General features: G+C 43.1%; 101 protein-coding genes, 1 other RNA gene and 2 pseudogenes (2 of these 104 only partly in view). 56 read left to right on the top strand and 48 right to left on the bottom strand.

Translation table 11 applies throughout. The features are described from left to right. From miaB to lnt, 5 genes are all read left to right on the top strand, one after another. Positions 1-898 carry the 3' portion of a tRNA (N6-isopentenyl adenosine(37)-C2)-methylthiotransferase MiaB gene (gene miaB, locus OCV24_RS03825; RefSeq protein WP_046224575.1) on the top strand. It extends 527 nt beyond the left edge of the window, so 898 of the gene's 1,425 nt are visible here — the last part of the coding sequence; its start codon lies beyond the left edge, outside the window; it ends in the stop codon at positions 896-898. 163 nt (positions 899-1,061) lie between these two features. After that, positions 1,062-2,183 carry a PhoH family protein gene (locus OCV24_RS03820; protein WP_017056795.1) on the top strand — a complete coding sequence of 374 codons (1,122 nt, stop codon included), beginning with the start codon at positions 1,062-1,064 and terminating at the stop codon, positions 2,181-2,183. Beyond that, the gene (ybeY, locus tag OCV24_RS03815) at positions 2,184-2,645 is read left to right on the top strand and encodes an rRNA maturation RNase YbeY (protein WP_017056794.1); all 462 of its coding nucleotides are present in this window, start codon (positions 2,184-2,186) and stop codon (positions 2,643-2,645) included. 120 nt (positions 2,646-2,765) lie between these two features. After that, positions 2,766-3,656, top strand: coding sequence for a CNNM family magnesium/cobalt transport protein CorC (gene corC / locus OCV24_RS03810; RefSeq protein ID WP_017056793.1), 891 nt, complete (start codon positions 2,766-2,768; stop codon positions 3,654-3,656). Between the two features lie 32 nt (positions 3,657-3,688). Next, positions 3,689-5,206, top strand: coding sequence for an apolipoprotein N-acyltransferase (gene lnt, locus OCV24_RS03805; RefSeq protein ID WP_046224574.1), 1,518 nt, complete (start codon positions 3,689-3,691; stop codon positions 5,204-5,206). A 79-nt stretch (positions 5,207-5,285) separates the two neighbouring features. On the opposite strand, the gene OCV24_RS03800 is transcribed toward lnt, so the two are convergent. Then, positions 5,286-5,756: a zinc ribbon-containing protein gene (locus OCV24_RS03800; RefSeq protein WP_017056791.1), complete on the bottom strand. Its 471-nt coding sequence runs from the start codon at positions 5,754-5,756 to the stop codon at positions 5,286-5,288. Between the two features lie 266 nt (positions 5,757-6,022). Here OCV24_RS03800 and leuS point away from each other — a divergent pair, with 266 nt between their 5' ends. From leuS to lipA, 12 genes are all read left to right on the top strand, one after another. Continuing rightward, positions 6,023-8,599 carry a leucine--tRNA ligase gene (leuS, locus tag OCV24_RS03795; protein WP_150879251.1) on the top strand — a complete coding sequence of 859 codons (2,577 nt, stop codon included), beginning with the start codon at positions 6,023-6,025 and terminating at the stop codon, positions 8,597-8,599. Positions 8,600-8,829: 230 nt separating this feature from the next. Further along, a complete protein-coding gene (locus OCV24_RS03790) occupies positions 8,830-9,486 on the top strand; it encodes an LPS-assembly lipoprotein LptE (protein WP_150879253.1) in 657 nt (218 codons plus the stop codon). 9 nt (positions 9,487-9,495) lie between these two features. Next, positions 9,496-10,521 (top strand): DNA polymerase III subunit delta, encoded by a 1,026-nt coding sequence (holA, locus tag OCV24_RS03785; RefSeq protein WP_150879254.1) that lies wholly within the window; start codon positions 9,496-9,498, stop codon positions 10,519-10,521. Positions 10,522-10,587: 66 nt separating this feature from the next. Continuing rightward, entirely contained in the window at positions 10,588-10,905 is a 318-nt protein-coding gene (gene rsfS / locus OCV24_RS03780; RefSeq protein ID WP_017056787.1) for a ribosome silencing factor, read from the top strand. A gap of 3 nt (positions 10,906-10,908) precedes the next feature. Then, positions 10,909-11,379 carry a 23S rRNA (pseudouridine(1915)-N(3))-methyltransferase RlmH gene (rlmH, locus tag OCV24_RS03775; protein WP_017068506.1) on the top strand — a complete coding sequence of 157 codons (471 nt, stop codon included), beginning with the start codon at positions 10,909-10,911 and terminating at the stop codon, positions 11,377-11,379. Between the two features lie 6 nt (positions 11,380-11,385). Next, positions 11,386-13,278 (top strand): penicillin-binding protein 2, encoded by a 1,893-nt coding sequence (gene mrdA, locus OCV24_RS03770; protein WP_029627041.1) that lies wholly within the window; start codon positions 11,386-11,388, stop codon positions 13,276-13,278. Beyond that, positions 13,278-14,399, top strand: a complete 1,122-nt coding sequence (gene rodA / locus OCV24_RS03765; RefSeq protein ID WP_017056784.1) for a rod shape-determining protein RodA — start codon at positions 13,278-13,280, stop codon at positions 14,397-14,399. Before mrdA ends, rodA begins: the two co-directional genes overlap by 1 nt. A 3-nt stretch (positions 14,400-14,402) precedes the next feature. Beyond that, positions 14,403-15,242: a septal ring lytic transglycosylase RlpA family protein gene (locus OCV24_RS03760; RefSeq protein WP_077680756.1), complete on the top strand. Its 840-nt coding sequence runs from the start codon at positions 14,403-14,405 to the stop codon at positions 15,240-15,242. A gap of 93 nt (positions 15,243-15,335) precedes the next feature. Then, positions 15,336-16,517 (top strand): serine hydrolase, encoded by a 1,182-nt coding sequence (locus OCV24_RS03755; RefSeq protein ID WP_017056782.1) that lies wholly within the window; start codon positions 15,336-15,338, stop codon positions 16,515-16,517. A gap of 230 nt (positions 16,518-16,747) precedes the next feature. Next, positions 16,748-17,026 carry a DUF493 family protein YbeD gene (gene ybeD / locus OCV24_RS03750; protein ID WP_026084358.1) on the top strand — a complete coding sequence of 93 codons (279 nt, stop codon included), beginning with the start codon at positions 16,748-16,750 and terminating at the stop codon, positions 17,024-17,026. Between the two features lie 195 nt (positions 17,027-17,221). Then, positions 17,222-17,881, top strand: a complete 660-nt coding sequence (lipB, locus tag OCV24_RS03745; RefSeq protein ID WP_102507859.1) for a lipoyl(octanoyl) transferase LipB — start codon at positions 17,222-17,224, stop codon at positions 17,879-17,881. 4 nt (positions 17,882-17,885) lie between these two features. Next, on the top strand, positions 17,886-18,851 hold the full coding sequence (lipA, locus tag OCV24_RS03740; RefSeq protein WP_017056780.1) for a lipoyl synthase: 966 nt from the start codon (positions 17,886-17,888) through the stop codon (positions 18,849-18,851). A gap of 158 nt (positions 18,852-19,009) precedes the next feature. On the opposite strand, the gene OCV24_RS03735 is transcribed toward lipA, so the two are convergent. The 3 genes from OCV24_RS03735 to OCV24_RS03725 all read right to left on the bottom strand — a co-directional run bounded on the left by OCV24_RS03735 (position 19,010) and on the right by OCV24_RS03725 (position 21,968). Beyond that, positions 19,010-20,371, bottom strand: a complete 1,362-nt coding sequence (locus tag OCV24_RS03735; RefSeq protein WP_102507857.1) for a sodium-dependent transporter — start codon at positions 20,369-20,371, stop codon at positions 19,010-19,012. Positions 20,372-20,652: 281 nt separating this feature from the next. After that, positions 20,653-21,411: a YggN family protein gene (locus OCV24_RS03730; protein WP_136998613.1), complete on the bottom strand. Its 759-nt coding sequence runs from the start codon at positions 21,409-21,411 to the stop codon at positions 20,653-20,655. 83 nt (positions 21,412-21,494) lie between these two features. Beyond that, a complete protein-coding gene (locus tag OCV24_RS03725; RefSeq protein WP_017056777.1) occupies positions 21,495-21,968 on the bottom strand; it encodes a GreA/GreB family elongation factor in 474 nt (157 codons plus the stop codon). A 144-nt stretch (positions 21,969-22,112) separates the two neighbouring features. Here OCV24_RS03725 and OCV24_RS03720 point away from each other — a divergent pair, with 144 nt between their 5' ends. Beyond that, positions 22,113-24,047, top strand: a complete 1,935-nt coding sequence (locus OCV24_RS03720) for a RecQ family ATP-dependent DNA helicase (RefSeq protein ID WP_017056776.1) — start codon at positions 22,113-22,115, stop codon at positions 24,045-24,047. Between the two features lie 96 nt (positions 24,048-24,143). On the opposite strand, the gene dinB is transcribed toward OCV24_RS03720, so the two are convergent. The 10 genes from dinB to bolA all read right to left on the bottom strand — a co-directional run bounded on the left by dinB (position 24,144) and on the right by bolA (position 33,529). Next, a complete protein-coding gene (gene dinB / locus OCV24_RS03715) occupies positions 24,144-25,220 on the bottom strand; it encodes a DNA polymerase IV (protein WP_136998612.1) in 1,077 nt (358 codons plus the stop codon). A 190-nt stretch (positions 25,221-25,410) separates the two neighbouring features. Then, positions 25,411-25,665: a (Na+)-NQR maturation NqrM gene (gene nqrM, locus OCV24_RS03710; protein WP_004735214.1), complete on the bottom strand. Its 255-nt coding sequence runs from the start codon at positions 25,663-25,665 to the stop codon at positions 25,411-25,413. A 16-nt stretch (positions 25,666-25,681) separates the two neighbouring features. Next, complete coding sequence (locus OCV24_RS03705) at positions 25,682-26,686, bottom strand: FAD:protein FMN transferase (RefSeq protein WP_077680761.1); 1,005 nt, start codon at positions 26,684-26,686, stop codon at positions 25,682-25,684. A 174-nt stretch (positions 26,687-26,860) separates the two neighbouring features. Further along, on the bottom strand, positions 26,861-28,087 hold the full coding sequence (nqrF, locus tag OCV24_RS03700) for an NADH:ubiquinone reductase (Na(+)-transporting) subunit F (RefSeq protein WP_046224564.1): 1,227 nt from the start codon (positions 28,085-28,087) through the stop codon (positions 26,861-26,863). Positions 28,088-28,116: 29 nt separating this feature from the next. Next, on the bottom strand, positions 28,117-28,713 hold the full coding sequence (gene nqrE, locus OCV24_RS03695) for an NADH:ubiquinone reductase (Na(+)-transporting) subunit E (protein ID WP_017056772.1): 597 nt from the start codon (positions 28,711-28,713) through the stop codon (positions 28,117-28,119). 7 nt (positions 28,714-28,720) lie between these two features. Continuing rightward, entirely contained in the window at positions 28,721-29,353 is a 633-nt protein-coding gene (locus tag OCV24_RS03690; RefSeq protein ID WP_017056771.1) for an NADH:ubiquinone reductase (Na(+)-transporting) subunit D, read from the bottom strand. Then, positions 29,353-30,120: a Na(+)-translocating NADH-quinone reductase subunit C gene (locus OCV24_RS03685; protein ID WP_046224562.1), complete on the bottom strand. Its 768-nt coding sequence runs from the start codon at positions 30,118-30,120 to the stop codon at positions 29,353-29,355. The genes OCV24_RS03690 and OCV24_RS03685 overlap by 1 nt, the downstream gene beginning before the upstream one ends. Continuing rightward, on the bottom strand, positions 30,110-31,354 hold the full coding sequence (locus OCV24_RS03680; RefSeq protein ID WP_017056769.1) for an NADH:ubiquinone reductase (Na(+)-transporting) subunit B: 1,245 nt from the start codon (positions 31,352-31,354) through the stop codon (positions 30,110-30,112). Before OCV24_RS03680 ends, OCV24_RS03685 begins: the two co-directional genes overlap by 11 nt. A 5-nt stretch (positions 31,355-31,359) precedes the next feature. Further along, positions 31,360-32,700, bottom strand: a complete 1,341-nt coding sequence (locus OCV24_RS03675) for a Na(+)-translocating NADH-quinone reductase subunit A (protein WP_077680763.1) — start codon at positions 32,698-32,700, stop codon at positions 31,360-31,362. Positions 32,701-33,217: 517 nt separating this feature from the next. Next, positions 33,218-33,529 (bottom strand): transcriptional regulator BolA, encoded by a 312-nt coding sequence (gene bolA, locus OCV24_RS03670; protein WP_017056767.1) that lies wholly within the window; start codon positions 33,527-33,529, stop codon positions 33,218-33,220. 173 nt (positions 33,530-33,702) lie between these two features. On the opposite strand from bolA, the gene OCV24_RS03665 reads away from it, so the two are divergent. From OCV24_RS03665 to csdA, 7 genes are all read left to right on the top strand, one after another. Next, positions 33,703-34,854, top strand: a complete 1,152-nt coding sequence (locus OCV24_RS03665; RefSeq protein WP_136978966.1) for a methyltransferase — start codon at positions 33,703-33,705, stop codon at positions 34,852-34,854. Between the two features lie 66 nt (positions 34,855-34,920). After that, the gene (locus tag OCV24_RS03660) at positions 34,921-35,490 is read left to right on the top strand and encodes a YajG family lipoprotein (RefSeq protein WP_017056765.1); all 570 of its coding nucleotides are present in this window, start codon (positions 34,921-34,923) and stop codon (positions 35,488-35,490) included. Next, positions 35,490-36,038 (top strand): peptidylprolyl isomerase, encoded by a 549-nt coding sequence (locus tag OCV24_RS03655; RefSeq protein WP_150879255.1) that lies wholly within the window; start codon positions 35,490-35,492, stop codon positions 36,036-36,038. Before OCV24_RS03660 ends, OCV24_RS03655 begins: the two co-directional genes overlap by 1 nt. A 54-nt stretch (positions 36,039-36,092) precedes the next feature. After that, positions 36,093-37,451, top strand: a complete 1,359-nt coding sequence (locus OCV24_RS03650) for an AmpG family muropeptide MFS transporter (RefSeq protein ID WP_136978968.1) — start codon at positions 36,093-36,095, stop codon at positions 37,449-37,451. Positions 37,452-38,078: 627 nt separating this feature from the next. After that, positions 38,079-38,861, top strand: a complete 783-nt coding sequence (locus OCV24_RS03645; protein WP_150879256.1) for a nucleoside-specific channel-forming Tsx family protein — start codon at positions 38,079-38,081, stop codon at positions 38,859-38,861. Between the two features lie 110 nt (positions 38,862-38,971). After that, the gene (gene panE / locus OCV24_RS03640) at positions 38,972-39,865 is read left to right on the top strand and encodes a 2-dehydropantoate 2-reductase (RefSeq protein ID WP_150879257.1); all 894 of its coding nucleotides are present in this window, start codon (positions 38,972-38,974) and stop codon (positions 39,863-39,865) included. 87 nt (positions 39,866-39,952) lie between these two features. Then, a complete protein-coding gene (gene csdA, locus OCV24_RS03635; protein WP_150879258.1) occupies positions 39,953-41,164 on the top strand; it encodes a cysteine desulfurase CsdA in 1,212 nt (403 codons plus the stop codon). 82 nt (positions 41,165-41,246) lie between these two features. On the opposite strand, the gene csdE is transcribed toward csdA, so the two are convergent. From csdE to OCV24_RS03615, 4 genes are all read right to left on the bottom strand, one after another. After that, positions 41,247-41,675 carry a cysteine desulfurase sulfur acceptor subunit CsdE gene (gene csdE / locus OCV24_RS03630; RefSeq protein WP_150879259.1) on the bottom strand — a complete coding sequence of 143 codons (429 nt, stop codon included), beginning with the start codon at positions 41,673-41,675 and terminating at the stop codon, positions 41,247-41,249. Positions 41,676-41,716: 41 nt separating this feature from the next. Beyond that, complete coding sequence (gene tcdA / locus OCV24_RS03625) at positions 41,717-42,526, bottom strand: tRNA cyclic N6-threonylcarbamoyladenosine(37) synthase TcdA (RefSeq protein WP_150879261.1); 810 nt, start codon at positions 42,524-42,526, stop codon at positions 41,717-41,719. A gap of 113 nt (positions 42,527-42,639) precedes the next feature. Continuing rightward, positions 42,640-43,752 carry a murein transglycosylase A gene (gene mltA, locus OCV24_RS03620; RefSeq protein ID WP_150879262.1) on the bottom strand — a complete coding sequence of 371 codons (1,113 nt, stop codon included), beginning with the start codon at positions 43,750-43,752 and terminating at the stop codon, positions 42,640-42,642. Between the two features lie 81 nt (positions 43,753-43,833). Beyond that, a complete protein-coding gene (locus OCV24_RS03615) occupies positions 43,834-44,307 on the bottom strand; it encodes a DUF2850 domain-containing protein (protein ID WP_150879271.1) in 474 nt (157 codons plus the stop codon). Between the two features lie 161 nt (positions 44,308-44,468). Here OCV24_RS03615 and argA point away from each other — a divergent pair, with 161 nt between their 5' ends. Continuing rightward, positions 44,469-45,809, top strand: a complete 1,341-nt coding sequence (argA, locus tag OCV24_RS03610; RefSeq protein ID WP_017056755.1) for an amino-acid N-acetyltransferase — start codon at positions 44,469-44,471, stop codon at positions 45,807-45,809. A gap of 281 nt (positions 45,810-46,090) precedes the next feature. Then, positions 46,091-46,282: a hypothetical protein gene (locus tag OCV24_RS03605; RefSeq protein WP_150879263.1), complete on the top strand. Its 192-nt coding sequence runs from the start codon at positions 46,091-46,093 to the stop codon at positions 46,280-46,282. A 102-nt stretch (positions 46,283-46,384) separates the two neighbouring features. Here OCV24_RS03605 and recD read toward each other — a convergent pair whose 3' ends face one another. The 4 genes from recD to OCV24_RS03585 all read right to left on the bottom strand — a co-directional run bounded on the left by recD (position 46,385) and on the right by OCV24_RS03585 (position 57,297). Next, the gene (recD, locus tag OCV24_RS03600) at positions 46,385-48,595 is read right to left on the bottom strand and encodes an exodeoxyribonuclease V subunit alpha (RefSeq protein ID WP_150879264.1); all 2,211 of its coding nucleotides are present in this window, start codon (positions 48,593-48,595) and stop codon (positions 46,385-46,387) included. Next, positions 48,595-52,269, bottom strand: a complete 3,675-nt coding sequence (recB, locus tag OCV24_RS03595) for an exodeoxyribonuclease V subunit beta (protein ID WP_150879265.1) — start codon at positions 52,267-52,269, stop codon at positions 48,595-48,597. Before recB ends, recD begins: the two co-directional genes overlap by 1 nt. Before the next feature lie 428 nt (positions 52,270-52,697). After that, positions 52,698-56,174, bottom strand: coding sequence for an exodeoxyribonuclease V subunit gamma (gene recC, locus OCV24_RS03590; protein WP_150879266.1), 3,477 nt, complete (start codon positions 56,172-56,174; stop codon positions 52,698-52,700). A gap of 127 nt (positions 56,175-56,301) precedes the next feature. Next, positions 56,302-57,297 (bottom strand): TDT family transporter, encoded by a 996-nt coding sequence (locus OCV24_RS03585; RefSeq protein ID WP_167514283.1) that lies wholly within the window; start codon positions 57,295-57,297, stop codon positions 56,302-56,304. Positions 57,298-57,457: 160 nt separating this feature from the next. Between OCV24_RS03585 and OCV24_RS03580 the strand changes: the two genes are divergently transcribed. The 3 genes from OCV24_RS03580 to OCV24_RS03570 all read left to right on the top strand — a co-directional run bounded on the left by OCV24_RS03580 (position 57,458) and on the right by OCV24_RS03570 (position 59,629). After that, the gene (locus OCV24_RS03580; protein WP_077680768.1) at positions 57,458-58,354 is read left to right on the top strand and encodes a LysR family transcriptional regulator; all 897 of its coding nucleotides are present in this window, start codon (positions 57,458-57,460) and stop codon (positions 58,352-58,354) included. Between the two features lie 88 nt (positions 58,355-58,442). Next, on the top strand, positions 58,443-58,736 hold the full coding sequence (locus OCV24_RS03575; RefSeq protein ID WP_008223840.1) for a YebG family protein: 294 nt from the start codon (positions 58,443-58,445) through the stop codon (positions 58,734-58,736). A gap of 251 nt (positions 58,737-58,987) precedes the next feature. Beyond that, on the top strand, positions 58,988-59,629 hold the full coding sequence (locus OCV24_RS03570) for a MarC family protein (RefSeq protein ID WP_146449311.1): 642 nt from the start codon (positions 58,988-58,990) through the stop codon (positions 59,627-59,629). A 75-nt stretch (positions 59,630-59,704) separates the two neighbouring features. Here OCV24_RS03570 and ushA read toward each other — a convergent pair whose 3' ends face one another. After that, positions 59,705-61,405 carry a bifunctional UDP-sugar hydrolase/5'-nucleotidase UshA gene (ushA, locus tag OCV24_RS03565; RefSeq protein WP_150879268.1) on the bottom strand — a complete coding sequence of 567 codons (1,701 nt, stop codon included), beginning with the start codon at positions 61,403-61,405 and terminating at the stop codon, positions 59,705-59,707. Positions 61,406-61,907: 502 nt separating this feature from the next. Here ushA and dapD point away from each other — a divergent pair. Continuing rightward, complete coding sequence (gene dapD / locus OCV24_RS03560) at positions 61,908-62,939, top strand: 2,3,4,5-tetrahydropyridine-2,6-dicarboxylate N-succinyltransferase (RefSeq protein WP_017056746.1); 1,032 nt, start codon at positions 61,908-61,910, stop codon at positions 62,937-62,939. A 185-nt stretch (positions 62,940-63,124) separates the two neighbouring features. Here the strand turns inward: dapD and purL are convergent, their stop codons facing one another. Continuing rightward, a complete protein-coding gene (purL, locus tag OCV24_RS03555) occupies positions 63,125-67,036 on the bottom strand; it encodes a phosphoribosylformylglycinamidine synthase (RefSeq protein WP_150879269.1) in 3,912 nt (1,303 codons plus the stop codon). Between the two features lie 342 nt (positions 67,037-67,378). Here purL and mltF point away from each other — a divergent pair, with 342 nt between their 5' ends. Together mltF and OCV24_RS03545 are read left to right on the top strand one after the other, a co-directional pair. Next, positions 67,379-68,944 (top strand): membrane-bound lytic murein transglycosylase MltF, encoded by a 1,566-nt coding sequence (gene mltF / locus OCV24_RS03550; protein WP_150879270.1) that lies wholly within the window; start codon positions 67,379-67,381, stop codon positions 68,942-68,944. 296 nt (positions 68,945-69,240) lie between these two features. Beyond that, positions 69,241-69,375 (top strand): hypothetical protein, encoded by a 135-nt coding sequence (locus OCV24_RS03545; RefSeq protein WP_017056742.1) that lies wholly within the window; start codon positions 69,241-69,243, stop codon positions 69,373-69,375. 75 nt (positions 69,376-69,450) lie between these two features. On the opposite strand, the pseudogene tadA reads toward OCV24_RS03545, so the two are convergent. Together tadA and OCV24_RS03535 are read right to left on the bottom strand one after the other, a co-directional pair. Beyond that, positions 69,451-70,042, bottom strand: a pseudogene (gene tadA, locus OCV24_RS03540) (tRNA adenosine(34) deaminase TadA). A 287-nt stretch (positions 70,043-70,329) separates the two neighbouring features. Further along, positions 70,330-71,892, bottom strand: coding sequence for an AbgT family transporter (locus OCV24_RS03535; RefSeq protein ID WP_046224540.1), 1,563 nt, complete (start codon positions 71,890-71,892; stop codon positions 70,330-70,332). Between the two features lie 275 nt (positions 71,893-72,167). Here OCV24_RS03535 and OCV24_RS03530 point away from each other — a divergent pair. Next, a pseudogene (locus OCV24_RS03530) lies at positions 72,168-73,192 on the top strand (IS630 family transposase). An 89-nt stretch (positions 73,193-73,281) separates the two neighbouring features. Here OCV24_RS03530 and OCV24_RS03525 read toward each other — a convergent pair. From OCV24_RS03525 to OCV24_RS03510, 4 genes are read right to left on the bottom strand one after another with little or no spacing between them, the layout of a single operon-like run. Beyond that, positions 73,282-73,692: a type IV pilus modification PilV family protein gene (locus tag OCV24_RS03525; RefSeq protein ID WP_017056739.1), complete on the bottom strand. Its 411-nt coding sequence runs from the start codon at positions 73,690-73,692 to the stop codon at positions 73,282-73,284. Then, entirely contained in the window at positions 73,682-74,947 is a 1,266-nt protein-coding gene (locus OCV24_RS03520) for a hypothetical protein (protein WP_017056738.1), read from the bottom strand. Before OCV24_RS03520 ends, OCV24_RS03525 begins: the two co-directional genes overlap by 11 nt. Continuing rightward, on the bottom strand, positions 74,944-75,546 hold the full coding sequence (locus OCV24_RS03515) for a PilW family protein (protein WP_150878301.1): 603 nt from the start codon (positions 75,544-75,546) through the stop codon (positions 74,944-74,946). The genes OCV24_RS03520 and OCV24_RS03515 overlap by 4 nt, the downstream gene beginning before the upstream one ends. Continuing rightward, positions 75,524-76,024, bottom strand: a complete 501-nt coding sequence (locus OCV24_RS03510; protein WP_017056736.1) for a GspH/FimT family pseudopilin — start codon at positions 76,022-76,024, stop codon at positions 75,524-75,526. The genes OCV24_RS03515 and OCV24_RS03510 overlap by 23 nt, the downstream gene beginning before the upstream one ends. Before the next feature lie 102 nt (positions 76,025-76,126). Between OCV24_RS03510 and OCV24_RS03505 the strand changes: the two genes are divergently transcribed. Further along, positions 76,127-76,558, top strand: coding sequence for a type IV pilin protein (locus OCV24_RS03505; protein ID WP_150878405.1), 432 nt, complete (start codon positions 76,127-76,129; stop codon positions 76,556-76,558). Positions 76,559-76,716: 158 nt separating this feature from the next. Here the strand turns inward: OCV24_RS03505 and dnaJ are convergent, their stop codons facing one another. From dnaJ to grpE, 4 genes are all read right to left on the bottom strand, one after another. Continuing rightward, entirely contained in the window at positions 76,717-77,865 is a 1,149-nt protein-coding gene (gene dnaJ / locus OCV24_RS03500) for a molecular chaperone DnaJ (RefSeq protein ID WP_017056734.1), read from the bottom strand. A gap of 284 nt (positions 77,866-78,149) precedes the next feature. Beyond that, entirely contained in the window at positions 78,150-80,063 is a 1,914-nt protein-coding gene (gene dnaK, locus OCV24_RS03495; protein WP_077680776.1) for a molecular chaperone DnaK, read from the bottom strand. Positions 80,064-80,542: 479 nt separating this feature from the next. Continuing rightward, positions 80,543-81,817, bottom strand: coding sequence for a dicarboxylate/amino acid:cation symporter (locus OCV24_RS03490; RefSeq protein WP_017056732.1), 1,275 nt, complete (start codon positions 81,815-81,817; stop codon positions 80,543-80,545). Between the two features lie 388 nt (positions 81,818-82,205). Continuing rightward, a complete protein-coding gene (gene grpE / locus OCV24_RS03485; RefSeq protein ID WP_017056731.1) occupies positions 82,206-82,787 on the bottom strand; it encodes a nucleotide exchange factor GrpE in 582 nt (193 codons plus the stop codon). 143 nt (positions 82,788-82,930) lie between these two features. On the opposite strand from grpE, the gene nadK reads away from it, so the two are divergent. The 3 genes from nadK to bamE all read left to right on the top strand — a co-directional run bounded on the left by nadK (position 82,931) and on the right by bamE (position 86,298). Then, positions 82,931-83,815, top strand: coding sequence for an NAD(+) kinase (nadK, locus tag OCV24_RS03480; protein ID WP_017056730.1), 885 nt, complete (start codon positions 82,931-82,933; stop codon positions 83,813-83,815). A 291-nt stretch (positions 83,816-84,106) separates the two neighbouring features. Further along, positions 84,107-85,771: a DNA repair protein RecN gene (recN, locus tag OCV24_RS03475; protein ID WP_150878303.1), complete on the top strand. Its 1,665-nt coding sequence runs from the start codon at positions 84,107-84,109 to the stop codon at positions 85,769-85,771. A 167-nt stretch (positions 85,772-85,938) separates the two neighbouring features. Next, positions 85,939-86,298, top strand: a complete 360-nt coding sequence (gene bamE / locus OCV24_RS03470; protein WP_010438918.1) for an outer membrane protein assembly factor BamE — start codon at positions 85,939-85,941, stop codon at positions 86,296-86,298. A gap of 176 nt (positions 86,299-86,474) precedes the next feature. On the opposite strand, the gene OCV24_RS03465 is transcribed toward bamE, so the two are convergent. Together OCV24_RS03465 and OCV24_RS03460 are read right to left on the bottom strand one after the other, a co-directional pair. Then, entirely contained in the window at positions 86,475-86,783 is a 309-nt protein-coding gene (locus OCV24_RS03465) for an RnfH family protein (protein ID WP_150878305.1), read from the bottom strand. A 3-nt stretch (positions 86,784-86,786) separates the two neighbouring features. Further along, positions 86,787-87,215, bottom strand: coding sequence for an SRPBCC family protein (locus OCV24_RS03460; protein ID WP_004735157.1), 429 nt, complete (start codon positions 87,213-87,215; stop codon positions 86,787-86,789). A 119-nt stretch (positions 87,216-87,334) separates the two neighbouring features. On the opposite strand from OCV24_RS03460, the gene smpB reads away from it, so the two are divergent. From smpB to OCV24_RS03445, 3 genes are all read left to right on the top strand, one after another. Further along, on the top strand, positions 87,335-87,820 hold the full coding sequence (gene smpB, locus OCV24_RS03455) for an SsrA-binding protein SmpB (RefSeq protein WP_004735156.1): 486 nt from the start codon (positions 87,335-87,337) through the stop codon (positions 87,818-87,820). 66 nt (positions 87,821-87,886) lie between these two features. After that, positions 87,887-88,253: a transfer-messenger RNA gene (ssrA, locus tag OCV24_RS03450) on the top strand. 165 nt (positions 88,254-88,418) lie between these two features. Then, positions 88,419-89,657, top strand: coding sequence for an integrase domain-containing protein (locus OCV24_RS03445; protein ID WP_102351156.1), 1,239 nt, complete (start codon positions 88,419-88,421; stop codon positions 89,655-89,657). Between the two features lie 4 nt (positions 89,658-89,661). Here the strand turns inward: OCV24_RS03445 and OCV24_RS03440 are convergent, their stop codons facing one another. From OCV24_RS03440 to OCV24_RS03410, 7 genes are all read right to left on the bottom strand, one after another. Continuing rightward, a complete protein-coding gene (locus OCV24_RS03440; RefSeq protein ID WP_102461598.1) occupies positions 89,662-92,541 on the bottom strand; it encodes a DEAD/DEAH box helicase in 2,880 nt (959 codons plus the stop codon). A gap of 3 nt (positions 92,542-92,544) precedes the next feature. After that, on the bottom strand, positions 92,545-94,224 hold the full coding sequence (locus OCV24_RS03435; RefSeq protein ID WP_102351153.1) for a site-specific DNA-methyltransferase: 1,680 nt from the start codon (positions 94,222-94,224) through the stop codon (positions 92,545-92,547). Next, positions 94,214-95,920: a site-specific DNA-methyltransferase gene (locus OCV24_RS03430; RefSeq protein ID WP_198591028.1), complete on the bottom strand. Its 1,707-nt coding sequence runs from the start codon at positions 95,918-95,920 to the stop codon at positions 94,214-94,216. Before OCV24_RS03430 ends, OCV24_RS03435 begins: the two co-directional genes overlap by 11 nt. Further along, positions 95,907-98,759, bottom strand: coding sequence for an SNF2-related protein (locus OCV24_RS03425; RefSeq protein WP_102351151.1), 2,853 nt, complete (start codon positions 98,757-98,759; stop codon positions 95,907-95,909). Before OCV24_RS03425 ends, OCV24_RS03430 begins: the two co-directional genes overlap by 14 nt. After that, positions 98,759-98,944, bottom strand: a complete 186-nt coding sequence (locus OCV24_RS03420) for a ribbon-helix-helix domain-containing protein (RefSeq protein WP_102351150.1) — start codon at positions 98,942-98,944, stop codon at positions 98,759-98,761. The genes OCV24_RS03425 and OCV24_RS03420 overlap by 1 nt, the downstream gene beginning before the upstream one ends. Before the next feature lie 111 nt (positions 98,945-99,055). Then, positions 99,056-99,277 (bottom strand): AlpA family transcriptional regulator, encoded by a 222-nt coding sequence (locus tag OCV24_RS03415; RefSeq protein ID WP_102351149.1) that lies wholly within the window; start codon positions 99,275-99,277, stop codon positions 99,056-99,058. A 112-nt stretch (positions 99,278-99,389) separates the two neighbouring features. After that, positions 99,390-99,827 (bottom strand): RNase H family protein, encoded by a 438-nt coding sequence (locus tag OCV24_RS03410; protein WP_102351148.1) that lies wholly within the window; start codon positions 99,825-99,827, stop codon positions 99,390-99,392. A 223-nt stretch (positions 99,828-100,050) separates the two neighbouring features. On the opposite strand from OCV24_RS03410, the gene radC reads away from it, so the two are divergent. From radC to OCV24_RS03380, 6 genes are all read left to right on the top strand, one after another. Continuing rightward, positions 100,051-100,527 carry a RadC family protein gene (radC, locus tag OCV24_RS03405; protein WP_102351147.1) on the top strand — a complete coding sequence of 159 codons (477 nt, stop codon included), beginning with the start codon at positions 100,051-100,053 and terminating at the stop codon, positions 100,525-100,527. After that, on the top strand, positions 100,524-100,949 hold the full coding sequence (locus tag OCV24_RS03400; RefSeq protein ID WP_102351146.1) for a DUF2787 family protein: 426 nt from the start codon (positions 100,524-100,526) through the stop codon (positions 100,947-100,949). The genes radC and OCV24_RS03400 overlap by 4 nt, the downstream gene beginning before the upstream one ends. 26 nt (positions 100,950-100,975) lie before the next feature. Continuing rightward, positions 100,976-101,404: a DUF2787 family protein gene (locus tag OCV24_RS03395; RefSeq protein ID WP_102351145.1), complete on the top strand. Its 429-nt coding sequence runs from the start codon at positions 100,976-100,978 to the stop codon at positions 101,402-101,404. Between the two features lie 227 nt (positions 101,405-101,631). After that, the gene (locus OCV24_RS03390) at positions 101,632-102,462 is read left to right on the top strand and encodes a hypothetical protein (RefSeq protein WP_102351144.1); all 831 of its coding nucleotides are present in this window, start codon (positions 101,632-101,634) and stop codon (positions 102,460-102,462) included. Positions 102,463-102,828: 366 nt separating this feature from the next. Continuing rightward, positions 102,829-103,389 carry a tyrosine-type recombinase/integrase gene (locus OCV24_RS03385; RefSeq protein WP_102351143.1) on the top strand — a complete coding sequence of 187 codons (561 nt, stop codon included), beginning with the start codon at positions 102,829-102,831 and terminating at the stop codon, positions 103,387-103,389. A 98-nt stretch (positions 103,390-103,487) separates the two neighbouring features. Beyond that, positions 103,488-103,988, top strand: a complete 501-nt coding sequence (locus tag OCV24_RS03380) for a lecithin retinol acyltransferase family protein (protein ID WP_102351142.1) — start codon at positions 103,488-103,490, stop codon at positions 103,986-103,988. A 233-nt stretch (positions 103,989-104,221) separates the two neighbouring features. Here OCV24_RS03380 and OCV24_RS03375 read toward each other — a convergent pair whose 3' ends face one another. Beyond that, positions 104,222-104,908: a YagK/YfjJ domain-containing protein gene (locus OCV24_RS03375; protein ID WP_102351141.1), complete on the bottom strand. Its 687-nt coding sequence runs from the start codon at positions 104,906-104,908 to the stop codon at positions 104,222-104,224. A gap of 517 nt (positions 104,909-105,425) precedes the next feature. Here OCV24_RS03375 and OCV24_RS03370 point away from each other — a divergent pair. After that, on the top strand, positions 105,426-106,532 hold the full coding sequence (locus tag OCV24_RS03370) for a hypothetical protein (RefSeq protein ID WP_150878307.1): 1,107 nt from the start codon (positions 105,426-105,428) through the stop codon (positions 106,530-106,532). A gap of 260 nt (positions 106,533-106,792) precedes the next feature. On the opposite strand, the gene OCV24_RS03365 is transcribed toward OCV24_RS03370, so the two are convergent. Next, the gene (locus tag OCV24_RS03365) at positions 106,793-107,056 is read right to left on the bottom strand and encodes a M48 metallopeptidase family protein (protein WP_244291728.1); all 264 of its coding nucleotides are present in this window, start codon (positions 107,054-107,056) and stop codon (positions 106,793-106,795) included. 466 nt (positions 107,057-107,522) lie between these two features. Here OCV24_RS03365 and OCV24_RS03360 point away from each other — a divergent pair, with 466 nt between their 5' ends. Genes OCV24_RS03360 through OCV24_RS03335 form a run of 6 tightly spaced genes read left to right on the top strand, consistent with a single transcriptional unit; the run spans position 107,523 to position 109,684 of the window. Then, the gene (locus OCV24_RS03360; protein ID WP_150878309.1) at positions 107,523-108,032 is read left to right on the top strand and encodes a hypothetical protein; all 510 of its coding nucleotides are present in this window, start codon (positions 107,523-107,525) and stop codon (positions 108,030-108,032) included. After that, the gene (locus OCV24_RS03355) at positions 108,022-108,354 is read left to right on the top strand and encodes a hypothetical protein (protein WP_054542203.1); all 333 of its coding nucleotides are present in this window, start codon (positions 108,022-108,024) and stop codon (positions 108,352-108,354) included. The genes OCV24_RS03360 and OCV24_RS03355 overlap by 11 nt, the downstream gene beginning before the upstream one ends. Further along, on the top strand, positions 108,344-109,045 hold the full coding sequence (locus tag OCV24_RS03350) for a hypothetical protein (protein ID WP_150878311.1): 702 nt from the start codon (positions 108,344-108,346) through the stop codon (positions 109,043-109,045). The genes OCV24_RS03355 and OCV24_RS03350 overlap by 11 nt, the downstream gene beginning before the upstream one ends. A 59-nt stretch (positions 109,046-109,104) precedes the next feature. Then, the gene (locus OCV24_RS03345) at positions 109,105-109,386 is read left to right on the top strand and encodes a ParE family toxin-like protein (protein ID WP_150878313.1); all 282 of its coding nucleotides are present in this window, start codon (positions 109,105-109,107) and stop codon (positions 109,384-109,386) included. A 15-nt stretch (positions 109,387-109,401) separates the two neighbouring features. Continuing rightward, positions 109,402-109,545: a hypothetical protein gene (locus OCV24_RS03340; protein WP_017091462.1), complete on the top strand. Its 144-nt coding sequence runs from the start codon at positions 109,402-109,404 to the stop codon at positions 109,543-109,545. Position 109,546: 1 nt separating this feature from the next. Further along, the gene (locus tag OCV24_RS03335) at positions 109,547-109,684 is read left to right on the top strand and encodes a hypothetical protein (protein ID WP_167514260.1); all 138 of its coding nucleotides are present in this window, start codon (positions 109,547-109,549) and stop codon (positions 109,682-109,684) included. A gap of 153 nt (positions 109,685-109,837) precedes the next feature. On the opposite strand, the gene OCV24_RS03330 is transcribed toward OCV24_RS03335, so the two are convergent. The 3 genes from OCV24_RS03330 to OCV24_RS03320 form a co-directional block, all read right to left on the bottom strand. Further along, positions 109,838-111,718 carry an ATP-dependent zinc protease family protein gene (locus tag OCV24_RS03330; RefSeq protein ID WP_150878316.1) on the bottom strand — a complete coding sequence of 627 codons (1,881 nt, stop codon included), beginning with the start codon at positions 111,716-111,718 and terminating at the stop codon, positions 109,838-109,840. 289 nt (positions 111,719-112,007) lie between these two features. Next, positions 112,008-112,832 carry a M15 family metallopeptidase gene (locus OCV24_RS03325; RefSeq protein ID WP_150878318.1) on the bottom strand — a complete coding sequence of 275 codons (825 nt, stop codon included), beginning with the start codon at positions 112,830-112,832 and terminating at the stop codon, positions 112,008-112,010. An 80-nt stretch (positions 112,833-112,912) separates the two neighbouring features. Beyond that, positions 112,913-113,641 (bottom strand): DUF429 domain-containing protein, encoded by a 729-nt coding sequence (locus OCV24_RS03320; protein ID WP_150878320.1) that lies wholly within the window; start codon positions 113,639-113,641, stop codon positions 112,913-112,915. Positions 113,642-114,135: 494 nt separating this feature from the next. Between OCV24_RS03320 and OCV24_RS03315 the strand changes: the two genes are divergently transcribed. Both OCV24_RS03315 and OCV24_RS03310 read left to right on the top strand, forming a co-directional pair. Next, entirely contained in the window at positions 114,136-115,074 is a 939-nt protein-coding gene (locus OCV24_RS03315) for a hypothetical protein (protein ID WP_150878323.1), read from the top strand. A 197-nt stretch (positions 115,075-115,271) separates the two neighbouring features. Further along, positions 115,272-115,343 carry the start of a 1-acylglycerol-3-phosphate O-acyltransferase gene (locus tag OCV24_RS03310; RefSeq protein ID WP_137007441.1) on the top strand. 696 nt of this gene lie beyond the right edge of the window, so only the first 72 of its 768 coding nucleotides appear in the window; the start codon lies at positions 115,272-115,274; its stop codon lies off the right edge, out of view.

The following is a 115,343-nucleotide window of genomic DNA, read 5'->3' as shown; positions in this document are numbered from 1 at the left end:
TCCAATGGATGATGTATTGTTCGAAGTTGCACAACTTGCAGAACAAGGTGTACGTGAAGTTAACCTACTTGGTCAGAACGTAAACGCATACCGTGGTCCAACACACGAAGGTGATATCTGTTCATTCGCAGAACTGCTTCGTCTTGTTGCTTCTATCGATGGTATCGATCGTATTCGTTTCACAACAAGCCACCCGCTTGAGTTTGGTGACGACATCATTGAAGTTTACAAAGATACCCCTGAACTAGTGAGCTTCCTTCACCTACCAGTACAAAGTGGTAGTGACCGTATTCTTACGATGATGAAGCGTCCACATACGGCTATCGAGTACAAATCTATTATCCGTAAACTGCGTAAAGCTCGTCCTGATATTCAAATCAGTTCTGACTTTATTGTTGGTTTCCCTGGTGAATCTAAGCAAGATTTCCAAGATACAATGAAGCTAATTAAAGAAGTTGATTTCGATATGAGCTTCAGCTTTGTTTTCTCTCCACGTCCAGGTACGCCAGCGGCAGATTACCCATGTGATGTACCAGCACAAGAGAAGAAAGATCGTCTGTACGAACTGCAACAAACGGTAAACACACAAGCTATGCGCTTCTCTCGTCTAATGCTAGGCACCGAGCAACGTATCCTTGTTGAAGGCCCATCAAGAAAGAACCTAATGGAACTGCGTGGCCGTACAGAAAACAGCCGTGTTGTGAACTTCGAAGGCTCTGCAGACCTAATCGGCCAGTTCGTAGATGTGAAGATCACTGAGGTTTACACCAACTCACTACGTGGCGAATTGGTTCGAACAGAAAAAGACATGGGTCTACGCGTTGTTATGACTCCAGCAGAAATGATGGAAAAAACAAAACGCGAAGACGAGCTAGGCGTAGCAACCTTTACGCCATAAGCAATACAACTGTTTGAGCACAAAGCACAAACACAAAGCTTGAAATTACCTAACTAAGTGACCATCTTAGAAATAGGGAATATCACCATCAGAAGCCCGGTCTATATCGGGCTTTTTGCTCTTTTTGTATTTAAGAGTGAGTGGCACAAAATGAGAGGCTAATTTGAGCAATAAAATCGTTACCTTAGAGATAAATCTAGAGCCAGCAGATAACAAGCGCTTGGCAAGCTTATGCGGACCATTTGACGACAACATCAAGCATCTTGAGCGTCGTCTGGGGGTTGAGATTAATTACCGTAGCAATTTTTTCACGATTGTCGGTAAGCCTCACACGACAGCCGCAGCTTTAGACATCATCAAACACCTCTATGTTGAAACGGCTCCAGTTAAAGGCAACATAATCGATATCGAACCAGAGCAAGTGCACCTGGCGATCACCGAGTCTGGTATTTTGGAACAACACGTCGAGTCTGAAATTGACTACGGCAAAGAAGTCACCATTAAGACTAAAAAAGGCGTCATCAAACCTCGTACGCCAAACCAAGCACAGTATCTAATGAATATGGTGACTCATGACATCACTTTTGGTATCGGTCCAGCAGGAACTGGTAAAACATATTTAGCCGTTGCGGCAGCTGTCGATGCACTCGAACGCCAAGAGGTTCGCCGTATTCTACTGACTCGCCCTGCTGTTGAAGCCGGTGAGAAACTTGGTTTCCTTCCTGGTGATTTAAGCCAGAAAGTCGATCCATATTTGCGTCCACTTTACGATGCACTCTTCGAAATGCTTGGCTTTGAACGTGTTGAAAAGTTGATTGAACGTAACGTGATTGAAGTTGCGCCACTGGCTTACATGCGTGGCCGTACACTGAATGATGCGTTTATCATTCTTGATGAGAGCCAAAACACCACGGTTGAACAGATGAAAATGTTCTTAACCCGTATCGGTTTTAACTCGCGCGCTGTGATCACGGGTGATATAACGCAAATCGATTTACCTCGTGGTGCAAAATCAGGCTTACGTCATGCAACCGAAGTGCTCAGTGAAGTTGATGACATTAGCTTTAACTTCTTCATGTCTGAGGACGTCGTTCGTCATCCAGTGGTTGCTCGTATCGTCAACGCATACGAGAAGTGGGAAGCGAAAGACCAGAAAGAACGCAAAGAGTTTGAAAAGCGTAAACGTGAAGAGCGCGAAGCCAAACTTCTTGAGGCTCAACAAGTAGCGACGACACAACTAGCAACACAAAATAGTTCAGCGGTTACAGGGCAAGGTGATAAATAGATGTCTATTGAACTAGACTTGCAATTAGCGGTCGAAAATGAGCAAGGTCTCCCAACCGAACAAGATATTCAGCTTTGGTTAGACAAGACAATTCCTCAGTTTCAAGAGAACGCCGAGTTGACAGTTCGTATCGTAGATACAGAAGAAAGCCACCAGCTCAATCATGAATACCGTGGAAAAGACAAACCGACTAACGTGTTGTCTTTTCCATTCGAGGCTCCTCCTGGGATCGAGTTAGATCTACTGGGCGACCTTATTATCTGCCGCCAAGTTGTCGAGAAAGAAGCAGAAGAGCAAAATAAGCCTCTGTTAGCACACTGGGCTCATATGGTTGTACATGGTAGCCTCCATCTGCTAGGTTATGATCATATCGAAGATGATGAAGCTGAAGAGATGGAGTCACTCGAGACAGAAATCATGCAAACTATGGGCTTTGAAGACCCTTACATTCTAGAAAAGTAAATTGATTCTAGTAAAGTAGATTGCAGAGAAACAAGAACTCATCGAACCTGTTGTTTTCACAGGAATCTAAGTTTTAATGTGTGCTATCACACTTCTGGTAGCGTTATTTTTTGAGAAATCATGAACGAAGGTAACCCCCCCACTTCTGAGGGAAGTAAAAAATCTGAAGGTCCGAGTAGAAAGTCCTTCTTTGAACGCCTAGGCCAACTATTTCAAGGCGAAATGAAAGACCGCCAAGAGCTCGTAGATATTATCCGCGACTCAGAAATTAATGACCTAATTGACCACGACACTCGCGACATGCTCGAAGGTGTTATGGAGATTTCAGAGATGCGAGTACGCGATATCATGCTGCCTCGCTCTCAAATGGTTACAGTTGAACGCACCGATGACTTAGATACATTGACTGCGCTTATTACTGATGCTCAACACTCTCGCTACCCAGTGATCAGTGAAGATAAAGACCATGTTGAAGGCATTCTATTAGCGAAGGACCTACTTAAGTATCTAGGTTCAGACAGTGCCCCATTTGATATCGAACAAGTGATTCGCCCTGTAGTGGTCGTTCCGGAAAGTAAGCGAGTTGATCGCCTACTTAAGGAGTTCCAAGAAGAGCGTTACCATATGTCTATCGTAGTCGATGAGTTTGGCGGTGTTTCAGGCCTAGTCACCATTGAAGATATCCTCGAAGAAATCGTTGGTGAAATAGAAGACGAGTTTGACGATGAAGAAGAGCTAGATATTCGCAAGCTGAGTAAGCATACCTATTCGGTTAAAGCTTTAACTACCATTGAAGAGTTTAACGAAACGTTTAACACAACCTTCAGTGATGATGAAGTGGATACTGTGGGTGGTATGGTGATGACAGCCCTCGGTCACCTGCCTGTTCGTGGAGAAGTAGTAGAAATCGACAACTACCATTTCAAAATAACATCAGCGGATAATCGTCGCGTGATCCAGCTACAGGTAACCGTTCCTGATGAGCAACCTCTTCCGACTACCGAAGAATAACAACCTCTCTCTAAAGAGATGACAGAAATTAGATGACTAAGACCTTTATTCATCGCCTATTACGGCCGCTTGCGGCCGTTTTTGTTGGCGCTATAACAACCTTTTCGTTTGCACCATACTCGATATGGTCTCTTGCTATTCTCAGCCCAGCCTTATTGCTTTTGCTGATCCACAACCGATCACCTAAAAGTGCGCTTTGGATTGGTTATGCATGGGGTTTAGGCCAATTTACAACAGGTATCAGTTGGGTATATGTCAGCATTGATGGCTTTGGTGGAATGCCACTGGCAGCCAACCTGTTTTTAATGGCATTGCTTGTTGGCTACCTAGCTGTTTATTCGGGTCTATTTACTTGGAGTCTAAACAAGTTTTTTCCTGCCAATAGTCTCAGTCGGTATTTCCTCGCGGCGCCAGCATTGTGGTTAATCAGTGATTGGCTGCGTGGATGGGTAATGACTGGTTTCCCTTGGTTATGGTTAGGCTACAGCCAAATCGATTCTCCGTTAGGCTCATTCGCACCTATTGGCGGTGTAGAGCTGGTCACTCTGGCGATCATTACTTCAGCCTCCGCACTTGCCTATACGGTTATCAACAAGGCATGGAGTGTCAGCATCATCCCTGCGATCGTGTTTAGTGCAGGTTTCGGTATTCGAAACATCGATTGGGTGACACCGAACCCAGAAAAAACAACATCAGTGGTATTAATCCAAGGTAACGTCGCTCAAGACAGTAAATGGCTACCCAGTCATCGCTGGCCAACTATGATGAAATACACCGACCTGAGCAGAGAAAACTGGGGAGCTGATATCATCATCTGGCCTGAAGCGGCGATCCCTGCATTTGAGGTTGAGATCCCTTCTTTCTTACGCAACTTAGACAGCGCAGCCAAGATGAACAACAGCTCAATCATCACCGGTGTGCTAAATCAGTCTGAAGATAAGAAGTACTACAACAGTATTCTGTCACTAGGAGTAAACCCATACGGCGAATATAGCTACGATCCAAACGAACGCTACCATAAACATCACCTATTACCATTTGGTGAGTTCGTTCCGTTTGAAGATATCCTTCGTCCATTGGCACCATTATTCAACTTACCAATGTCATCGTTCAGCCGCGGCGATTTCGTCCAGCCAAACATAGTGGCAAATGGTCGTCACCTTGCACCTGCGCTGTGTTATGAAATAATCTTTAATGAACAAGTAAGGCGAAATGTTACCGATGAGACAGACTTTATCTTAACGCTCTCTAACGATGCGTGGTTTGGTCGTTCAATTGGGCCTCTGCAACATATGGAAATCGCTCAAATGCGTGCTCTAGAGCTCGGCAAGCCTCTTATTCGCTCTACCAACAATGGCGTAACGGCTGTGACAGATCACAAAGGTAAGATCATCAAACAGATACCTCAGTTTGAAACCGCAGTACTAAAAGCTGAACTCGTTTCAACAGATGGTCAAACCCCCTATCGCGTGTTTGGTACTTGGCCATTGTATATCTGGGTTCTATTGAGCTTGGTGGTCGGTTGGCTAGTGAGAAGACAAAAAGACTAAAGACAAGATGCAGGTTGATGTGAGTGCATCAACCTGCATCTTTATTATATAAGCAGTTTAGAAGAGGCAGCAGCTAAAGCTAAGGTTTCAATGCCTTTCGGCTAAATCCAGTCGAACCGCACTTAATACAAGGGATGATGGTTGTTGGGTGGTTATATTCCGTTTGATTCCCACACTCATCACATACGAGTGTACCTAAACCAATAACTTCACCAGCTTGGTATAGACCTTGGTGCTCCAGGTCTTGGAACAGTTCAACCCACTCCACTTTAGTTCGATCAGTGATATCTAACAGACCTTGCCAAATAGAGTCTGCAATCATCAAATAAAATGGACCGCTTTTACTCTCTTCGTAACTTTCAGAAAACTCTTTCAAGTCCGACTTAACATACGCTGAAATCAATGATAACTCGTCTTTGGTCATATCATTGGCTGCTTTAGCAAACTTACCTGACGTTTCAATTTTATTGTTGAACTCTTCGGGGCTATGCTTCAGCGTTTCAATTACCTCTTCGACGACTTCTTCATAGAGTGCTTTTTTCTTCGGCATAAACAACCTCCTTAAGATTACAAACCTTTATCTTAGGTAACTGGTATACAGCTAAGCAAGCAATCCCTCACAAACAAATGCAATTCATCCCCTTAAGCATAGCTGTCTTAAGTAATACGGTTGAATTTACGCAATCAACCATGGTGCAACTGCAAGTATGAAGGGTATAACTATTGTTGTACTAAGCTCCTTTAGGTATTCTATGACGATCTGTAAGATTCTGTTCTAACCGAACTCACAAATTCCAAGATAACCGGATACCATCGATGCAAGAACAATATAACCCGCAAGAGATTGAACAAAAGGTTCAACAACACTGGGATGACAGCGAGACTTTCGTTGTAAGTGAAGACCCAAACAAAGAAAAATTCTACTGTCTGTCTATGTTCCCGTACCCAAGTGGCCGACTGCACATGGGTCACGTGCGTAACTACACCATCGGTGATGTGGTATCTCGTTTCCAACGTCTACAAGGCAAAAACGTAATGCAGCCAATTGGTTGGGATGCATTCGGCCTACCTGCAGAAAACGCAGCTGTTAAGAACAACACAGCGCCTGCACCATGGACTTACGAAAACATCGAGTACATGAAAAACCAGCTTAAGCTGTTAGGCTTTGGTTACGACTGGAACCGTGAATTCGCAACTTGTACGCCTGAGTACTACCGTTGGGAACAAGAGTTCTTCACTAAGCTTTACGAAAAAGGCCTAGTTTACAAGAAGACTTCTTCTGTTAACTGGTGTCCGAACGACCAAACTGTACTAGCAAACGAGCAAGTAGAAGATGGCTGCTGCTGGCGTTGTGATACCCCAGTAGAGCAAAAGAAAATCCCACAGTGGTTCATTAAGATCACTGAGTACGCACAAGAGCTACTCGACGATCTAGACAACCTTGAAGGTTGGCCTGAAATGGTTAAGACCATGCAGCGCAACTGGATCGGCCGCTCTGAAGGTGTTGAGCTATCTTTCGCTGTTAACGGTGAAGAAGCGCCACTGGAAGTTTACACAACGCGTCCAGACACACTAATGGGTGTTTCTTACGTGGGTATCGCTGCAGGTCACCCTCTTGCAGAGAAAGCATCGCAAAACAACCCAGAGCTTGCTGCATTCGTTGAAGAGTGTCGTAACACTAAAGTGGCTGAAGCTGAACTCGCAACAATGGAAAAGAAAGGTATGGATACTGGCTTAACGGCTATCCACCCTCTTAACGGTCGTGTTGTTCCTGTATACGTAGCAAACTTCGTTCTTATGGATTACGGCACAGGTGCGGTAATGGCGGTTCCTGCTCACGATCAACGTGACTACGAATTCGCAACGAAGTACGGCATCGACATCATCCCAGTAATCAAGCCTGAAGATGGTTCTGAGCTAGACGTGTCTGAAGCAGCTTACACAGAGAAAGGTATTCTGTTCGATTCTGGTGAGTTCGATGGTCTTGCTTTCCAAGATGCATTCGATGCAATCGCTGCGAAGCTTGAAGCTGAAGGCAAAGGTAAGAAGACAGTAAACTTCCGTCTACGTGACTGGGGTGTATCTCGTCAACGTTACTGGGGTGCGCCAATCCCAATGGTAACCACTGAAGACGGTGAAGTTCACCCAGTACCAGCAGACCAACTACCCGTTATTCTTCCAGAAGACGTGGTAATGGATGGCGTAACTAGTCCAATCAAGGCAGACAAGTCTTGGGCAGAAACAACCTTCAACGGCGAACCTGCGCTACGTGAAACTGATACATTCGATACGTTCATGGAGTCTTCTTGGTACTACGCTCGTTACTGTTCACCACAAGCTGACGATATCTTAGATCCAGAGAAAGCAAACTACTGGCTACCAGTGGACCAATACATTGGTGGTATTGAGCACGCGTGTATGCACCTGCTTTACTCTCGCTTCTTCCATAAATTGCTACGTGACGCAGGTTACGTAACGTCTGATGAACCGTTCAAGCAACTTCTATGTCAAGGTATGGTTCTAGCTGACGCGTTCTTCCACACGAATGAGAAAGGCACGAAAGAGTGGATTGCTCCTACTGATGTGACTATCGATCGTGACGGTAAAGGTCGCATCGAAAAAGCAGTCGACAACCAAGGCCGCGACGTTGAACACTCAGGCATGATCAAGATGTCTAAGTCGAAAAACAACGGTATCGACCCACAAGAGATGGTAGACAAGTACGGTGCTGACACAGTACGTCTATTCATGATGTTTGCTTCTCCTGCAGATATGACACTTGAGTGGCAAGAATCTGGCGTTGAAGGCGCAAACCGCTTCCTTAAACGTGTTTGGAAGCTAGTTCACGCTCACTCTTCTAAGGGTACTGCTGAATCTGTTGATGCTTCTGCTCTGTCTGGTGACCAAAAAGCACTTCGTCGTGACATCCACAAGACTATCGCGAAAGTAACGGACGATATCGGCCGTCGCCAAACGTTCAACACAGCAATCGCTGCGATCATGGAACTGATGAACAAGCTAGCGAAAGCACCTCAAGAGTCGGTACAAGATCGTGCAATCCTTGATGAAGCGCTAAAAGCTGTCGTTCGCATGCTTTACCCAATGACGCCACACATCTCTTACGAAATGTGGGTTGCGCTGGGTGAATCAAACGTAGACTCAGCAACATGGCCAACTTTCGATGAGAAAGCGCTAGTGGAAGACGAGAAAACTATCGTTGTCATGATCAACGGTAAGCTACGTGCGAAACTGACGGTTGCTGCTGATGCGACCGAAGAGCAAGTTCGTGAACTTGGTCTAAACGATGAAAACGCTAAGAAGTTCCTAGATGGCCTAACGATCCGTAAGGTTATCTTCGTACCTGGTAAGCTTTTAAACATCGTAGCTAATTAATAATAGCTAACTAACATTGGCAAACTAACAGTTGCAGGCTAAAACTGGCTCACTGGTTTTAGCCTGCATATATAACTGCTGTAACGAACTTATTTCGTTTTTAGTAGTCTGTAGACAGGGTAACGAATTACCTTGTCTACTTATTTAAGCGCTTTCCATTCAGAGCCACACGACTCGAAGAAACTAAAGCCTTTAAATAAGTATTCTACCTTCATGAGAGCCATCAAATAATGCGCCTGATTTCACTATCTTCATTGAAAGTTACTATTGTTGTTTTAACCGTAAGCCTACTGAGTGCCTGTGGCTTCCACCTGCGTGGTGATTACTCCGTACCAGAAGAACTTAACAAAATCTCTGTGACCAGTTATGACCAATACAGCACATTTACACGTATGATGAAAGGTCAACTACGCATGAATGATGTAGAAATTGTGCCACCTGCGCAGAACACTCCTAACCTGCATATCATTAGCGAAAGCGTAGGCGAGCGCACTCTGTCTCTTTACCAAAATACACGTGCGGCAGAAAAAGAACTCACATTCCGCGCTTCTTATCGCGTAACCATCCCTGAGATTGGTTCAAAAACGTTCTCAACGAGCGTAACCCGTAGCTACCTAGATAACCCGTTAACAGCATTAGCAAAATCGGTTGAGCGAGAAATGATTGAAGATGAGATGCGTAAGCTTGCAACCAGTCAAATCCTTCGCCAAATGGCTCGCCTAAAAGCGACTATTGCAGCTGGCAGTATGGACCTAGAAGCCTTAGGTAATGTTCAAGTGAAAGAACTTGAGAAACAGTACAACATTAAGAACATCGAAATTGACGACGTTGAGATCGACGCCAGTGCAGCATCTGATTCTGAGCCTAGCGTAACTGTCGAGCAATAGGTTTATTTAATGCGTATTTTTGCTGATCGTCTACCAGAGCAACTTGCTAAGCAGTTAAGCAACGTTTACCTCATTTTTGGTAACGAGCCTTTGCTGCTGCAAGAAAGCCGAGAAGCGATTCAAAAGACAGCCAAAGAGCAAGGCTTCGAAGAACGTCACCGTTTTGTGATTGATAATAGCCTCGACTGGAATCAAGTCTATGACTGCACTCAGGCATTGAGCCTGTTCTCTAACCGTCAAGTCATCGAGCTGGAACTGCCAGAATCAGGTGTGAATGCTGCAATAGCGAAAGAACTGCTCGCCATCTCTGAGCATATTCACAGCGATATTCTGTTAATTTTAATTGGTACTAAGCTAACCAAAGCTCAAGAGAATGCTAAGTGGTTTAAAGCGCTCTCTAATCAAGGCCACTGGGTCAGCTGTTTAACTCCTGATATCAGCCGATTGCCTCAATTTGTTCAGGCTCGTTGTCGTCAAATCGGTTTGTCGCCAGATCCTGAAGCCATTCAAATGCTGGCTCAGTGGCACGAGGGGAACCTTTTTGCACTGACTCAGAGCCTAGAAAAACTGGCACTGCAATACCCAGATGGAAAACTCACTTTAGTACGCTTAGAAGAATCGCTGAGTCGACACAACCACTTTACTCCTTTCCACTGGAGTGATGCATTGCTGGCGGGTAAAGGCAATCGCGCACAACGAATCTTAAGGCAACTCGAAGCGGAAGGTGTTGAGCCAGTCATTTTACTGCGCAGCGTACAACGTGAACTTTCTTTATTGTTGCAAATGCAGCAACAAATGAAACAGATGCCGATTGGTCAGATCTTCGAAAAACACAGCATCTGGCAATCTAAAAAGCCGCTTTATAACGCCGCGCTAACAAGAGTTTCGATTTCTCAATTACACTCCCTGTTCGCGCTTCTCACTCAAGCTGAATTGATGACAAAAACCCAATATGAGCAATCGCCTTGGCCACTAATTCATCAGTTAAGCGTAGAGTTTTGTATCCCTTCAGCTTCAATACCATCTCACGCATAAAAGCGTGTTATATTCTAAGGTCAATAGACCCTAAGCAAAGCTACATTCAGATTAAAGGAACACCCTGTGTTACGTGAAGAACTAAAAGATTTTCTTGCAGACAAAGCCGACGACATGAAAGCAGAATCGATAGTGACTATCGATGTAGAAGGCAAATCAAGTGTGACTGATTACATGATTGTTTGTACTGGTACCTCTAAACGCCATGTTGCCTCCATTGCACAGCACGTTGCAGATGAAGTGCGTAAAGCAGGTATGCAACCACTCGGTATTAATGGTCAGCAAGAAGGTGAATGGGTCGTTCTCGATATGGGTACAAGTATGCTACACGTTATGCAAGAAGAGCATCGTGAGCTGTACCAACTAGAAAAACTTTGGGGCTAAGCTTTGAAGATCCAGTTAATCGCAGTTGGTACAAAAATGCCAAAGTGGGTTGAAGAAGGGTTTCAAGAATACAAACGCCGCTTCCCTCACGATATGCCATTAGAACTCATTGAAATCACTGCGGGAAAACGCGGTAAAAATGCGGATATTGCACGTATTCTTCAAAAGGAAGGCGAAGCGATGTTGGCTGCGGTTCCAAAAGGCAACCGCATTGTCACGCTCGATATCCCAGGACGAAAGTGGGATACCCCTCAACTAGCTGAGCAATTAGAAAGTTGGAAGCTGGATGGACGTGACGTTTCAATCTTAATTGGCGGGCCTGAAGGGTTAGCCCCTGCATGTAAAGCGGCTGCCGACCAAAGCTGGTCTTTGTCAGCACTTACTCTGCCTCACCCATTAGTACGCGTTATCATGGCTGAAAGCTTGTATCGAGCTTGGAGCATTACCGCTAACCATCCGTATCATCGAGAATAAGTGTTAATGTTACGTAAACGTAGCCAAATCCGTGATTACAAAGCAGAAGCACGACTATTTACTAGTCGTGCTTTTGTTGCGTTTATAGGGATCATCGTGATGATGTCGATGTTGGTTGTTAACCTGTATAACATTCAGGTCAACCAGTATCAGGACTATAAGACTCGCTCCAACGACAACCGTATCAAGGTCGTTCCAATCGCCCCCAATCGCGGTTTGATTTACGATCGCAATGGCATCCTCCTTGCTGAAAACCGTCCTGTTTTCAACTTAGAAGTTACACCAGAAAAAATTAAAAATATGGATGATACTATCGTCCGTTTACAAACTTTAATCGATATTCCGCCAGAGCGTATCGAGCGCTTTAATCGTGATCGCCGAAATTCACGACGTTTTAAATCCGTTCCAATTTTAAACCAACTGACTCAAGAGCAAGTGGCGGTTTTTTCCGTAAATCAGCACAAGTTTCCGGGCGTTGAAGTGACGGGTACACTAAAGCGTTTTTATCCGTATGGTGATGTACTGACCCACGTTATTGGCTACGTATCTCGTATCAATGACCGAGACATACAACGACTAGAGCGCGAAGAGAAATACGCCAACTATCAAGCGACTCGTGACATTGGTAAACTAGGTATTGAAAGGTACTACGAAGATACGCTGCATGGGACAGCAGGTTACCAAGAAGTCGAAGTTAACAGCCGTGGTCGAGTCATTCGCACATTAAAATTTGTTCCTTCCATTCCAGGTAAAGATATTGTTCTCAACCTCGATATCAACCTACAACTTTATGTGCATAAAATACTTGATGGTCGTCGTGGTTCAGCTGTTGTTCTCGATCCGAAAGATAACGGTGTACTGGCTATGGTTTCCAGCCCAAGCTATGACCCAAACGCCTTTGTTCATGGTATATCTTCAAAAGGTTATAACGCCTTATTACAAAACAAAGATAGGCCTTTGGTTAACCGTGCAACGCTAGGTATTTATCCACCAGCTTCTACTATCAAACCGTTCATTGCCGTTGCAGCTCTTCAAGAAGGCGTAATAACTCCGAATACAACGCGTAATGACCCCGGTTATTGGAAGATACCAAACTCGAAAACAAAACCGTTCCGTGATTGGCGTCGCTGGGGACACGGTGAAGTTGATATTGTCCAAGCCATTGAAGAATCTGTTGATACGTTTTTCTACCAAATATCCTTTGATCTAGGCATAGATCGTTTATCTAAGTGGATGATGCTATTTGGCTTTGGGGACTACACTGGAATCGATATTTACGAAGAAAGTAAAGCCAACATGCCTACTCGTGAATGGAAGATGGCAAGGCACCGTGTGCCTTGGTATCAAGGTGATACCATTCCTGTTGGTATTGGCCAAGGCTACTGGACAGCCACACCTATGCAAATCGCCAAGGCCACCTCTGTATTAGTCAACGAAGGTAAAGTGACAGCACCTCACTTGTTGCGCTCGACGATTGAGAATGCCCAGCCGTTCGATGAACAAACAATATCAGAGATCGTAACTTACCCCCCTATTAACGGTGTTAAACAAAAGTACTGGGATATAGCGCAAGAAGGTATGAGGTTGGTAAACCACGGGCGTAAAGGTACGGCAAGACGCTCATTCCGAAATATGTCTTACCAAACCGCGGGTAAGTCAGGAACAGCACAGGTCTTTGGCTTGAAGGAGAATGAAGAATACAACGCTGACGAGATTGCCGAGCACTTACGCGATCACGCTCTATTTACTGGTTACGCCCCTTTTGAAAACCCCGAAGCAGTAGTCACCATTGTTTTAGAAAATGCAGGCGGCGGTTCATCAAATGGTGGGCCAGTAGTAAGACAAATTCTAGACCATATTATCCTTGCAGAAGATGACGACAGTAAGGCAACAAAATAATGAAACTTGATCCTTCAACAGGGAGAAACAGAGCCTTATTTGAAAGGCTACATATCGACCTAACACTATTACTCGGTATCCTAGCTTTAATGGGCTTCGCCTTACTGATAATGTACAGCGCGAGTGGTCAAAGCCTCGCAATGATGGATCGCCAGGCCATGCGCATGGCACTCTCCTTGGGGGTTATGATTTTCTTAGCGCAAATTTCGCCTCGCACCTACGAAACCTTAGCTCCACTGCTGTTCGCTGTTGGTGTCATTCTGCTATTGGGTGTGTTATTTTTTGGTGAAGCTTCTAAAGGTGCACAGCGTTGGCTAAACTTCGGCTTTGTTCGATTCCAGCCTTCTGAACTATTGAAACTTGCGGTACCTTTGATGCTGGCACGGTTTATCGGTAAGCGCTCACTTCCGCCCACCTTACAGACCTTGACACTCTCTTTAGTCATGGTTCTTGTACCGACTATTTTAATCGCTAAGCAACCCGATTTAGGAACATCGATACTCATCGCTGCGTCAGGTATCTTCGTAATATTCCTTTCAGGTATTAGTTGGAAGATCATCGCCAGTGCCGCAATTGCTCTTGGCGCGTTCATTCCAATTCTGTGGTTCTTCTTGATGCGCGAATATCAAAAAGTACGGGTAAGAACCCTTTTTGATCCTGAATCCGATCCATTAGGTGCGGGTTACCACATCATTCAGAGTAAGATTGCGATAGGTTCTGGTGGGATATCAGGAAAAGGTTGGCTGCAAGGCACGCAGTCTCAACTGGAGTTTATCCCAGAACGACACACCGACTTCATTTTTGCAGTAATTGCCGAAGAATGGGGCATGATTGGTATTTTGTTTTTGCTTGCTATTTACCTGTTTATTATTGGACGCGGATTAATACTTGCGAGCCAAGCTCAAACGGCATTTGGCCGAATGATGGGCGGCAGTATTGTATTGAGCTTCTTCGTCTATATTTTTGTAAACATTGGCATGGTAAGTGGCATCCTTCCAGTTGTAGGTGTTCCCCTTCCTCTGGTTAGTTATGGCGGTACTTCAATGGTTACCCTTATGGCTGGTTTTGGTATTTTAATGTCTATCCATACACATAGAAAAGCATTCTCAAAGGCGACCTAATCGATGACTATTACAACGTTTCCAAAAAAAGCATCCTTGGTTGATGAACTGCCAATCAAAAAAATAGTCTCTATCTTAGGGCTAGCGATTTTAATTAATGGTTGTTCTTCACAGCAGCCAACAGGCCGCTACGATATTGATTCAGACATTGCACCAGACGCACCTATCTCGGTAGAGCATTTAGAGGACGCTCACCCTCAGTATGAACCGTACAGCTTAGGTGGTAACACGGATTACACTCTGCGTGGCGAAAACTACAAAATACTACAAAAGACACAAGGGTTTACTGAGAAAGGCAAAGCCTCTTGGTACGGTAAGAAATTTCATGGTCATTTAACGTCTAATGGCGAGATCTACGACATGTATTCGATGTCTGCAGCGCACAAAACATTACCCATTCCAAGTTATGTAAAAGTGACGAATACCGACAATAACAAAACCACGATTGTTCGTATCAATGACCGTGGCCCATTTCATGAAGGCCGAATCATTGACCTTAGTTATGCGGCGGCTTACAAGCTCGATGTTTTGAGAACGGGCACGGCTAATGTGGAGATTGAAGTCATCACAGTCGCTATGCCGACCGATGCGAATAAAAAAGCCACTTTACCGCAATTTATCATTCAGGTTGCCACATCTCGGCACAAAGACAGAACTGAGAACTTAGCCAAAGATCTAGGTGGAAAGCTTGCAGTAGCAACCTTCTTACAGTCAAATGATGATAACTACCGTCTGATGCTTGGGCCATTTCATGACTATGCGCTGACTCAAGAGAAATTAAAACAGGTTAAGCTTATGGGTTACCCGTCAGCTTATATAAAAAAACACACACTAACTCGCTAATTAATCTAACAGTTACTTCTGGTAATCAGCGCTCTGGTGTGACAGAGTGATTCTGTTAAGATATGAATAGTTAACCAAATAATTGCATTCAAAATGATTAAATCTAATAAACTTGTTAAATCGATTTTTGCTACTTCTGTTGCGCTTTCAGCAACAATAGCTACATCATCATTCGCCGCTCCTATTGTTGTTCCTGACGCACCCCAAATCGCCGCTAAAGGTTTTGTTCTAATGGATTACCATTCGGGCAAAGTACTAGCCGAGAAAGAGATGAACACTCAGCTTTCTCCAGCAAGTTTAACCAAGATGATGACGAGCTACGTGATCGGCCAAGAGCTTGATCGTGGTAACATCAACCTAAACGACGACGTTGTAATCAGCGAAAATGCTTGGGCTAAAAACTTCCCAGACTCATCTAAAATGTTCGTTGAGGTTGGTACAACGGTTAAAGTTGAAGAACTGAACCGCGGAATCATTATTCAATCAGGTAACGATGCTTGTGTTGCTATGGCCGAACACATTGCCGGATCTGAAGACGCATTTGTAGACCTCATGAACGCATGGGCAAGCTCTATCGGCATGAAAGACACCCACTTCGCTAACGTGCACGGTTTAGATAACCCGAATCTATACTCAACGCCTTATGATATGGCTCTACTTGGTCAGGCGCTGATTCGCGACGTTCCTGATGAGTATCGTATCTACTCAGAGAAAAAGTTCACTTACAATGGCATAACCCAATACAACCGTAACGGTCTGTTATGGGACAAGAGCATGAACGTTGATGGCATTAAAACTGGCCACACGAACAACGCAGGTTACAGCCTAGTAAGCTCAGCAACAGAAGGAAAAATGCGCTTAGTTGCTGTTGTTATGGGCACTAAGAATACAAACGCTCGTAAGACCGAAAGCAAAAAACTACTTAGCTACGGTTTCCGTTTCTTCGAAACAGTTGCACCACATACAGCTGGTGAAACCTTCGTAGAAGAGAAAATCTGGATGGGTAGCCAAGATACCGTTGCTTTAGGCGTAGACGAAGATACTTTCGTTACTCTTCCTCGTGGTCAAGCGAAGAACCTAAAGGCAAGCTTCGTTCTTGAAAAAGAGCTAGAAGCGCCAATCAGTAAAGGCGATGTTGTAGGTAAGCTGTTCTATCAAGTAGACGGTGAAGACGTTGCTGAATACCCACTGCTTGCACTTGAAAATGTAGAGCAGGGCAGCCTATTTAGCCGTCTGTGGGACTACTTGGTACTGCTTTTCAAAGGTTTCTTCTAACGAGTTAAAGGTTTGCTCTAAACAATACCTAAACTTCTTACAAAGCTAACCTAATGAGTAAATTCATAATTTACTCATTAACGAAAAAAAGCCGCTATGTGCGGCTTTTGTTGATCTTGAGTTCGATGATATTTACACGTAATATTCCGCCTTATTACTCGTGTCTATTAACCGAACACGCTTTTTATCGACATATCGCCAATTTGCGAGAGTCTAGCCTTTTGGAGCTAATCATGAACATCAATTCTGATGCAAAACTAAAAGACCTCTTAGAGTTCCCTTGTTCATTCACTTACAAGGTAATGGGCCACGCTAAGCCAGAACTGACTGAGCTAGTGCTAGAAGTGATCCAGCGTCATGCTCCTGGTGACTACAGCCCAACGCTAAAACCGAGTGCGAAAGGTAACTACCACTCTGTTTCTATCAATATTACTGCGACGTCAATCGAACAAGTAGAAACACTATATAAAGAACTGGGCGAGATCGAAATAGTTCGGATGGTTCTGTAGTTTTCGATTACGCATGAATAACAGCGGCTTATTGCCGCTGTTTTTATTTAAAGCTTTCTATCAATACCGAATTCATTCAACTTAATTTTAAATAAATACAAAGAAAGTTGAAAAACCTTGCAGTCCGTCTGTAGTTAGAATCATGTTTCGCGTTTATAATGCGTTCACTTTGTTAATCCTTGAGGGAGTGCTGATTTGCAAAATAAGCTAATTGTAAAAAAATTAGGTCGTCAGGATTACGAGCCTGTATGGAAAGCCATGCATAAATTCACAGACGAACGCACAGAAGAAGATGTAGACCAAGTTTGGTTAGTTGAACACAACCCTATCTTCACTCAAGGACAAGCAGGTAAAGCTGAGCATGTATTAAATGCTGGTGATATCCCTGTGGTACAAAGCGATCGCGGTGGTCAAGTGACTTATCACGGCCCGGGTCAGTTAGTCGCTTACTTTTTGATTAATATCCGCCGCAAGAATTTCGGAGTACGTGATTTGGTGACTCATATCGAGAACCTCGTAATCAATACTATGAAAGCTTACAATATAGATTCAGCTGCCCGACCTGACGCTCCTGGTGTTTATGTCGATGGCAAGAAGATCTGTTCACTCGGATTACGTATTCGACGCGGCTGCTCGTTCCACGGGCTAGCACTCAACGTTAATATGGATCTGTCTCCGTTCCTCCGCATTAACCCATGTGGTTACCAAGGTATGGAAATGGCACAAGTAAGCCAACTCGGTGGACCAAGTGAACTAGAAAACGTTGAGCAACAGTTAATACAAGAGCTTGTAGAATTACTCGATTATGACCAAGTAGACATTCAAGCCACCAGTAACATTACAGCAGAAGCATAAAATCATGAGCAAACCAATCCAAATGGAAAAAGGCGTTAAATATCGTGACGCTGACAAAATGGCATTAATTCCCGTAAAGAATATGCCTGCTGAACAGAAAGAAGTTCTACGCAAGCCTGACTGGATGAAGATTAAACTGCCTTCAGACAGCCATCGTATCCAAGAAATCAAATCTGCAATGCGCAAAAACAACCTACATTCAGTTTGTGAAGAGGCGTCTTGTCCTAACCTAGCCGAGTGCTTTAACCACGGTACGGCAACGTTTATGATTCTTGGCGCTATCTGTACTCGCCGCTGCCCGTTCTGTGATGTTGCCCATGGTCGCCCGGTTGCTCCTGAAGCAGAAGAGCCGAAGAAACTGGCTAAGACGATTAAAGACATGAAACTGAAGTACGTAGTAATCACTTCAGTTGACCGCGATGATCTACGTGATGGTGGCGCTCAGCACTTTGCTGACTGTAACCGTGAAATTCGCGAGCAAAACCCAAATATTCGTATCGAAACACTGGTTCCAGACTTCCGTGGCCGTATGGACGTTGCACTTGATCTAATGAAAGACAACCCGCCAGATGTTTTCAACCACAACCTAGAGACAGCGCCACGCCTATACCGTAAAGCGCGTCCAGGTGCGAACTACAAGTGGTCTCTTGATCTACTGAAGAAATTCAAAGAGCAACACCCTGATATTCCAACAAAGTCAGGTGTGATGATGGGGCTTGGTGAGACAAAAGAAGAGATCGTTCAAGTACTGAAAGACCTTCGTGAGCATGGTGTAACTATGCTGACACTAGGCCAATACCTAGCGCCAAGCCGTCACCACTTACCAGTAGAACGTTACGTGCCGCCTTCTGAGTTCGATGAACTAAAAGATATTGCTCTTGAACTAGGCTTCACTCACGCCGCTTGTGGCCCATTTGTGCGTTCTTCTTACCATGCCGACTTGCAAGCTCAAGGTATGGAAATTAAGTAATCACATTGCTTAAACCAAAATTGAAAAGGCGCTGAACTGTATGTTCAGCGCCTTTTTTCTATAGAGTAAAACAAGTTTGTTCGATATAAAAACAACAAGGCTACTCAATAAGAGTGGCCTTGATCTGCAGGTCTAATGCTCTAGGCAGTAAATGATTACTAACCGAAAGAAGCCCAAATAACCGTTGCCACTAAGATTGGGCATACGAACTTCACATACATTGGCCACACTTTACCAAACCAGCCAAGTTGAAAATCAGGACAGCCTTGCTCAAGCTCTTCCACTTTTGAAGATCGGCTCCACACCCAGCCGCCAAACAGGCAGAACATCAGTGCTGCAATCGGTTGAAGGTATTGAGTCGCTATCATCGCAACCATGCCAAACATCGCAGCAAAGTTGTAGACAATCACCACACTGAACAGTGCAATAGCACCACCAATAACCCAACTCGTTGCTGTTCGTCTGGTATTGAAACGCTCGCTCACTAGCGCTACAGGCCCTTCTAGCATCGAAATTGAAGAAGTAAGGGCAGCTATCGTTAGCAACAAGAAGAAGACAATTGCGAAGATCTGACCAAGTACACCTAAGCTATCAAACATCAAAGGCAAAACTGTAAACACTAAAGTATCAGAACTTAACAACGAGCCATCTTCCGCATAGATTTGAACGCCTTTTTGCATCGCAACAAACATCGCAGGCATCACGACCAAACCCGCAATAAAAGCAACCGCGGTATCAACCAAAGTAACGTTCATTGCCATTTTTGGCAGATTTTCTTTCTTGCTTAAGTAAGAACCATAAACCAACATTGAGCATCCACCAATGGTTAGTGAGAAGAACCCCTGCCCCATCGCTGCTAGAATCAGTTTTCTATCCCACACCTTTTCAAAGTCTGGTACTAAATAGTGCTTTAGGCCTTCCATCGCACCAGCTTGCGTCATGATGTAAACAAACAATAAACCAAACAACACAAACAGTGCTGGCATCAAACGCGTCGACCACTTCTCGATGCCTTGCTTAACACCACCCTGTACAATCAGAATAGTCAGTACATAGAACGCTACGGTACCAAATACATTGCGCTCAACACTGAAGCCTTTAAACCAATCCGCAATAGCCTCTAGGCCAATCAGATCAGCAACAGCACCAATCAGGAAACAGATCAACCAGCCGCCAACAATGCTATAGAAAGCTAATACTGCACTTGGGACACTTAAGCCAATCCAACCAACAAATTCACCGACTTTTTTGCCTAAAGGTTTTTTAGTCAAAGAACGCATGCTATCTACTGGATTGGCTTGGCCGTGACGCCCAATCGCCATCTCAACCACCAGCATTGGGAAAGCAACCACGAAGATCATGAACAAATAGACTAAGAGAAAAGCGCCACCACCGTTACTGGCAACTTGGGTTGGGAATCCCCAAATATTTCCCAAACCAACAGCGGCACCAGCCGCTGCTAAAATAAAACCCAAGCGAGAGCTAAAATGCTCTCTAGAAGAGGAAGATTGTTGCTCCATATTTCTCACATCAAAATCAGCGAACTAGTTTGAAAGTACAATAATAAAAAGTAATGTTAGTCACAACCAATAAATGAAGAATTCGCTAACTTTTTTAACTCATTCACTATTTAGAACCACTAAACCAGCATAAATCCAGCTTTATTAATCACAATGCATCGATAAAACCAGATAGCCACCTACAATAAAGCCCACCAATACTAAAATAACCTTATCGACTCAATCCAATAGAAACAAAAAAAGCACCAACCGGTGCTCTTTTTATTCCTATCCACTTCAGGTTAGATCGTAAATACCTGATAACCTTTTAGGTTCGGAATGATTTCATGCAGCTCTTGCTCTTGTTCTACCATCTCATCTAGAGAATCACAAAACTCAGCCGTTTCTTCTTCTACTTGTTGAGCATGCTCTTTCATTCTCTCTTCTACTTTAAGCTTTAATTCAGCCATACTATCAGCCAACTCGGTAAGATTTAATCCACCCTCTTGCTTCATTTTCTCTGACATCGCATTAAAAGCGCTAGAGATAAACTCTTGGTTAAAGATTTTCTTAGCCTTATCGAAATCTTCAGACCAACTATTGGCCATCGAGTCGAAACTATTAGCTGGCAGCACTAACTCACCGTCTTTATAGTAACGAGCTTCTAGTTCAGTGAAGTACTCTTTCATTGACTCTTTTACATTATCAAAAGACTCAGGAGAATCGAGGCTAGCAGCAATATCATCAATAACGTCATTGGCTAGCGCTAGGCTATCGTTAGCCATTTGTTTCGCTCGTGGTAAATACTCACTCATGTTGTCACGGTATTTCTCTATCGCTGCTTGTTGATCAGCATCGAGTTCAACCTTTTCACCATGGATATAGAGATCATTATTGTTATCAAAGACAGCAGTATCACCATTCACTTGGTGGATTTCGACTTTTTGATCATCGATTCGTAATTCATTCTTCAAATCAACACGACACTGAGCAGCAAACGTTGGCAAGCTCACAACTGCTATTGCAGCTGTTAGTGATGCAATTAATACATTGTTTTTCATAACATCCTCTCATCAATCTAACAAAGAACTATACCCGTGATTTATAATTCTTTGTCAGAGAAACGTTTTATATCGAGCGTCATTCAATCGATAGACACGACTTCATAACAAAACAGTTTGTCAGCGACCTTAAACTCTATCTCATCACCAACTTCTTTGCCCATCAGAGCCTTACCAAAAGGTGCATTCACCGTCACGATAGCGATCTCATGATGATTCCACGTAACAGAAAGTCCTCCGACTCTCGGTCCAATGAAAAAGTGTTTATATTCATCATTTTCATCAATGACCACAACATAGCTGCTTACTGCAATCTTTTCACTGTCACGTAATACTAGATTCCGGTAGCACTGGATATCATCTTCGCATTCTTGCACTCGCAACGCTTGTCCATGAGCAAGATACGAGGCTTCTAATGCCAATGTATCATACTTATGCTCTGGCACAGTTTCTTCATCGGTCGCAGCGTCAATGGCTCGCTGAGTAGCAGATTGTGCGATACGTAATCGGGATTCGAGTTGCTCTAAGATTATTTGTCGAAGCTCGGACTTATTCATACTTTTGGGGTGCTTTTCTATAGGAGCTACAGAATAGAATTAGGTACAATCAGGTGCAAGACATTTGATTCATCAAGCGACGCTATCACCAATAAGCGCCGCTTTAGCATCAGTACGACACTTAATAACTCAGGTAGAGCATAAATGATTGAGCAGAAGCTAAAACAAGTATTCGGATTCGACTCACTGCGTAATGGACAAAAGCAAGTCATTGATAATGTTCTATCTGGTCACTCGACTGCCGCGATATTCCCGACAGGCTCTGGTAAATCTCTGTGCTATCAATTACCAGCATTAGAGTTACCGCACTTAACCTTGGTAATATCGCCGCTGTTAGCCTTGATGAAAGACCAACTCGCTTTCCTGCACAGTAAAGGTATTAGCGCAGCTGCAATCGAATCCAGCCAAGACAGACAAACCACACAACAGGTTATGCAGTCGGTACGTAACGGTGACACCAAGATACTGATGATCTCCGTTGAGCGCTTGAAGAACGAACGCTTTCGCCAGTTTATCTCCCAAGTGCCGATCTCGTTACTGGTAGTAGATGAAGCGCACTGTATTTCAGAATGGGGACACAACTTCAGACCCGATTATCTGAAGCTTCCTCAATACCAAAAGCAGCTCAATATTCCTCAGGTTCTACTACTGACAGCCACCGCAACCACCTCGGTTATCCAAGACATGAAGTCAAAGTTTGAAATTGATGAGGAGCGCGTGGTAGTGACGGGGTTCTATCGTCAAAACCTCGACCTGTCGATTCAACCTTGCGAACAAACCAGCAAGCTAGAAACCTTGTGCAATGTCGTTAACCAAGCTTCTCTCGCTCCGACTATTGTTTATGTCACCCTTCAACAAACAGCAGAGATGGTGGCTCAGCAACTTCGTAACGCTGGCGTTAATGCCGTGGCTTACCATGCGGGTCTTAAGCCTGAAAACCGAGATGCAATTCAACATCAATTCATGAATGATGAAGTGAGCTGTATCGTGGCAACCATTGCTTTTGGTATGGGCGTGGATAAGTCCAACATTCGCCGAGTGATTCACTTTGACTTACCAAAGTCGATAGAAAATTACTCGCAAGAGATCGGCAGAGCTGGCCGAGACGGGCAAGCGTCTGAATGTATTCTACTCGCTAACAAACATGGTTTAAGCACACTCGAGAACTTCGTTTTTGGTGATACGCCAGACAACATATCTATCCAAGCGGTATTAAAAGAGATCTACGAAAATCAAAACATTGGCGCTTCTGGCTCGAATCAATGGGAGATCATGCTTAACCAGCTATCACGTGAGTCCAACATTCGTCAGTTACCGCTAAAAACACTACTGGTGTATCTTGAAATTGAAGGCGTGATTGAGCCGAAGTACAGCTACTTTGCTGATTACAAATTTAAGTTCATTCGTCCGAAACAGCAGATCACAGAGCAATTTCAAAGTGAACGTCGTCAATTTGTCGAAGCGATCTTCCAATGTTCACCTCAAGCTAGAGTGTGGTGCCAAGTCGACTTCGATGCGCTTTGGACTCACTTCCAAGCAGATCGCCAGCGTGTGATTGCGGCTATCGACTACTTCAATGAACAAGGTTGGATTGAACTAGAAAGCAAGCAGATCACCGATGTCTACGCAATCCACAATACTTCTGAAGATATGATGCAACTGTCAGAGCGCCTTACTGAGTTGTTTAAAGCAAAAGAGCACAGCGAGATAAACCGCCTTAACCAAATGCTGAATTTCTTTGAGGCGGATACTTGCTTAAGCTCACGCCTTGCCAGTTACTTTGCCGATGACAAAGTCCCTACCAAATGTGGACACTGTTCAGTATGTCGAGATCAAGTCGCAATGTTACCCACTGTTGATGTTGAACCAATTGATGATGAGACGGTGATAAAATGGATTCATGAGTTTGTATCGAAGAGCCAACAATTGATTACCGACGAAGCCATTACTCGTTTTCTATGCGGAATCGCCACTCCGCTTTCAACCAAACTTAAAGCGAGCAAGATGATCGGTTACGGCAAGCTCGAACAACAACCATTCAGTGATACCTTAGCGCGAGTTAAACAGCTTCCTAGGTAACCCAAGTTTTTACTTATAGAAGAAACCGATTAGGCTGTAAAGTCTAGTCGGTATCAAACAACAACACTTCTAAAACTAAACTCTCAACTCCTTTCCCTAAAAGAAACTCAGCTGACGCATCTGGTCTTTCGGTTGTAACACCACACTCAAGCCAAGTAAGCGGATTTCTCTTCCTTGTTGCCTTTTCAGTATTTCACTTAGCAGTTCTTTGAAGTGTTCTCGATCAAGTGAAGCATGTATGTGCTCAATCGTGGTTTGCTGAAAATCGGCGAATTTGAGCTTAATACCTTGCTTGATGATCGCTTTACTTGGGCTAGCCTTTTCTAAGCGAGTTTCGAGTTCAGGAAACAGCTTGTCTTCAATCACATGCCAACATTCTGCGTAGGTCGATATATTTTGAGTAAAGGTTCGCTCCACACCTACCGACTTTCTTTCACGCTCAGTAATCACTTCTCGGTCATCAATACCATGGCTGCGCTTCCAAAGTGATGCACCTTGACGGCCAAACTTGAGCAGTAAGTCGCGATAGTCAGATTCTTTGATATCTTTACAAGTAAAGAAGCCAGCTTGATGTAACTTTTCAATGCTCACCTTACCGACACCGGGAATGCTTTCGAGTGGTAACTGGTCGATCACCGCTTGCACGTCTTGCGGAGGGATAACAAACTGACCATTTGGCTTATTCATATCTGAAGCGACTTTCGCTAGGAATTTTATCGGAGCAATACCAGCAGAAGCCGTGAGGTTGAGTTCATTCCATATATCACGCCGAATCGATTCTGCGATCAGTGTTGCCGAACCATGACACTTTGTCGACTCTGTAACGTCAAGAAATGCTTCATCTAGAGAGAGAGGTTCAATCATCGAAGTGTATCGAGAAAAAATTTCTCGAATTTTTTTGGATATCTCGACATAAACCGACATCCTTCCAGGGACAACCAACAAGTTAGGGCAAAGCTGTAGCGCTTTCCCTGTGGGCATAGCCGAACGAACTCCAAACTTGCGAGCCTCATAGTTACACGTACTTAAAACGCCACGCTGCTTTTCATGACCACCTACTGCCAGTGGTCGATTTCGATAAACAGGGTTATCACGCATTTCTACAGCCGCGTAAAAACAATCCATATCAACATGGATTATCTTTCTTATTTTATCTTCGACCACACTAGACATCTAAGAATAGCTCAACCTTACAACTGTATCTATAAACAGTATAGTAAATTATTATCAGGTTTAAAACGACTGAAATCCCACCAAGAAAAAAGGTTCATCACAACAAAAAAGCTCAAGACAGTCGTCTTGAGCTTTTCATTAAAAATTCTCTGGAGGCGAGATAACTCTACACCCTAATAACTATCATCAGTTAAGCGATACGATCTTTATTCCAAGACGCTTCTTTCTGTTGACGCTCTGCTAGTTTCTCTTCACGGTATGCTTCCCGTGCTTCACGCTTCTTACGTGCATCACAAGGTTCAGGGCAGTTACATACTTTATCAATACCAACAGCCCCCAAACCACCACAGCTACCTTTTACAACTTTCTTTTGGATAATATAACCAATTGACATCGCTGCGATTACTGCAAGAAAAACACCAAATGTAATCAGAAATGTATTCATAATTCTCTCGCTTACCTTATTTACTTAAGTATGGCTTAAATGCTTCAGAAGCAATCTCTTTAAAGCCATCTGCTGTTTTAACCACCATGAACACAGGAATGTTATGTTGGTTTGCGATTTCCATTCCCTTAACCTCACCTAAGACCATAAGGCCAGTAGATAAGCCGTCTGCAGTCATTGAAGACGGATCCAATACAGTTACAGAAACCACTTTATGATGAAGAGGCTTTCCTGTTTCTGGGTTGATGATGTGAGAGTAACGAACACCATCACGCTCATAATAATTACGGTAGTCACCAGACGTGGCGATCGCCATATCACCCGGCTCAATGATCTCTTGAATAGTGCGCTCTTCAACACTTGGTTTCTCTATCGCAATACGCCAACCGACACTTTCACGATTTAGACCTTTCAGACGGATTTCACCACCTACTTCTACCATGTAATTATGAATACCAATTGAATCAAGGTAATCTGCGACCACATCCACGCCCCAACCTTTTGCAATGGTTGAAAGGTCAACATACAGATTCGGTAAATCTTTAGTTAGCTTATTACCTTCAACGCTTAGATGATGTATTCCTACCTTTGCTTGACGAGCCGCTAATTCCTCATCTGTTGGGACGACTTCAGGTCGCGCTTCAGGGCCAAAGCCCCATAGATTAACTAATGGGCCAACCGTGACATCTAATGCTCCTTGAGTAACTCCGTTCAAACGAATCGCTTCTTTCACAACAGTTGCAGTCTGTTCGGAAACTTCGAATGCATCAGCAGCAAGGTGTTGATTAAAAAGGCTCAGTTCAGAGTCTTCACGGTAAGTCGACATTTGATCATTCACTTCTTCAAGTAGACGATCGATCTCAGTATGAACTTCATTAGACTCAGGAAATTCATCGCCATTGATGTATTTAATGTTGTAACTGGTACCCATTGTTGGGCCACTTAAATGCACTTGCTCTCTTGCCTGCTCACAGCCTGCAAGAAAAATCAAAGAAGTTAATGCAACAAGCCAAATTCTCACTTGCTTACTCCTGTCTAATGTTGAGGATTTATATAAGGAAAAATAAGAGTAAAAAATAGGTACTTTGAATGCCTTACTCTTTCTTATATAAGCCAGTATGTTGTCAAAAATAGTCTTAGAAAAACAAATGGCTGACTCGTGAGAGTCAGCCATAATATCAATCACTTAAATGGATTAACCACCGAAGTCATCCAGTAGGATGTTTTCATCTTCTACACCAAGATCTTTCAGCATGCCGATAACAGCCGCGTTCATCATTGGTGGACCACACATGTAGTACTCACAGTCTTCAGGAGCTTCGTGATCCTTCAGGTAGTTTTCGTACAATACGTTGTGGATGAAACCAGTGTAACCGTCCCAGTTGTCCTCAGGTTGAGGATCAGACAGTGCACAGTGCCACACGAAGTTTTCATTCGCAGCCGCTAGGCCGTCGAAATCTTCAATGTAGAACATCTCACGCTTAGAACGCGCACCGTACCAGAAAGACATCTTACGAGTAGAGTGAAGACGCTTAAGCTGGTCGAAGATATGTGAACGCATTGGTGCCATACCTGCACCACCACCGATGAAGACCATTTCATTGTCTGTATCTTTAGCAAAGAACTCACCAAATGGACCAGAAATAGTACATTTGTCGCCTTCTTTAAGAGACCAGATATATGAAGACATCACACCAGGAGCTACGTCAGGGTTGTTTGGCGGCGGAGTTGCGATACGAACGTTCAACTTGATGATGCCTTTCTCTTCTGGGTATGAAGCCATAGAGTAAGCGCGGATTGAATGTTCTTTAACGATAGACTCGTAACGGAATAGGTTGAACTTATCCCAGTCACCACGGTATTCCTCTGGAATATCGTAATCTGCGTATTTCACGTGATGTGGTTCAGCTTCAATCTGAATGTAACCACCCGCGCGGAACGGTACTTCTTCACCTTCAGGGATTGCTAGAGCAAGTTCTTTGATGAAAGTAGCTTCGTTGTTATTCGAGATAACAGTACATTCCCACTTTTTAACACCAAAGATATCTTCGTCTAGTTCAATCTCCATGTCGGTTTTCATAGCAACTTGACATGCAAGACGTTCGCCTTCGCGAGCTTCGCCTTTTGTGATGTGATCAAGTTCAGTTGGTAGGATGTCGCCACCGCCAGACTTAACTTTCACACGACACTGGCCACAAGAGCCACCACCGCCACAAGCAGAAGATACGAAAATACCAGCGCCAGCTAAGGCACTAAGTAGCTTGCTACCTGGTTGAGTAACGATCGCCTTTTCAGGATCGTCATTTACTGAAATAGTGATGTCACCTGATGGTACTAACTTAGACTTAGCGAAAAGAATCACTAGTACTAGAGCCAGTACAATAATGGTAAACATCGCTACGCCAAGAATAATACTAAACATTTGTTATTCCTTATTACTGGGTGCTTACCCTACAGTTGAACACCAGAGAAAGACATAAAGCCTAACGCCATCAGACCAACAGTAATGAACGTGATACCAAGGCCACGTAGACCTGGAGGTACGTCAGAGTACTTCATCTTCTCACGGATACCCGCAAGAGCAACGATAGCTAACATCCAACCCACACCAGAACCGAAACCGTAAACAACAGATTCAGCAAAGTTGTAGTCACGAGTTACCATGAAAGATACACCACCAAAGATTGCACAGTTAACTGTGATCAATGGAAGGAAAATACCTAGTGCATTGTACAAAGGTGGGAAGAAACGGTCTAAAACCATCTCTAGTATTTGTACAAGTGCCGCGATAACACCGATGAACGCGATGAAGTTAAGGAAACTTAAATCGATACCTTCAACAAGCGCGTTTTCTTTTAGGATGTGTGTGTAAACAAGGTTGTTTACAGGAACAGCAATGGTAAGTACTACAACTACCGCCACACCAAGACCAAAAGAAGTTTTAACTTTCTTAGATACCGCTAGGAATGTACACATACCTAGGAAGAAAGAAAGCGCCATGTTTTCGATGAAAATCGATTTAACTAGCAGACTAATATAATGTTCCATGATTACCTTACCCCTTCGCTTCTACTTGTTCAGGTTTGAACACACGAATTGTCCAAATCAAGAAACCAATTAGGAAGAACGCAGAAGGTGCTAGAAGCATCAAGCCATTCGGCTGATACCAACCACCGTTACTCACTAGAGGTAGTACTTCCATACCAAATAGTTTGCCAGAGCCTAGAAGCTCACGGAAGAAACCTACAGTGATAAGAACGAAACCGTAACCAAGACCGTTGCCAAGACCATCGATTAAAGATGGGATTGGCGCAGACTTCATTGCGAATGCTTCAGCACGACCCATTACAATACAGTTCGTAATGATTAGGCCTACGAATACAGATAGCTGCTTAGAGATATCGTATAGGTATGCTTTAAGCACTTGGTCAACCACGATTACTAGTGATGCGATAATTGCCATCTGAACGATGATACGTACACTGTTAGGAATGTGGTTACGGATCAAAGAAACGAAGAAGTTAGACAAAGCAGTAACAAACATTACCGCGATAGTCATAACAAATGCTGTTTCTAGTTTAGTGGTTACCGCAAGAGCAGAACACACACCAAGAACCTGTAGCGCGATTGGGTTGTTGTCCAACACAGGCGCTAATACGCTTTTTTTAATTTCTTTTGCACTAGACATTAGTTCAGACCTCCGTCACGAACTTTTGCTAGGAAAGGACCAAAGCCCATTTCACCTAACCAGAAGTCAAATGTATGTTGAACACCAACACTAGTTAGTGTTGCACCAGAAAGTCCATCTACACCGTGCTCTGAACCTTGAGGAGCGCCACCTTTAACTACCTTAATCGCTGGTTTGTGGTTTTCGTCGAATAATTTCTTACCAACGAACTGATCACGCCAAGTTGGGTTCTCAACTTCACCACCAAGTCCAGGAGTTTCACCTTGCTCGTAGTATGTGATGCCAGCCACAGTGTTACCATCTGTTTCTACCGCAACGAATGCGTACATCATTGACCAAAGGCCATTACCGTGAATAGGAATGATAACTTTAGAAGTTTCAGTGCCATCTTTCACTAGGTACACTGTAGCAGTGTTCGCACGGCGAATAATCTTCGCGATGTCATCGTCAGCTGAAAGCTTGATTGATTGAGCTGGATCTTTTGCTGCTTTACGTTGATTGTATTCAGCAGCATCGCCTTCAACAAAGTCACCAGTAGCCAAATCAACTAAACGAGGTTCAATATTATCGGCGTACAGTGCTGGAATATCACCCGCAAGTTCAATGCCTGCAACTTCCAGGATCTTAGTTTGCTTATCCAGAACTGCGTTAGCTTCTTGTTTAGGTTTAAGAACAACTGCAGCTGTTGAAACGATGATTGAGCACACAAGGCTCAATGCGATAACAACAAACAGCGTCTTTTTAATGCTATCGTTATTACTTGCCATAGCGCGCTAGTCTCCGCTTAATGTTCTTCTCGATTACAACGTGGTCAAACAGAGGGGCAAATAGGTTTGCGAATAGAATCGCAAGCATCATGCCTTCTGGGTATGCAGGGTTAACTACACGGATCATTACACAAATTGCGCCGATTAAGATGCCGTACCACCACTTACCTTTGTTGGTAAATGAAGCTGATACTGGGTCTGTCGCCATGAAGAACATACCAAACGCGAAGCCACCTAGAACTAAGTGCCAGTGCCAAGGCATGCTGAACATTGCATTTGTCTCAGAACCAAGCACGTTGAACAGGGTAGAAACAGCGATCATACCGATCATTACACCAGCAATGATACGCCATGAAGCGATACGCATGTAAACGATCATCGCAGCACCAATCATAAGCGCTAGAGTCGATACTTCACCGATAGAACCTGGAATGTTACCAATGAATGCATCCATCCAAGTGATTGCTTCACCAGATGTTACGTTCATTAGTGCGCTACCACCGCCTTGAGCCCATTGGCTAAGCGCAGTTGCACCAGAGAAACCGTCTGCAGCAGTCCAAACTACGTCACCTGAAATCTGTGCAGGGTATGCAAAGAATAGGAACGCACGGCCAGCAAGTGCAGGGTTCAGGAAGTTACGACCCGTACCACCGAAGATCTCTTTAGCTACCACAACACCAAAGGTAATACCTAGTGCAGCTTGCCATAGAGGAAGTGTTGGCGGAACGATAAGCGCGAACAAGATAGAAGTGACAAAGAAACCTTCGTTAACTTCGTGCTTACGCACCATACAGAACAGAACTTCCCAGAAGCCACCAACGATAAATACCGTCGCATAGATAGGCAGGAAGTATGTCGCACCAAGTAGCATCTTACTGCCAACACCTGCGTCGGCTCCTAAGGAGGCGCCAAGCATTTCGGTTAGCCAGTAGTGCCAGTTACCATCGATAACAGAAACTAATTCAGCGCCTGCGTACATATGGTTAAGTGCTGCGATAGCTTGGCCACCCGCGTTGTACATACCCCAGAACATTGCTGGGAATACTGCGAACCAAACCATGATCATGATACGTTTTAAATCAACGCTATCACGAACGTGCGAGCTTTTCTTTGTAATAAGACCTGGTGTGTAGAACACAGTAGCTGCTGCTTCATAAAGCGCAAACCACTTTTCGTGTTTACCACCTGGCTCAAAATGATGCTCGATGTCTTCAAGAAACTTTTTAAGGCCCATGAAAATTACCCTTCCTTCTCAATCGTATCTAGGCATTCACGAAGTAGTTGACCGTACTCGTACTTGCCTGGACATACAAAGGTACACAATGCTACATCTTCTTCGTCTAGCTCTAGCGCACCTAGTGCTTGAGCACTATCAATATCGCCTGCACATAGATCACGAAGTAGCAATGTAGGTTCCATATCTAGAGGCATTACGCGCTCATAGTTACCAATTGGAACCATCGAACGATCACTGCCATTTGTTGTCGTTGTCATATTGAACAACTGACCTGTAAACAGGTGACCAAGGAATGCACGAGTAACAGAGAACTTGTTCTTACCAGGCATAGCCCAGCCGAATAGCTCTTTATCACGACCTTCACGTAGAACAGAAACTTGCTGATGGTAACGACCAAGGAAAGCATGCGGACCTGTTGCTTTGGTACCCGTGAGTACAGAACCAGAAATCACACGAACTTCGCCTGGCATTAACTCACTGTCTGTTAACTCTTCAAGGCTAGCACCAATTAGAGTACGAACTAGACGTGGGTTGTTAACCACTGGGCCAGCCAGAGCAACAACACGCTCAGAATAAATCTCACCAGTAAGGAAAAGCTTACCGAATGCGATAACATCTTGGTAGTTAATGCTCCACGCTACATTTTGTGCATTTACCGGGTAAAGGTAATGCATATGCGTGCCTGCAAGACCTGCAGGATGTGGGCCATCAAAAACATGTTCTTCAACGTTAGACTGAGCAGAACGAGGCAAGCTAGTGCCTTTTTTACAAACGTACACTTTGCCGTTAGTCAATGTTGAAAGAAGATCTAAACCAGCAACGAAAGCATCAGACTGTTCGTTAATGATTAATTCTGGCTCAGCTGCTAACGGATTCGTATCCATAGCAGTTACAAAAATAGCCTGAGTTTCAGAATCAATGGCTGGAACCTTGCTGAACGGACGAGTTCGCAAAGCGGTCCATGCGCCAGACTCAACTAACTGAGTTTTAACCGTTTCACGGTCAAGACCTGCTAGTTGGTTGGCTTCATAGTTATTGAACGTGATTTGCTCATTGCCTGCTATTTCAATCACTACTGATTGAAGAACACGCTTAGCACCACGGTTCACTTCAATAACTTTACCGCTTGCTGGAGAAGTAAATACAACACCTGGGTTCTTTTTATCTGCAAAAAGAACTTGGCCTTTCTTCACTTCATCACCAACGCGAGCATGCATCGTAGGACGCATACCAACGTACTCTTCGCCAAGCAAGGCGACTTTAGTGATGGACTTACCATCATTAATCACCTGGGATGGAGTTCCTGCAATAGGAAGGTCCAAACCCTTATTTATTGTAATCATACGCACTTGCACTACTTTATCGGGAAAAAGATTCTTTTAATTGCGTAAATTCGGGACGTTTTAAATCGCCCTTAGACACGACATTACTGTGTCCGGTTTTGGTAAATTTGAGACACCAAAATCGCAACATTATCTTAATAAACTCATCACATAAATCATGTGAGATTTATCAGGTGCCGTATACTAGCATTTTTTGATAACTTGATGCCATGACCAATAACTTGAATACGGCCTTTATTTGGTGAGATTTGAAGCATATGGACTCTCAAATATGTATAAATTTGACGGGCCGCACAGATAAAATGGCTTTTGAATCATGTTTTAAACAAGAGATTAATACTCTGTCACAAACTCATATTTTACGAACTATGTTGAAACACTGTTAATAAAAACATTACTCATTGTAGGTATTTTTAGCCGTTCGATTTACCATCAATTTGAGTGATATAACAACGAAAAACAGAGATATTTGGCAACAAAAAAGGCGGTATTGCCGCCTCTTTTTTATAGCTAAGTTCTATGACTTACCACCACCCATGCACATTGGGCTATCTGGCACGTTATCTAGCTGCTTCATCCATTCATCTTTTGTATAAGTGTGAATGGACAGGGCGTGAATATTATTCGCTAGCTCTTCTGAAAGTACTTTATTGACCGCTCGATGACGAGCAATAAGACGCAAACCTTCAAACACATCGCTGACAACAATCACTTTAAAATGACTTTCAGAACCAGCCGGAACATTGTGCATATAGCTCTCATTCACCACGTTTAAATGACTTGGTGAAAACTCATTGTGCAATTTTGTTTCGATAACTTCTTGGATCATTGTGATTCCTTAGTAACGTATTGGCATTATATGTTGCTGAGTATAAACCTTAACGGGTCGACTGTCTGAGTATTTCATTGCGAACCACTCCGGTTTAGTGGAGTTTTTTCTATCTTGTTTAGCCTGCATTTGAGACAATATCTTTGTTATTTCTTATATAAGCACCTCAAGCAATGAAAACCGAACTTACCCTTCACGATAGAACTTTGACCTTACATCGTTTCCCTAAACGTTCAAATGAAACCCTTCAAGCTTGGGATGCGGGCGACGAATACCTGCTCAGTCATGTTGAAGAGATGAACCTTGAACCGGGCAAACACATACTGATCATGAACGACAGTTTTGGTGCTCTATCTGCTTGGTTCTCGAAAGATCATGATGTCACCATGATGAGCGACTCATTTATCTCTCATCGCGGTGCGCTAAAAAACTTACAGCGAAATCAATGTAATCGAGTCAACTTTTTAAACACAATGGATGCTATCCCACACGGTATAGACCTTGTGATCATGCAGCTACCAAAAACCAACCGCCACCTTGTATGGCAGTTAAGTCAGTTACGCCAAGCACTGCCTGAAGGCTGCCAAGTGATCGGTGTCAACAAAGTAAAAGAGATCCACACCTCTACACTTAACCTTTTCGAAAAATACCTAGGCGAGACCAAAACCTCATTAGCGAAGAAAAAACACCGCTTGGTTTTCTCTTCTCCAAATTGCCAACCGATTCAAAATGTTGAGCCGTTTGTTGAGTGGGATGTAGACGGTGAAGATATCCGCCTGAAAAATTTACCGAATGTTTACTCAGGGGAAGCACTCGATCAAGGCGCTCGCTATATGCTAGAGCACATACCTCAAGATCCTGAGCTACGTCATATTATCGACCTAGGCTGTGGCAACGGTGTATTGAGTGTAAAAGCAGGACAATTGAATCCCAAAGCTCGTATCACCTGCGTTGATGAGAGTTTTATGGCCGTTGAATCAGCACGACAAAACGTCAAGGATAACCTTGGTGAAGAAGGTAACTTCCAATTCATTGCTAACAACTGTTTAGATGGCTTTAAGAAAAACAGCACATACTTAGTGATGTGTAACCCTCCGTTCCATCAACAACAAGCGATTACTGATCACATTGCATGGCAAATGTTCTGTGATGCGAAGCATGTTCTTAGCAATGGCGGAAAATTAATTGTTATTGGTAACCGACACCTCGGATACGATGTAAAACTCGCAAGATTATTTGGTGAAGCGAACGTTGAAACGCTTGAACTAAACCAAAAATTTGAGATATTACAGGCAACAAGAGAACCTGCGAATTTTAATAAATAAGCAGAAACGACTTCACAAAAATTTAAAATACCGAGCTTCTGGTGTGAATTTAGAAAGGATAAAGGAATGAAAAAACTGATTTTGGCTGCTTCTATTATGGCTTTGACGGCATGTTCAGCCCCTCAGCAAGAACAGATCAACGTAATGCCAGAAGCTTCACTAAGCTCAAGCAACCTTGTACAAGGCAAAACATACACACTCACAAGTAAAGATGTCCGTGCTGCTCAATATGTAGCATTGGTTGATAGCGGCCGTTCAAATATTCAGCCAATTCACGCTAAGCAAAACATGCGTATTTCTCTAGAAAACGCGCTAGCAAAACAGCTGGACTCTCAAGGTTTCCGTGCAAGCGTAAACAGTGAAAACTCGATTGTTTTAGAGATTCAAGAAGCACTCGTTACCGTAGAACACACCATTATGGAAAACCAAATGGACGGTAAAGTGACACTTGAAGTAACCGCTGAGACACCTGAAGGCAAACTGGTTAAGACATTCAATGGTACAGCCGTTCGAACTGGTGCGTTAAGCGCTTCAAACGACGACATCTCAATGGTCCTTAATGATGTGCTCAATTTAGTACTTACTGAGATTGCTAACGACCAAGAGCTACAAACTTACATGAAGGAACGTTTCTAATGAACCGTATCCTTACTTCTATCGTATTAATGCTGGTGAGCGTGAGCGTTTGGGCTGGTCCTAAAGTGAACGTGGAAACAACATTAGGCAACTTCACTATTGAGCTTAATCAAGAGCAAACACCGATTAGTGCCGAGAACTTCCTAAAATACGTTGAAGACGGCAGCTATGAAGGCACTATCTTCCACCGAGTTATTCCTGGCTTTATGGCTCAAGGTGGTGGCTTCGATCAAGACATGAATCAACAAGCGACTTATGGCCCTATCAAAAACGAAGGCAGTAACGGTCTAAAGAATGATACAGCAACGATCGCTATGGCTCGCACTAATGCGCCTGATTCTGCAACTCGTCAGTTCTTCATTAACTTTGCTGACAATGATTTCTTAAACGCGAAAGGCGCTAATCCTGGTTACGCTGTATTTGGTAAAGTGACTGAGGGATTTGATGTCGTACAGAAGATGGCTACCATTCCAACTAAGCGAATGGGCCGTATGTCAGACATCCCAATAGACCCTATCATCATCAACAAAGTAACACTTCTTAAGTAATCTCATACAGCGCCCTTAACCTCTTAAGGGCGTTTTTCTATACAAGGACGCCCCATGTCATCAGGCTCTCCCTCTCTTTCTTGGATGCAGACTTTTCGCAGCTACCTAGATAAACGTCTACTTTGGGTGTTTATGTTAGGCTGTTCAAGTGGCTTCCCATGGGTTCTTATTGGCTCCAACATGTCTGGCTGGCTAAAAGATGCAGGTTTAACAAGAGCTGCTATTGGCTATTTTGGTAGCGTATTTGCCGTCTATGCCATTAACTTTCTATGGGCCCCCCTGGTAGACCGAGTCAAACTACCAATCCTACATGCGATATTAGGCCAACGGCGTAGTTGGATATTTTTGTGTCAAAGCGCTGTATTGATCTGCACGCTCTTCATTGCTGGAGTAAACCCAACCGATGATCTTGTTCTAGCTTCGATGTTAGCTTTAGGCATAGCGATTGCCTCATCGACTCAAGATATTGCGATCGATGCCTTTCGAATTGATACATTTCCAAAGTCAGAGTCATCTAAACTGCCTCAAGCTTCTGCTATGACGGTTATAGGTTGGTGGACAGGCTATTCGCTACCCGGTTATCTTGCCTTCATAAATGCTGATTCAGTTGGCTGGAATGGTGTTTACTACGGTATGGCTGGTATTGTCGCAATTCTAATGTTGTTCACATTACTCGTTGGCGAACCAAAAACGAAACGAGATAGCTTACAAGCAGAAGCCGAACGCCGTCATCGTCAAATAGTAGGTAACCCTATTGTTGTCTGGCTTACCGTGACCGTCGCAGAACCCTTCCTAGACTTCTTCAAACGCAATGGATTTAGAGTCGCTCTAACTTTGTTACTTTTCGTTTTTCTATTTAAGATAGGTGAAGCCTTCTTGGGAAGAATGTCGATCACATTCTATAAAGAAATTGGCTTCTCTAACGAGCAAATCGGTTACTACTCTAAATTAATCGGTTGGGGATTAACCATGTTATTCACCTTAATTGGCAGTATGGTCAATGTCAAATTTGGTATAGTTCGCGGGTTAATGATCGGCGGTATCGCAATGGCAGCCAGTAATCTAATGTTCGCATGGATCGCCCAAGTTGGTCCAAATGAGCATCTGTTCTTAGCCACGCTGATGGTTGATAACTTCACATCTGCCTTCTCAACCGTTGCATTTGTTTCTTTCCTGACAATGGTAACTGGCCAAGCATTCTCTGCAACCCAATACGCTCTGCTTGCATCATTGGGAAATTTAGGTCGGACAACACTGGCATCATTCAGCGGTGAAGTCGTTGATTACCTTAATGACTGGTCGACTTTCTTCATACTGACAGCATTAATGGTGATTCCGAGTTTGATCATGCTCTATTCATTACGCCACTTTTTCACTGATTTATTAGAAAAAGCCAAAAACCATCAAGAATAGTAAAAAAAGGGTAGCGTCAAACTACCCTTTTTACTTTCTGACGGCAGAGACGAAACCGAAAATCTATTGTACCAGTCACGGTTAAGTGGAACTCAGTTCCCATCACATCATCAATTGCAAACTCTCCAAAGTTCTTTCCATGTTTAGAACAAAGAACAATCTCTTTCTATAAATAAACAACAAAGCTCAATTACCCCAATTACCTCTTCATCAAATGATTCTAACTCCAGTACAACGTCGATCAAAAATAGCTCAAAGCAAAGAAAACGAGACGGACGATTTACCTCATTTTGAGGCAAAGAAAGCTTAGAAAAGAATACTGTTGATTTTGATATGCATGTCACTCTATTCAGTAGAATCGTTTGCTTAGAACGGTATTTCAGCAATTCCCCCACAAAATAACCGAATTTCACAAAATCAATAGAATTTATGGTGCATCAAGATGCATTGCTATCTTAAAGTTCCGTCATTTAGATCGTTAGTGTGATCGACTTCACTTTAATAATTGTAGTTTTCACTCTGTCTCACTTTTATTTGAGAACAAAATCGCTATTATGCTCGGCATTCGGACAACGTAAACACTTACAAGTTTGCGGGTTACTTATTTCAAATATAGAGAGTTCCATTATGCGTAAATCACTTTTAACTCTTGGCCTACTTGCAGCAACTTCTGCTCCAGTAATGGCAGCAGATTATTCTGACGGCGACATCCATAAAAACGACTATAAATGGATGCAATTTAACCTTATGGGTGCGATTGACGAGCTTCCAGGCGAATCAACTCATGATTACTTAGAGATGGAATTTGGTGGTCGCTCTGGAATCTTCGACCTTTACGGTTACGTTGATGTATTCAACCTAACGTCTGATCCAGGTAGCGATAAAGATGGTCAAGAAAAAATCTTCATGAAGTTTGCGCCTCGTATGTCTCTTGACGCCCTAACGGGCAAAGATCTGTCTTTCGGTCCTGTTGAAGAACTTTATGTTTCTACGCTTATAGAATGGGGCGGTAACTCTGGCGTTAACACTCAAAAAGTGGGTCTTGGCTCTGACGTAATGGTTCCTTGGTTTGGTAAAGTAGGCGTTAACCTTTACGGCACTTACGACTCAAACGAAAAAGACTGGAACGGCTACCAAATTTCTGCAAACTGGTTCAAACCATTCTACTTCTTCGAGAACGGTTCGTTCATCTCATACCAAGGCTACATCGACTACCAATTTGATATGAAAGACGAATACGCTTCGGCTAGCAATGGTGGTGCAATGTACAACGGTATTTACTGGCACTCAGATCGCTTCGCAGTAGGTTACGGCCTCAAAGGCTACAAAGACATCTACGGCATCAAAGATAGCAATGCACTTAAGTCTTCAGGCTTCGGTCACTACGTTGCAGTTACTTACAAGTTCTAATCGAACTTCTAAGAAATATTTCCTAAATGGCACCCTCGGGTGCCATTTTTGTTGCTTTCATTTAATGCCTCGCTATTCTTGCAGCATCACTTTCTTATCTCGGTATTGCTGTGAACATCACTATTGTTGGGCCTGGGGCTATTGGCTCTTTGTGGGCGCTAAAACTACTTCAAGCGGGTCATAATGTTTCTTTGTGGAGTCGTTCTTCTGAAACCTCTACAGACCTAACACTTGATGAGCAAACTTCACTTTCCTTCAGTAACAACAATATCGACAAGCTATCAACGAGTGATTTGGTTATCTTCACAGTCAAGGCTTGGCAAGTAGAAGAAGCCACCACTCCGTTACTTCAATATCTCGACTCTGACACCATTCTCATGTTCATGCATAACGGAATGGGTGCGGTTGACGAGATAGTCACTCAAATTGATGATCATCCGTTAGTATTGGCGACCACCACCCAAGCAGCCTTTAAACCCGACCGCAACAGTGTATCTCACACTGGACAGGGTCAAACTCAACTAGGGGCTTTTAACCTCAAAGGTCAGCAATGCACTTTTTTGGTTGATGTGTTGGAACACGCCCTACCAACCGTGAACTGGAACCCTAAGATAAAAACGGCACTTTGGACTAAGCTCGCCATCAATTGTGCTATCAACCCACTGACTGGATTAGAACAGATTAAGAATGGGGAGCTCGCCGATCAACGCTTCAGCGAGACACTAAATTCCATCATTCGCGAACTCACGCAAGTAATGCAGGTGGAAGGTATTACTTGTTCATTTGATGAATTAGAAGCAAGCGTCAACAAGGTTATTCACGCCACAGCACAGAACAACTCTTCAATGAAGCAAGATATGTTTTATAAACGAAAGACTGAGATCGACTTCATTACCGGGCACCTTATAAAGACCGCACTCAAGCATCAAATAGAAGTTCCCACTAACCAAAAACTGCTCGCAATGGTTAAAGAACGAGAAAATAGCTGGAATCATCAAGATTAGTCAGCAACGCTTTACAAGTCGCGATAAAATAACGATACCGCTCAGCGTAACGCTGGCACCAATTTCCAAGATTTTAGGTAAGAATAGATGCTTGATATCAATCACATCCGAGAGCAGTTTCCTGCGCTATCACAAACCGTCAACCAACAACCGTTGATTTACTTAGACAGCGCGGCAACGACGCAAAAACCTCAGGTGGTTATTGATGCCATTAGCCAATATTACTCTAAGCAAAATGCCAATGTTCACCGTGGTAGCCACAGCTTAACCGCGCAAGCAACCAGTCAATTTGAAGCAGCAAGAGACAAGGTCGCTCAGTTTATTGGCGCTACGTCTTCAAAGGAAATTATCTGGACTCGCGGTGCCACCGAAGCACTTAACCTCATTGCTCAAACGTACGCAAGAAGCACTCTTCAACCTGGCGATGAGATCTTAGTGAGTGAAATGGAGCATCACGCCAACATAGTCCCTTGGCAAATTGTGGCAGAACAAACCGGCGCTAAAGTCATAAAAGTACCAGTGACATCGGATTGCGAATTTGACCTAACTGCGTTTGATATGCTCTTAAATGAACGAACCAAGATTGTTGCTCTGGCTCAGATAACTAATGTGACTGGTTCTCGTCAGCCCATTGAACAAGTGATAGAGAAAGCACACAAGATGAATGCTATTGTTGTGGTCGATGGCGCGCAAGGTATTGTTCATGAATCTGTTGATGTAGCGGCTTTAGGCGCAGATTTCTACGTATTCTCTGGGCATAAGCTCTATGCACCTGCAGGTATTGGTGTGCTTTACGGAAAACTGGAATTGCTCGAAGCGATGCCACCTTGGCATGGCGGTGGCAAAATGGTTGATCGTGTCTCTTTCTCTGGCACTACTTTTTCTGAACTGCCTGGCAAGTTCGAAGCAGGCACACCCAATGTCGCTGGCGCTATTGCTTTAAGCACCGCAATAGAATGGTTGAGTGGTTTTGCACAGCAAGATGTCGAAAATCATATCCACCAGCTGCAACACGAGACCTATCTTGCTCTCAGTGAACTGGATGACATTCAGATTTTAGGGTATCAACCCAACTCTAGTGTGATTACGTTTGTAATGGATGGTGTTCACCATCAAGATATTGCAACGCTATTGGATCAACAAGGTATCGCAGTTCGCGCTGGTCACCACTGTGCTCACCCATTAATGGATGCGCTTAATGTGAAAGGGACAGTGCGAATTTCGTTTGGCATTTACAACAACATAGATGATGTTGAAAGGCTCATAGCGGCGATAGAAAAAGCCGTTGATATGCTGTAGATGGTAAACATAACGAATAGCGAAGTTATTTAGGGTTGGCGTTTAGCGTTAACCCTTTTTGTATCGGTGTTTTTAAGAAATGTTAAGCACTTAGCTCTTGGATTTGAGCAACAATCGCTTTTAATCCATTACCGCGAGATGGGCTGAGGTGGGTGATTAGACCGATCTGTTCAAAGTAACCATCAATATCGAACACTTGAATTTGTTGTGACGTTTTACCATCAAAAGCAGCCATTACTAATGTAATCAGACCGCGAACGATACGCGCATCTGAATCGGCGCAAAAATACCAAACACCGTCGATATTCTGAGAAACTAACCACACTTGGCTTTCACAACCAGACACCAATATCTGCTCACTTTTCAGTTCATCAGGCATGTTAGGCAATTTCTTACCCCATTGAATCACTTGGCGATAACGGTCTTCCCAGCCGTTGAATGTTTGCATTTTCGCGACAATATCATCACTGGTAATTTCAGTACCGAATGGAGAGCTTGGGAATGACATCATTTTAATATCCAGTAAATTATTATGAAACGAACAATAACGAGTTACTTAGTATGCTTTTGAATGATCTTTTCTACGATACGTGAAACCGCCACAAAACCAAACGTCGCCGTTACAACCGTTGCTGCACCAAACCCCGTCGCACAATCCATGCGCTTTGGACCTTCTGCGGTTGCTTTCGCAGCACATACACTGCCGTCGGCTTGAGGGTATTTAAGTTGCTCAGTAGAGAACACACAATCAATGCCAAACTTACGTGCTGGGTTCTTAGGGAAATTATGACGACGACGCAACGTGTCTTTCAATTTCTTTGCTAGCGGATCTTGAATCGTCTTAGTCAGATCAGCCACTTTGATTTGAGTCGGGTCGACTTGGCCACCCGCACCACCGGTGGTGATCACCTTAATTTTGTTGCTACGGCAATATGCCAACAGCGAAGCCTTAGCTTTCATGCTATCAATCGCATCGAGAACAAAGTCGAACTCTTTCGATAGGTATTCAGCCTGATTGTCTGGGCCGATAAAGTCATCAATCAGGTTAACTTTGCAATCAGGGTTAATCAGCTTAACGCGCTCTGCCATCACTTCGATTTTGCTTTTACCAACGGTACCCGACATTGCGTGGATCTGACGGTTGATGTTGGTCACACACACATCATCCATATCGATCAAAGTCAGCTCACCTAAACCAGTACGAGCAAGCGCTTCAACAGCCCATGAACCTACACCGCCAATACCGATCACACACACGTGTGCAGCTCTAAGTATGTCGACTTCACTATTGCCATATAGGCGACGAGTGCCACCAAATCGTTGGTCATAGTTTTCTGAAGCAGGAGTGGTCAATTCACGCATTGTTGCCGCCAATTTATTTCTGAGAAAAAGAAAAGAGTGCGTTTTATACGCACTCTTGAATAAAAAGTCTAGGGGATTAGCGAATCACTTTAACAACCCTATTCTATTAGGCTTTACTCGATCTTTTCAGGAGGCAAAGCCCAAGGCGCTTCGGTTGCGCTACCATCTAAACCCAACTTCCATACACGACCAAAATGTTTGTAATGCCCCGCTTCAGTACCCGCTCTTGGCCCCATACCGTGGTAGAGGTCTAAGTGGTTCTGCTTAACCGCTCCTCCCGTATCCAAAACCAGTAACAACCTTAATTGGTGTGCACCACTCCAAGTACCATCTGCATTTAATAACGGAACCTCAGCCAGAATTGGTGTGCCCATAGGCAAGAGTGAACGATCGCCCGCTACCGCAGCCATTGGTAACAGTGGAATACCTGCGCTTCCCATTACCGACAAATCATCTCTTGCACTAAAGAACACAAAGGACGGATTTTGCTCAAGCAGCTCTTTGACTACTTCAGGGTCGTTTGCCAATACCCACTCTTTGATTGCCTTTAATGACATTTTTTCGCGCGGAACTAAGCCTCGTTCAATAAGAACACGGCCAATGCTCACATAAGCTTTATTGTTCTTACCCGCGTATGCGAAATACTGCAGCGTGTCATCATCACCGAAGTGCACAAAGCCACTGCCCTGCACTTCCATCATAAATGGGTCGATACGGTTTGCTGAATAACCTAACTCAAGGCCTTGACCTTCTAATGCACCGTTGTAGATATCTGCACGAGTTGGACACTCTTTATCACACTTAGGAAGGCCATAAACAGGAAAAAGATATTCTTCAGTCGCTTCATGACGAAGCTCCATCACTGGAGAAAAATACCCCGTGAATAAGACATTACCTTGCTTATCTCCACCACCGAGTTGAGCGGTTTGAACGCCGAAATTAGCTAACTCGCTAGGATCACCACTCAGCATTGCCCACTCATTGAGCTGTTGATAAAGCGGCTCGTAGATTTTCGCCATCGAAGGAGATTTGGAGACCACCATTTCAGCTTGTTCAGCAAATGCGGTGTAGTCTCTTGGCTTGTTGGATTGAACCTGATCGATCTTATTTAAAGTACGGGGAAATTCATCATCAAGGTGTTGTTGAGCACGATCGGTTGGTTGAGCACAGCCAAATAGTAGAGAGGCGGCAACAAGGGGAAGCCATTTTTTAATCACAAGAGTCATCCTAAAAATTCTATGCATCGAGGATGACAAAAACAGCCAGATAACACAATCTTAGATTGTAAGAGTTTACAATAAGATAACCTATCGGACTGAGTGATCGATATGGCCTTTAAGGCGAAATACAGGATTATAGTGACTATCCGAATCAAGCGTCATTTCGGTGTTGTCAGAATTAGTCATGCGGAAACGATACGTTTGATCGCCCGCCTTATATTCGAAGTAGTTACCATCAAACTCAAAGTTAGTGGCAACAATAGAACCCGCCATTGATACACCATTAGCATTTAACACAAACTCATCCGTCGCATAATGCGCAACATCTTGTTCTACCCAAGTACCATAAAGCAAGTGATTTGGCGCTACTGAATCTTGCAATCGAGTGATCACATCACCAAAAAGTGACACCACTGCGAACGACCCCACCAGAGCCAAAATCATGAGACAACGCTCGATGATCTTACGCTTTAACTTAGATTGGTTTCGCTGTTCTTCCTCACTATAGAGGCCTGTGGTTATCTCATCGATCTTGTTCTTTGTTGCTGGAGCTTGTTGCATTCGGTAACTACTCATAAAGATGCTATGCATATTCTACACTGAGACCGTTTATATAATGAAGTCTAGATAATAATAGTTTGCGCTTTATTCCAAAAAGGTGTTGTTTAAATTTGAATTTAAATGCTAAATTATCGAATAAATAAACAAAATGGACTTGTTCTGTGAAATTAAGAAGTACAGCGCTAGTAAAAGGTTTCAGACAATCAACCCCTTACGTAAATGCTCACCGTGGCAAGACTATGGTAATTATGCTGGGAGGCGAAGCCGTTGCCGCTAAAAACTTTGGCAATATTATTAATGACATAGCTTTACTCCACAGCCTTGGAGTCAAGATTGTTCTTGTTCATGGGGCAAGACCTCAGATCAACCAACTGCTGGTAAAACAAGATTGCCATACGCCTTATCACAAGAATATTAGGGTCACTGACGAGTATTCTCTAGGGGTCGCAATGCAGGCTGCAGGCCAACTACAGCTAGCTATTACCGCTCGTCTTTCTATGAGCTTGAACAACACCCCAATGGCGGGCACTCAACTGAATGTGATGAGCGGCAACTTTATCACCGCTCAACCGCTAGGCGTGGATGATGGCACAGACTACTGTCATAGTGGGCGTATTCGTCGAATCGATATTGAAGGGATTAATCGCACACTCGACCAAGGTTCCATCGTATTACTTGGCCCGATTGCCAGCTCTGTAACAGGAGAAAGCTTTAATCTGCTTTCAGAAGAGGTCGCGACCCAAGTTGCAATTCGTCTAAAGGCAGACAAGCTGATTGGTTTTTGTTCCGAACAAGGTGTAACCGACGAAAACGGTAATGTCCTCGCCGAACTTTTCCCTAAAGACGCTAAACAAATTCTAGAACGCTTAACGGAATCTCAGAATCCTACAGAAGACATGAGTACCGGAACGCTGCGCTTTTTAAAGGGAGCTATCTCCGCTTGCCACGCAGGAGTGCCTCGCTGTCACTTAATCAGCTACAAAGTGGATGGCGCATTGATCCAAGAGCTGTTCTCTTTCGACGGTATTGGAACCCAAGTAGTAATGGCGAGTGCCGAACAAGTAAGACAAGCTCAGATTGATGATATCGGTGGTATCTTTGACCTCATTCGCCCGCTTGAAGAACAAGGCATCCTCGTTCGTCGTTCAAGAGAGCAGTTAGAGCAAGAAGTCCATCGCTTTACTATTATCGAGAAAGACGGGCTGATTATTGGCTGTGCTGCACTGTATGCTTACCCAGAAGATCACATGGCAGAGATGGCCTGTGTTGCTATCCACCCTGACTATCGAGATGGAAACCGTGGCCAATTACTACTGGATTACATGCGTCATCAATCGAAGTCGCGCGATATCGACCAGATCTTTGTTCTTACCACACACAGCCTACATTGGTTCCGTGAACAAGGGTTTTACGAAATAGGTGTCGACGAGCTGCCGATGAAGAAACAAAGTTTATACAACTATCAACGGAATTCAAAAATTCTAGCATTAGACGTTCAGTGAAATTTTCAGACACCAATCACACTTTCTCATTAAAATAATTGCAAATGTAATCGTTTGCTGTGCAATTTTTAACAAATATGCACTTTCACTCACACGAATAATTGTATAGTATTTAGCCGCTTTAATGACATTAACAAATAATTTTAATTGGAATTACCATCTTGATAATCGTATCGAGTTAATTAAGGTGGTCACTGCACGGATTGCTATACCCGTTGACGGTCAGCACGCTAGGAATAGCTCTGCTCGTTGATATAAACAGCAAAAAGAGCAACATTGATATGAGAACCATTATTTGTAACTCGCTGCAAAGTTTTTGGGATATGGCCGACAACCAATTCTTAGAAGGGCTAGACGTACACTGCGTGTTCCCTGTGAGCGAGAACCTTAAAGAGTTTATTTTGAATTGCCAAGCAAAGTACAAGATAAACCATATATCGTTTACTCGAGCGTTTTTAGGCTCTGATTCCTAATAACGCTCAAAGCAACCAAGGAGGGTTGCTTTATGTATACGCTATCCCCTGCAATTTGGTCACTTGACTCCCCTAAACACTTTCGCCAAGTATCTATCTTCGTTAGCTGGTTAAGCGACTGCCTAAACCACTCACTCGCTCTGTTTTCACCTTAATCCCACGCTTCAACACGTTGGTATCACTGAACATCATCAGTCGTTTCTTCGCACGTGTAATACCGGTATAGATAAGCTCCCGCGTTAAAATAGGGCTGAAATCTGGCGGCAAGATCATTAAGGTCAGATCAAATTCACTACCCTGCGATTTGTGTATCGTCATCGCATAAGCCGTTTCATGATCGGGCACTCGGCTTGGCAACACCGCTTTCACGCTGCCATCGGGCAATTCAAAATAGACCTTCAATCTAGGTGCTGTATCAGAATGACTCGAATCAGATTCAAGCATACATATACCAATATCACCATTGTATAAACCCAAACCATGATCGTTACGCGTTACCATTACAGGGCGTCCGTGATACCACAGCTCATCATTATGAGGGCTCACCAAACGTCTTGCGGCAAGTGCCCTTTCAATTCTATGGTTGAGACCTTTAACACCAAAGTCCCCTTCACGAATGGAACACAGCAATCGACACTGACTAAACAAATCGAGCACCGATTTTGCGCGTGCTTCTTGGGTCTCTAGCTCTTCCAACGGTACATTCATTCTATTGAGATATGTACCATATTCATTAACCAAAGTTCGCAGCATCAAGTTATAGCTGTCACTCGACAGAGGATGGTTTTCGATATCGCCAAACCCTTTGGCAAAAACTTGGTCTACTTGATTCGCAGAGCCATTATTGATTGCTTTTGCCAACTGTCCGATACCTGAACGCGCATCGAAACGATAACTCTTCTGCAGCATACACAAGCTGTCTGCAATCGCAGGAGCGTTAACCAAACCTGCTTTGTCTTGTCTTGATTTAGCTATCGCATCAAAGCCTGTCATCTCTGCAATCAAATTGCCTTGCGCTGTGCTGTACCCTGCAGAGTTGAATGAACAGATATCACCGAGCACAGCACCTGCCTCTACCGAAGCGAGTTGATCTTTATCCCCAAGCAGAATCAGCCTTGCGTGTTCAGGAAGTGCATCGACCAGCTTATACATCATCGACAGATCGACCATCGAAGCTTCATCCACCACTAAGATATCAAGGTGAAGCGGATTGCGTCGGTTGTGCCTAAACTCAGCACGATTAGGAATCGCGCCGAGCAACCTGTGTAAAGTGCTCGATTCCGTCGGTATGTTGGCTTTTACTTCAGGCGCTAAAGGCAGTTGTTCAATCGCTTTACCAATCGACTCAGTTAAACGTGCCGCCGCTTTACCTGTTGGAGCCACCAGCTTGATCGTCGGTGTTTTACCTTGGCTGATTGATTGTTCAACCATAGCCGAAAGTAACTTAGTTACCGTGGTCGTTTTACCGGTGCCCGGTCCGCCAGAAATAACCGCAAAACGTCGACTTAACGCCACCGCTGCCGCCACTTTTTGCCAATTCAAACAAACAGATAACGGCACTAGACTATCCAGCACATCTAAATCGGTCACTTGTTTAGCTTGAACAATCGCTTGGTCTATCGCGCCCCAATCTAGAACTTGCTCATTCACAATATCTAGATGGTCACACACCAGTTGTTGGCGTAATACCTGAGACGTTTGTTGGTTTGCTTCAGCCTTAGCTAAGGCATTAAACAGAAAATGGTAACTGCGTGCGAAGAGCTGATTGAGTGTTTCCGTCAGCGCCTTTTTCTGTTCAATATTGAACTCTACCGGCTTACTTAAACGGTTCAACGTGTCTGCCAGCACAACTTCGTAGTTCCAATAACGCTGTAAGTAGACACGCTGTCCATCAAACATCAGCGGCTTAACACAGTCATTGGTTGTTCCTACTAAATTGGACGATTGAAGTACCGCCACCCAATCAATACCTAACAGTTTCTGGTTCAGTTGCAGTGCCGTTTCACCGTATAGCCCAAGTAACTGAGCAAGATCGGCCGTTTGTTCAGGGCCTATCGTATGTTGCTGTATAAGCTGAGTACAAATATGCCCCTTGCCTAATTCATGGCTCACCACCCCAGCAAGAAAACCAATCTGTTGAGAATGACTCATGGTTTGCTGAGAAATAAAACGGGCAAACTGATAATCCAACTGACGAATAGAACCCTTATCCGCAAGGAACTTGAGTACACCCATAAGTTGCTCAGGAATAAGTGAAACTGGCTTTGCTGAGTTCGCAGTTTCTATGCTGGTATTAGTGGTCGTTGTTGTCATTATAAAAGTCCCATCTGTCCAGTTTCATTGCCATTCAATTGTGCTGAACGTCTGTCTATCACTTTACCGTCAATCAATTGATCCATTTCATCGAGCAAAGCCAGTGTTGGTTTCGCCGAGAAAATACCTTGTTGAGATTGGCCGTCCATTCCTCTTAAAAACAAGTAATAAACGCCACCGAAATGTTGTTCATAACTGTAATCCGCAACACGGCTGCGTAAGAAGCGATGCAATGCCAACGCATAGATTTGATATTGAAGATCGTAACGGTGGTCGGCCATCGCCGATTTCAATGCTTCACCATGGTAGACGGCAACGTCATCACCTAGATGGTTCGATTTCCAGTCAAGTACATAATATTTACCTTGATGCTCAAACACCAAATCGATGAAGCCTTTCAGCATGCCTTGCACGGTTTGGAAACCTAGGTCGCCCGCTTTTGCCGATAGCGGATCATGATACTGAATGGTTTGATTGAGCTCAGATGCAGCCAACACTTCGATCGGCAATAAGAACTCCATCTCAACTAAACGTTGCGTCGAATCTTTCTCGCTTAGCTTTAAGTTTTTACCGTCCAATGCTGTATTAAGAACGGTATCGACCAGTAGTTGAAGCACAGGTAACCACTCTAGTTCGTATTGCTCCGACTCTAATAAGTAAGTGATTACTTGCGTGTTATATTCGCTGGTTACTGGCTCGGTAAATTCAACATCCTCAAACAAGGTGTGTAAGAAGGTACCCGGACGAGCGCCGCGAGGGAACGTGAATATAGAACGTTCAGGCTCAATCAATTCCGATTCATCTTGTTCATCAGCCGAGTCAATATCAAAGCCAGAGACCTCTATGGTCGCGTCATGGCTCGCGCCGTGACTGCCTTGTTTTACAAGCCCCGAATAACTGGTGATTCGCCAGGCTCGATCAATTGAAGCCTTGAGTTCATTAGCATGTAAGTCTTCACTCACTTGCTCAGTTTGCACAAAAACTTGCTCATGAGCAGTCGGTGTTTCAGACAGTAATACGCTTGAATTCTTACCCTCAATCGCTGACAAAGCTTGATTCAGCTCAGCAATGCCTTGCTCTTGTCCGTTTTGAACCAAGTAGCCCATCGCACTCAAATGCACGCCTGTCGGTTCTTTGGTTGAACGCCCTTTACGTAGTGGCGCCATACCAATAAAACAGCCATATACCGCACGAGTCAGAGCTACATAAATCAAACGTAGGTCTTCCGCCAATCGCTCTTTATCGGCTTGGGCTAAGGCACTGTCACTACCTGTAATATCCAGTACTGTGGTGTCTGAATCATGGTCGTAGAATTTGCCTTCGCTAGCTTCTCGATAGCTCGCAACAAATGGTAGGAATACTAAGTCATATTCCAAACCTTTCGACTTATGAATGGTAACGATTTGAACCAAGTTTCTTTCTGATTCAAGGCGTTGAATATCATCTTCACTGCCGCCTAGACCATTTTGAGCATCTGAGATCGCTTCTGCTAGCCAACGTAGCAAGCCATAGTCACTGTCGAGCTCTTGTCTTGCTTGTTGCAACAATTCGCCAATATGCATCAAATCGGTTAGTGAGCGCTCACCATTTTCTTCTTCCAGTAAGCGTTCCGCGAGATGTCGTTTACTGATCACACTACGAAGCATTGGTAACACGCCGCGCTGTAGCCATAACTTACGATATTCTCGAAATTCGTTAACGACGTTTTCCCAAACTACTTCATCGTTGTTGAGTTCGTCCAATGATGCGGCATCCAGAGCAAACAACTCAGAGGCTAAACTGGCGCGTAATGCACGGTCATTTTCAGGTGTCAGCACCGCCTGTAATAAACGCTGAATATCTTGTGCGACCAAGCTGGTGAAAACGCTATCTCGGTTAGACAAATACACGCTTGCAATGCCTTGTTCAGACAACGCGTTCTTGATCAGACGACCTTCACTACCGGTTCGAACCAAGACTGCAATATCACCCGCATTCACAGCATGTTGTTTTTTGCCGTTATCAAAATAGGCTTGTTGATTTTGAGAAGCGGTCAGAATGGTTTGAATTTGACTCGCCGTCGCCTCAGCCATGGCTTTGTGATATTCGCCTTTCGGTAATGGCTTATCTTCCGCTTCTTGTAGCCAAAAGGTCAATGCATGCTGAGTTTCACCATTCATCACCCACTGGCGTTTGTCAGCCGATGGGCTAGCAGCAACGGGTAAGAATGGAATGTCTTGGTCGTAGATAAACGGGCTATCCGAATTCATAAACACTTGGTTTACCGCGCTGACCATATCAGCACTCGAACGCCAGTTAGTGCCTAACGTATAGTGAGCACTAACTTGGTTTCTTGCCTTAATGTAGGTAAAGATATCTGCGCCACGGAAGCCGTAAATAGCCTGCTTCGGATCACCGATCATAAACAGACCGCATTGCGGGTTATCTAAATAGATTCGGCTAAAAATACTGTATTGCAGCGGATCGGTATCTTGGAATTCATCGATCATCGCCACTGGGTATAAGGTTCGAATTCTCTCCACTAGCAATGATTGCTCATCCACATCAATGGACGCGGATAACTGAGTCAACAAATCATCAAACGATAACCACTGCTTTTGCTGTTTAGCTTTGGCTAACATGGTTCGGCAATGGGTAATGGCATGCGCCAGCAATGGAGCTTTTAGATCTGCTGGAGAATTTAAGAAGTCCTCAATCGCTTCGAAAACGGCGTGCTGAGGTGCAGTGCCTTTCGGTGTTTTTTCAATTAACGTGGCTTGTGAGAACTTCTCTAGTTTATCTGGAAACTGGTAATCATGAGTGTCGCTCTGCGCCCATGCCGTGACGGCTTCTAACCAAGTCGGTAAAGATTTCTTAGTGTAGCTACGCTTGTTCACATCTGAACCTGAAATCAAAACCAAAAAGTCCGCTTCGGATTCGCACCACAACGCCTTAAGTTGCTTCACTTTATCTAGGTTTTGATTGTGCAGAGTTTGCAGGTCGCCCGACATTGCTTCGACGGTTAGCTTTAGTGGAGAACCCGTCAGATAACGATTTACGTCAGCCAATAGAGAAGCGGGAGAACCCCAAATATTGCGTACTTCGCCCGCGAGTTGAATGGGTAGCGGGTAAAACTGCTTACGCCAATAGTCGGCAACTACTTGCGCTTTCAAGTGGCTTTCATCGGTCACAAATTCATTATCAAAACGGCTTCCAGATTCAAAGGCATTTTGGGTCAACATGCGCTGACAGAAACCGTGAATGGTGTAGACCGCCGCCTCATCCATTTGCCTTTCAGCATTGAGCAGAGTTTTCGCCGCGCCAGCATGATCATCGATGGCTTGTAACAAAGGCGCAATCACTGGGTCGTCACTTTGCCCACGTGCAAACGCAATCCGTGCATCATGGATTCGCGCACGAATACGATCCCGCAGCTCGGCCGTAGCCGCTTCAGTAAAGGTCACCACCAGAATTTGGTCTACAGTTAGTGGCTCATGGTGTCGTGTAGCTTCCGTCAGATCACCTTGCGGCGCAGCAGTGCCGTGCCCGAGCAGTAGGCGCAAGTACAAGCCAGCAATGGTGAATGTTTTACCAGTACCCGCTGATGCTTCAATTAAACGCGCGCCATGAAGTGGAAACGTCATGGTATCGAGTGTCTGTGGAGCGATTACCTGAACACTGCTTATGGTCGTCATGCCTTACTGCCTTTTGATAGATGAGTCTGTTAAAAATGTGACTATTGCTATAAATGTGACCTAGCGTGGAAAACGTCATTCAATTTACGTCCTACGCTGATTTGTTAATAGTTAGTGCGATCTCTCTCACGGATCAATTCAAATCGCCTCGCTACTATGCGCCCACGAGTTCAGGAGCGCCTGTGAGTTTTGTACTTTACGGCGTTACTTTGAACCACAGAATAATGGTCCCTCTGACCTGTGGCCGTACAGCGAACGCCCTACACTAATAATGATTTACTGGCGGCCACTTTATTTCCTGTACCTTGCTTCAATTCACCTTGATTCCCTTCATCTTGAAAGCAAGCGTATCAAACTCTTACCAGCGACTCTCTTTTGTCTTTCATTAATTCAGCGCACTCGCTATTGATCTTGTCGATCACAGCCACCTACTCCTGATCTTCCAGATCGGCTGCAGCCAACCTTGCCGCCTGCAACACAAGTGTCGAGTACATACGTGATTGAGCAGCCAGTTCATCATCCCACTTAGGCCAAATTCGTGAGATGTAGGTATCTCTGCCCTCGCCCGTAAAGGCGAAGCTGTCATTAAAGGTATCGGTCATTTTCTTGAGTGACTTTTCTTCGTCATCGACCCATTTCCCACGACTAAAGCCCGCTTCAACACCAGCTAATGCGGTTTTCGGGAAGTAAGGCAATGGCGCTGTCATGCCTTGATAAGACAGTCGTACTAACTCAGCCAACAAGCTCTTCGCCTGCTGTGCATCGCCAATCGGTTGTAGCGTTTGGTGAACCACGCCTTCTTTTCTGTCGTAGCCAATAATATGGGTCGTTTTTCCGTGTCCCATCACTGCACAACATAGATGATCAATCCACGCTGCCAAATAATCTTGAGAGCGTATTTTACCGCTACGGAAACGAACTAGACCCGATTGATAGTTTTGAGTTAACCAACCCATCAAACGAACAGGCTTACCTTCGCCTAACACATCAAATTCGATATTCACTTCGAGATCTTGCTGCGGTGATCCGCTCACAAATCGAATCTCTTTGGCTAAGTCTTCCGCTTGAACACGGTTGGTTTCAAATTCGATATCACCAAAGGCGCCGACCGGTAATCGGCCCTGTGCTTTTTGCTCAGAGACAAACAGTCGAACCGCTTCGTCTGCACCTTCAGGGTGGTCGAGCAGCACTTGCAGCAAAGCATCCTTAAGTTGGAAACTCTCTAAACCATTAAGTACAAATGGCTCATCGTCTTCCATCACAGGAAGTGGCGGCTCAAACACCACTTTTAGGCGGCGATTAAAGAAGTACTGCACTGGCAAACGCCAAAAACGCTGTAACTCAACCAAGTCGAGTTCTAACGGGTACGTCGCACCCAGCAAATAATCATCCAATGCACGATTGAATTCACCACTGCGTTCGCCAGAACGGTTAGCCGCAGGAAGCCATTCTTTGGCGTAACTCAGCACATGGCTTGAATCACCTTTAGTAAAGGCTGCCGGGCTAAATGGCGTCATGGTGTGTTCAAAACTGATCGCTTGAGTCAGCTTGATACCAGAATCATCACTTGGTAGCGCTTGGTCTTCACTTAGGCAGTAGTTCTGCTGGCAGTACTCAATCAACTCTGAAACCAATACTGACGGCACTCGCTCAGTATTATCTTGAATCGAACGGCCGACATAGCTTATGTATAAACACTCTTGTGCTGACAGCATTGCTTCTAGGAATAGATAACGGTCATCATCACGACGAGAACGATCACCCGGACGAGTGCGTCCGTTTATCAAATCGAAACCTTCAGGCGGCATTGAGCGGGGGTAAACCCCATCATTCATACCCAATAAACAGACAGTCTTAAACGGAATAGAACGCATCGGCATCAGGGTACAAAAGTTAACTTGGCCCGCTAAGAAACGCTGACTAATACGTGCGCCCGACAGTTTATTATTTAGATACTGATAAATGATGCTTGGCGACAGTTCTTGTTCGTATAAGGCATCATCAAGCTGTTCATTCAGTTGCGAAAGTGCATCACGAATCGACTTAAGCACCACCTCACCTTCCAGCTCAACCGCAAAGAAATCATCAATCATTTGCAGCAAGGTTTCACGCCACATATCGATTGATTGTGTTTCAGTCAGACGCTGGCGGTAATGGGCAATACGATCGATAAAGTGCGCTAATTTACCCGCAAGTTCGGCGTTAATACCCTGAACTTCGTTATAAGCGGCAATTGGAGAGTGTTCAGTTTCAAACAAGCCTGCAGAGTCCGACATCGCATAGCCCAGTAACATGCGCTGAATACCAAATAGCCAGGTATTTTGCTCGGTTGCAGGTAGATCAAATTCCGTTGCGGTAGAAGAGTCGACACCCCAACGGATGCCCGCTTCTTCAACCCACTGCTTGGCTTGCTCGAATTGAAACTCATCAATACCAAAGCGCGCCATCATTGCAGGGATTTCTAACAACTCTAATAACTCAGACGCTAAACAACGCGTATTCGGTAGCGCGACGAGCTGCATGAAGGCGGTCAGAATTGGGCTTTCTTGATCGGCGGTTCTATCTGAGATCGAGTAAGGGATATAGCGCTCACCCGGGGCATTACCAAATACTGCCTGAATCGCTGGGCTATAAGCATTAATGTCAGACACCATCACGATGATATCGCGCGGTTTCAGTGTCGGGTCAGCATCAAACATTGCCAACAGCTGATCATGAAGGACTTCAACCTCACGCATTGGGCTGTGACAAGCGTGCACGGTCAGAGAGCGATCGCCCAGTTCAACCACCTGTTTATGGTGGCTGGAATCTAAGATGTGGTCGTCTTGATGTTCTTCTAACTGGAGAATATCGGCTTGCAGTTGATGAAGGAGGCTGTCTCTCTCAACATCAATGAAAAACTCGTGCTCTTCACTGTCTGACTGAGATAACAAGAACAGGTTATCTCTGCCTAATTTACCCATAGACGCCAGCAAGCTATTACCGACAGCTTGGCTGGTGTGTAGTTCGTCTTCAACGTTGGCTTCAATGCCATCTTTCAATGGTGAGGCTTCGCCTTCAAGCTGAGGTAAACCATCAATCAAAGCAAACTGTTTACGACGCTGCGCTTCGACTCTTGCCAAATATTTACGATCGCGAATTTCGCCCCAGTAATGTTGGCAAGGGTTAGTAAACATCAAGTGCACATCAATCTGCTCACCAAGTGCTTTCAATGCATCCATGTAGCGAGGAGGCAGCGAAGAAATACCAAACACAAATAAGCGCTTAGGTAGATGCTGCAGTTGGCCTTGTTGCTTGGCTAGCGCTTCAATGAAGTCGTGATACAAGTTGCCACGGTGGTATTTTGATTGGCCTTGAGACAGGGTTTGCTCATAGAGTGCTTGCCACAAAATCGGTTGCCAAGGGTGCTCTTGTTGTCCCTCATCATCGATAAGTTCTGCAACGGGCTCTCCCGCTTCCCACATCGCCATCCACTCTGGTCGATACACCAAGTAGCCATCGAAGATATCGGCAATTTTTTCTGCCAATTGATACAACTTCGAATCATCTTCGTCGTTTTCAAGGTAGCGTTGTAGAGGTAAAAAATCAGGGTGGTCAAGCTTAGCGGGTAGCAAACTCATCAGCTTCCATGTCATCGCTTCCTTGTTAAAAGCACTGCGTTTAGGTACATCAGGAAGCACTTGGGTAAACATATCCCAAATGAAGGTTGCTGGAAGTGGGAAATCGATATTTGCTGCTACGCCAAACTCTTTGGCGAGTTCCATCTTAAGCCATTGAGACATACCTGGGCTCTGAACCAAGATCTGCTCTTTTTCGAAGGGATTGGCTAAAGGATCACTTTTAATTAAGTGAACGAGAAGGATTTTTAAAGTATCAACTTTATTGGAATGGTAAACAGTAAACAAAGTGCACTCACGCTAATCTTGCCACAATATACTGCCAGATTAGCATAAGTGCCGAGTTTGGATGAGGAATATAAGCTTATGAAATACTGAAAACTTAAGCTCCGTTTATCTTTTGAACTATTGCCCTTTACAACCTACCTGCTACCGCACTTAAAACACGATGAGGTTTGTAGTTAATACAATAGCGAACGGCGACATAACCGACGACTAAAGTTGCCACGATCAGTTCAAGATACGCTAGGCCGAACACTTGGTTGATGTAATGCGCTTCAATACCTTGAGTTTGCATCCACGCTGCCAATTTAAACAGTGCCGTTGCACCAATCACAATAGGGAAGGTAAATGCGGCATAGCCTGGGCTAAACGGTAGACGAAGTAGTTTGAAGAACGCTGCGTAAATGATGAACGTCATTAGCACTGCAATACCAAACAACATACCAATGATAACTGGCGATGGATCTGCTGAAACCGTTAGGTATCCTGCTAGAGATAGGCTTGCAGGTGCAGCCATAATCGCAATGGTTGGTTTCGCTGCGTCAGGCACTTCGTGAGAGAAGATCAGACGGTAAACCATTATTGGTAGCATTACTGCGTAAACCAATAAGCCGAATACCAAGGTCGCGTTCGCTACAGGCTCTAAAACAGGATTACCAGAGAAAGAAACGTCTGCCACGATAATACCAATTGGTGGCACAAACCAGCTTGGTACCATATGGTGAATCTCAAACTGTTTTGCTCTGTGGTACAAAAAGCTCACTAGAAACACGACGTGCAAAGCTACAGATGCCAGCCACATCGCTTCTTGTAAAAATTGAGAGATTGGAGTCAACGAAGCAGACACCACCATGCATCCCATCGCAAATGTTGGTACCACACTGCCGACAACAGGGTGAGCAAGATCTTCACGCAATAGCTGACCATGAATCAAAAATTTCACAGCTAAAACAAGAAGCAATACCGCCGCAATACCTGCACTGATCCACTGCACTAAGCCTGGAGTGTGCAAAATACCTTGTGCGACTAAAACGCCATCCCAGCACCAGCCTAAACTTGCGATTGCTAGTGCTAACCCTGCCATGGGTGTTGGAGCTCCTGTTAATCTATATTTAATGCGTTGAATCATGTCAGCCTCTCTTAAACTTAATTCACTAAACTTGTGAACTCATCAGCTTGTTGAAGCCATAATACGCTTGCGATTCGTTAAACAATATCCAATTATATATAACAAGTGTTCATTTATACTGAACAAGAATTTCCACTAGCAGCGTAAAACTAGGAATCTGATGGCTAATATTTCAATAAAACAGCTCAAAGTGTTTGTCACCATTACCCAGCATTCGACGCTTACCGCCGCATCAGAAGCGCTGTTTTTGTCTAAAGCTGCGGTCAGCATGGCACTAGGCGAAATGGAGAAACAACTCGGCCACTCTCTATTTGACCGGGTCAACAACCGATTGATTCTCAACCAAGAAGGACATAAGTTGCTCCCATTGGCGGATGAGATATTACATCGTGCTGCTGGTATTGATGTTTTGTTCCGTGATGACCAGCCATTAAGTGGCAATCTCAAGGTTGGCGCGAGTGACACGATTGGTAATCAGGTCGCCCCCTTTATTCTGTCAGGCTTTCGCGAACGAACTCAGCATCAAGACCAGAGCTTGTTCATTTCAAACAGTGCGCTGATCTGCCAAAAGTTGGTGGATTATGAACTGGATATCGCGCTAATTGAAGGAAAAACACTCCACCCTGAGTTGATATCAAGCCAGTTCAGTAACGATGAGATGTGTATTATTGTTAGTAATCAACATCCTCTTGTTGCCAAAGAAAAAGTGATTTTAAGCGATTTAGAAAATAGTCACTGGATCCTGCGTGAATCAGGATCAGGGACTCGTGAGTTTTTCCTTCGTGCCGTCGCACCGCGCATCGAACATTGGTATGAATCCTTTGAACTCAACACCACAGAGGCGATCATCAATTCAGTTTCCGCCAATCTTGGATTCGCATGTCTATCACGACTGGCGGCACAACGAGCGATTGATTCAGGCCGAGTAAAAGCGCTCGATGTGCCACTCGACATGAAACGACGTTTCTGGATGCTGGTACACAAAGACAAATACCAGAGCCCGCTGCTGAAATCTTTCATGAGTTATTGTGAAGACTGGGCTACACATCAAGATTGAGGCCGCATTGTTAGGGCTCCAACTGGACTTTTAACATCAGAAACTGTATAAAAAGCCAGTAAAATTTATCAAACTTAGAGGATTAACCATGGCTGTTATCGTCAAGTACGTGGTGGAACGCAACGGAGAAGAGAAAATGACTTTTACCTCTAAAGCCGAAGCCGACGCATACGACAAAATGCTGGATATGGCTGATGAGCTTTTTGAACTTTTAGGCAAAAGCGATTTAGTTGAAGATGAAGGCAAGCAAGAAGAACTTGCAATGTACCTAGCGAAGAACAAAGAAGAAGTTCTTTACGCATTAGGTGCTAAGCGTAAACCAGCTCCGAAAAAAGCTAAGAAGCTTGAAGCTGTTGAAGACGCAGAAGAAGATGCAGCATAACTAGCTGATCGCTTTCTAAAAAACGTCAATGACGCCTCGAATTAGAGTTCGTTATTGGCGTTTTTTGATTTGAGAAACTCGCAATACTGCACGACCAAAACTCTACACCTATCACTAAAACCAAACAGCCAGTCTTCCGTTGGCTGTTTTTCATTCACACTTGCTCTACTATCTATTTCTAATAATTATTTGTATCTAAGATTAAATACACCAACCATTGGTATTTAACTGCATATTTTCAAAGGAATAATATGAAAGAGCTCATCATTCATACCATTACCGTGTTCATGGGCTTTTTCGCCATTATGAACCCTATCGCTAATACGCCAATCTTTCTTGGACTAACCAGTGACAATGACAGGGAAACGGTCAAATCCATCGCCTTCCGTTCAGTGTTTATCGCATTCGTCATCGTCAGTACTTTTGCGCTCTCTGGCAAACTGATCTTTGACCTGTTTGGTATCACACTGTACGCACTGCGCATCACGGGCGGCATTCTGGTCTTTTTGATTGGCTTTCACATGCTACAAGGCGACTCAACACACGCCAAAGCAAAAGAGAAGGTCAATTCAGACGCGCAGCAAGATGCAGCATTGAGTATCGCAGTATCACCTTTAGCCATGCCTATACTGGCGGGCCCCGGCACTATAGCCACCGCGATGAACTTTGCCAGCACAGAAGGAATTTACGAGACCATCATAACCATCGTCGCGTTTGGTCTACTGTGTACCTTAACCTACATATTATTTGTATTCGGCGAACGCTTCGTGAAAGCCGTAGGGCCAAGCGCATTGAACGTGATTACTCGAATGATGGGGTTAATACTCGCAGTTATCGGTATACAAATGTTGATTGAAGGGATTGAACAGGCTTATAAGGCGCTGTTTATCTAGCGTTTGATTTCACTAAATTTTATAAAAAAATAGCCAGCGATTCGCTGGCTATTGTCTTCAAGGCCTTCTCAAAAATCAGTTCGCAGGGCAACCTTTCACGTCTACGCCATTGCTCCTATAGATGAGTTCACCGTCCACTGGAGCATAATCGTCAGCTTTCACTTGAGGGTTATTGGCAAAGAACTCACGCAACACAGATGCATCTGTCATTTGAGTAGATTCAACATCAATCACTGGGTAATCATCGCCACCAGCGGCGCTGAAGCTGATCACAGAAAACGTGTAAGTATCTGCCAAGTCAAAACCTTTGCCATTGATATCTCGAATGGTTACATCACCCAAGTCACAGTCAACGGTTAAACTAATGTTGTCGAGTTGAGCGTAAGCGCCTGAACCCGCAGTCATCGTCGCAACCACATCTAAATACGCTTTCACCTCAGCCCCTGTCATCGTTGCTTTGGTCACGAAGTTTCCGAAAGGTTGCACCGTCAAAACATCGCGATACGTCACCTCTCCCTTTGCAATTGAATCACGTACACCACCGGAATTCATCACACCAAAGTCAGCATTCACTAAGTCATAAGTGCGGTATGCTTCCCCTAACAAGTGCCCAAGATTAGTTTGCTCAGTTCGAACCACATTACGATCACCTTCAAGCTTCGCATCTGTGTTCGAGATAACCTCATCAAGCAACTCTTGCCCTTGCTGTTGATACGCAGAAAGCGTCGCAATCACAGTTGAATCAGGTTCAATTTCAGCTTGGATAAACTGATAATCACCATTTTCATCCTTCTCTTTTAAGTTCACCGGGACCAGATCGTATTTCGCTAAGTGCAGTTTACCGCCATAGAATTCAAAGTCAGCTCGACCTACATACTTACCCCACTCATGAGCTTGCATGATGTAGGTACCATTTTGCTGATCCGGTTTACAATCATCTCCCGGATTAAAATCTGCGTATTCATTGCCTTCCATACAAACTGGATTTTGAGAATGCCCTCCGATGATGGCGTCCAGTTGACCTTCCTCTATAGAACGAGCAAGCAACACATCGCCAGGCGCTTCGCTGCCGTGCTGACCATCTGCGTAGTGCCCCATATGAGTGGTAGCAAAAATCAGATCAACCGTTTCATTTGCCTCGATTTCTTGTATGGCTTTTTTGATTTCGACTTGTGGATCGGCAAAGTGGATCGTCGCGACATTATCAGGGTTAACAAGTTTTGCTGTGTCTTTGGTCGTTAAGCCAATAACTGCAATTTTTAACCCATTAATGGTGAATACTTTATATGGAGAGAAAAGGCGTTCATCAGTAACTGTGTCTCCATCTTTTATATAAATATTCGCCGCTAGCATAGGGAAGTCAGCCAACTCAGCCTGCATGTCTAGTACATCTAAGCTGTTGTCGAATTCATGGTTGCCTAATGCCATCGCATCGTAACCGAGAAGGTTCATACCAACAAAATCAGGGACGGCATCCTGCATATCAGACTCAGGCACACCGGTATTAATATCACCGCCAGACAATAGGATCGTTTCACCACCATTTTGAGTAACTTCTTCACGAATACTATCAATCAGCGTCTTACGAGCCGCCATCCCATACTCACCCTTACTATTCTCCCAAAAACGACCATGGTTATCGTTAGTATGCAAAACCGTAAATTTGGTACAAGAATCCGCGGTATCACATGTCACCGTGATATCGTCACTATCCGAGCCACAACCAACCATCGCCATGCCGATAGAGAGCACCAGTAAAGACTTAGTAAAATTCATAGAAGATCCTTTATTCATCGTTTTAATGTCGTTATTGCAGGCAATATACTGATATTTTTTTAAGTTTTAGTGATTTTCATCTTAGTTAGTTGGTTGAAAGTTTGAGTATTTACTCAGATTGTAAGCACAAACGATAAATCAACAGAACTCGATTAATTTTCATAATAAACATATATTTATGAAGGAAGTGTGACTAATCCTATTGATACTGATAACAAAGAGATCACTTAACATAAGTATCAGATATGGAATAGAGGTTGTTACGTGCAACTAAAGTGAGTGCGACTCGTTAAGCTATTAGGTTAGTATCCGGATAATAAAAACTATCGCTAAAAAGACAAGCAGTATCATTTTACAGACTTTATCCCAATGCGGCCTTTCATAACGAGGGCGCTCTCTTTATGATGAACGCAATTAAATTAACTTTGCTAACGGCAGCGCTTGTTATTCGAACCGCTGTTATTGAATAGCAAAATCAAGACTCAACACATGGAGATTCAACATGGCTTACTTTTCACTAGCCTTCGGTACGGCAACCAAAAATCGCGACAATAAAATCATTGAAGCGTTCTTTCCTAACCCACTTCTAAACCCAAGCGATGCTCTTGTAGCAGCTGTTGGTGAGGTTGCAGGTTACACTGAAGGCAACCAAGCTATCGAAATCTCTGCTGCACAAAGCGCAGAACTAGCGAAAGCATTCGCAGCAAACGACGATGCAGCAAACGCATCTTTTGCAGAAAAAGCAGCAGCATCTGAGCAACCACTTGTTCTTGTTGTTCTTGCGGCTGACGAGAAGCCAGCATCAGTTGCTGAAGGCTTCCTTAAGCTACAACTTATCTCTAACCGCCTAGTACAACCACACGGTACAGTACTGGACGGCATCTTCGGTCTACTGCACAACATCGCATGGACTAACGAAGGCCCTATCGATCTTCCAGAGCTTGCTGAGCGTCAAATCGAAGCTCGCCTTGCTGGTCGCGCTCTGTCTGTAGATTGCGTAGACAAGTTCCCTAAAATGGTGGATTACGTGGTACCAACAGGTATTCGTATTGCTGACACTTCTCGTGTTCGTCTTGGCGCACATGTGGGTGAAGGTACAACGGTTATGCACGAAGGTTTCATCAACTTCAATGCGGGTACAACTGGCGTAAGCATGGTTGAAGGTCGTATCTCTGCAGGTGTTGTTGTGGGTAACGGTTCAGACATCGGCGGTGGCGCTTCTATCATGGGTACGCTATCTGGTGGCGGTACTATGGTTATCTCTATCGGCGAAAACTGCCTACTAGGCGCAAACGCGGGTCTTGGCTTCCCAATGGGTGACCGTTGTACGGTTGAGTCTGGTCTTTACGTAACTGCGGGTACTAAGGTTCGTATGCTAGATAAAGAAGGCAACGAAGTAGAAATCATTAAAGCTCGCGACCTAGCTGGTGTTTCTGATCTTCTGTTCCGTCGTAACTCGATCACCGGTCAAATCGAATGTCTAGCGAACAAGTCTGCTGTTGAACTGAACAGCGAGCTACACAGCAACAACTAATCTAAATGCTAGATGCATTTTGTTATAAATCAGAAAGCCGCTGGGGTTAAATCCAGCGGCTTTTCTTTTATCAAAATGTCCGCTAAAAGCGCAGTAAACAATAAAAAGCGCAGATCTTTCGATCTGCGCTTTTAACTTTTGCTTAATCCAATCTAGATTAACGCGGCATGTAGGTAAGTGATTAATTAACCCACATTCTTACGTGCGTTTTGGAACATACGCATCCAAGCACCATTCTCGCCCCAACCTTCTGGAGACCAAGAGTTAGCAACCGTACGGAATACACGCTCTGGGTGAGGCATCATGATAGTCACGCGGCCGTCCGTCGTTGTTAGACCTGTGATAGCGTTTGGCGAACCATTCGGGTTGTTCGGATATTGCTGCGTTTGGTTACCGTTGTTATCAACGTAACGTAGAGCAACTGTACCTGAGCTCTCAATCGCGTTTAGGTGGTCGTTGTCACGTACTTCTACACGGCCTTCACCGTGAGAAACTGCGATTGGCATACGAGAACCTTCCATGCCGTTGAAGAATACAGAATCAGACTTCTGAACCTCAACTAGGCTGAAACGAGCTTCAAAACGCTCTGATTCGTTGCGAACGAAACGTGGCCAGTACTCAGCACCCGGGATAAGTTCACGTAGGTTAGACAGCATCTGACAACCGTTACACACACCTAGAGAGAAGGTATCTTCACGCTTGAAGAAGTTTTCAAATTGGTCACGCGTAGAGTCGTTAAACAGAACCGACTTAGCCCAACCTTCACCAGCGCCTAGTACGTCACCGTAAGAAAAGCCGCCACATGCCACAAGACCGTTGTACTCTTCTAGAACCGCTTGACCCGTTAGGATGTCACTCATGTGAATATCAGTTGCTTCGAAGCCTGCACGGTCGAATGCTGCTGCCATTTCAACGTGAGAGTTAACACCCTGCTCACGTAGAATCGCCATCTTAGGCTTAGCGCCCTTATTTATCATAGGAGCATTGATGAATTGCGCTGCTATGTCTTCATTTACGTCGAAGCTCAGTTTCACGTTTAGACCCGGATCTGAGTTGTCTTTCTTCGCTTCGTGCTCTTGGTCGGCACATGCTGGGTTGTCACGTAGACCTTGCATCTTGTGCGTTGTCTCAGCCCAGATAGTACGTAGTTCAGTACGGTTACGTTCAATTACTACAGACTCGCCAGACTTAATCACTAGCTCATCAGATGCTTCAACGCTGCCGATTACGTGCGAGCACGCTTCTAGACCGTTTGCTGCAAGTGTAGAAAGAACCGCGTCTAGGTCATCGTTGCGAACTTGGATTACCGCACCTAGTTCTTCGTTGAATAGTGCCGCAAGCGTATCTTCGCCTAGCGCTGCAATATCAGCATTAACACCACAGTGACCTGCGAACGCCATCTCTGCAAGAGTAACGAATAGACCACCGTCGCCTTTGTCGTGGTAAGCGACAACTTGGTCGTTAGCAACCAGAGCTTGAACACCTTCGTAGAAACCTTTTAGCTGTGCTGCGTTGTCTACGTCTGCTGGTTTATCACCAAGCTGCTTGTATACCTGTGCAAGTGCTGTCGCACCCATACGGTTCTTGCCGTTACCTAGGTCGATAAGAACTAGGCTTGTATTACCTTTGTCAGTGCGCAATTGAGGAGTGATTGTCTTACGAACATCTTCAACACGTGCGAACGCAGTGATAACAAGAGATAGCGGAGACGTTACTTCTTTCTGCTCGCCGTTCTCTTCCCACTTAGTCTTCATCGACATTGAGTCTTTACCCACTGGGATAGTTAGACCCAATGCTGGACATAGTTCTTCACCAACCGCTTTAACCGCTTCGTAAAGACCTGCATCTTCACCTGGGTGACCTGCTGGAGACATCCAGTTAGCCGATAGTTTAATGTGTTTGATATCGCCGATGTTGGTCGCTGCGATGTTAGTAATTGCTTCACCAACCGCTAGACGAGCCGATGCACCGAAGTCTAGAAGTGCCACTGGTGTACGCTCACCAAGAGACATTGCCTCACCGTGGTAAGAGTCGTAACTTGCTGCTGTTACAGCACAGTTAGCAACAGGAACCTGCCATGGGCCAACCATTTGGTCACGAGCAACAAGGCCAGTTACCGAGCGGTCACCGATAGTGATAAGGAATGTTTTCTCAGCGACTGTTGGCAAGCGAAGAACACGGTCAACCGCTTCGTTCATCTCGATACCAGAGCGGTCAATCGCAGGGTTGTTCGCTTTTAGCGTCTTAGCGTCACGGTGCATCTTAGGTGTTTTACCTAATAAGATGTCCATTGGCATGTCGATTGGCGTGTTGTCGAAGTGTGAATCTTCAAGTTTAAGCTCACGCTCTTCCGTTGCTTTACCAACGACTGCGTAAGGTGCACGCTCACGCTTACAAATCGCGTCGAATGTTGCCATGTCTTTATCAGCAACCGCCATTACGTAACGCTCTTGAGATTCGTTACACCAGATCTCAAGTGGGCTCATGCCCGGCTCATCGTTTGGTACGTCACGTAGGTTAAAGATGCCGCCACGCTCGCCATCATCTACTAGCTCAGGAAGTGCGTTCGAGATACCGCCTGCGCCCACATCATGGATAAATGCGATTGGGTTCGCATCACCAAGCTGCCAACAACGGTCGATCACTTCCTGACAACGACGTTCCATTTCTGGGTTTTCACGTTGTACAGAAGCGAAGTCTAAGTCTTCAGAAGAAGAACCCGAATCCATTGAAGATGCTGCACCGCCACCAAGGCCAATGTTCATTGCAGGACCGCCAAGAACGATTAGGCTGGCTCCTACTGGGATCTCTTTCTTCTGAACATGATCATCACGAATGTTACCTAAACCACCAGCCAGCATGATTGGCTTGTGGTAACCACGTACTTCTTCACCTGCGTGAGAGTTAACTTTCTCTTCGTAAGTACGGAAGTAACCAAGTAGGTTTGGACGACCAAATTCGTTGTTGAATGCCGCGCCACCAAGAGGTCCTTCAAGCATGATATCTAATGCAGTAACGATACGGCTTGGCTTACCAAAATCAGTTTCCCAAGGTTGAACGAAGTTCGGGATCTTAAGGTTAGATACAGAGAACGCAACCAGACCCGCTTTTGGCTTACCACCAATACCAGTAGCGCCTTCATCACGGATTTCACCGCCTGAACCTGTTGATGCGCCCGGCCATGGGGAGATTGCCGTTGGGTGGTTGTGTGTTTCAACTTTCATCAAGATGTGTGTTTTCTCTTGGTGATAGTTGTACTGACGAGTTTCTGGATCTGGGAAGAAACGGCCGACTTCAGAACCTGTCATTACCGCTGCGTTATCTTTATAAGCAGACAGAACGTGTTCTGGTGTCGTTTCAAAGGTGTTCTTAATCATCTTGAACAATGATTTTTCTTGCTTAACGCCATCGATAGTCCAATCAGCATTAAAGATCTTGTGACGACAGTGCTCTGAGTTCGCTTGTGCAAACATCATTAGCTCGATGTCAGTCGGGTTACGACCTAGCTTTTCAGTGAAGCTTTCAAGAAGGTAATCAATCTCGTCTTCTGCAAGTGCAAGACCTAGGGTAACGTTTGCTTCTTCAAGCGCTTTACGTCCACCTGCTAATAGCTCAACTTCCATATATGGAGCAGGCTCAGCAACCGTGAACAGTGCCGCTGCAGATTCGAAGTCAGTGAAAACCACTTCCATCATACGATCGTGCAGAATTGCTTTCAGCTCAACAAGTTGAAGTTCAGAAAGTTCAGCAGAGGTTTCAATGTAGAAAGCTGTACCGCGCTCTAGACGTGACACTTTAGCCAGTCCGCAGTTGTGTGCGATATCTGTTGATTTTGAAGACCAAGGCGAGATAGTGCCCGGGCGTGGCGTTGCAAGCAGCAGTAAACCTTCAGGTTCATGCTCTTCAATCGTTGGACCGTAAGTCAGTAGCTTTTCTAGCTTCTCAACTTCAGACTCATCTAGGTCTGCCGTTAAATCAGCAAAGTGGGCAAACTCAGCGTAAATACCTGTTACAGGTAAGCTTAATTCACGACAAAGCTCTAAAAGCTTGTTAATACGAAACTCAGATAGAGCTGGGGAGCCACGCAAAATTCTCATGTGCTTAGGTCTCTTATGCAGTTGATTAAGGTAGTATTGGAATAAATTCAGTGGGTTACAGGTACAACCTAACTGTTTTCTTCGAAGCTATTCCTGAGAGAATTTCCCGAAGGTTGCCAAACCTATGCCGATCCCACCTCTTCAATGCGAGCGCATTATAAAGCATTTCTTTTTGTGACGTAACACCAAAAGCAACCGTTTGCGTTATTTTTTTTATCTTTCTGTGTAAATGGTACTTTTGCTGCATTTATCACCACTTTTACATCTGTTTAATTAAACCTGCTTTGCCAGCCTTGCGTGGTTTGGTATAAAGGGGCTTCCACTTTTCGAGATTTCATTTTGATGCCTAAATTTACGCTCACCTTTTCGTCTAAATTCCTTCTGCTCGCTATTGCCCTGTTTGGAATAATAGGGTGCCAGATTGAATCTGAACCTAAAAGTGTCCTTGAGCAGATACGAGATCGCGGCGTTCTTCGTGTCGGAACCCTCAATAACCAACTCTCTTATTACATTGGTCCTGATGGCCCTGCAGGCTTAGATTACGAGTTAGCTCGTGAGTTTGCACAAGAGCTTGGTGTAAGGCTTGAGGTTAAACCCGCTTACCGCTTATCCGGCCTATTCCCTGCTTTAAAGAAAGGTGAAATCGATCTCATCGCAACCGGATTAACACAAAACAATAACCTGACACGTGCGTATCGCGCTGCACCTGCTTATTACTATGTAAGCCAGCAAGTCGTTTACAAGAAAGGTCAATGGAGGCCAAGAAACCTCGAACAACTGATCTCGTTTGAAAACGAACGTCAGGCTGAATTTGTAAACGCACAAACTCAATTGGAAGAAACACCATCCAGTGACACATTAACTCCAGCTTTGGTGGTAGTGAAAGACTCACACTTCGAACCAACACTCAAGCAACTGCAGAACATACACGATGACTTTATCTACGACGCGGTCGACAATGCAGACATCAATGACCTGCTAAAAGAAGTATCGACAGGCGAACGTTTATTTACGGTGGCAGACTCTATCGAGCTATCACTGGCACAACGTTTGTACCCAGACGTCGCATTAGCTTTTGAGCTAACAGAAGACCAACCAATCTCTTGGTATTTACAGAGATCTGAAGATGAAAGTCTTTATGCTTTACTGATCGAGTTCTTCGGCCACCTAAAGCAATCTGGTGAATTGGCTTCACTGGAAGAGAAATACATCGGCCACATTGGTACCTTTGACTACGTTGATACTCGTGCCTTTATCCGCGCGTTAGATAGCAAACTACCAAAATGGTCACCACTGTTTCAGAAATACTCGAAAGAATTTGATTGGCGCTTAATTGCTGCTTTGGCATACCAAGAGTCACATTGGAACCCTGTCGCACGCTCACCGACGGGTGTTCGCGGTATGATGATGCTGACACTGCCTACAGCGAAAAGTGTTGGTGTGACTAACCGTCTCGACCCTAAGCAATCGGTACAGGGCGGAGTCGAATACCTGCGTCGTATCGTAAACCGGGTCCCAGACTCCATTGACCAACACGAGAAAATCTGGTTTGCCCTTGCATCCTATAATGTAGGTTACGGGCATATGATGGATGCACGTCGCTTAACCAAAGCGCAAGGTGGCGATCCTGATGCTTGGGGGGATGTAAAAGATAGGTTACCTCTATTACGACAGAAGAAATACTATAGACATACTCGTTACGGGTACGCCCGCGGTGATGAAGCAAAAAATTACGTTGAAAACATTCGCCGTTATTACCAAAGTATTATCGGCCATGTAAATAAGCGGCATAAAGAACAAGAAGCGAGTCTTGAAGGTTTGGTCGTGATCCCGCCTTTAGAGATCTCAGGCTCTGAATCAGCCATCAATGCTGCTCAGTCGGTAATTAATAGTTCTGCTTCCCCGTAGTAAAATCTAAAAGAGCAATGCCATTTAGCCTTGCTCTTTTTTATTACCCTATTTTATGGCTTCGCGCTAACGGAGTAGGATAGGCAAAGTGAGGCTTAGAGGCAGCGTGTCATATTGCAGTAACAATCGAACTTTATAACGGCACACCATAATCAATATTACGGGTTGTCTCATCAAGACGTCGAATGTTGAGTAGAATGTCTCTCGAAGCAAATTCGAACATGGTAGAACGAATAACACTATAATTAAACATTGCTCCAAACTACAAGTCAGACGACAAATAGGAAATCGTTAAAATGATAAAGAACAAACTGAAACCGAAGCGCCTTGATAAGACCGTTGCTGCAAACCGTCGTAAGCGTATGCTTTCAAATAATAAGAAAAAGATCATTTGGCGCAACCGTGCTTTCATGCAAATGATTGCCGAGTAAGTTTACTTTGGCACTTTCGCATAGAAAGTGCCTATTTTTAACGTCTCATAAGCGCGGAATGATCTATTCAGACTGTTAACTTTTATCTGCTTTTTCGCCCAGCTCTTCATCTAATCGCTGTCGTTTTCTTTGCTCTTTGATCTCTTTTCGACGACGCTTGAAAAATGCCTGCAATTGCTCACGACACTCTGATTCTAGCAAGCCGTGTTCAACATCAGCATAGTGGTAAGACGCTTGGCTTTTAAATAGGTTTAACACTGTACCCGCCGCACCAGCTTTCAAGTCAGGCGCACCAAACACAATGCGTTTTACACGACTATGTAACAGGGCTCCGGCGCACATAGGACATGGCTCTAGCGTGACGTATAAAGTGGTATCAAGTAAGCGATAGTTTTCCAAAGCTTGCCCCGCTTTACGCAAGGTTTCAATTTCTGCGTGTGCCGTGGCATCGTGGCTACCAATCGAGCGGTTCCATCCTTCAGAGATAATCTCATCATCTTTTACCAAAACGGCACCCACGGGAACCTCTCCCTCACTCTCAGCTTGCTTAGCCACCTCAATGGCACGTCGCATAAAAATTTCATCTTGAGGGCTGAATTGATAGTCTGACAAAGGGAACTCCAGAAAAACAAAGAAATAGGAACAAAAAAGGTATGCAATAAAGCATACCTAATCTTAGCGAAAGTGGACAATATCGTGAAATAAAGTGACTAACGAGGTTCTAATTGAAGTGACTAAAAATAGAGTTCGGTTATCTGAAAATACCGTGCTATTTAAGTTAGATCTTAGTCTTATACTCAGTATAAGGAATACTAAACACGGAAAAAAAATAGCCATGAGCTCATTAAAGCTGCCCTAATAAATATAGAACATAGGAAAATAATCAGTAAAAGCTCGCTTGTTCGGTGCGAGCTTACCATTTATTAGTGCTGCTTAATATGACTTAGTGGGGCCTTACATTGTGTAAGTGTAAGGTGCTTGGATACCTAGTGGGATACCAAGCGCCCAGTAAGCTAGCAAGAAGATAGACCAACCAATTGCCATCGCGATAGAGTATGGCATCATCATAGAGGCTAGTGAACCAATGCCTGACCCCTTCACATAACGCTGCATGTAAACAACAACTAATGGGAAGAACACCATCATCGGAGAAATGATATTGGAAACTGAGTCACCAACACGGTACGCCGCTTGCGTCAGCTCTGGAGAGATGCCGACAGCCATTAGCATTGGAACCATAATAGGACCAATCAGCGCCCACTTAGCAGAAGCCGAACCGACTAATAAATTAACAAATGCGGTTAGTAAAATCATACCAATAATCGTCACTTGTCCTGGTAGGTTCATCGCTTGCAATAACTGAGCACCAGATAGCGCCAGTAATGTACCCAAGTTAGATTGAGAGAAAGCGACTAGGAACTGAGCAATGAAGAAAGCCATCACCATAAAGCTGCCCATGCTTGCCATAGTTGCAGACATCGATTTAATGATGTCGTCGCTAGCTTTAAAAGTACCAACAATACGACCGTAAACCACTCCTGGAATAATAAACAGGATAAAGATAAGCGGTACAATAGACTTCATAATTGGCGCATTAAAAGAAGTGATTTCCCCCGCAGGAGAACGCAAAGGCGAGGTCTCAGGTACTAAAGCAGCAATCAAAGCAACAATACCAACGACCATTGCCCAACCCGCACGCGAGAAAGCCTTACTTTCAATTTCGGTAAATGACCCCATATCCGGTGCATCTTCTGCATCTTCATCGATAGCAGTTTTAGCAAGACGTGGTGAAATAATCTTATCCGTTATATACCAACCAATACTTACAATTAATAGGGAAGATAAACCTGTAAAAAAGATATTAGAAAGAGGGTTTACTATGTAATCTGGATCAAGAATTTGCGCAGCTTCTTGTGTAAAGCCCGCCAAAAGAGGATCGATACCTGATGGCAAGAAGTTTGCCGCAAAGCCACCTGATACACCAGCAAACGCTGCTGCAATACCCGCTAGAGGGTGGCGACCCGCGGCGTGGAAAATAATACCACCAAGAGGGATAACCAGTACGTAACCAGCATCGGCAGCTGTGTGAGACACAATAGCTACCAAGATCAGCATCGGCGTTAATAGCTTAGCAGGAGTCACGTTCAGCATCTTTTTCAGACCAGTATTAATAAAGCCTGAAGCTTCAGCAACACCAACACCTAACATAGCAACCAGCACGATTCCAAGAGGTGCAAACCCGGTAAAGTTAGTCACCATATTAGCTAAAAAGCTCGCAAAGGACTCACCTGTTAATAAGTTCGAAACGACAATGGCTTCACCAGATACAGGGTGAATCAAATCGAAAGTAAAACGTGAGAATACAGCAGATAACACCCAGACTAAAATAAGTCCCCAAAAAAAGAGTAGGGCAGGATCTGGGATTTTGTTACCGGCACGTTCAATGAAGTTTAGAAAGCGGTCCATCCCACTGATCTTATCAGTCGGCGGTGCTTTTTTTACGGCTTGGTTACTCATGGTAACTCCATATGTGATGTTGTTTGTTTAGGGCTTATATAAATTTTAATCAAGGCCTATTGGCACAGCACATATTCTATTTAAATCGCCATTAAAAAGCACAAGGTTCCACCTTATTTTACATAAATGGAGACATATTTTGCAAAATTACTATTAGGTAGCAACAATATAAAAACACAAAACACACCATCCCGTATACATAACTTTAACCAGGGCGCAAATAATACCAATTCCATTAAATTAATGATCTAATATAGACTCTGAAAGGAGCCTATATGAACTCAGATTTATCAAAGCTTATCGGCACAACCTCCAACGCGAGGTTGAGGCTAAGATTACTCGCAGTCTCTCACTTTATCGATGGTAAAAATCGAACTGAAATCGCGTCATTCCTTAAAGTCAGTCGTCTCAGTGTGAATAAATGGATCAAGGCCTATCTTGATTTTGGTGTTGAAGGGTTAGTAGAAAAACCTCATACAGGAAGACCTTCCAGACTCACTATTGAGCAAAAAAAACATCTTAAAGAATACGTCACTTCAAATGCAATAAAACCTGAGGGTGGGCGCTTACAAGGGAGTGATATCACACAATTCATCCTTGATGAATTTGATATATCTTACCAACCATCCGGTGTATACCGCTTACTGCATGAACTTAATTTGAGTTGGATAACAACACGTTCAAAGCACCCAAAACAATCAGAAGAAGCTCAAGAATCTTTTAAAAAAATTCCCAATAGAAACGATCCTTAAGATCCCTGGGCATATCCACTTAAAAGAAGTGCTTGTTTGGTTTCAAGATGAAGCTAGATTTGGTCAACGCAATACCACAACCAAGATTTGGGCAGAAAAAGGAACTCGACCTAGAGCCGTTCAACAGCAACAATTTGAGTATGCTTATTTGTTTGGAGCCGTTTGTATCAATACAGGCGAAGCTGAAGCTATTGTTTCACCGTTAAGCAACATGGAAGCAATGACGAAGCATCTTGAATTAATCTCAACGGCGACCCCTAGAGGTAAACATTCCGTGGTTATTATGGATCAAGCGAGCTGGCATCAAACACATTTAGCCAATCATTTTAAGAACATCACGATAATCCATATCCCGCCATATTCACCTGAATTAAACCCGATAGAACAAGTTTGGCAATGGCTTCGACAATACAAGTTAGCGAATAGGTGTTTTGAAAACTATAACGATATAGTGAACTCAGTATGCAATGCTTGGAACAGTTTTTGTGAAGATAAACGAAGAGTCCCAATCCCTCTGCTTTAGAGATTGGACTCGATTGGTAAGTTAATTAATGGAATTGGTATAACACCCTAAAAATTAAAATCATCAGTAAAAAGTTGGTAGAAACTGATATACAGATACTGTTTATTTAAAAGGTCAGTCAAACTCACTGTATTTAGAAATCATTGTATCTAAAGTTATGGATTGATCTTCTCCAAACCTATCTTGCCACGAACTGGTCATCTGGATAGTTTTCAACGCCCCAGATAAACGACTCGTCACTGTCCAATCAAGTTGATACTTAACATGGGTGTGATCCTCACCATCGACGATATCAGTAATAAAATCGGTAGGGGTAATACTTGACAAAGCTGCAGATGCTCCGCGAGTTCTAAACCCTTCCAATTTATTTTCAGCTAAGTGCAAAGCCTCAACACTTTGAATAGCAAAATCAGATTTTTGCTCCACATACGTTTGTAGTTTAATAAGTCCAAGAGCTCCTACTCCTATCAATAAAAAAGAAATGAGTACTTCGATTAAGTTGAAGCCTTTTTGTCTACAAATCATTCCATGAACCTTTTTGCCACTTAACCTTTAAGCTGTTATTTGGAACAGACCCGGAATCAAAGGTTAAACTTAATGAAACACCAAAAACGGTTAAGCCTCCCGGTGTATCAAAAACATAACCTCCTTTAGGCTTAAATGCACCACGAGAGAAGAATGTTAGTTTCTTTTTTTGGGCTACCGTTAACTCAGCTGTAGAGAGGTTGTTATACGTGGAGACATCACTTGTCCAACGCGAGCTTAAATTCGCACCGTTTGGAATCGTAGAGGTGAATAACTGATATATAATACCAGGGAAGTCATTGGCCCCATTTACACTAAGAATCCCGTCTTCGACAACTAACACCTTCGATGATGCACCAATTGAAGTTGTATTCAGCAAGTTACCACTTTCAAGATCACAGTCACCTTCAACCCAAACATTATCGTTGATAGAGTAAGCATTCTTGATTCTATCTTGGCAGCTATCACTTCCCGAAGATCCTGAGGTTACAGTCCCTTGTACAATCTCATACTCTGCTTTTATTGAATCAATATTACTTCTTGTATCTCCAAAAAAACTTTCAAATGGGTCAAGACTAGGATCATAAACAAAGTCATTTTCAACTAATTTATCTGCACCTCTGTGAGTTATATCGCTCCCGACAACAGTTAGGTCGTAATCCGACTTACTATGCTTCACACAATTACTATCACCTGATATGCACATATAATCCGATGCCTCTGTATCTGTTTGGTACGCACTGTCACAAATAACACCTGCAGGGTTCAAGGTTTTAAATGAACCATTCATGATAAACCCACTCGCATACCGAACAGATACACATTGATCATCCCCTTCAACATCGGGAACAAATTCATTCGCACCGATCAATTTAAGATCAGATCGAGCCTGAATAGCTCCAGTTGAGCGAGAAGATATATCTATGTTTTTTTTCAATGAACTGTAACCACTCATTGATGTCAACGTATATATCGTTTCACCAACAGTCTGAGGGGAAATAGATATTGAAGATAAATCACATAAACTATAAGCCTGATTTACTGGATGAATAGAACGATCATATTTAATTTCTGTAATCGCACATTCTAAACCTCCTTCTGCCTTCCAATGCTGCTTACGAGCTTCCACTTCATTTTGAGCTCTCTTTATTTGGTAGAAAACCGAACGGTAGCTACCGAAAGTGAGCATTAAAGCAGAGACCAGTAACACGCTTGTCACCAATAGAACAACCGCGCCTTGTTGATTTTTATTCATCCCCAATTCCTATTTTTTACAACCACACTTGATGAATAACTTACTGAAGTGTCCCCAACCAACTCCGCTGAGATCGCAATGGTTGTAATACCGGAACTAACCCCTTGAGTGCCTATACTTGATTGACTAACATCGAAGTTAATCACTCGGATTTGATTCGGTTCAAAAATAGAAGAACAACCACTCGTGGCTGCAGACACTGTTTTTACAGTGGTAGAAGGACTGTCACAGACTTTTACTACACCTGAATCAAATACAAACGCAACATTTCTCACCTCAGATTGATATGTATAAGCGTATGCGACCGTTTTTGAGTCCGGAGATATGTATACTATATTTGTGGCATCAGATAATTTTAGAGATATCCCAGCTCCTCCATCATAGCCAGCTCGCTGAAGATCTTCTTTAAAGTACTGGAGAGCACCAGAAACTTGCTGTAGTAATAGCAACTCATTACTTTTCTCTGATGCTATATTTTGTCCTGATATAAAGACTGAACCGACACTTCCAATAACAATAACGCCTAAGATAGAAGAGATCATAAATTCAATTAAAGTCGCACCACATTGTCGCCTTCTAACTACAGGCTTGATAACCATAAAAGTCTCCCCCAACACCACAAATCCTCATCCGCCCAGAAGCTCTATACGTGATTAATTTCAATGGCTTTGAATTAATATCAAATAAAAAGCTTCCATCTTTAGCCCTTCCATTGATTCCACTGAATTTTATTTGTTCTGAGCTATAGTTAACGGTGACATCAACATTACGGAACGCCCCACCCTCCATCGTTAATATTGCAGTACCTGTATTAGGAACATTAAATTCAGTTAGCTCTACTTTCCAGTCACCAGTATCACTTGAGTTACCATTCATCAGAAAGTGCGCCCAAAGGTCTGTATTTCTCATCACAGCTTCAGATTTCGCTTGCATCATAAAACCGTTCAATTCACTTGCTAGCCTTTGCATCTTAATGGTCTGAGAGACAGAACTAAAACTTGGCGCAGCAACTGCCAGTAATATTGAGAGCACTGAAATGGTTATAAGTAGCTCTAAGAAGGTAAACCCGCGAGACATTTCCCAAATTCCTATGTAAACCGATACGTAACCGTATTTAATCTTGCACAGATGCTATCACCAGAGAAAAATGGGCAGAATAATAAAAGGGAACTACTCGTGATGATTCGAAAAAATAAATGCAACAACAACAACTTAAGTATTAAAGGAATGACATTGATCGAATTATTGTTGACTGTCATCATCATAGGGATACTAGGTGCAATAGCGTATCCAAGTTATACCAATCATGTGATAAAGGCGCATCGAGTCACAGCAATGGCTGATATGACAAAGATACAGTTGGAAATAGAGACGCTGTACGCGGGAAACTACGCGTCGGCAGCGGCGGGTATTATTTCTAGAGGGACATGTTTATTTTGTGATACCGATACTAGCCGATACACGCTAGCGGTTTCGGCCAGCAGCACCACCTATTCGATTCAGGCTGAACCACATTCACCACAAACAAACGATGACTGCTTAGATTCGACGACCGATATTTTGGAATTACACCACTCAGGTATCTCGGAGCCAGAAACATGTTGGAAGTAACGAATTAAACCATCAAATAATTCGAGAACGTACCTCCAAAAAATCAGCTATTTATTCTCTGATCTACAGATGCAAAAAAGCCTGCTACATAAGCAGGCTTCCTAATTTTATCAACAACCCTATTAGTTGGCTTAACCAGTTACCAAGTAATTAATTGATTACTTAGTTAGGTCATCGAAGAAGTTTTTAACGCCACTGAAGAAACCTTCAGATTTTGGTTTGTGCTTGCTTGCCGCTTCGCCACCACATGTTTCTTCGAATTCACGCAGTAACTCTTTTTGGCGAGAGCTTAGCTTAACAGGGGTTTCAACTACTAGCTTAACAATTAGGTCACCCACACCGCCGCCACGAACGCCTTTCACGCCTTTACCACGCATACGGAACATACGGCCCGTTTGTGTTTCTTCTGGCACTTTAAGGTTAACACGGCCATCTAATGTAGGGACTTCAACATCTCCGCCTAGAGCAGCCATAGAGAAGCTGACTGGAACTTCACAGTAAAGGTTGTTGCCGTCACGCTCAAAGATATTGTGCTCTTTTACGTGTACTTGTACGTATAGGTCACCAGCTGGAGCGCCTTGCTCTCCCGCTTCTCCTTCGCCAGACAGACGAATACGATCGCCAGTATCAACGCCTGCAGGGATCTTAACGTTAAGTGTTTTCGTCTTCTGCTTACGGCCTTGACCGTGACATGAATTACATGGATCTTTGATGATCTTGCCTTTACCATTACAAGTAGGACAAGTCTGTTGAACTGCAAAGAAACCTTGACGCATTTGTACTTGGCCATGGCCATGACAAGTGCCACATGTTTGTGCAGAAGAGCCCGCCTTAGCGCCGCTACCGTCACAAGTATCACATTCAACCAGTGTCGGTACTTCGATTTCTTTAGAAATACCACGAACCGCCTCTTCTAGAGAAAGCTCCATGTTGTAACGTAAATCAGAACCACGTTGTGCACGTGCTTGACCGCCACCACGACGACCGCCGCCAAAGATATCACCAAATACATCACCGAAAATATCGCCGAAGTCACCTTGGCCACCGCCACCGAAACCACCGCCGCCGCCCATACCGCCTTGTTCAAAAGCAGCGTGGCCGTATTGATCATAAGCGGCTTTCTTTTGAGGGTCGGTCAGGATTTCGTACGCTACTTTTACTTCTTTAAACTTATCTGGTGCGGCAGCGTCACCTTGGTTACGGTCCGGGTGGAATTTCATCGCTAAGCGTTTGTAAGCTTTTTTAATATCGCGCTCTGATGCATCGCGGCTTACGCCTAATACTTCGTAAAAATCACGTTTTGACATGTTCTAGGTCACCAAAATAATTGCTACTACCGAATGTTCACTTCAGTAGTCTGTGTATCAATCTAGATAAAAGTTCTGTCGGCTGAAGAACCGAATAAAGCTATTATCTAGATCGACAAGTCTAAACACAAATTTACGGGCGTGAGAGTTACCTCTGACGCCCGTATTAATAAGTCTTCGAGACAAATTTCTAAGCAGATAGCTTGAGTTCTAGGAGGGAGCGCGGAGCCTACGCTAGTAGGTGAGCACTTCCGATAACGAAATCAGGCCACTCTGCGACGAAATTATTTTTTGTCGTCTTTAACTTCTTCAAACTCTGCGTCTACCACATCGTCATCTTGCTTAGGTTGCTCACCCGCTTCAGCGCCAGCTTGTTGTGCTTGAGCTTGCTGTTGAGCGATTTCCATTAGCTTCTGAGCTGCTTGCATAAGTTCTTGAACTTTAGCGTCGATAGCTTCTTTGTCGTTACCAGACTTAACTTCTTCTAGTGCCGTGATAGCTGCTTCGATCTTCTCTTTCTCTTCTGCAGGTAGAGCTTCACCAGCTTCTTCTACTTGCTTACGAGTACCATGAATCATTTGGTCAGCTTGGTTACGTACAGTTACTAGCTCTTCGAACTTTTTGTCCGCTTCTTTGTTAGCTTCTGCTTCTTGTACCATTGCTTCGATCTCTTCATCAGACAAACCACCTGATGCTTGGATAGTGATCTTCTGCTCTTTACCTGTTGCTTTATCTTTAGCAGATACGTTCAGGATACCATCAGCATCTAGGTCGAATGTTACTTCGATTTGTGGCATGCCACGAGGTGCTGGTTGGATACCTTCTAGGTTGAACTGACCAAGAGACTTGTTGTAAGTCGCTTGCTTACGCTCACCTTGAAGAACGTGGATAGTTACTGCGTTTTGGTTGTCTTCAGCTGTAGAGAACACTTGATCCGCTTTAGTAGGGATAGTTGTGTTTTTCTCGATAAGCTTAGTCATCACGCCGCCCATCGTTTCGATACCGAAAGATAGAGGAGTAACGTCTAGTAGGAGAACGTCTTTAACGTCACCAGCTAGTACACCACCTTGAACAGCAGCACCCATTGCAACAGCTTCGTCAGGGTTCACGTCTTTACGTGGCTCTTTACCGAAGAATTCAGTTACTTTAGCTTGAACCATAGGCATACGAGTTTGACCACCAACTAGGATAACGTCAGTGATTTCGCCTACAGATAGGTCAGCATCTGCTAGAGCTACTTTTAGTGGCTCAAGAGAACGTTGAACTAGGTCTTCAACTAGAGACTCAAGCTTCGCACGAGTCACTTTGATGTTCATGTGTTTAGGACCAGTCGCATCAGCAGTAACGTAAGGTAGGTTTACGTCAGTTTGAGTCGTAGAAGAAAGCTCGATTTTCGCTTTTTCTGCTGCTTCTTTAACTCGCTGCATTGCTAGTGGATCAGTTTTAAGGTTGATACCTTGTTCTTTTTTGAACTCATCGACTAGGTAGTTGATCATGCGGTTATCGAAATCTTCACCACCAAGGTGAGTGTCACCGTTAGTTGAAAGAACTTCGAAAGTCTTCTCGCCTTCTACTTCATCGATTTCGATGATAGATATATCGAATGTACCACCACCAAGGTCGTATACAGCGATAGTGCGATCACCACCTTTCTTGTCTAAGCCATAAGCTAGAGCAGCAGCAGTTGGTTCGTTGATGATACGTTTAACATCTAGACCAGCGATACGGCCAGCATCTTTAGTTGCTTGACGCTGAGCATCGTTGAAATAAGCAGGAACAGTAACAACTGCGCCAGTTACTTCTTCGCCTAGGAAGTCTTCAGCTGTTTTCTTCATTTTCTTAAGAACTTCAGCAGATACTTGAGGAGCCGCCATTTTTTGGCCTTGCGCTTCAACCCATGCATCACCGTTGTCTGCCTTAATAATGCTGAAAGGCATGATTTCGATATCGCGTTGAACTTCTTCATCTTCAAAACGACGACCGATTAGACGCTTGATAGCGAACAGTGTGTTTTGAGGGTTAGTAACAGCTTGACGTTTCGCAGGTTGACCAACTAGCGTTTCGCCTTCTGTGTATGCGATTACTGATGCTGTTGTGCGTTCGCCTTCAGCATTTTCAATTACGCGTGGTTTGTCGCCGTCAAGAACAGCAACACAAGAGTTAGTAGTACCTAAATCAATACCAATGATTTTACCCATCAGGCCATCTCCGAATATATATTATTTAGTTTTTGCTATACCCACATATGTGGGGGGTGATAATCAGGGATTCAACCCCAAGACACAAAATTAAAGTGCAAATGTAATTTGCTTTCGTATGCCCAATAGATAAGGGCTCACGACATCTTTTCAAGGGTAAAAAGATATTTTTTTAAATTTATTTTGCTAAAAAAGGATGATTCGGCACGAATACCTATCATTACTGAGCTTATAACTTCCACAACTAGGTTTATCAGCCGCCGATCCACTCTTCTATAGAAAGAGCTTGTTTCTGTTTCTGTTTCTGTAAGCAGACTAGTTAAAAAGCTTTTCATCAACTCAACCTGCCCAAGTTTCTATTCAACCAAAGCGATAAAATATGGTTAACCTCTCACCCAATAAAAACGGAGCCATTTTGGCTCCGTTTATCTATTCAGGCTTTCTATTCAAGTTTCATCGATAGAACAAATAGCCTCTGATTATACTTCTGCTTTCTGTAATTCGGCTTCTTCGTTAACTTCTGCGCCGATTTCACCTTCAGACTTAGCAACGATAGTGTTAACCGCAGTATCACCGACCACGTTAGAAGAAGTACAGAACATGTCATTAATACGGTCAACAGCAGCAATGATAGCAAGACCTTCTGGTGGTAAACCTAGTTGGTGCAATAGAACACCTACCATTACAACGCCACCACCTGGAACACCACCAGCACCGATAGACAGTAGCAGGATTGTTAGACCAAGAGTAAAGATGTCAGCAGTGTTGATTGGTTGACCGAATGCGTTTGCGACGAACATTGTCGCTAGTGCGATGTAGATAGATACACCAGACATATTCATTGTTGCGCCGAGTGGAACACCGAAACCAGCTACTGATTTAGATACACCAAGCTTTTCAGTTAGGGTGCGCATTGTTACAGGAATCGTCGCATTCGAACTTGCCGTCGATAGTGAGAAAAGGATTTGCTCACGAATTGCACGTAGGAATTGCTTAGGTGTAATACCTGTCGCTAGGCCAACCATCATTGGGTAGAAGAAGAAAATCCAAAACACTAACATTGCAACTACTAGTGCAACATACCCGGCGACCGACATCAGGGTATTAGCATCAAGCGTTGCGCCCAGTTGAATCATCAGTGCAAATACACCAAATGGAGCCAGGCTCATGACGAGGCCGATAAGTTTCATCATGATTTCGTTAGCCATCTTGAACGTTTTTATCGCTGGACCGCCACGTGAATCAAGAGCTTGAATAGCAAGACCTGTCAAAATTGCCATGAAAATGATTTGTAGCATGTCACCACTTGCAAACGCTTCTACAGGGTTACTAGGAACGATATTCACAACGAGAGAGAAGATATCTGGCGTTTCAGTTGTTGTTAATTGAACTGTCTCAGAGATCGTTCCAGCTAGATCTGCGCCAGCACCCGGTTGGAAAATAAGACCAACGGTTAGGGCAGCAGAGATCGCGATGATGGTGTTGATAATGTAAAGAGCAAAAGTTTTACCACCTAGGCGACCGAAAGAACGAATATCTTTCAATTCAACAATGCCACACACGATAGAAACATATACCAGTGGAACAACCAATAGTTTGATCAAAGAGACAAACATACCACCAGCACCTTCTGCTAACCCAAGCAGATAAGTATCAAATATCGTAATACCGCTAAATAAGTACTGAATAGCAGTACCAATAAGTAGTCCTGCAAACAAGCCTACAAAAATCTTACTTGAGAGCGATTTATCCATCGTTCTTCTCCAGTCTGTTGTGTTTAAAATTTGTACTTTTATAGTTATATATGCGACTAAAATCGCTATATTGCAGTGGATTTTACATACAAAGATAACAATTAAAAGCACTTATTTACAAAAAATTTACAAATGTGACATCAAAACATTCCATCAATAACAATCAGTTTCATAATATAAAACTCTAAATACCTGATCTGGATAAAATAAAGAGAACGACGTTATCAATACGTTTTTGATTACTATTCACGAGGACTCCAAGTTACAAGCATAAAAAAAGAGAGGCATATGCCTCTCTTTTCATTTCACATTAACCAGTGAATTATTTTGCAGTCGCTATTTACTCAGTAAGTGTGCCAGTCAATCACTTGACTACATACTACTTTAATTATTTAGCAACCATAACCATCGCAGGGCGAACTACTCGACCGTTCAGCTCGTAGCCTTTTTGCATCACGAGCATAACTGTGTTTGATTCGTGATCTGGGCTGTCTTGAATAGACATCGCTTGATGGAACTCAGGGTTGAACACTTCACCTTCAGGGTTAATCTCTCTGAGACCAAACTTAGCAACAGTATCAACAAATGTTTTGTGCGTAAGCTCAACACCTTCAAGGATTGGCTTTACCGCTTCATTCTCTGTATCGCCAGCTTGAATTGCGCGCTCTAGGTTATCGATAACAGGAAGTAGACCTTCAGCAAACTTGTTCAAAGCAAATTTACGTGCTTTATCAATTTCTTGCTCACTGCGGCGACGCATGTTTTCAACTTCAGCTTTTGCGCGAAGAACAGAATCTTGCTGTTCTTTCACTTTAGATTCGCTAGATAGCAACGCTGCTTCTAGTTGAGCAATTTTTGCTTCCTGCTCGTCAACTGCACCTTCATTAAGCTCAGCTTCTTCAACTTTCTCTGCTTCAGCAATGATCTGATCTAGCTCTTCTTCGGTTACTTTGTTTTCTTCGTTGCTCATGATATCTCCAGAATTCGTTTTCAATGCAAGTGACAGGCATGTTTGCGCCTCAAATTGATATAAAACACTCGCATAGACGTTCAACTTGCCTTTATTATGGGGATGAAGAATTTTGATTCAAGCCTAATTCGTTTGGAAACCGTATGAAAAAGCCATTTGAAGTCATCGCTATTATAGGTAAACCTCGAGATCAACAAGCCATTCAGACCCATAAAGAACTCTACCAATGGTTGAGTTCCGAGGGTTATCAAGTGTTTGTCGATGACAGACTCGCCAGTATTTTAGATGATATCCCAAAAAAACATTTTTCTAGCCTAATTGAATTAGGAAAGCGTGCCGATCTAGCGATTGTCGTCGGTGGTGATGGAAACATGCTCGGAGCAGCCAGGATCTTGTCACGTTTTGACATTTCGGTGATTGGTGTTAACCGAGGTAACCTTGGATTTCTAACCGATCTCAATCCTGAAAACTTCCAGAGTGCACTTACTGATGTACTCAAAGGAGAGTTCATGGAAGAAGAGCGCTTCTTACTTGAAACTGAAATTCACCGTCACGGCCAAATAAAAAGTCACAACGCCGCACTTAACGAAGCGGTACTTCACCCCGGTCAGGTTGCACATATGATCGAGTTTGAAGTATATATCGACGACAGCTTTGCCTTCTCACAGCGTTCTGATGGTTTGATCGTATCAACGCCAACAGGTTCTACCGCTTATTCGCTTTCTGGCGGCGGTCCTATTTTGTCATCAAGTTTGAATGCCATTTCCTTGGTCCCAATGTTTCCACATACGCTTTCAAGCCGGCCACTTGTCGTTGATGGTAAGCGCCGCATCAAGCTGATCGTATCGCCTGATAACCGCGGCACTCAAGAAGTGAGCTGCGATGGTCAAATCTCGCTACCGGTTTCCCCTGGCGATGAAATTCACATTTACCAAAGCCCAAATGTGCTCAAGTTAATCCACCCGAAAGACTACAACTACTATCATGTCCTACGTAATAAACTAGGCTGGTCGAGTAAGTTGTTTTAACTAAACGGCTCTAGCAATAACCGAAAATTTTAAAGGCTGACGACATTCGTCAGCCTTTTTTATCACCCATAGAAAGCCCGTCGGCCCTAGCTTCTCGTCAATTTCTTATACTGTCACTCCCAAGAGGGAGGAACGACTGAGTTGGGAATTTATAGCGGTTTCAGTGATCTACAGACAAGTTCAATTCTGAGAGCTATCGCAAAAAATTTTCACCGGTCGACTTTACTGTATAAAGAAACAGTATATACTGACCTTATATACAGTATTGTTCAGTTATACAGGTAAATAAAAATGCTGGCTCATTTAAGTGTTAATAATTTCGCTATTGTTAAGTCTTTACAGCTAGAACTTTCTAAAGGCATGACAACAATCACCGGGGAAACTGGTGCGGGTAAATCTATCGCTATCGATGCTTTAGGCTTGTGCCTTGGAGGAAGATCAGATGCAGGAATGGTAAGACAAGGTGAAGAAAAAACCGAAGTCAGTGCCGCTTTTTTACTTGAGAACAATATGCATGCAACTCGCTGGTTAGAAGACAACGAACTACTTGATGGCAGTGAGTGCATCCTGCGCAGAACCATATCAAAAGAAGGTCGTTCTCGTGCATTCATCAACGGTAGCCCTGTCCCTCTTTCGCAATTGAAATCGCTCGGGCAGCTGTTGATCAACATTCATGGCCAACACGCGCACCACCAGCTAATGAAAAGTGACTACCAAATGGCTATGCTTGATCAATACGCAGGCCACTTAAACCTATTGAAATCGACACGTAATGCTTACCAAGCATGGCGACAAGCGGATAACCACTTAAAAGAGTTGCGTGAAAATAGCCAGCAAAACCAAGCTCAAAAACAACTTCTTGAATACCAAGTCAAAGAGTTAAATGAGCTGTCTATTGGGGAGGAAGAATATGAAGACCTCGAACAAGAGCATAAGCGCCTCTCCAATAGCGGAGAACTGGCCACAACCTGTCAGCAAGCTATCGAGCTTATTTATGAAGGCGAAGAAGTTAATGCGCTTGGTATTCTGCAATCGGCCAATCACTCCTTAATTCAGCTAGCTGAGCTAGATGAAAGATTGGCCGAGTTACCGAACTTGCTTTCTGAAGCGATTATTCAGATCGAAGAGACCAACAACGAGTTAAGAACATACCTAGACAGCATTGATGTTGATCCCGGTCGTATGGCTTACGTTGAAGAGCGTTTCTCAAAGGTGATGTCGATGTCTCGCAAACACCATGTGTTGCCTGAAGAGCTTTACAAGCATCACCAAGATTTATTACAACAAGTTGAAGCGCTTGATTGCTCCGATGAAAAGCTGGATGAGTTAGCATGCGAAGTCGAGAACCAATACCAATCGTTCGTGGCTAAATCAGAGAAGCTTCATAAATCTCGAACTCGTTACGCAAAAGAGCTAAACAAGCTGATCACGCAAAGCATGCACGAACTGAGCATGGAAAAAGCGCAGTTTGCCATTGAAGTGAACAACACCAACACACACCCTTCTCCATTGGGTATGGATAACGTGACCTTCATTGTATCGACCAACCCAGGCCAACCGATGCAGCCAATTGCTAAAGTGGCGTCTGGTGGTGAGTTATCACGAATCTCATTAGCAATTCAGGTGATCACCGCGCAAAAAGTCGATACACCAAGCCTGATTTTCGATGAAGTCGATGTGGGTATCAGTGGACCAACTGCTGCGGTTGTTGGAAAAATGCTGCGTACGCTCGGTGAATCTACTCAAGTGATGTGTGTGACTCACTTACCTCAAGTAGCAGGTTGTGGTCACCAACAATTGTTCGTTGCGAAGAACACCAAATCGGGCAAGACAGAAACTAAAATGCACACATTGGATGAGCAACAACGTATTTCAGAGCTTGCTCGTTTGCTAGGCGGCAGTCAAATCACCGAGTCGACATTAGCCAATGCAAAAGAATTATTAACCGCAGCCTAGGTTAACTATTCAGCAACTTTCTGATAATTTACCAAAAATCATTGGTAATTTTGCAACTAAATTCAAAATTGTTAGTCATAACAAGTTCAAAGCGCAAGGAGCTTTTTACTTCTTGCTGGAGCTTGTTTATTATCAGGCAGTATTTTAGCGAAGAAAGATCTCAAACTATGCGAATTAAAAAGTGGTTAGTTGCAGTTCCACTTGCACTAACAATGTTGACCGGTTGCTCTCTATTAGAGAAGTTGGTTTATCGAATTGACATCAATCAGGGTAACTATGTTGAACAGGAAGCTGTCGACCAGCTGAAGTTTGGCATGACAAAAACACAAGTTCGTTACGTTATGGGCTCACCAATGCTTATCGAAAACGGCTACCCAGATACGTGGTACTACATTTACCATCACACAAAAGGCCATGAAGACTCGATTCAGAAAAATCTCGTTGTTAACTTTGATGCGACTGGCACCTTAGTAACGATAAATGGTGATTTTGAAGCCAGTGATGAGTTCTTCGAAAGCCTTCGCTAGCTTTCTGGTCCAGCCGGTAAAGCTATCAGTCGACAAAGCAAAGAATCGCGAAAGCCTGCTCACATGAGCAGGTTTTTTTATATCCACTAACAAGTCAACCTTAATCACCTAACCAGCAGATACAAAAAAAGCTCGCCGATGCGAGCTCTCTTCTCATTCAGATTCGTTGAGCATTTTTATTTTTTTGCAACCGCTTTTGCTTGTTCAGCACGCTTACGGCGAATCTCTTTCGGATCAGCCAATAGTGCTCGATAGATTTCGATACGATCCTTATCACGAACCGTTGCATCTAACTTAACGTTGCGGCTGAATACGCCAACCTTGTTTTTCGCTAAGTCGATCTCTGGATACAGTTCCAAAACACCAGACTGTGCGATGATCTCTTCAACGGTCGCGTTCTTGTTCACAACTAAGGTAAACACACGCTGTTCGTGAGGAAGCGCAAACACGACTTCTACGTGGATCATATCTGATTCAATAGTCATGGTTTAGTACACCTGTTTCGCTCGTTGAGTAAAAGCGCTGACCATATTGCTCGTTAGTTCATTAAAAACCTTACCAAATGCCATTTCAATCATTCGACTAGAAAATTCAAACTCTAACTTAAGCTCAACCTTACAAGCTTGCTCGTCGAGCGGAGTAAAATACCAACCACCCTGCAGCTTTTTAAATGGACCGTCCACCAGCTCCATCAAGATCTCAGCACCATCCGCTAAACGGTTAGAGGTAGTAAATGTTTTGCTGATACCAGCTTTAGAGACATCAACTGAAGCCACCATAGTTGAATCTGAAGATTCGATCACACGTGAACCAGAACACCCTGGCAAAAACTCGTGATAACGAGCAACATCATTGACCAAGCTGAACATCTGGTCGGCACTAAAAGACACTAATGCTGAACGAGTAACCTTTGGCATATAGACTCCTGTTAAAGACAGCGTTACATTAACACAAACTGCAATTTTAATTGTATTGGGCCAGAGCGCAAATAAAAAGGATTCCCCATCTAGGGCTCAATCCGTATAATGAGGCCATTATGGCAAAGAATAAATCAAAATCAAAAGCTGGTAGCAATACCATTGCGCTTAACAAGAAAGCTCGCCACGAATATTTCATCGATGATGAGATAGAAGCGGGGCTTGAGCTACAAGGTTGGGAAGTAAAGTCCCTACGTGAAGGCAAAACCAATATCGCAGAAAGCTACGTTTACATCCGAGATGGCGAAGCATTCATCAGTGGTATGACGATCACTCCGCTTACTCAAGCGAGCACTCATATTGTGGCGAATCCAACACGTATCCGTAAACTCCTGATGTCGAGAAAAGAACTCGACAACCTTATCGGTCGTATTAACCGTGAAGGCATGACACTTGTCGCAACCGCACTTTACTGGTCTCGCTCTTGGGCGAAGATTAAAGTTGGCGTAGCGAAAGGTAAGAAGCTGCATGATAAACGTACTGATATGAAAGAAAAAGATTGGGCGAGAGACAAAGCACGAATTATGAAGAGTAATTTGCGTTAATTTTAAGCACTTAAACGCACAGCGCTAGACAGGTTAAGCTTTTCTGGTACTATACAAATAACACTTGGGGCTGATTTAGGATTCGACAGGAATTTTGAAGTCTGAGGTGCATGCCGTGGGGCGGTTGGCCACGTTAAAAGCCGCAAAAAAATAGTCGCAAACGACGAAAACTACGCACTAGCAGCTTAATAACCTGCTCAGAGCTCTCTTACCCTAGCTTCCGCTCGTAAGACGGGGAATAATAAGAGATCAAACCCAAACTAGCTAGCGTGGCTTCTCCCACCTGAGAGGAAAAGCGCGAATTATAATTCAGGTTAGCCTTTAACTAGCGTGTCGGTTCGCAGGTTGCTGGTGAAATTAAAGATCGACTAAGCATGTAGTACCAATGATGAATGATTTTTGGACGCGGGTTCAACTCCCGCCAGCTCCACCAATTCAATGAATTAAGACGTCCCAGGACGTCTTTTTTTATGCCTGTAACAACCATAAATCAGCAACTTAGCGTCTTTTAACATCCCGTAATATCCCACCACATCTTTGACTTTTAGTAACCACTGTAGTAACCATAGATTATGGATACTAACTAATGGTTACTACGATGCCTAGAATCACGAAACCTCTAACAGCAACAGAAGTTAAAAACGCTAAGCCTAAAGAAAAGGAATATCGTCTTTCAGATGGGCAAGGTCTACAACTACGTGTACTTCCAAGTGGTTCTAAACATTGGCAGCTTAACTATTATCGTCCGACAAATGGAAAACGAGCGAATTTCAGTTTAGGTCGATTCCCTGATGTTAATCTTGCACAAGCAAGAAAAAACTCATTATTAGCAAAAGAGCTGATCGCACAAGGTATAGATCCTCAAGAAGACCAAAAGAAAAAACAGCAAGAGTATAAAGAAGTTCATGAACACACCTTTGTAAACGTAACAAAGGAATGGTTTGAAATTAAGAAAGACTCCGTTACTCCAGACTACGCCACTGACATCTGGCGGTCTCTAGAACTTCATATATTTCCTCACCTCGCTGATATGCCAGTTAAAAATATTACAGCGCCGTTAATCATTGAACTTCTAAAGCCTATCGAAGCTAAAGGCAGTTTAGAGACCGTAAAACGTTTATCTCAACGCCTCAATGAAGTGATGAACTTCGCTACCAACTGCGGTCTAATTCAAGCTAACCCATTGACTGGCATTAAAGCTGCTTTTAAGAAGCCTAAAAAAGAAAATATGGCAGCGTTAAAACCAGCAGAGCTACCAGAACTTATGGGTGCTATTGCAAATGCTAGCATCAAACGTACAACTCGATGCTTGTTAGAGTGGCAATTGCACACTATGACTCGCCCTGCTGAAGCTTCTGGAGCTAAATGGTGTGAAATCGATATCAATGAAAAAGTTTGGACCATACCTGCCGAAAGAATGAAAAAGCGCAGGGAACACCGTATCCCCCTTACTGAACAAGCTCTTGATCTACTTGAAGTAATGAAACCAATTAGTGGACATAGAGAATTTGTCTTTCCTTCTGATCGCAATCCTAAGAAGCCATGTAATAGTCAAACGGCAAACATGGCTCTCAAACGCATGGGGTTTGCTGGTAGGCTTGTCAGTCATGGGTTACGTTCACTTGCAAGTACAACACTCAACGAGCAAGGTTTTGAAGCCGATTTGATAGAAGCCGCACTAGCTCACGTTGATGACAACCAGGTTCGCAGTGCTTATAACCGTACCGATTACCTAGAACGCCGAATCCCTATGATGTGCTGGTGGAGCGGGCATATAGGAGAGGCCGCCAAAGGCAGCCTCTCTGTTACGGGTACTAAACAGTTAAAAGTGATTTAAACAATCAACTCGCGTCTTTAAACTCAAACTCTTGAAGTAGACCACCTACACTGCGAGACAGTGTAATTGCATCATGTGGAATCAAGATGTAATGCCATGGTTTGCTTCCTGTGTTAGCTGCATTTTCATTAGCATATTTACACCAGCGACTTGCGGCCTTAGCTTTAGCAACAACATCGACATCTTCCATCTCTTTGGCCTTCTTAGGCTCCATAAGGAGAAATGCGTCATTAGTTTCCACAACAAAATCAGGCTCATAGTTTTGACCACTACGGTATTCAATGCGGAACTGCCCAGTACTAGGCTTCATCCATTTGATAACGGTGCTATCCTGCTCCAGCACCTGGGCTAGTCTTAACTCACCATCCACAGAATCAAATTTTTGATATGGATAACAACAACGGTTAAACCCAGTAAACAGCATTTGTCTCACTCGACTTTTTTCTCCTGATTGAACCGGAGTTTTAAAATCTCTAGGTTGTTCACCATTTGCAAAGTTGAATGTTGTTGGACGAAGTACATCAAACCCTTGCGTCACACTACCTACATAGTCTGTTGGAGTGGTCCACATATTTTGCTTTATCTGAGACCAAATAAAATCAGCTAAAGTGAGACCTACGGTTTTAAGGACACCTTCAGCATCTTCGTCGCTCAAATAACTTTTTAGGTGTGCAACCATTTGGCCTGCTAGCTTATACAGCATTGCTGCGTGCACATCGTAATCAATTTCATCATGATCCATTAGATGAAATACAAGATAGTTTTCTAATCTTTCCTCGGAAGAAGTGCCTTTTTCCCAGCTAATAGTACTTAGCTTACTATTCTCCAAGTTACTAATAATTATCTCATTTGATTGAGGTTTAAGTGATATACGGTCTAAACCTGACAACTCAAAATCATTGAAGCCATAATTCACATCACGGGTTGGCAATACAACAATCTTTGGTATATCAATAGTGTATTCAGCAATCTTTTCTGTAACGGTTGCAACAATACTATCAACCTCTGATTCATCGAAGATTTCTACTTGCTCTATCTGTTGCGCTACAGATTGAGTGTAGTCGCCAGTAATCCCTTGGGATCCTGTTACATTTTGAGCCATTAACCCTCTAGCTACTTCATGAACTCGCTTCGAAATCTGTGACTTAGTTTGCTCTTCTGTTAATTGCTTGCTGCTGGATAAGTTCTTTGCTTCTTGCTGAACGATAGCTACCGTCAGCTCTGCTATTTTCTTTTGAGTTGGAGTGTAGGCCTGTGTCTCCATTGATTCTACTGAACTTACTCCGCCATCATCATTGGTTGTACTTACCTTCCACTCACCTTTAGATTCTTGAATTGATCCATCTTCAATATATGCAGGTTTATTTCCAAGAGCTAAATCAGCCATTGAAGGTACGTACATTTGCTGTGGTTTCTTTTCAGGGATCCCATCTTCGTCATCAGAACCAATATAAAGCGTTTTTTTAATGATCGACTCTTTATCATTGGCTTTATCGATAATATCTTCGAAACGGTCATGAGCGATGATCGTCAATCTATCTACTGCTTCTACTTTAGTACGCTTGCCATATGGAAGACGCAGACCGCGACCAATTGTTTGCTCCGTCAGAATCTCAGATGCAGATGCTCTAAGAGGTACAATGGTGTAGAGGTTTGTAACATCCCAACCTTCTTTAAGCTTATTAACATGAATAACTATTTCAGTATCTTTATCATGTTCAACGGCAAGTAAACGTTGTGTTGTTTCTTCTGACTCTTCGCCCGTCTGGTTGGAGTGTACGGTGATTACCTTACCTTTATAAGCACCTTCAAAAAATGAATCATCCTCAACCTTTTTCTTAAGTGCTTCTGCATGCAGCGTATCTTGAGCTACCACTAACATAAATGGTTTTACCAGTTTTTCACCTGTGTTATTCGCATAACTAGCGAGCTCAGTCTTCACATACTCATGATGATGTACACCATCTTCAAGCTTAATCTCCTCAAGCCTCTCTGGCGAGTATTCACTTGCTTTAAAATCCTTGCGAGTAGCCACCGCCGGAGTTTTCACATAACCATCATTCAAAGCACTAGCTAGAGGGTAGTGATAGATGATGTTTTTAAATTCCTTTGGTTTCGCACCTACTGTTTTTGGCGTTGCAGTAAGCTCGATACCTAATACAGGTTTCAGATCATTCAAAGCTTTGGCACCAGCTGAAGCATAATAACGGTGCGCCTCATCCATGATAACAACAAGATCTGGGAGATCAGCCAAGTAATTAAAATACGAGTCCCCGATATACTCTTGAAGACGACGCATTTTAGGGTCTTTTGACTTATTGGCTCCTTTCTTGTTGTCCTTCGCATTAATCTTCGAGATATTGAAGATATTGATGTGCGGGGCCTCTTCCCCAGCAAAAAGGTCACCAGTCATACTTTCAGCGACGGCATAGTCTAAACGTACACCACGCCCATCTTCATAATCATCGCCCGTAATGATAACAGGCGGAGTTTGAACCAACTCCGGAACCCCTTGGAATACATACTTAGGGCTTCCCATAAGAAAATCATGCTTTAATTTTTCGTAAATCGTTAAGTTAGGTGCAAGAACAAAGAAGTGACGGCTTCGGCCAGTCAGGTAAAGCCAAGCGATCATTGCGCCCATTAAACGTGTTTTACCAACACCTGTTGCCAAGGCAAAACAAAGAGAAGGGAAGTCACGCTCAAATTTTTTCACTGATGAGTAGTGTGGCTTTAACACCTCAATCCAACGATTAAGATCAGGATCTTTGCTTAACCCCATTTGCTCAAGGACATCACAAAGAATTTGTAATGATTTTTCTTGTGGATTACGCAGAGAAAGACGAGCACTAATTTGATTTGCTACTTTTAGATCATTGCTCATTAATTATTCTTCCTCTTCATCGTATTGTTCAACATTATCTTCAGCTAGTACATCAAGCGTGAAACTGTAATCGTCATTATCCCACTCACACTTGTTCAGAATCGATTGAGGGATTTTCTTTATGGTTAGGTTAGGGAACTCGGCACCTTCATTCATAAACGCTTTACAGCAAATCAAGAGAGTGCGTTCTTCACCAACTTCTTCACTAATACGCTTAAGCTGGTCGTAAGCTAGCGCACCAGTGGTAACGTAGATAAAATCTGTTTCGGTGCTATAACCTTGATTCCAGAACTGAGTATCATTTGGTGCATAAGTGAAACCCATGTGCTTACACATGGCCGCTGCAAGCATCTCAGCATTGTACTCTTTATTAATGACCCAGTTACCCCATTCATCTTTTTGGAGAAGAGACGGGGCTAAATACAAGCTGCGGAAGCCACCATAATGAGGCTCTAAACCTGCTTGTTTATTACCTTCAATTACAGCTTTAATTCTGGGTAGAATTACTGACTTGACAGTTTCATCTCTTAGTTCAATCAAAATAAATCTTCGATTTGTATTTTTTTCTTTATTTAGTTGTAATACCGCATGACCAGTGGTTCCGCTTCCAGCAAAAGAGTCAAGTATGATATCACCATCATCGGTAAATGCTTCAATCAAGTAGGATATAAGGTTAACTGGCTTTGGATAGGAGAACTTTATTCCTAGTTTAGACAACAGTAACCTCATTTGGTTAGTTGTACCAAACCCCCTCAAAACGGAGACAAAGTGACCTTTTTTCTGTTCACGTTTTTTAACAGCTTCAATAGCACCAGTTTTAGTTAGTTCAAAAACTGTCGACTGTTTTTTTGAATCAAGTACGGCATTGAAATTAGATTCAATAAAACTCTCAAGAATAGCACGGGAACTCCATCCTGTATTGGCCGTAACCTCAGCACACAACTTACCATCTTCTACAATCAAGTCATCACTATACTTTGGCCATTGCACATCATCTTTGCAGATGGTTCCTTTGTCGAAGTTACATGGAAAACCCTTGGGAATAACAACCGACTTAGGAGGGTTTTTAGGACCATTTTTAACTATCGTATTTCGTATTTCAGATTTAAATAATTTACTACTTTGTGAAATATTAGGGTCAAAAACACTTGGGTCATCAATTTTTCCTGTTTTTGAGTACACCAAGACATACTCATGATAATTAATTATTTTAGCTTGATTATCAGTGTTTCCCTCGTAATTCCAAACTAGATTGGCAATAAACTTATCTCGTCCAAACAGATCATCACAAAGCACTTTTAAATAATGAAGTTCATCATCATTAATACTAATTAAAAGAACGCCATTATCCTCGGAAAGAAGTTTCCAAATGATCTCAAGTCGGCTTTTCATCATTGAAAGCCACATAGAGTGTTCTAGACCATCATCGTAGCTCTCAAAAGCTGTACCAGTGTTATATGGTGGATCTATGTATACACATTTGATTTTATTGAGATACTCCCCCTCCAAAGCTTTCAAACCCAATAGGTTATCACCACTAATAACTAGGTTATCTTCTGTATTCATACCAGCTCTATCAGAAGTGTATGAAGTCGAAGCATCTTCTAAAAGCAAACGAGGCTCAAGTCTCGTTTTCTTCTCTTTACCAATCCAGGTTAGTTCTAATTTTTGTTTATTGGTCATCGTCTTCATCCAATTCGTATTCTTCAGGTTCAGCCAAAACGTCTAAAGTGAAACTGTAATCGTCATTATCCCATTCACACTTGTTCAGAATCGCTTGAGGGATCTTCTTAATGGTTAAGTTAGGGAAATCAGCACCTTCACTCATAAACGCTTTACAACAAATCAAAAGAGTACGTTCTTCACCAACTTCTTCACTAATACGCTTAAGTTGGTCATAAGCCAGCGCACCAGTAGTAACGTAGATGAAGTCTGTTTCGGTGCTGTAGCCTTGATTCCAGAACTGAGTATCATTTGGCGCATAAGTGAAGCCCATGTGCCTACACATGGCTGCTGCAAGCATCTCTGCATTATATTCTTTGTTGATAACCCAGTTTCCCCATTCATCTTTCTGGAGCAAGGAAGGTGCTAAGCGTAAGTAGCGGAAACCGCCACCACCTTGCCAGTTAACTGATTTAGAGATGCCATCGTTATCACTACCGTTAGCTACGCCCTTGAGTCGTGGCTGTACATGAGTAAACGCTTGATCACCAAGCTCAACGGTTATCCAACGTCGTCCAAGTTTATGAGCCACTGCAGCTGTAGTACCTGAACCTGCAAAAGAATCTAAAACAATGTCACCTTCCTCAGTACACAAGTCGAGTACGCGTTTGATGAGGAACTCGGGTTTTTTACCTTTAGGAAACTTAACACCTCCTTCTTTATGTAGGTTATTTGATAGTATATCTGTCCATAGGTTTGTTAAGGGCTCACCTGCAACTAGCTGACCATCGATTTCTTTTAGTTTATCTTTGTAAAAAAGAAAGCGCTCTCCATTTTTGAAGTACATATCCGAGTAGCCATCACGATTAAGCAAATGGACGACTTCGGGCTCTCTTTTGGAACAGTCAATAATATCTCGCACATTCTGCCCTACAGCTTTGTAATCAGGTCTAGCGGTACGAATCACTCTATTTGCATTCTCAAGAACAAAATCACTAAGCTTTGATTCATATGAAATTCCAAGAGATTTTTTAAGTTCTTTAGCCGGTTGTTTGTGATGCTCTGAAAAAGCAGAAGTAAGGGTCTGATATCTCCACTGGCTGTAATGTTCTTCTATGTTTGAAATAAACTGGGAGTATCTGTTGTCCCTTTCCCGTGCAGTAAATAGTCTGTTTGGCTTCCACTTTGATTTATTTTTTGCATATACAATCAAATAGTTCGTAGTCGTAACAAGGCCAGGGTTGATTGATTTATGCCCGGTTGCTGATCCTTGCTTAAAGGTAACTATATTAACTCGATTTCCACGGCCAAAGATCTCATCAAGAAGAACTATCAGGTAACCAAGTTCATTATCATCAATATGAACAAAGATTGTCCCATCCTCTCTCATGAGGTGCGATATCAACTCAAACCTGTCTCTCATCAAAGTTAGCCACTGGGAATGCTCTACACCATCATCGTAATTGTCAAAAGCTTCTCCAGTATTAAATGGAGGATCAACATAAACACACTTCACTTTGCCAGCATAGTCCTGTTCAAGCGCTTTGAGTGCTAGTAAATTATCCCCATGAATAAGAAGATTGTTATTGAAGGATCCTTCTTTATTTTCGTTTTGATACGACAGTTCACTATCTTCCAAAAGAATACGAGGCTCTAAGCGAGGGCGCTTCTCTTTACCAATCCAAGTTAGTTCTAGTTTTTGTTTACTCTGATTCATAATGCTCTCTACTATTCAGTAAATTCCAGGTCGCTTCAAATAGCACTTCAATTTTAGTGTCAGTCGCAAGCCTAGCTTCTATTTTCTCAAGTAAATTATCTTCCTCTTGCTCAATTAGTTTTTTCTCTTCATGGTAACTAAGCATTACTTGATCACGCTCTCTTTCGAGTGACTTCAACTCTCGTTTAGCCGTCATTTTTTCTTGAAGAGTCCCTAATTGTCGCGATATTTTCCTTGCTTGTTTTATCTCTTGGTCTAACTGCTTAATACGAATATCTAAAGCTATTCTCTTGTCTTCGGACCAACGCTCAAGTTTAGCAACTTCTTCATTATAATAACGTTCGTTATCACGCTCGACTTCATCACGAAATGACTGAAGCTGACTCATTTCATTACTTTCTAACGATGAACAATCAATAGCTGCGCGTTCTAACTCACCTTCCTTAAGCGGCAACCTTAAGAGTCGTTCAACGGTCTCTGGGTGAACAGGCTCATCAGCATCTGTATGAGCAAGAAGTAATATTTTTTCTCGAACTTCTTCACTTGAGCCTATACTAACTTTTACAGCTTTTAGAATACCTTTTTGACCAATAAGTTTCTTTACATCTACCCACTGACCTTCTTCTGGCTGATAGGAAAACGCTAAATGAATCGGGGTCAATTTCTGTTGCTTCAAATTTTGAACAAGTGAAGCTCCTAAGCCTTCTGTTAGGCGAAAAAACTGTTGATCGCTATTCTCGGCGTTTTGCCAATTTAGGTGATATCTCGTCCCCTGCCAACTAAAGCCATCGTCATATGCTGTAAACTTACCACCAGCTTGTGGCAGCGTCATGTTAGCCAAAAGTAGCAACTGTTGTTGGTAACTAGATAGTTGATTGACGACTTTACTTCTACGTGTATTCAAACGTCCGATAACATCTGCATCAAAGTGTTCAAACAAAGACTTTCTTGTTTCTTTGACTTTGACTTCTAACTGAGCTTTTAACTCTACCTGTAGGTCGTTAAATTCTGACTCTATTTGCTCATCACTGCGGCAGTGTTGATAAATATCATGAATTCGTCGTTCAATATCCACACCTGACTCAATAGAGCCTAGAATCTCATCTGAGGCTCCAAAAACACCTTCAAACAATTGAAATTTTTGACTTAATAATTCAAACACCCGCTCATCGGCACGGTTACCTTTATTGATAAAGTTAACCACTACCACATCGTGTTTTTGTCCATATCGATGCACTCGTCCAATCCGTTGCTCTACTCGTTGCGGATTCCAAGGTAGATCGTAGTTAACCAAAAGAGAGCAAAATTGTAAGTTGATTCCTTCAGCTCCTGCTTCAGTACAGATCATCACAGTTGCATCATCTCTAAACTTATCTACCAAAGCCGCTTTCATATCCGCTGTCTTTGAACCAGATACACGGCTTGAACCTTGATGTTTCTCTAGCCAGTTTCGATAAATCGATTTGGAATTAGCATCGTTATTACTACCATTTAGTAAAACGACCTGCTCTTGGTAACCATTCCCTTCAAGCAAATTTGCAAGCCAAGTCTGTGTTCTAACTGACTCAGTAAAAATAACCGCTTTTCTTGCACCACCAAGTTCACTCGTTTTTTCAAATGCACGCCCCAACACTCGAAGCAAAGCCTCCGCTTTAGCATTACCACTGATACTGTTTGCTAAGCTTTTAAACTCTCTCAATAGATCAATTTCAGCTTCTAATGCTTCAGGTTCGATAAAGTAAGCATCATCGATAACGTCTTCATCTTGGTAATCATCTATGTTATCAATATCTTGGAGCGCTTCGATTAACGATTGCTTTTTCTCTAAACGGTCTATCATTGTTTCAAGAGTGCCTTGAATGGCATAGGAGGAAGACGCCAAAATCTTACGAATAACAAGTGTCACCAAGTGACGAGCACCAGGTTTGATTGATAGTAAATCTTCTCTTTGAAGATATTCCGAAACTTCACTATAAAGCCTTTCTTCGGCGGCCCCTGGACGATAATCTTCCGTCATGGAATAACGACGAGTGAAGCTTATTCCCCCTTCCTCTTGGACCTGCCGACGTAAGGTACGGTTACAAACACGACTCAATCGACTTTTCAGAAAAGCCAGTTCAATCTCGTCAAGATTTTGTCGACCATAACGGGCTTTAAATGAAGGGAGATCACCAAAGAAGTGTGGGTCTATAACAGAAACTAAACCATAAAGTTCTAAGATGCTGTTTTGCAAAGGCGTAGCTGATAATAAAACCTTTTTTCGTCCATGAAGTGCCGTTTCAAGTTTTTTTGCGGTTATAGCACCGTTATTTTTATAAATATTTCTGAGCTTATGGGCCTCATCTAATACAACTAGGTCCCATGGCACTCGTGAGACTTCAGACTCTTTACGAGCTGCAAATTCATAGGAGCAAATGCAGATAGCAGGTTTACCTAAACAGGCTTCTAAATCGAATGGATTGGCATGGCCTTGCTTTAAGCTTTGATTAAAGATCTTCGCTTCGATAATAACGGAGGGTAGTGAAAATTTTTCCTCCAGTTCCTGGCTCCATTGTTTACGAAGTGTCGCAGGAACAACAAGTAGAAGCTTACGGCGATGCTCCGCCCACTTTTGAGCTAAGACAAGACTTGCCTCGATAGTTTTACCAAGACCAACTTCATCCGCCAGAATAACACCACTAGATAACGGGGATGCTAGGGCAAACAGCGCAGCTTCAACCTGATGCGGGTTCATATCAACCTTAGCGCTAGCTATCGTCTGGGTCATTGAATCTTCAGCTTTGCCAGCTAGTGTTAGTGAGTGGGCCAACCACGCTTGTTGATGGAGGGAGTAATTCATTAACTCACATCCCCATCGGTTCTGTTTGATTTAGAGAGAGGTTGAAAGTCATTATTATTTGTCAAAAATTCACCGACTGCTTGTCGAATAACCCAAGAAATTGAAAGTCCGTTTTTTTCAGCAATCTGCTGTAGTGCTTGGTGTTGCTCTTGTGGCAATGAAACTGTTGTTCTGACTGATTTCATTTGTTTCGTTCTCTGTTCATCAAAATGGTGCAGTGTGCATCAGTATACATCACACTGCATCACCACTCTATGGTATACGGCATAAATGGGAGCATTTCTCCCGTCTATGCCCTATACCGATGTCATATCACGCTGTTCGATTTTACCTAAGATCCAATCTTCTATTTCGCTTTCTAGCCAAGCCACTGCCCTATCACCAAGACTTATTGAGGTTGGAAATTCCCCCACATCCATCTTCCTATAAATCGCTGAGCGGCTTAGTGCTGTTTTTTGCATTACTTCTTTTAGTTTTAGAAATCTCATGGGGCATCCTCCTATGTCATTGGTTCCCATGTGATTACCTGGCACGTAGAAAAATACCGTTTTACACCCTGCGGTGTTCAATACCAAATCCGGTGACGACAAAAAACACCTGCTGGCTATGCCAGCAAGTGATTTATTCTTATTACAATTGACGATTCACCGCTGCAAGAGCGTATCTATAAGCGGCATCTTTTCCTGCGGAACAAGCCGCGACTTTTCTCACCTCAACTTGTTTATCTGCACTTCGTTTATCCACTAGCTCCCAAAGGTCTTGATGAGCTATCGGTTTTTTATTTGCTTTACGCCAATTTCGACGTTTCCAACCATCAAGCCATTCATTAAAACCATCAACGCAATAGTCACTGCTTGAATAAATAATATCGCCGTCACAAGCACGCTCCAGCCCAAAAGCAAGTGCTGATAAGTCTGCGTAATTACGGTCTATGATGCTATCAAGGAGCAGCCAGTCTTCATCCGCTATTCTTTCATAGTCATCGAATACAACCAGCCCTACCCCAGCAGAGAGTCGTCCTCTTCGCTTCTCTGCGGTGGCTGCTTCTACATAAATTTCTTTTTTCATTTTTATACTCTCCAGAGACTAAAAAGCCGATACATCCTTTGCACCAGCTGATTGTGTTGATTGTTCATTCGTCGCTTTATTGCGATTGCTACATAACAACGGCAAGAGAGTTATTTTTTACCTGTCTCTGGAAATACCCCCCCCCCTTCACACCCCGATTCAAAATGCTCTCAGATATATTTCATCAGTACGCATAACCAAACAGATAATCCAAGGAGCTCTTATGCGTAACGCCAACAACCAACACGATTACCCATTCAAAACTTCAGAGTTAAATGAACTGCTAGAACGTGCAGCCGAAGCACTGGCTGCGAAATACAAGCGAGAAGGCACGTTCACTAATCCAACCAATGTTAAGGAATATTTAAAGATCAAGTTAGGGGCTCATGACCGCGAAGTGTTCGCCGTGATGTTTCTTGATAATCAACATCAATTGATCAGTTTTGAAGAGTTGTTCTTTGGCACTATCGATGCTGCCTCTATTTACCCACGCGAGGTACTCAAATCAGCACTAAACCACAACGCTGCTGCGGTGGTTTTTGCTCATAACCATCCTTCAGGTATCGCTGAGCCCTCTCAAGCAGATAGACGCATTACACAACGCTTAGTAGATGCTCTCAAGCTGGTGGATATCCGAGTGTTGGACCACATCGTTGTGGGTGAGGATTGTGTGTCATTTGCAGAAAAGGGGTGGATATGAATAAGTTTTCTATCTCTGGGGTAAATGATGGACTCGTTAGTCCCATGCATTCTTTTCTTGAAGCACTCATGTCTGACAACACCATCCCAAAGACAGTCGAGCGGGTAGCGTTAAACATACGGTCTAAAGATATCAATAGTCGCTTTCAACCAATCGAAATTCAATTGGAGCGAACATCAAGCAAAACACCTTGGCAACTTCGCTTTATTGCCACCTTTGATGTGATGGTTGCTGGTCAGACACAAAAAGAGCTATCGCTGTATTTCAACTTCGCAGGGTGTTGGTTCTACCACCCAGAGATTAAGCAGTGCAGCTTACAACGACCAGAAGTTCAAACCTTACTTGCTAGCTGGCTTAAAGCCATCACTCACACTCTCATCACGCAACCTGCTATCTCAATCAACATCACATCCGTTCGTTAATCCTAACTTATTTCAAAGAGGTTCCTATGAATCAAGCAGCCAATCTGGCTATGTTCGCGTGCAAGCGAGCTAAGCCTTCACATCAACTGAAAGACCTAATCAAACGCTCTATTGATGATGTTAATTACCGAGGAAAAATGACCATCTGTTTTCAAGACTCAAGCTACCACCCGAAAGACGGCGGCTTTCACCCTGTCTCTATTACGGTGGATGTCAAAGATAGCCATATCGCTCTTATTGAAATCACTGACCTTTTTTATGTGGGAACCGGTACACCAGAGCTCGTTCCTGACTTGGCTTTTGATTTTGCTAACAACGTCGCTTTCGCTCGTTTCAGCGGATGGCTTGGTATGTACCTGCAAGAAACAACCGAGCTATATGAGATGTGGGAATGTAACTTTCTAGCTTATGTAGAAATGGGGGCTTATGACTCGATAAAAGTAACCGAAGATTGAGTTGAACTTTGCAACCATACAGAAAGTGCATTCTTTATCAAAAAAATCAATGTGATGCATAGAAAACTCCACACATAAATAGGTATAGTGCCGCCTATATAAGTATTTCCGTTCAACATGACGGGGAAGTCATCACCAACGTGGCTACGACTACTTTTGTTGGTGATGCCGCTTCGCTTATAAAAAGGCTTAACTTAACAATTGATTAATGACCCTAAGGATAAACAATGTCAGTAAAAAAACAGTTTCTGTTAAGTGTAACGGCTGTCGTCGCTACCGTTTCACTTTCAGGTTGTGAGGGTGATATAGAATCACTCCAAAACCAACCGTTTAGCTACATCAATGTAGATAACGAAGTTATCCAATATGAACGCTCATTCACTATTGAGCAGGCTTTCAATAATCGTCAGATATGTGAAGAAATTAACTGGGAAACTTTCGAAGATAGTCGTGAAAGAATCATCGTACAATACCAATGTGACTTTAAACAATTAACCAATGCAGTTAATACTCAGGTTGAAGATGAAAGGTCTGAGAAAATCGAAATACTAACTCAAGAATACAAAAAGTTAGTTAAAGATATGGAGCTAAAACATTCTCTAGAACAACGTTTAGAAGAAACAGCCAAGATCGAAAGCCTACTCAAAAAGCTTGAAGCTGAAAGGCCCATCAAAGATCGCCTTGTATGGCTGGAGCATTCCGAACGAAAGATGAAAAAAGAGTTCCCTCAAGGGTTGGACCCGAGAATCGACGAGATCAACAATAAATATGCCGATATCATCTCTCCAGTTAAAATCAGCGAAATTTATCAATGGTCTACCACACCAGATGAAACCTATATATTTTCTTACAATGGCTTTAGCACAGAGATGTCGGACGGTACTCATGTTGACTGCCAAATAGACCTCTTTGACTCTCTAAAAAGTATCTACAAAGATAATAATGCAATAAGTTATATGCCATTAACCAAAACGATACTGCATTGGACTCAAGGCATTAATGGCTTGAGTAATAGCGACATTATCCACTTACGTGATTTAAAGTGTAAGCGCACATAAAATGTTCTTCAGCCTTGGGTAGTTCTCAGGGCTTTTTATTACAACAAAATTACCTTTCATCCAAAACATAATGCTCTAAATCACTGATCCTTTCTCACCTGCGTACGTCTAATCTAACCTCATTCTTTACGGCTTACATCAACCACTATTCTGCAAAAGTTTAAACCTGTCATGTAACACTCCGTAAACCATTGCATTTCCAGTGACTAAGGATTCAACACAACCACCGGCACAGAGCTAAAACGAGGCTGCTTCCCATATTGTTAAAACGGGAAGCTTCCATCCCTTGCTGTATAAGGGTTCTTTAATATCATCGGCTCTGTGCTTCCCAAAACACCCTTCTACAGACAAAAAAGGAAGCAGATTATGGCTGAAGTCCAAGCAGTCAAAGACGATGACACCATACGCCTAGTTGGTCATCTGTTGAGTATTCGTTGTCATCCACAAATGGCCGATGTGTGGCATATCGGATTAAACCTAGCACTGAGGATTTCTGATTTGTTGTCGATTCGCTTTGAAGACATTAATAGCGACCGACTTATTATTCGCGAAAGTAAAACTGGCAAGCTGGCCAATATTCAGCTCAATACCAAAGCACAGCAGTACATTGCTAGATTAAGAGAGCAACATCCCGACCACATCTACTGGTTTCAATCTCACCGATGCCAACAGTTGAAAAACAAACCGCCCCAGCCAATCTCACGACGCGCCGTATCAATGGCGTTTCAGCAAGTAGGCCGAGAACTGAATATCACTTTAGGTACTCACTCGATGAGAAAGACCCGAGGTTACTTTCTCTATCAATCCACAAAAGATATAGGACGTGTCATGAAGATGCTTCGTCACACATCTGAGGGCGTCACACTTCGCTATATAGGAATCACTCAAGATGAAGTCGATAAGGACTTCGTTTCTCTTGAGCTTTAAGCATGATCATTTACTCAGGGGGCGGGACCGCTAATCCCTTATAAACATTAAGCTCAGAGCCCTTTTGAGTTTCACCACCACATTGGAGAACAAATAACATGAACCCATATAACGCAATAGGGAGCTTTGTTGTAGGCAGCTTATCGAAAAGCTTAATCCAAAATTTATTCTGGAAAACCGACGGTCCAGTTCGAGGGAGCATTGTGTATTGCGATCTCGCGTTTGGATATGCTGAGCATTCAGGTGTCTACGTGGGAAATGGACGTATCATCCATCGTAATGGCCAAGGCCTTATCGAATCTGCATCAATTCGTCAGTTTCTGGCGGATACCACAGCCCTTTCGATTTATGTAAGCTGCAATACCCAAGGTAGAGCCATTGGCAATGAGTCTACTGCTCAAATAGCAGGAGCTATGCTTGGTGTACAAACAGACTATTCCCTGTTAAATGAAAACTGTCATCAGTTCTGTAGCCACTGCCTAAGTGGTGACATCTTCTCAAATACGTTTACATTAACTCAGCTTAAACGTGACGCTCATGCGCACATTCAAGCCAGTCAGTGGCGAGTATGGGATTTAAGGCATCGTCACAAAGGATAAGCAGGTCATCTTGCTCAACCATCCAGGTCTGATTACTGAGCTCCATTATCATTGCTCTTTCATCACAGAAAAGGCTAGTTCTCGCTAGCCTCACTACATATCTACTCAAACCAACTAATGTTAAATGAGCTCTATTAATCGAGTCTTCATCCACTCAGTGACATCAGATTCAAACCACACTGTAGCTCTACCTTCAAAACTACATCGCTGGCACGCGATAAGAGCTTAAGGTCTTAACTCCTCTTGATCCTGCTACATCCAAATGAACGTATCCCTTCTCCAAAGTTTTTTGTTGCTCTTTTAGCTAAATAATATATTCGGGAAAGTAGATTGTCATAGTTACTCTTGGTGTCAGGCCTATTTTGTACGACTCTGAAGTAATTATTCTTCGGGGGAAACTGAACTAAGCCTTTCATATCACAGTATGAAATTCCTAAAGCATCAGACCATGCTTCTTGAACTAATATCGCTAAGCTTTTTTTTGGCTCAAGGCTGGTAGAGTAGTGACCCAAAGTTCGGAAGTTTTCATAACTCAGTAGAATAAACATATGATAGTGGTCATTATTACTACTATTCCTTTCTCTACACCATATATTGAAAACCTTATTTCCCTTCTTCATATGATAAACCCTAGCCTTTCTCTTTTTTCTCTCTTCTAAAGTAAGATCAACTTTCCTCTGAAATATCCTTATAAATTTTGATATATATGATACACCCCTATCCTGCTTAAAATCTTGAGGAAACCGTAAGATAAGACTAAAAGAAAGAACTCTGTTATGTTCACTTGTAACATAATCAAGAAGTTCTTTCGACTTTATCAGATAGGGTTCATAGTATTCTCTTTTTTTATTCAACTCTATATCGTAAAAGTACACCCCTTGATAAACCTTCGGTTCCCTTACCCTTTTCTTTCTATTCATTCTTATACCTATTCGATTAACTATCTCATAGGTTAGTTATCTCAGTAATAATTAATTGGTTATTAATACTAGTTAAGAATGCAAACATATATAAATATATACCGACAGTTTAAGAGCTACGATAAACAGCATCAGGCTAGAGGCTTCAGGGCCTTATCAAGCCATAAACGCTTCTGAAGCTCTGTCCAATTATTTCCACCTAAAGACCAAGACAGTGTCACTATTAGAGGGGGGAATTAATAACATATAACTATCAATTTCTAGGTTGCTTAAAAAATACTTTAAAAGTAAAATTAAACAGGCTAGGATAATGTCAACTTATCTTAGTTGATTTTTCTTAGCTCAACTCTACAACATAAGTGTTCAAGCTCTACCCAGGTCACGAAACCAACTCAAAAACCACCAAAAACCAACAAAAAACCAACAAAAAACCAACCATATAGCACAAAAAAACCCTCCGATATATGATATCTTTCTTACAACATACCAACAAAAAACTTCACTGAGAGTAAAAATAATGATGCATAATCGCTATCGAGAACTAATAAAAAACTCGACAATAGAAGATCTAAAGAAATATATAATAATTATCGAAAATAAAAATAATCAACAAACAAAAAACTTAAATAACCACAGTAAAACTCAACTAGAGTTCTTATTAAAAGAATACATTAGTGAAACATTAAATATAGATAGAGAGATTTTGGATTCTGGTAATTTAAATGAAGAAGAAGTAGAAACATTAGGGGAATTTATTGATGCGATTTTTTCCTTATCGAGAAATATAAGAAATGATCTTGATGATTATATTGGTTGGTTAGATCAACAACCAAGAGCTATTTACTTTTTCCTTGTAATGATTCGTGCACTAGTAAAAGACGGCTCTGATAATCTTCGTTATCCTGTAACTAGGCTTTCTTTTGAATTAGATCAAGGATCTTTAAATACCGATATAGATTTAGATATAGATTTAGATATAGATATAGATATAGATATAGATATAGATATAGATATAGATATAAAGGGTTACAGAAATTTTAGAAATCTAACTAATAATCTCAAACCATTAATGAAAATATGTCCAAATAAAAGCCTCTCCGCTTACAGCAATATAGTCAATACTCTAGAGTTTATAATTATATCAACATCTTCGAAAGAGCGTAGAAAAATCTACCAAATACTTGATGATTTAGAGCAACTTCATACTACAGTCTTTAATAAAATAAATACGCATAAAAATGTCTTTCAAACAGATAATAGCGATTTAATTAGCTGGTATTACCGTAGCTTAACCAAAGAGTTCCCGGCGCTCGGTCTCTCTGTAACAGAGAGCACCGATAAGCAAAAGCAAACCATTTTGTGTATCTTTGATGTGCTTTGCGCTACCACAAAGCCAAACCAGTTTACAAAACTGGAAGCAAAACTAACTGAAAGGTTTGGTAGAAAGGAAAGAGAGCTCAATAAAAGCAAAGATACTAAAACCAGCAAAGAAGAAAAAACGCTAACATTTAGTGAAGCTGACTGGGCCAAACTTAGCAAAATTGCAGGTAGTCAGTCTAAAAGCCAGATCAAGGCGAAGCTAAAGGAGTTGATCGATAACGAGCTACTGAGCATTGAGCTTTAACCTGCAGATACTCTCGACGATATACTTTAAGCAATATAGATTAAAATGGCCAAAGATCGTCTTATCATAACAGATTTAGGAACCACAGTAGTAACCACTTTAAAAATCAAACTAACAATTTAACTTTAAAATCAGAATCTTAAACTACAAGTTCAACTTACGCCAGCCCACCAAACGTTTGGAAAGGGCCAACTCGAAAGAGTTGGCCCTTTTTTTATGTCTCATTTGAGGATGTCTTTTTACATTAGTGAACGTACGCACTATATGATTAGATTTTGTGCATTTCCTCTAAGACACTCTTTATGCTCTTTATAGTTGGGCATGACTCGTTCAACTTCTTTCCAGAACTGTGGCGAATGGTCATGGTGGATTAGATGACAAAGCTCATGCACCACTACGTAATCAACGACCCTGTTGGGAGCCATGACAATCACCCAGTTAAATTCTAAATCACCGTAAGGGGTACAACTGCCCCATCTACTCTTAAACTCTTTAGTACGAACAACTCCCGTTTCAACGCCCACCAGCGATTCGTAACGCCTTACCTTCTCTCGAATCTTCTTATCAGCATGGCTGCTTATACCAATTCGTTAAAGCTCGGCGAATATAGTGCGTTTGTGTGGATGGGTCGGGAACGGTGACCGTAATACGTCCATTAAGTAGTTTTGTAGGCTTTAAGCACTTTTAAGCGATAATTCCGCCCTAAGCATGGCAATGACTCACCTGACACATACTCTCGCATTGTCGCAGCGCTGGTGGGGCAATGAAAGAGTGCAAACACAACAAATCATCGATGCAATCCATGATTTGCATAACATTTCATATTAATATCTATTTTTTATGCAATTAAATACCAGAGATGTATGTAAAATATCTATTACATAAACAAATCATGAGCAGAGCACTATCAACAACGATACCCCGAAGCCCAAGTTGGCTACGCCCTCTTTAAAACACTATTTACAGCAGGCTGATTGGACATTAAGTCGCTTGCTAGGATTTATTTTAAAAGCGTTAATTTACATTTTCCTCGTCAGTCTGAGTATTGCAGTCATCAGTTTTGAATTACTCAATATTTTTGAATATCAAGATGGGTTATCTGATGTATCAACCATCGAGATTATCTTTTTTATCTCATTTCTTGTGTTGCTAAAACGCTATTGGGTATATACAAAACAAACCTCACTTCGCTGGTGGCATATCATTAGCACCCCGTTTTTATGGCACGGGAAATTCATTACGGCTGCGCTACTTTGTGCCAGTACGATTGTTTTTATTGACCTATTCGAAGGTACCGAGCACTTTAAAAACCTGTTATTGCTAGAGCAAAGTTACGACCAAATCTTTTCTTTCAGCATTATATTACTGTGCTTGTATATTGCAGTTCCAAGCAAGGATCTGATTCTAAACCTAGACTCAGACACCCCATTAGAAACCCCAAATAACGACAACGATACTAAACAAGCACAAACGGACGCTGAGGTAACAAATGCTCAATAAAAAACACGCCATGCTTGCTATTGCACTAGCGATCTTACCAATGGTTTCCAATGCTAAAAAACTCTCTCTGGTCGATAGCTGTGTTGAACTTATCAATATTTATGACTCCAAAAGTTCGAAACGATTGTTAGCGGCACAAACCACATCGCTATCAGAAAGTTTACGTGCAGGATACTGCTTGGGAGTGATTGACCAATATGAAAAGTCCGAATATGGCTGCCGTTCAGATTGGTATGAGCGAGCACAGTTTATTGCACGCGAGTCATTAAAAGATAAGCCGTTGCCAGAGCGAAAACTATTGGAGCTATCGTGTGAAATCTAACGATAGCTACACCTCAACCGATAGCTACATCTCAACGCCTGATGCAATTAAGAAGCTATTCAACATAAAGTTAGCCGAACATAAATCATTCAAAGATTTGGTGTACCCACTAGTAAGAAGCAAAGGTTTCTTTGAGGTTAAAAAAGAGCCTATGGCGCTGGGCTCAACAAAGAACAACTTGCTCATTGCAAGTAATAGCCTAACCAAACTCCATAATGCCGTTTTGCTACAAGGGTTCTTTGCTGATAGTAAACGAGTCAAAGAGATCTTTTCTCATTCTAAAAAACGCATAGAAGCGGCGGACTTTTTAGAAACAGTCGTCATGGGTAGACAATCTATTCTCGCGGTTGGCATTCAAACGACTGCGCTGTCAGAGCTGATCGTAAAATTAAAATCAGAACACATCGACCTGAGTAAGGAAAAATTACCAAACCCTTTTCAAGAGTTACCGCAACTTTCTCTCAATGGCGTAACCAGTGTAATGCAGGCTCTATTGGCTCAAAGCGCCTTGCTGACACAAGGTGAATCAATGGTCATGCACTTTTTCAATCAGGATATAGAAAAAGCCTACCTTACAGCATGCTCTCTAGGAAATACAACTCCCACGCTGGCTCAATACCAAACCCTTATCAAACAGAAATATCTCGAAGCCGTCGAGTTCGATGACCTATTAAATAATTTATTAAATTAGCTGTTGCGAGTGCAGTGCACTCAATCATTCTTGTTATCAGTTCATCAGGGAGAGCAAGAATGACTTCAACTAAACAGCTTATTGATACATTCCAATCTCAACTTCCTTCATGCTATACAGAGCGAGCTTTCAGTATTGAAGCCCAACTCCGAGCTGGAGCTTTATACCCAAACTTAGGGGGGAAGAAGATCCGCTCTTGTCCGACCTATATTAGGTTTAAATTGGGTAGAGGGTTCCGGTTTGTTTGGCGTGTTGCTCCTGATGGGCTTTACCCTAAAGCAATCACAACTAGGCAAGGATTTGAGCGAATCATTAAACAAATCCGCAAGGCTAGTTATTAAACAAGGAAATTGATTATGGCTAAGAAAATTACACCAGCAGACAATGCAGCAAACATCCCGAATTCTAACAAGGGAACAAGTGGCACTAACCGTCAGCATGACCAGAATCAAGGTAACCGTGGCAAACAAATAAACCCGAACCAACAAGGGAAGAAATAGTATGCCGGACTCAAGTGACATGTCTCAAGATGAGCTAGACGTTTGGTCAGACATTAACAACCCAAACAACGATGCTGATATGGATGATTGGTCTGATACACATAACCCAAATAATGATAATTATTTAGGTTATGACTAAGTAATAAGCGGCTCTCTAAGGAGCCGCTTTTTTACTTGTTCACAAGGCATTAATGGTTAGCCGTTTAGGCTCTTAATAAAAAACCACACATCCCAATACTGAAATGTGTGGCTGTTTAAAACTGTTCTATTACGAACTTAGATAAGTTTAAGTTTAATCCATATCACCTAGCACATAATCTTCATCACTGCTCACTACTGCACCGTGCTTTAAGAAGTTCTTGCCTAGGATCATGCTGTACTCAAAGCGAGAGCGATCTTGAAGGTTTACTCTCACCTCTTTCTCTAAGTCACCTAACCTAACCTTCATTTCAACGACAGGGCGAATGTTCACCTTCTCGCCTTTCTTGGCTTTGATGCGCATGACCTCAATCACTGGCTTAGTGAAGTCTTGCTTATCGCCTTGGTTGTTTTGATAGGTAAAGCTCACCATGTCTTGGCCATCTTTCTTAAATCGTTTGATGTTAACTGCATTCATTGAGCTCACATCCGCACCAGTGTCGAGCTTAGCCGGGAACTTCATGCCGTTAACTTCAACGACTTCGATGTGCCCAACTTTAAACAGTGGCTCCGCTTTCAATAGGTAGTCTGAGCGCGTGTTTACATAAACGCCCTCTTTCGCCATCTTCTTACCTAAAATAAAGTACGCTTCTTTCTCATTTGTATTGAGCACGTCGATAGCAAACTCTTGCGTACGCACGTTTCCAGACACCAAAAACTCACCGCTGACAACCGGACGAGTATCATCACCGACTTTAAGCTTCTTAATAATTGGCTTGGTCACCTTCTGCTTCTCACCATTTACATCGGTAAGATAAAATTCAACGGAAGCATCTTTGCCTTTACCAGTCATCTCAAAGCTGTCGACCTTCAACAAAGGCGTGTTGACAGTAAATGAAGCAATAGCTTTCATATGGAAACCATCTAATGTGATATCTTCTTCCGGTGAGATAATCAGTGGCTCAGTCTTCTTCGCTACCTCGCTAAAATTATCAGATCCTTCAGAGAGAATATTTTCAGCGTTGGTATCAATCATGAAAAGTTCGCTAGCGGTGCTTATACCAAATCTCAACTGTGACTCGCTACTCGCGCGGTCACGTAGGTACACCAGAACGTCTTTGGTTGTGTTTTCATCGAGTTGAACAGGCACATACACCAAAGGTCTCTTCTTACCGCTCACGCTTAACATACGAACCAACGGCAATGTCATCTCTTTTTGCTTACCGTCGTGATCGAACATATCAAACGTCACTTCACTGTTCTTCTTATCTACATCGATATCTTTTGCGTGAAGAATACTGTAGCGATTTTTTAATGAGAAGGTCGCGTTCATCGCCATTCCGGAGATAGACACCACTTCTTTACGGCCAACAACCGTCGCGTTTTCCTGCTCTTGCAAATAGTCGTAACCAGCAAACACTAAAGCGTTGTCAGCAAGGAAGGTTTTACCAATCAGCACTGGCGCAGAGAAGTGACTTCTGTCGGTCAGGTTAACGTCTGTTTTTAGCTCTTGGTCTGCAATGGTAAGCGACATTTTTACGGTAGGGCGAAGTAAAGGCGTGCTGCTGGTGCGGCTTCGTATCATGCTGACACGTTCTAAAGGCGCTTCGATTAATACCATGTCACCCGTACGTGGGTTTTGAACCTTGAAAGAGACCACAGCCTCATATTTCGCAAAGGTACTGCCTTCCCAGTCATTGTAGTCAACATCACTATTGTTCAACACATCTTCGGATAGCGCCGCCATCAACTCTTTGTCTTTGAGGTTTTGGTAGTCGGGATTAGAGCTCTTCACATGAATGTCTTCAGCATGCATAGAAGTGGTTTCTGCACCAGTATCAATTTTACCAATGAAAGGAACGTCTTTAAGCACTTGAACACTAGAGAGGTACACATTCTCTGTACGGCCTAGTACCGCTTTACCATCGAGTTCGTAAGTCGGGTTTTGAGTGGTGTGTGAAGTGTCTGTAGCCAAAGAATATTGTGAAAAAAGTAGCGTACTTAGAAGAGTTAGAGCCAAAGGTATCTTTTTCATTAGTTGGTCCGTTGTGATCAGTTCACTAATAATACTAGTGATTGGGCAAAGAGTTCCCCCACCAGCAATGGTTCTCACATAACGTTAACGCTATGAGTTTTTCAATGACAAACCGATGACTTTGCGCTGCATTCGCTTATCGATTATTGACTAATGGATACCCAATAACCTGTTCAATACGTGGTGTTCTATTGAAAAAATGAATACAAAAAAGGCCAACGACGAGCGCTGACCTTAGCTATTAAAAACACACATGAAGCGAGTTTAACTTGCTAAAAAACAAACGGTTCTAGATAAACATAGTACTAAAAGTCCCGACTGTTTTCTTTGCACAGATAGCGCGAGCTTTTTCTACGTTCTCATCTTTATTTTTGAGATAGCACTGTCGATAAGATTCGACGTAGCGCTCAAATAACACCTTGGCTTCAGGTTGGGGTTTAGAAAGCAGTTGGTTAACGAACTTTCTTGAGCCGACCTCAAAATGCTGAGTATCGATTGGGCTGTTCCAATCCCCTCCCCAGATCATAAACCCGTGATGGGCAAACAGCTCCACCACATCTTCAGCCATACCGCGGCGTTCTATTTCATCACGCGCACGAAAGCGAGTACGGTTCACATAGCTTGTTGCAGATTGTGAAGGCTTTACCGTGATTTTTCCGTTGCTATCGAACTCTAAGAAAGGGTTTTGAACTGGGTTGATGTCTATCGCCACACCATAAGCATGCTTCGACCAACCTCCTCCGCCGGTAATAGGACGAGCGTTAAACGCACTGCTGTTGTTAGCGTCCATCGAGGCGTTATCGTCACCTCTGAATTCACGCATAAGGCGAGCAGAATGAAGAGAAAAATTACGCTGTTTAACCTCTGAAAAGATTTGTTCAACAGCAGGTGCAACCACATCAAGCACGATCATATTGCCCTGTTGCGTTTCCCCCTTGAAATTAATGAAATCGAAATCCACTTTGGATAGTCGCTCACAGCCAACGGGCGCACCACGACTCAAGACATTGTTCTTTTTCATCATGTCGCATTGCCATTGAGATATAGGGGCAACTTGGGCATAACTCGCAGCACTGAGCACAGTGGCCAGCCAGCCGACAATAAAACGTTTCATATCAAAGACTCAAAAATAGTAAGAGTGAAAGTAGCAGAGTTGGAAAATAACATATTAAGCCAAGTTGAGCGCACGCTTTGTTAGCGCGTTTTGTCCCAATAGACAATCTCTCGAACCCGTCCGTTCTGGTCGACATCAGCTTCTCCACCAACATCAGAAGGCTCTGGTAAGGTCGATAATTGCGGAGCGTAATAGGCAACTAACATCAATACAAATGCATCATAGATATCGTCTATCGTCATGTCTTTACGCTTGGTGTTTGAAATGGCCAACGCCAAGCCTTCACACCATTGAGGAGCAACTTGCTGAATAATAGAAAGCCGTTCCTCTTTGCCCTCTTGAGTTCGTTTGGAAAACGTCAGCGGTTCGCCTTTCAAAGCTGCAAACACCACCTCAGGATGTGATTCCCTGATAGAAAGGCTTGAGTGAGATTCAATTAGCTCATCAAGCTCGCGGATCTTCGGAACAATCCCCCAAGTCTGTTTAGAAAACTTCTTATCAAGCTGATCCACATTGGCACAGCACGCCGCAATGTAATCGGTTTGATAAACCGCCTCTCGGCACGGTACTGGAAACACCGAAGAGCCCCGTTTGCTGGTAAGGAAACGTCTTGCTGCTTTGTCGCATAATCTATCTGGAGTGAGCGAATCGCTAAAGCCAATAGGCATGTCGATTAACGCTGTTGCTTTCGTAAGATCATCAACCAGCTCATCGAGCGTGTTTACCACTTTAAACGTAGGTGGCTCATTGCCAGTGGCAACCCAAGCGATCCAACCCGCCTTGCAGCCATCAATTCCGATGTATTTCATTATGTTCTCGATGATTAGTTTATTGAGGTCTATTTTGGACAACTAGCCCACTTAATGATCAGTGCCACTCACTAATCAACAGTCTGCTTTTTACACCACGTACTTGTAAACCCATTGCTTCAAACACCTCTTCGAAGTCTCGGCAGTGGGGTGGAATATTGGGTAAAGAAAGTGCCGCTTCAGAAAAGAACTGCTGTTCAAAATAAGTGGAATCGATGAGGACATATGTGTTATTGGAGTAAGGAAACTAACACCATAGTAATAGTGGCCCTACCGGATTACTAGTGGCACATATAAGTTCAGCCACCTCCATCAACATTCATCGTTAGTAGCTGTTTTATATCAACATATCTCTATCGAGCCATTCCAGTGAGAAACACCTAACATCAAACTCCATAGAAAAGTGAAACAAACAAGGTGCAAGCTGACGTGCGAACAGAGATAATTGTTTGAAGATGATTAACTCGCCTCAAGCGCCTAGCTGATAAAGACTAATGAACACATACTCGCACATAGATACCCCATTCAACCTGCGCCACACCTGCTGGTTTTGTGGTGAACCTTCCAGTAACCTTGTTGAATTTCCTAAGACAGCGCAGGCTGTTGCCAAGATTGGCCATTCACCAATAGTGCTGCCGGCTTGTAATGAGTGCGCGGGTGTTAGGTATGCAAAAGATCTGACTTCGATTTGGGCGGTGCGCGATCAGATAAAACACGCACTCATCGATAAATACGCTAAGCACTTAGGCATAGGTGAAAATTGGACGGAGCAAGAGCTTATTGATTCTGATTTCTCGGGTTCGACGCTTGGTGGGTTTGGGCGCAGCGCGTGGAAAATGTATCAAATAGCCAAGCAACGCGTCGATTATAGAGGCTGGCCTTTGTCGGTTGATGACATCCCACTTGAGGTATACGACGAAACCAGTGGCTTTGAGTTTGACGGTACTCGTTATGCCTCAATCAATTCGTGTATCGACTATTTCACCAAGGCAGCAGGCGTAGACAAAGAGCTGTTGTCGCAGCTTGTCGACATTGTTTCATCAAACCGATTTATCTACGCACTGCGAATCGCTAAACTGAATAAGAATGTCTCTAACACCAAACGCTCGGAGATCGTCGAAGAGGTGTTACAACAAGAGTCTGAACAAGAAGAGATATTGCTTGAGCAAGCTAATTCAATGTTTAACCCAAACGTCGAAGAGGTGAATATTTCAGGCTCAATAGCGCCTGTATTTTCCATTCAGTGGGCGTTGGCTAACAAGGTTAAAGATTTAGCCCACCTTTGTGCTCTCGAAGATGAGTATTTTGACTATTTCGAGCACCTCGGCGGCCCTGCAGCTTTCATGTCCTATAACGGCCTACAACTCTACTTAGAATCGCGTCAAGATCCGGAATGGGTAGAAAAGTCGGATCCAAATAAACAGTATTGGTGATCATCAGCCATTACTGGTGAACACGTGTAAGCTCGATAACTGTGTCAAACACCCATTGTTAGTCCTTGTTTTATATAAAGATCTAAAAATAGCCCCCTATCACAGTTAATTGTTGCAATTCGGTTAAATAGAGTGAAAACTTCAAGCATCTAAAACTATTTAATCACTGCCATCTTGCGGTGAGTAAGGAGTGAATTGTGCTTGCTGTTCTTCGTATTATTTTGGCTACGGTGTTTATTATTTTCACCACTCTATGTGCTTTTGTTTAC

This window comes from Vibrio kanaloae (genome assembly GCF_024347535.1).
Lineage (GTDB): Bacteria > Pseudomonadota > Gammaproteobacteria > Enterobacterales > Vibrionaceae > Vibrio > Vibrio kanaloae.
This window is presented reverse-complemented; position numbering and strand designations above follow the sequence as displayed.

Bases quoted from the DNA above. Each gene is read 5' to 3' on its own strand.
- OCV24_RS03545 (WP_017056742.1), top strand. From the start codon at position 69,241: ATGATAAAGAACAAACTGAAACCGAAGCGCCTTGATAAGACCGTTGCT.
- OCV24_RS03320 (WP_150878320.1), bottom strand. From the start codon at position 113,641: ATGAAATACATCGGAATTGATGGCTGCAAGGCGGGTTGGATCGCTTGG.
- OCV24_RS03400 (WP_102351146.1), top strand. From the start codon at position 100,524: ATGAATAAGTTTTCTATCTCTGGGGTAAATGATGGACTCGTTAGTCCC.
- OCV24_RS03690 (WP_017056771.1), bottom strand. From the start codon at position 29,353: ATGTCTAGTGCAAAAGAAATTAAAAAAAGCGTATTAGCGCCTGTGTTG.
- OCV24_RS03800 (WP_017056791.1), bottom strand. From the start codon at position 5,756: ATGCCGAAGAAAAAAGCACTCTATGAAGAAGTCGTCGAAGAGGTAATT.
- recD (WP_150879264.1), bottom strand. From the start codon at position 48,595: ATGACAACAACGACCACTAATACCAGCATAGAAACTGCGAACTCAGCA.
- lipA (WP_017056780.1), top strand. From the start codon at position 17,886: ATGAGCAAACCAATCCAAATGGAAAAAGGCGTTAAATATCGTGACGCT.
- OCV24_RS03525 (WP_017056739.1), bottom strand. From the start codon at position 73,692: ATGATTTGTAGACAAAAAGGCTTCAACTTAATCGAAGTACTCATTTCT.
- OCV24_RS03615 (WP_150879271.1), bottom strand. From the start codon at position 44,307: ATGCAACAAGCTCCAGCAACAAAGAACAAGATCGATGAGATAACCACA.
- OCV24_RS03355 (WP_054542203.1), top strand. From the start codon at position 108,022: ATGCTCAATAAAAAACACGCCATGCTTGCTATTGCACTAGCGATCTTA.
- OCV24_RS03680 (WP_017056769.1), bottom strand. From the start codon at position 31,354: ATGGGCCTTAAAAAGTTTCTTGAAGACATCGAGCATCATTTTGAGCCA.
- rodA (WP_017056784.1), top strand. From the start codon at position 13,278: ATGAAACTTGATCCTTCAACAGGGAGAAACAGAGCCTTATTTGAAAGG.
- OCV24_RS03675 (WP_077680763.1), bottom strand. From the start codon at position 32,700: ATGATTACAATAAATAAGGGTTTGGACCTTCCTATTGCAGGAACTCCA.
- OCV24_RS03345 (WP_150878313.1), top strand. From the start codon at position 109,105: ATGACTTCAACTAAACAGCTTATTGATACATTCCAATCTCAACTTCCT.
- OCV24_RS03535 (WP_046224540.1), bottom strand. From the start codon at position 71,892: ATGAGTAACCAAGCCGTAAAAAAAGCACCGCCGACTGATAAGATCAGT.
- OCV24_RS03445 (WP_102351156.1), top strand. From the start codon at position 88,419: ATGCCTAGAATCACGAAACCTCTAACAGCAACAGAAGTTAAAAACGCT.
- OCV24_RS03725 (WP_017056777.1), bottom strand. From the start codon at position 21,968: ATGAATAAGTCCGAGCTTCGACAAATAATCTTAGAGCAACTCGAATCC.
- OCV24_RS03460 (WP_004735157.1), bottom strand. From the start codon at position 87,215: ATGCCAAAGGTTACTCGTTCAGCATTAGTGTCTTTTAGTGCCGACCAG.
- bolA (WP_017056767.1), bottom strand. From the start codon at position 33,529: ATGATCCAAGAAGTTATCGAAACAAAATTGCACAATGAGTTTTCACCA.
- OCV24_RS03575 (WP_008223840.1), top strand. From the start codon at position 58,443: ATGGCTGTTATCGTCAAGTACGTGGTGGAACGCAACGGAGAAGAGAAA.
- OCV24_RS03315 (WP_150878323.1), top strand. From the start codon at position 114,136: ATGAACACATACTCGCACATAGATACCCCATTCAACCTGCGCCACACC.
- purL (WP_150879269.1), bottom strand. From the start codon at position 67,036: ATGAGAATTTTGCGTGGCTCCCCAGCTCTATCTGAGTTTCGTATTAAC.
- OCV24_RS03395 (WP_102351145.1), top strand. From the start codon at position 100,976: ATGAATCAAGCAGCCAATCTGGCTATGTTCGCGTGCAAGCGAGCTAAG.
- OCV24_RS03760 (WP_077680756.1), top strand. From the start codon at position 14,403: ATGACTATTACAACGTTTCCAAAAAAAGCATCCTTGGTTGATGAACTG.
- OCV24_RS03585 (WP_167514283.1), bottom strand. From the start codon at position 57,297: ATGATTCAACGCATTAAATATAGATTAACAGGAGCTCCAACACCCATG.
- grpE (WP_017056731.1), bottom strand. From the start codon at position 82,787: ATGAGCAACGAAGAAAACAAAGTAACCGAAGAAGAGCTAGATCAGATC.
- OCV24_RS03490 (WP_017056732.1), bottom strand. From the start codon at position 81,817: ATGGATAAATCGCTCTCAAGTAAGATTTTTGTAGGCTTGTTTGCAGGA.
- nadK (WP_017056730.1), top strand. From the start codon at position 82,931: ATGAAAAAGCCATTTGAAGTCATCGCTATTATAGGTAAACCTCGAGAT.
- OCV24_RS03665 (WP_136978966.1), top strand. From the start codon at position 33,703: ATGAAAACCGAACTTACCCTTCACGATAGAACTTTGACCTTACATCGT.
- recN (WP_150878303.1), top strand. From the start codon at position 84,107: ATGCTGGCTCATTTAAGTGTTAATAATTTCGCTATTGTTAAGTCTTTA.
- recB (WP_150879265.1), bottom strand. From the start codon at position 52,269: ATGACGACCATAAGCAGTGTTCAGGTAATCGCTCCACAGACACTCGAT.
- OCV24_RS03465 (WP_150878305.1), bottom strand. From the start codon at position 86,783: ATGACTATTGAATCAGATATGATCCACGTAGAAGTCGTGTTTGCGCTT.
- OCV24_RS03375 (WP_102351141.1), bottom strand. From the start codon at position 104,908: ATGAATAGAAAGAAAAGGGTAAGGGAACCGAAGGTTTATCAAGGGGTG.
- dnaJ (WP_017056734.1), bottom strand. From the start codon at position 77,865: ATGTCAAAACGTGATTTTTACGAAGTATTAGGCGTAAGCCGCGATGCA.
- ushA (WP_150879268.1), bottom strand. From the start codon at position 61,405: ATGAATTTTACTAAGTCTTTACTGGTGCTCTCTATCGGCATGGCGATG.
- csdA (WP_150879258.1), top strand. From the start codon at position 39,953: ATGCTTGATATCAATCACATCCGAGAGCAGTTTCCTGCGCTATCACAA.
- OCV24_RS03650 (WP_136978968.1), top strand. From the start codon at position 36,093: ATGTCATCAGGCTCTCCCTCTCTTTCTTGGATGCAGACTTTTCGCAGC.
- OCV24_RS03440 (WP_102461598.1), bottom strand. From the start codon at position 92,541: ATGAGCAATGATCTAAAAGTAGCAAATCAAATTAGTGCTCGTCTTTCT.
- mrdA (WP_029627041.1), top strand. From the start codon at position 11,386: ATGTTACGTAAACGTAGCCAAATCCGTGATTACAAAGCAGAAGCACGA.
- OCV24_RS03505 (WP_150878405.1), top strand. From the start codon at position 76,127: ATGATTCGAAAAAATAAATGCAACAACAACAACTTAAGTATTAAAGGA.
- OCV24_RS03370 (WP_150878307.1), top strand. From the start codon at position 105,426: ATGATGCATAATCGCTATCGAGAACTAATAAAAAACTCGACAATAGAA.
- OCV24_RS03730 (WP_136998613.1), bottom strand. From the start codon at position 21,411: ATGAAAAACAATGTATTAATTGCATCACTAACAGCTGCAATAGCAGTT.
- OCV24_RS03790 (WP_150879253.1), top strand. From the start codon at position 8,830: ATGCGCCTGATTTCACTATCTTCATTGAAAGTTACTATTGTTGTTTTA.
- OCV24_RS03380 (WP_102351142.1), top strand. From the start codon at position 103,488: ATGAACCCATATAACGCAATAGGGAGCTTTGTTGTAGGCAGCTTATCG.
- OCV24_RS03520 (WP_017056738.1), bottom strand. From the start codon at position 74,947: ATGAATAAAAATCAACAAGGCGCGGTTGTTCTATTGGTGACAAGCGTG.
- lnt (WP_046224574.1), top strand. From the start codon at position 3,689: ATGACTAAGACCTTTATTCATCGCCTATTACGGCCGCTTGCGGCCGTT.
- bamE (WP_010438918.1), top strand. From the start codon at position 85,939: ATGCGAATTAAAAAGTGGTTAGTTGCAGTTCCACTTGCACTAACAATG.
- dinB (WP_136998612.1), bottom strand. From the start codon at position 25,220: ATGTCTAGTGTGGTCGAAGATAAAATAAGAAAGATAATCCATGTTGAT.
- OCV24_RS03720 (WP_017056776.1), top strand. From the start codon at position 22,113: ATGATTGAGCAGAAGCTAAAACAAGTATTCGGATTCGACTCACTGCGT.
- nqrF (WP_046224564.1), bottom strand. From the start codon at position 28,087: ATGTTTAGTATTATTCTTGGCGTAGCGATGTTTACCATTATTGTACTG.
- mltF (WP_150879270.1), top strand. From the start codon at position 67,379: ATGCCTAAATTTACGCTCACCTTTTCGTCTAAATTCCTTCTGCTCGCT.
- nqrM (WP_004735214.1), bottom strand. From the start codon at position 25,665: ATGAATACATTTCTGATTACATTTGGTGTTTTTCTTGCAGTAATCGCA.
- OCV24_RS03685 (WP_046224562.1), bottom strand. From the start codon at position 30,120: ATGGCAAGTAATAACGATAGCATTAAAAAGACGCTGTTTGTTGTTATC.
- radC (WP_102351147.1), top strand. From the start codon at position 100,051: ATGCGTAACGCCAACAACCAACACGATTACCCATTCAAAACTTCAGAG.
- csdE (WP_150879259.1), bottom strand. From the start codon at position 41,675: ATGATGTCATTCCCAAGCTCTCCATTCGGTACTGAAATTACCAGTGAT.
- OCV24_RS03325 (WP_150878318.1), bottom strand. From the start codon at position 112,832: ATGAAACGTTTTATTGTCGGCTGGCTGGCCACTGTGCTCAGTGCTGCG.
- OCV24_RS03510 (WP_017056736.1), bottom strand. From the start codon at position 76,024: ATGTCTCGCGGGTTTACCTTCTTAGAGCTACTTATAACCATTTCAGTG.
- OCV24_RS03335 (WP_167514260.1), top strand. From the start codon at position 109,547: ATGCCGGACTCAAGTGACATGTCTCAAGATGAGCTAGACGTTTGGTCA.
- smpB (WP_004735156.1), top strand. From the start codon at position 87,335: ATGGCAAAGAATAAATCAAAATCAAAAGCTGGTAGCAATACCATTGCG.
- OCV24_RS03435 (WP_102351153.1), bottom strand. From the start codon at position 94,224: ATGACCAATAAACAAAAATTAGAACTAACCTGGATTGGTAAAGAGAAG.
- OCV24_RS03515 (WP_150878301.1), bottom strand. From the start codon at position 75,546: ATGGTTATCAAGCCTGTAGTTAGAAGGCGACAATGTGGTGCGACTTTA.
- OCV24_RS03580 (WP_077680768.1), top strand. From the start codon at position 57,458: ATGGCTAATATTTCAATAAAACAGCTCAAAGTGTTTGTCACCATTACC.
- corC (WP_017056793.1), top strand. From the start codon at position 2,766: ATGAACGAAGGTAACCCCCCCACTTCTGAGGGAAGTAAAAAATCTGAA.
- OCV24_RS03605 (WP_150879263.1), top strand. From the start codon at position 46,091: ATGAGAACCATTATTTGTAACTCGCTGCAAAGTTTTTGGGATATGGCC.
- holA (WP_150879254.1), top strand. From the start codon at position 9,496: ATGCGTATTTTTGCTGATCGTCTACCAGAGCAACTTGCTAAGCAGTTA.
- OCV24_RS03430 (WP_198591028.1), bottom strand. From the start codon at position 95,920: ATGAATCAGAGTAAACAAAAACTAGAACTAACTTGGATTGGTAAAGAG.
- ybeY (WP_017056794.1), top strand. From the start codon at position 2,184: ATGTCTATTGAACTAGACTTGCAATTAGCGGTCGAAAATGAGCAAGGT.
- OCV24_RS03660 (WP_017056765.1), top strand. From the start codon at position 34,921: ATGAAAAAACTGATTTTGGCTGCTTCTATTATGGCTTTGACGGCATGT.
- OCV24_RS03755 (WP_017056782.1), top strand. From the start codon at position 15,336: ATGATTAAATCTAATAAACTTGTTAAATCGATTTTTGCTACTTCTGTT.
- leuS (WP_150879251.1), top strand. From the start codon at position 6,023: ATGCAAGAACAATATAACCCGCAAGAGATTGAACAAAAGGTTCAACAA.
- dapD (WP_017056746.1), top strand. From the start codon at position 61,908: ATGGCTTACTTTTCACTAGCCTTCGGTACGGCAACCAAAAATCGCGAC.
- OCV24_RS03415 (WP_102351149.1), bottom strand. From the start codon at position 99,277: ATGGGAACCAATGACATAGGAGGATGCCCCATGAGATTTCTAAAACTA.
- OCV24_RS03645 (WP_150879256.1), top strand. From the start codon at position 38,079: ATGCGTAAATCACTTTTAACTCTTGGCCTACTTGCAGCAACTTCTGCT.
- OCV24_RS03390 (WP_102351144.1), top strand. From the start codon at position 101,632: ATGTCAGTAAAAAAACAGTTTCTGTTAAGTGTAACGGCTGTCGTCGCT.
- mltA (WP_150879262.1), bottom strand. From the start codon at position 43,752: ATGACTCTTGTGATTAAAAAATGGCTTCCCCTTGTTGCCGCCTCTCTA.
- OCV24_RS03420 (WP_102351150.1), bottom strand. From the start codon at position 98,944: ATGAAATCAGTCAGAACAACAGTTTCATTGCCACAAGAGCAACACCAA.
- OCV24_RS03655 (WP_150879255.1), top strand. From the start codon at position 35,490: ATGAACCGTATCCTTACTTCTATCGTATTAATGCTGGTGAGCGTGAGC.
- OCV24_RS03385 (WP_102351143.1), top strand. From the start codon at position 102,829: ATGGCTGAAGTCCAAGCAGTCAAAGACGATGACACCATACGCCTAGTT.
- OCV24_RS03570 (WP_146449311.1), top strand. From the start codon at position 58,988: ATGAAAGAGCTCATCATTCATACCATTACCGTGTTCATGGGCTTTTTC.
- OCV24_RS03425 (WP_102351151.1), bottom strand. From the start codon at position 98,759: ATGAATTACTCCCTCCATCAACAAGCGTGGTTGGCCCACTCACTAACA.
- OCV24_RS03410 (WP_102351148.1), bottom strand. From the start codon at position 99,827: ATGAAAAAAGAAATTTATGTAGAAGCAGCCACCGCAGAGAAGCGAAGA.
- OCV24_RS03330 (WP_150878316.1), bottom strand. From the start codon at position 111,718: ATGAAAAAGATACCTTTGGCTCTAACTCTTCTAAGTACGCTACTTTTT.
- tcdA (WP_150879261.1), bottom strand. From the start codon at position 42,526: ATGCGTGAATTGACCACTCCTGCTTCAGAAAACTATGACCAACGATTT.
- dnaK (WP_077680776.1), bottom strand. From the start codon at position 80,063: ATGGGTAAAATCATTGGTATTGATTTAGGTACTACTAACTCTTGTGTT.
- nqrE (WP_017056772.1), bottom strand. From the start codon at position 28,713: ATGGAACATTATATTAGTCTGCTAGTTAAATCGATTTTCATCGAAAAC.
- OCV24_RS03735 (WP_102507857.1), bottom strand. From the start codon at position 20,371: ATGGAGCAACAATCTTCCTCTTCTAGAGAGCATTTTAGCTCTCGCTTG.
- OCV24_RS03340 (WP_017091462.1), top strand. From the start codon at position 109,402: ATGGCTAAGAAAATTACACCAGCAGACAATGCAGCAAACATCCCGAAT.